Genomic DNA, 114,465 nt, shown 5'->3' with positions numbered 1-114,465 from the left:
CGCGGTGCTGAACGCGACCGTCCCGGTGGTGGTGACCGCCCCGGTCGCCGGGTTGTAGGTGAACGGGACGAGCTGGTTGAGGGTCGCGACGCGGGTCCCGTTCAGATAGATCGAGTAGCCCTGCGGCACCCCGGAGTACCTGGTCACCCCGTCGGACGGGTCGTCCCAGACGATCGACAGGTCGGCGTTGCGGTAACGCAGGTTGTTGACCGCGAAGTGGCTCCACCCGATGTTGATCGGCGACAGCTGGATCTGGGCGTCGTTGCGCGGCCGGAGCCCGGCGACGTCTTCGATGATCGTCCAGTTGCTGCTGCCGAGGATGTTGTGGTGGATCCACGAGCGGTACGTGATGGCGCTGCCGTTCCAGTCGGCCCAGAACTCGTTGGCGTCCGGCCAGTTGGTGTCCCCGCCGACGTACTGCGCCCAGGCGTTCCAGTAGAGCAGCTTCTTGTAGTCGTCGGTGTTCATCCACGAGTTGGGGTAGTTGCGCAGCACCGACGAGTAGAGCCGGAACTGCACCGTGGAGTTGATGGTGGAGAAGTTGTTGCTGCCCGGGTTGCCGGCCGCCGCGGCGGCCGCCTTGTCGACCTGGTTGGCGGTGTAGAACGGGAAGATCGGGTACTGGGCGGCGTCGGCGAACAGGCGCAGCGCCTCCCGGTACTGGGCGGTGTTCGGCATCAGCCCGACCGCGTACGGGTAGTAGTTGTTGATCTCCTTCCAGGGCACGAACGCGTTGGTTGCGACGTGCTTGTGCTCCAGCAGCTGCCGGTCCGGGTTCCACAGGGTGTTGATCACACCGTTGCGGATCCGGTCGGCGAGGGTCTGCATCTCGGTGGCCTTGGCCGTGTTGCCGGCCAGCGTGTAGGCGTCGCGGGCGGCGTTGGCGGCGCTCCACACGTAGGCGGTCTCGGCGCGGTCCAGGTTGCCGGCCCGCCAGTGGAACGACACCGCGTCGGCGTCGTTGCCGGTCATCGCGCCCCAGTCGTACTCGATGACGCCGTTGTTGTTGGTGTCGTAGGTGGCCAGCTGGCCCTTGGCGTCACCTTCGGCGTAGCGGGCGAAGTTGTTGAGCATCGCCGGCTGTCCGCCGTGGATCTGGTAGGCCCGCCACGCCGCCTCGGCGATGTACTGGGTGTACGAGTTGGACCAGTTCTCCGGATCGCCCGGATTGTCGACGAACCGGCCGTTCGCCGAGTACTGACCGACCGCCAGGTAGGGGCCGTAGGAGTACTCCGGGCTGCGCAGATACTTCAGGTCGTCGATGTGCATCGGCTGGGTGAGCGCGATCGCGTTGTTGTAGCCGGTGACACCCTCGATCGACTGCGGGAACTGGAAGTCCTGGCCGGGGATGTCGGCGTCGAGGTGGTTGAAGCGCATCAGCCACCAGCGGTAGTAGATGTTCTTCTTGATCGCCGCGTCCGGCACGTCGATGTAGGGGACGTTGTCGGCCCACCACCTGTTGTAGGTGCGGACGTGGGTGGCGAACGCGTCGGCCGGTGTCCGGGCCCGGTAGGCGTCGTACTCGGTGCGCGACGCCGGGATCTCGTTGGCGACCCAGCCGAGCTGCACCTTGACCGTGACCGTCTGCCCGGCGGCGACCGTCACCGACCGGCTCAGCGCCCCGTTGGCGGCGGTGAATCCGTCGCCGGAGAACCGCGGGTAGAGGGTCGTCAGGTTGTTCTTCACGGCCCGGGTGCCGGTCAGTTCGGTGCCGCTGACGGTGGTCGCGTAGGGCGAGGTGGCGTTCAGTGTCAGCGTCGCCGAGGCGCTGCCGTTGTTGACCACGGCGACGTTCGTGACCAGCACATTGTTGTCGGTGATGAACTTGGTGACGTCGAGCCGCATCGTGCCGCTGGTGTGCACACTGCGCCAGTGGCTCGGTGTCTGCCGGCGCTGGGCGGCCTGTTCGGTGAAGGTGCCGGTGGACGCGGTGATGGCGTAGGCGTTCTGGCTGGAGATGTTGTCCCAGTAAGCGGCGTTGCCACCGAAACCGATCACCGACGGGGTGTGCGTGTTCATGTAAGCGGCCCGGCCGCGGGTCATCAGCCAGGTGCCGGCCGGGTCGTTGCCGGTGCGGGCCAGCAGGCGGTCCATCCAGAAGTCGGTGCCGCCCGCCTCGGCGTCGTAGATGGCCCGCATGGTGTCACCGGTCGTGTAGCCGACCGGCGGCGCCGGGATCGACCCGGCGTTACCGAAGGTCGGAAAACCGATGGGTTGCGCGGCCAGGGCCGGCTGCGGGCCGACCGTGAGCGAGGCCGCGATCAACGTCAGACTCATCGTGTACGCCCACCCGCGCCGCACGTTGCCGAACACTCGAGCGCCCGGCCGCGGTTCGCCGGACAGCCGCCCCAGGCCCGACCGCGTCTCCCCAAGCCTTCCCAGGCCCGGCCTCTTCTCGCCCGGCCGCCTCACGACTGGAATGCCTTCCACTCGAGCACGCCTGTGGAGAGACCGCTGCGTGAGGTGATCTGCAGCCGGAGCCGAGTCGTGTTGACCGCACTGGCGAACGTGTTGACGTTCTCAACATTGCCGGCCACGCCACATGTTGACTGCAGTTGAATTGATACATATTGACTGCCGTTCCAGTACTGCAGTGCACATGACGCCGGCAGGTCGATGCCCTGGTTGTCGTCGAACCAGTAGACCGAACTCTTGTTTATCGACTGCGCGGTCGGCCAGGTGTACTCGATCCACTGGGTACCCTGCTGCGGCCAGTTGCCGTAGGCGAGATTCGACCGGTCCTGCGAGTTCGCCGGGGTACCGCCGTTGTTGACCGCCGCCAGACTCTCCCACGACGACACGTAGGACGTCGACGCGGTGGCCGACGGCGCGATGTTCGTGCCACTACCACCACCGCCTCCGCCACCACCCGGGTTCGGCGGCGGCCCGGTGGTCGTCTGCACGACCTGCTGGATCGTCCCGTCAGCGTTGAAGTACATCCTGTCGACCGCCACCGACCGACGGAAGTTGCCACCGCCTGGTGCGTTCGCGTTGTGGTAGACGATGTACCACTGGCCGTTGAACTCGACGACCCCGGCGTGGTTGGTGGTCGACGACACCTGCCCGAGCACGATGCCCCGGTGCGTCCACGGCCCCATCGGGTTCGTCGCGGTCGCGTACCGCTGGCAGGCGTAGTTCGAGTTGGTGACACAGCCACTGGTGTCGTTGGCGGCGTACATCATGTAGTAGAGGCCGTTGCGTTTGAACATCCACGGGGCCTCCCAGTAGTTGGTGAGTCCCGTCGGGGTGACGACCGACCCGACCGTGTCGATCATGTTGGCGGCCAGCCGCACCGCGCGCGGCGACCAGTAGCCGCCCCAGTACATGTAGGCCTGTCCGTCGTCGTCGACGAAGACCGTCGGGTCGATGTTGAGGCCGGACGAGTTGGCGGTGCTGTCACTGATCAGCGGCCCGCCCTTGGCGTCGGTGAACGGGCCGAGCGGGCTGTCACCGACGGCGACGCCGATGTTCATCCAGCCCGCGCCGTTGCCGTTGATCGAGGTGTACCAGTAGTACTTGCCGTTGCGCGGTTCGACCTCACCGGCCCAGGCGTCGGCGCCTGCCCACGGGAAGGTGGCGATGTTGGCCCGGGCGCCGTTGTCGGTCCAGTTCGCCGCGTCGGTCGAGGACAGCACGTGCCACTCGCGCATGACGAAGTTGCTCCCGCCGGTGGGAGCCTCGTCGCGGCCGGCGTAGATGTACATCGTGTTGCCGACGACCAGGGGGGCCGGGTCGGCGGTGTAGATGCTGGTGATGATCGGGTTGGCGGCCTGCGAGGGGGTACCGACGGCTATCGCCGCGGCCGCGGTGAGCAGCGCGCTGAACAGCGCCACCGCCCGTCTTCTTCTCGACATCTGAATGCCTCTCTCACTGTCCGGTGGAAAACAGTTGAGCGACCTCCGCCGCGGACAGCGCCCGGCTGTGGATCCGGAACCCGTCGACGGCGGCGGTCAAATACGGATCGGTGGCGTACTGGGAGCGGCCGATCCAGTTCTGGGTGGTCGACGGCAACGCGGACGGGCGTACCGTCAGGGCGGTGTTGCGGGCGACCTCGGCGCCGTTGACGTAGAGGACGCCCAGGTTGCCGGTGTGGGTGACCGCGACGTGCGTCCACGCGCCGGTGGGGAGCGCGGCCGGGGCGTTGATCCGCTGTTCGGCGCCGGAGCCACCGGTGCTGATCGCGTACCGGGCGGTGCCCGAACTGCTGCGCGGGGTGAGGAACAGGTACGCGCCGGTGCCGGTGCCGAGGTCGAAGACCCGGGTCCAGGTGGCGGCGGTGTCGATCCGGACCCAGGTGGCGATCGTGAACGCGGTGACTCCGGCGAGGATGCCGCCGGGCAGGTTGACGTACCCGTTGGCTCCGTTGAGCAGGACCGCGTTGCCGCTGCGTCCGGCAGTGCGGGTGACGCCGCCGATCAGGGTGCCGGTCCAGCCGTTGCCGGTGGCGTCGGCCGCGACGGTTCCGGACGTCTCGTCGAACGGGTAGCGGGCCTCCTTCGGCGTCGCGCTCGCGACCGTCCAGTAGACCGAGTAGCGCTGGCCGTGCGTCTTGTAGAACGGCCTGAGCAGCACCGATCCGGCGGTGTACTCCAGCGGTGTGCCGGTCGCGGTCAGCGAGGCCGGGTCGAGAGTGGGCAGGCTGCCGAGATTGCCGGAGCCGAACTGGCCGGCCAGCACGATCGGCCCGTGTTTGACGGCGCGCACCGACGGGTTGTCCGGCGTGGCCTCCAGGGCGAGTGTCATCGGGAGGCTGACATCGACGACATCACCGGTGGTCCAGGTCCGATTGATCGAGAGGTACGTGCCGGGCGTCGCCGTGCCGGTGAGGGTGCCGTTGACACGCACCTGCGCGCCGCTGGTCCACGACGGTATGCGGATCCGCATGTCGAAGGTGCCGGAGCCGGCGGTCACGGTGAGCCGGGTGGACGGGCTCTCCGGATACGTGGTGTCCTGCCGGATCGTGACGCCTTGGCTCGACCACGTCAACGTTGACGAGATGTACAGATTGACGAACAGCGTCGTGTCGACCTGGAAGTAGATGCTGTCGACGAACTTGGTGTTGGTCTCCATGCCGGTGCCGTGACAGCAGGTGAAGTTGTCGTAGTCGTTGCTGTACGTCTTGCTCCCACCGGCCCGCAACGGCACGTAGTAGCAGTGGTGCCCGTGTGACGAGTTGGGATTCTGCGCGCCGAGCAGGTGGTTGTAGAGCGCCTTCTCGTAGAAGTCCATGAACTCGGCGGCCCGCGACGGGTCGGTGAAGAACAACTGCCGGGTCAACTTCAACATGTTGTACGTGTTGCAGCACTCGCAGGTGTTGTCGGAGAGTTCCGACGCGATCCGGTTCGGTGCCTGGAAGTACTCGCCGTTGGAGTTGCCGCCGATCGCGTACGAGTGCAGGCGCACCACGAAGTTCCAGAAGTTGACCGCGATGTCGCGATAGCGGGTGTCGCCTGTGGAGTGGTAGCCACGGATCGCCGCGATGGCCTTCGGGATCTGGGTGTTGGCGTGGAAACCGGCGAGCGCGTCCACCCCGGCGGCGAGCGGGTCGAGCACCTGGGCGTGGTCGAAATACTGGGCGGTGAACAGGTGCACCGGGTCTTCGGTGAGCTGGTAGAGGTTGAACAGGGTCTCGCCGATGCCACCGAATTCGACCCGCAGCATCTGCTGGCGCTGGGCGTGGGTGAGTCGGCTGTTGCGGGCCTGCACCCAGGCCGCCTTACGCAGCAGCACGGTGAGCGCCTGGGCGCTGCCGGTGAGCAGGTGCCAGTCGAGCAGCCCCTGCACGATCTTGTGGAGGGTGTAGTAGGGCGCCCACACCTGCTGCCCGGTCTCGACCCGGTCGATGAACGACTCCGGGTAGGCGGAGAGGTAGCCGTTCGAGCGCTGGCAGAGCGCGAGCTGCGCCACCAGGTAGTCGCCCTTGACCTGGTAGGTGGTGTCGCCGGTGCTCGCGTAGGCCTGGGCGAGCGCGGTCAGCACGTGCCCGACGGAGTGGCCGCGCAGTTCGGTGGTGGGTGACTCCCAGCCGCCGCACGGGGTGGCCGAGGACGACCGGCCGGCGTTCACCCGGAACATGTGCAGCAGCCGGTCGGCGTCGAGGAAACGCAGGTAGGACTGGGTGCGGCCGGCGTTGTCGGCGAACGGGCCGGAACCCAGACGGACGGCGGTGAGCGGGAACGGATACGCCGAGACCCCGAAGTCGGGCCGGGCGGCTCGGGCCGGTCCGGTGGGCAGCAGGACACCCGCGGCGCCGGCGGCTCCGGCGATCAGAACGGTACGACGGTTGAAACGCATGAGGACACCTCTGCAATCGAGATATTTCGATGCATGGGAAGCGGAGGCGCCCGGGAAAGATGCAGCGTGCGGCACTCCTGAGCAGCCCCGGCAGACCCGCCCCCGTGATGCGGCTCGCCTGCGGCACACGCTGCCTTACGAAAACGTTTTCGGCAAGATGTAGGACCGGTTACGAATAGATTTCCGTCATCCCGAGTTCTTAGAGGAAATTTAAGATCATCTATTCATAGGGGCGCTTGAGGCACTTAGGGTGGATTTCCAGATTGTCCACTTCCCGACAGAGGAGCGTCTATTGTCTTCCGCGCGCGTAAGCGACATCACCTGGCTGCTGTTCCGGGTCGTCGTCGGCCTGCTGTTCACCTGTCACGGGCTGGCCACCGTGTTCGGCCTGCTCGGCGGCAGCCGCGGCACCGGTGAGCCGGTGGCCGTCGGCGTCTGGCCCAACTGGTACGCCGGTCTCATCCAACTCGTCTGCGGCTTGCTCGTCCTGGTCGGCCTCGGCACCCGCCCGGCCGCGATCCTGGCGTCCGGGTCGATGGCGTACGCCTACTTCGTGGTGCACCAACCGGACGGGCTGATGCCGATCCAGAACGGCGGGGTCACCCCTGCCCTCTACGCCTGGTCGTTCCTGCTGATCGCCGTCGTCGGCGGTGGGCCGTGGTCGATCGACGCGCTGATCCGCAACCAGCGTGCCTCGATCCCAACGGTCACCCCGGAGAAGGCGCCGGCCAGGACGCCCGCCTGACCCACCGCGATCCCGGGATTCGCGGCACCCGGCGCCGCCGAACTCCACGAGATCGTCCGGCAACGCTGATCTCGGGGCACCGGGCCGCGTCGCGCCACTCCGCAAGATCGAGATGTGAGATGTGCACCGCAGGGCAACGGCGCCCGGCTCGGTTTCGAACGAACGAACCGACGTCCCGGCCGTGCCAGCGGCCGGGCTGTCCCGCGACCCGCCCGACCGCCGAAAGACCAGGTCCCTCCCTCACGCGGTCGATCCGGGCGACGGCCACCCCGACCGCGCAGACGATCCCTCCGCATACGAGCCGGCCGTTACGCGGCCAGATCGGCCCCCACGCGACCAGGGCGGACACCGCCCTTCCGCATACGAGCAGGCCGTCACGCGGCCAGATCGGCCCGCCGCGCGACCAGGGCGGACACCGCCCTTCCGCATACGAGCAGGCCGTCACGCGGCCAGATCGGCCCGCCGCGCGACCAGGGCGGACACCGACTCCGGCGCGACCGGGCGGGAGAACAGGAAGCCCTGCCCGCGCTCCGAACCCAGCGCCAGCAACTCGGCCGCCTGCCCCTGGTTCTCGACCCCCTCGGCGACCGTGGTCAACCGCAGGATCTGGGCCAGCCGGATCACCGCCTCGGCGATCGCCGCGCCCTCGGCGGTACCGTCCAACCGCGCCACGAAACTGCGGTCGATCTTGAGGACGTCGACCGGCAGACGGGTCAGGTATTGCAGGGACGAGTAGCCCGTACCGAAATCGTCAATGGCGATCTTGACCCCCGCGGACCGCAGCCGGCGCAGGACCGCGACCTCGACCGCGTCCTCCACCATCGCCGACTCGGTCACCTCGACGACCAGGCTGGACGCCGGCACCCCGGCCTTGGCCAGCAGGGTCAGCACGTCACGCGCGAGGTGTGGCTCCTGCAACTGGCGCGGCGAGACGTTCACGGTCACCGACAGATCGGCACCCGCCGCACGCCAGGCGGCCAGCTGCCGTACCGCCTGCTCGAGAACCCACCGGCCGATCCCGACGATCTCGCCCGATCGCTCGGCGACCGGGATGAAGGTCGCCGGCGACACCGAGCCGTGCAGCCGGTTCTGCCAGCGCAGCAGCGCCTCGGCGGCCACCACCCGGCCGCTCGCCAGGTCGACGATCGGCTGGTAGAGCACGGTGAACTCGTCGCGCTGCAACGCGCCTTCGAGCGCTTCGGCCAGGGCCGCGTCGAGCGCCCGCCGATCGTTCATCGACGCCTCGTGGATCACGAAGGTCGGCGTCACCGAGCGGGCCGCGTGGCTCATCGCGATCTCGGCGTTGCGCAGCACCGTCTTGGCCGGTTCACCGATCCGGGCGACGGCCACCCCGACCCCGCAGACGATGCCCTCCGCCTCCGCGGCGGCGAGGACCCGCTGGGCCGCGATCGTCGCCTCACCGGTCACGCTCGCGTCGGTGAGCAGCACCCCGTAGGTGTCCGGGCCGATCCGGGCGATCAGATCCTCGGCGCGTACGTTGGCCCGCAGCACCGCCGTCATGCTGTGCCGCACCCCGGGCTCGGCCACCGCGATGGCCAGCACCGCGAACGGGTCCCGGCCGCGGACCACCCGGGCCAGTGCGTCCTTGAGCGCGGCCCGGTTGGCCAGTCCGGTCTCCGGGTCGCGCTCGGCCTGGGCCCGGATCGACCGGATCGACAGCCGGTAGCGGAACGCGACCGCGGCGAGCATCACGACCATCGCCACGACCAGCCCGCTCCACCGCAGCCAGCCGGCTGTCCGGACGATCACCACGAGCAGCAGGGTCACTCCGCAGACCAGGGCGGCCAGCGGAATGTAGGCGATCCAGCGGGACGGCTCGGTCCGGCGCGGCCGGTCGGTGACACTGCCGACGCCGGACACCGTCATCAGCGGGGAGAGGGTGAGGAGCAGGTGTGCGGTCACCACGAGGGTGCCGCCGATCGGCTCGACCAGACGTTCCACGCCCGCCGGCAGGCCGTTCGCCCAGCGGGTGTCGGCCAGGATCGCCAGCACCATCCCGGTGATCAGCACCGTGATCGGATCACGCCAGTAGGTGACCATGCCGCGCAGCAGCATCGCGGCGATCGCCATGGCCAGCATCAGGTCGGCGACCAGCAGGCCGGCGACGATGCTCCAGGCCGCGACGGGACGGCCGGACAGCAGCACCGGATCCAGTCCGGCGAACCAGACCACCATCACCCCGGCGGCGCCCACGGCCAGCATCTCGGCCACGAACGCCTGCCGGTGCGGCCCGCTCAGCCGGCACAGCGGGCCGATCACCGTCGACGCGCCGAGCAGAGCCATCCCGCCCACGTGGGTGCCGACCGCGATCCACCACAGCCAGGCCGGGGCACCGCCCAGCCAGGCCATCAGCGTCAGCGCGTTGACCACACCCAGCCCGCGGGCCACCGCGCCGATCCGGCACGACAGCGTGTTCAGTCCGAGCCGGGCCACGCGGATCAGGTAATGGACGCCGAGGCCGTCCACCAGGGCCAGCGAAAGGCCGAGGATCCACGGGTACCAGGCCGGCCACAGCAGGCCCACGACCTGCGCCGGAATGATCGCGGCGAGCGGCAGCAGCACACGCCGGGGCACCGGCCGCACACGCACCACCTCACTCCGCCTCACGTCCGCACTGTCGGCTCGCGACCACAAGAGTTGAGACAATCTATTGCCCGTTGGGGCCACAACCGTCAGGCTGATCGATTGTTACCGGCGGGTACGTCGTCGGCCGACCGTGGATGTGGTGTTCGCCGAGCGTTGATCCCCGCGCAGCCCGGTGGATGCCTCACCACCCAGGCGGCCGTGCGGAAATCCGACGGAACGATTCCCCCCGATCGATACCTAGGAGTCCGATGTCCCCCACCACTCCCCGCTGGGCGGCCCGGTCGGCGGTCGTCGCCGGCAGCGCGCTCGCCCTGCTGGCCGCCACCGCCGTCCCGGCCCTCGCCGCTCCCCCGACCGAACTGCCCGGCAACGCCGAGGCGATCGAGAGCAAATGGCAGCCGGCGTACGACTACGACACCGACGGCTGCTACCCGACTCCGGCGATCGGCCCGACCGGTGTCGTCAACGGCGGCCTCAAGCCGACCGGTTCGCTCAGCGGCGACTGCCACGACAACGCCGACCTGGACAACACCAACGGCTACTCGCGGTACAAGTGCAACAACGGCTGGTGCGCCATCGCCTACGGCCTGTACTTCGAGAAGGACCAGGCGCTCGCGAACAGCTCGATCGGCGGCCACCGGCACGACTGGGAGCATGTCGTGGTGTGGGTGCAGAACGACGTGGCCAAGTACGTCTCGACGTCGGCCCACGGTGACTTCGACGTCGCGGCGGCGAGCGCGGTGCGCTGGACCGGCAACCACCCGAAGATCGTCTACCACAAGGACGGGGTGAGCACGCACGCGTTCCGGCTCGCCGGCACCGGCGACGAGCCGCCGGAGAACGGCTACGCGACCTGGCAATACCCGTCGCTGGTCGGTTGGAACGGCTTCCCGTCCACGGCCATCCGCACCACGCTGAGCAACTACGACTTCGGCAGCGCCAACTTCGGGCTCAAGGACGCCAACTTCGTCAACCTGCTCACCGAGGCGATGCCTGCCGGCATCACGTTCAACCCCTCAGCCTGAGGTACGCCGTCCGCCCCGCCCATCACGGGCGGGGCGGCAGGTCAGGCGACCGGCTGGCGCAGAATGGTCCGCAGTCTCTCCGGAGCGGTCTTGCGCGGATCACTCAGGTAGATCTCGTGGTGGCGGCCGGTCATCCGCAGACCGCCGGCCGGGATGAACTCGTGGTGCATCCGGGCCAGCGTCTCGGCCTCGTCGTCGAACGAGCCGACGTGCAGGGTCTGCACACAGCGCCCCTCGGACAGGGTGCCGACCCGGACACCACCGTCGACCAGGGCCTCGTCGATCTCGCCCGGCACCATGATCATCAGAGTCCAGTGCCAGCGACTCTTGTCCCGGGAACCGGTGAACGACTCCATGTCGTCGGCCCACCACAGTCCCTCCAACGGCATCACCACGTAGTCGCGGCCCAGGCGTTTACTGGCGAACTTCAGCCGGTACGCCACCGGGTAGAGGGCCGCCGCCGCGTCACCGAACGCACCGCCGTTGGGGTCACCGGATCCGTCAATCATGAGATAGCGCAGGTCCGGGACGTCCACGAGGTCGAACCGGCCACGCCGGGCGGAGTAGCAGTCCAGCTCCCGCTTGAAGTCGGTCTTCACCGATCGCCCTCGATCGGGAACTGCACCTCGGTGAGCAACTCGTCCGGCCCGACGGTCTGCGGATCGTTCAGGTAGATCTCCCGGGGCGGCCCGTCGGGCTTCCGGCCGTTCTCCTCGATCCAGCCGGTCAGCACGTGATAGGCCGGAGCGATCTCGTCATACGGGCCACGATGGACGATCGACGCGACCGTCGCGCCGGGCATCTCCCGGAAGCCCGGTGTACCGGCCGGAACCGGGATGCAGAGTTCCACCTCACCTTCGGCGCCCTCGTCGAGGACGTCGTGGTAGACGAGGAACGGGGCTCCAGCCGGGTGCGCTCCGGCCGTACCGATGGCTCCGATGATCGTGCCGAAGCCGTGCTGGACGGCCTCGCCGATGGTGACCAGACTGACTCGTAGCGTCACGCTCGCGACCGTGACCGGCGCGACCCGCTTGACCGTCACCTCGGATGACATGAGGTTTCCTCCTCGATCGATGAGACGTTCGAGGAACCGCAGCATCCGCTCCTGCTCGGCGAGCCGGGCCCGCAGCCGCTCCCGGTGCGCCGCGAGACGCTTTCCGATCAGCTCCGGATCGTCGTCGCCGAGCAGCTCACGGATCTCGCCGACCGGCAGGTCGACCGCCCGCAGCACCCGGATCGCCTCGGCCCGCGCGGCCTGCGACCGCCGGTACCAGCGATAACCCGAGGCCGGATCCACCCGGGCCGGCGCGAGCAGGCCCTGCGCGTCGTAGAAGCGCAGGGCCTTGATCGACAGCCGGCTCATCCGGGAGAAACGACCGATCGGGATCAGATCGTCGACCACGGTTCCTCCTTCACACCGAAGGCTCCAGTCTCCCCCGACGGGAGAGTCAAGCCCGCCCTGTCGGAGGCCGGGCCCGTCTCTCAGAGACGCGGCAACGCGGAGGTGACGCCGTCGGCGCGGGGTGCCGGGATCTGCGGGTCGAAGGCGGCCGTGTCGCCGGCGACGGTCGGGCCCCGGCCGACGCTGAAGCCGCAGTTGGTGATGGTGTGTTGGCGCAGCATCAGCGAGGTCGGCACCGGGGCGATCTCCCGCCAGGCGAAACACGCGCGGATCAGCTGCACGTTCTCGCCGCCGGTGATCTCCCGGTCGGCCGCCAGCAGTGCTCGCAGGATGCCGTGGTAGGTCAGGAAGTCCGGTTTGATGGTGCCCCAGGTGACGGCGAGCAGCCGGCCCAGGTAGTCGCGGGCGCGCAACAGCGAGTCCTTGAACGCGGCCTCGTTCCCGGTGTAGGCGGCGGTGAACTCGGCCTGGATCTCGACGAGGTCCTGCGAGGTACCGGGCAGGTTCGTCGACCGGTTGCGCAGGTCCTCGCTGATCAGTTTCTTCGCGACCAGATCCTGCTGGAACACCTCGACCATGGTGTCGAAGATCGCGCCGGTCAGCGGCAGCGACCTGTCGTGCGGCTCCTCGCCGACGTCCGACATACGGCGGGAGTTGAACGCGACCCGGATCTCCCGGCTGTCCGACAGCTCACCGACCCGGTCCAGGCCGTTGATGGTGAGCAGGTTGCCCTTCGTCGAGTCGAGCAGCAGGTCGACGACCGAGTGGAAGTGCAGCGACGCCACGATCGCGACCAGATCACCGGCCGACTCGTGCATACCGCCGTAGTCGATCGCCTCGTCGCGCGGGTTGGCCGGCACCCCCACCTCGGCGAAGATGATGCTGTGCCCCAGCTCGTGGGCGAGAACGTCGAAATTCTCGCAGAACGGCCGCTCGTGATCGATCGTCCCGTTCGGCTTGCTCCCGTATCCGAACTCCAGGAATCCGTAGCCGGACTGGGCGTTGTTCCATTCGATCAACGGGATCAGTTCGAGACGTGCGAAATCAGATTCAAAATGCCATTGAATCGTACGGCCGAAGTAGTCCTCCCAGATGTCGAGAACCCGGCGGACCGTCGCGTACATGGTGGCCGCCGAGAATTCCCGGCTCGCCGGATCAAGGTGATCGAAATGGCCGTCCGGGCCGGGCTGCACGGCCGGCCGTCGGTTGCCGCGGAACGGTGGACGGAAGAAGTTGTTGTACGGCAGCTTCCCGATCGCGTCGATGACGAACATCCGGTCGTCACCCGGCCCGGGTCGCATGGCCTCCGGTTCCACGGAGACCGTGACCTGCTCGGGCTCGGCGAAGAGCGGCCCCGATCCGTCGGCCTTCTGAAGGAACCGGGGCTGCGGGAAGATCCGGAACCGGGTGCCGACTTCGGCCAGCCTGCGATCCAGCTCAAGGGACATGAGTGCCTCCACCCAGTGTTGATTCTTTTGAGGCCTTCATGCGATTCCTTCGTGGACCGCAAGTCAACATCATTGTCCAAGAACCATCCCAAAGTTGGTTCCGGTGCGGGACCTCACCGGCGGGGTCCCGCACCGACCTTCGAGGGACGGCTATCATCCGGCCCCGAGGGGACGAAAAGCGGTCACTTATCCGATGTGGACCGTAACGTCCCGGACAGCTCCAGCCAACGGTCGACGCCGATCTCGGCCAGGAACCGTTCGTCGTGACTGACCACGACGAACGCACCCTGATAGGCGTTCAACGCGTTCTCCAACTGACCCACACTGACCAGGTCCAGATTGTTCGTCGGCTCGTCGAGCAACAGCAACTGCGGGGCGGGCTCGGCGAACAGGATGCACGCCAGGGTGGCCCGCAGGCGCTCGCCACCGGAGAGCACCGACACCGGCAGGTGCGCGCGGCTTCCCCGGAACAGGAAACGGGCCAGCAGGTTCATCCGCTCGGCGTCGGGCAGCGCCGGAGCGAACGCGGCCAGGTTCTCGGCCACCGTCCGAGCCGGATCCAGCAGGTCCAGGCGCTGCGACAGGTAGGCGACCCGGCCCACCGCGTCCTTCTCGATCAACCGCAGCAGCGTCGACTTGCCGGCGCCGTTCGGGCCGGTCAGCGCGATCCGCTCCGGCCCGCGGACGATCAGATCGACATCGGCGAACACCTGGTGATCACCGTAGCGGGCGGTCAGGCCCTCGCCGTGGAAGACGGTACGACCGGCCGGGACGTTGGTGCCGGGCAGGTCCAGGACGATCCGGTCGTCCTGCTTCGCGGCCCGGCTGGCCTGGTCGTACCGCGCCTGGGCCTGCCCGACCCGGTCGCCGTGCACGTCCGCGGCCCGAGCGGCGGAGACCTCGGCGCCACGTTTCAGGTTGCCCGCGTGGATCCGCGCCAGACCGGCGTTGGCCAGGTTGCGCGACGCGTTCGACGAACGGCGGGCGGCCCGCTCCCGAGCCTGCTGCGCCTCGCGTTTCTGCCGTTTGAGGTCCTGCTCGGCGTTGCGGACCTGCCGCTCCAGGGTCTCCCGGCCGGCCGCCGCGGCCTCCTCGTAGGAGGAGTAGTCACCGCCGTGCCACTCCACCTCGCCGTGGTCGAGGACGGCGATCCGGTCCATCTCGTCGAGCAACTCCCGGTCGTGGCTGACCACCAGCAGCGTCCCGCTCCAGGACCGGACCACACCGATCAGCCGCTCCCGGGCGGCCCGGTCCAGGTTGTTGGTGGGCTCGTCGAGCAACAGCACATCGGGCCGTTTCAGCAGCTCGGCGGCGAGACCGAGGGAGACCGCCTGACCGCCGCTCAGAGTGCCGAGCGGCCGGTCGAGGGTGACGTCGTCGAGGCCGAGGCGGTCGAGCTCGGCACGGCTGCGCTCCTCGACATCCCAATCGTTGCCGACCACCGCGAAATGCTCCTCGGCGGCGTCGCCGCCTTCGATGGCATGCAGAGCAGCGATCGTACGGTCGACGCCGAGCACCTGCGCGACGGTCTGCTCCGACGCGAACGGCAGATGCTGGGGCAGGTAACCGAGCATCCCGCGGACGGTGATCGTGCCGGCGGTCGGGGTCAGGTCGCCGGTCACGAGTTTGAGCAGGGTGGACTTGCCGGCGCCGTTGATCGCGACCAGACCGGTGCGGCCCTCCGGGACGGTCAGCATCAGCCTGTCGAAGACGGGAGTGTCGTCCGGCCAGGCGAAGGAGAGTTCGGAAACGGAGAAGGACATGGCTCACCTCGGGGAAGGAAGTGGATTTCCGGGATTCCGGATCTCCCGGACTTCCGGGATGCCGGATCTTCCGGGCTCCCGGACTCTCGGGTTTCCGGATCTTCCGGGCTCCCGGACTCTCGGGATGCCGGATCTTCCGGGCTCCCGGACTTCCGGGATTCCGGGCACGACGAAGGCAGCCGCCACGCGGGCGGCCGGGGCGGGGTCTTCACCCCGCGATGTCGTCGTCCCCTGCCATGTCTCTCTCCCAGATTCGGGTCGTCGGCCCCAACGTTCGGGGCGTCGGCCCCGCTTCGGGTCGTCGGCCCCGCTTCGGGTCGTCGGCCCCGCTTCGGGTCGTCGGCCCCGCTTCGGGTCGTCGGCCCCGCTTCGGGTCGTCGGCCCCAGCTTCGGGTCGTCGGCAACGATAGCTCACTCCCCTCGGGCCGATGCACTCGTTTGTCACTGAGCGCCCACAAGGCCTCCGTAAGTTCCGGGATCGTCGAATCGTTCACGGGAGGTAGTCATGTCCGAGAAGCCGGTGGTCGTCCTGGTGCACGGCGCGTTCGCCGAGTCGGCGAGCTGGAACGCGGTCGCGGCGGAACTGGCCACGGCCGGCGTCACCGCGCTGGCCGTCGCGAACCCGCTGCGCAGCCTGTCCGGTGACGCCGCCTACGTGCGGGACGTGGTCGCCTCGATCGGGCGGCCGGTGATCCTTGTCGGTCACTCGTACGGCGGTCAGGTCATCACCCAGGCCGCGGCCGGGGATGCGGCGGTCAAGGCCCTGGTGTATGTGGCCGCGTTCACCCCGGAGGCCGGAGAGAGCGCGCTCGAACTGTCCGGGAAGTTCGAGGGCAGCACCCTAGGCGGGGCGGTCGTGCCCCGCCCGCTGACCGGCGGCGGGGTCGAACTGTCGATCGAGCCTTCGAAGTTCCCGCAGCAGTTCGCGGCCGACGTCGACCCGTCTGTCGCGGCGCTGATGGCGGTCACCCAGCGACCGGTCACCGAGGCCGCCCTCACCGAGGGACTGGCCGAAGGGGTGCCGGTCTGGCGTACCGTCCCCGGCTTCTTCATCTGGGGTGACGCGGACCGCAACATTCCGGCCGAGGCCATGCGGTGGATGGCGCAGCGGGCCGAAGGCCGCGTCCAGCGAGAGATCCCGGGCGGCGGCCACGCCCTGCCGGTCTCCCAGCCGGCCGCCGTCGCCGAGACGATCCTGGAGGCGGTCGCAGCGGTCAGCTGACCCGGCGCGGCGGCTCCCGCATCTCGACGGCGGGGGGCCGCCGCAGCTCGGCCGCCGCGGCCCCCGCAGCTCGGCCGCCGCGACCCGCACCTCGGCCGCCCCGGTCGCCGCACCGCCGCCACCGCGACCCGCACCTCGGCCGCCCCGGTCGCCGCACCGCCGCCACCGCGACCCGCACCTCGGCCGCCGCGACCGCCGTACCTTGGCCGCCGCGCCTCGACCGCGGCGATCCCCGTGCCTCGGCCGCCGCGGCGCCGTCCTGCCCGGTTCGTCGCCGCGGTCAGGTGGCCGCGGGAATGCCGAGGACTCGCAGCAGGGCGCCGGTGAGATGGTCGGCGACCTGCTGCATGGTCCACCCGAGGGTGTGGGTCAGGTCGACGACGACTCGTTCGTCGAAGATCGTGACCCACATCAGGATGGCGAACCGGACATCCTGCGAGGGGGCGGCGCCACTGTCGATCGCCCGTCCGACCAGCCCACCGAGGCGTTCGTAGAGGCCCCCGACGAAGGAGTCCTCGCGCCGGGCGAGCACACCGCGCGGGGAGCGGACGTGCACCGCGGCGGCGCCCCACTTGGATGCTTGCGCCACCCATTCGTGGCAGACCGCGCGGATGTCGGCGACCGGGTCGGCTCCGGCCGGGAGCGTGTCGAAGGCCTCCAGGAGTTGGCCGCTGAGCTCGGCATAGAACGCGTCGATCGCGCTCGCCGTGTCGGAGAAGTTGCGGTAGGCGGTGGCGGTCGAGATCCCGGCCAGCCCGGCCGCCTCGGCCAGCGGAAACCCGGGTCCACGCTCGGCGAGCAACTCCCCGACGGCGGCCAGTAGTGCTGCCCGGCGCATCCGGGCGTCACCGCGCCGCGGCCTGTCACTCATCCGGTGATCTTAGAAGTGGGCGGCATCACCCCGGTTTTCCGGGCGCGTAACAACGACGAAAAGGAACTCCCGCAAACTGGGAACTGAGAAAATCTTCTCAGTTAGTTTGATCGGGAGGCTGGAATGTCCACAAGACGGACCCGCATCGCGGTGATCGGGGCCGGTGCGGTCGGCACGGTGGTCGCCGCCGCCGCGGTGGACGCCGGGCACGACGTCGTCGTCTGTGCGCGACGGCCGATCGATCGCCTGGTCGTCGAACGCGCCGACAGCGTGCGCGAGATCGACGTGCCGGTTCTCGTCGACCCGTCCGAGGCGACCGAGGTCGACTGGGTGCTGCTGGCCACGAAGGCGCAGGACGCAGCGGGTGCCGCCGCGTGGTTCGGGCCGTTGATCGGGCCGAGCACCACGGTGGTGGTGCTGCAGAACGGGGTGGACCACGCCGAACGCATCGGGCCGCTGGTCCCGCGCGGCACCCGGGTGCTGCCGGCGCTGGTCTACGTGGCCGCCGAGTCGCTGGGCCCCGGGCATGTCCTGCACCGGATGGGCGCGCGAATCACCGTCCCGGGTGCGCCGGGCACCGCACGTGACGGAGCACGGGCGACCTTCGACGAGCCGTCCGCCACCATCGCCGGCCGCCGGGTCACCACCAGCACCGGCGCGACCGATCCGGCGGACCGGTTCGCGGCACTGCTCGACGGGTCGTGGCTGCACGTCGAACGGGTCGCCGACTTCTCCACAGCGGCGTGGCGCAAGCTGCTCACGAACGTCGGCGCCAACCCGGTGACCTCCTTGACCATGAAGCGGATGTCGGTCATCCAGCACGAACCGGCGGTCCGCGAGCTGACCCGGGCCCTGCTGGACGAGGCGATCGCCGTGGGCCGGGCCGCCGGCGCCCGCCTCTCCGACGCCGACCTCGAGCACACGCTGGACATCTACGACGGATTCGCCGGCGACGACGGCACCTCGATGCTCTACGACCGGCTGGCCGGCCGGGCCACCGAACACGAACTGATCACCGGTGCGGTCGTCCGCCTCGGCGAACAGCACGGTGTCCCGGTACCGCTCAACCGGGCCATCCTCGCCCTGATGCACGGCGTCAACCACAAGTAGGTCGGCGCGGAGCAGCATCACGGCAGCCTCATCGAGATGGTGCCCCGGAACGGGCCGGCGGTGATCTGGGTGATCTCGCCGGTCCGGGTGTTCCAGGTGATCAGGCCCTCTCGTTCGGTCTGTGCCAGCAGGGTCTGACCGTCGTCGATCCAGTCGAGGGCCCGGCAGCAGCTCTTCCACCGGTCCGAACCGAGATCGAGCAGCCGTTCCACCAGACCGGTGGTCGTGTCGACCACGGTCAGCATCTGCACGCCGCCGTAGTTCTGCGGGCTGCCGTCGGACGGCGCATGGTCACCCCACGCGGCGGCGGCGATCCGCCCCACACCGTCGGGCACGGCTGGGCCCTCCCACTCGCTGACGCCATAGCCCGATGGCTTGACCAGCCGGAAGTCGACCGGAACCGCGCGCACCGGGTCCGCCTCTCCCGGACGCCACACCCGGACCGCGCGGCCGCCGTCAGCCCCGATCAACTCCGCGATCTCGGCCGGCGCGATGGCGCTCCCGCCGCCGTTCCAGGCCGACATCGCCGCCGGCTCCGGGGTGACGACCCCGGTGGCCCAGTCGACCCGGACCACACCGGCGGACCCCTGCCCGACGAACACGACGCCGTTGCCCGACCACATGACCTGCTCGTTCAGGCCGGGCACCGGGATCCGATGCACCTTCGCGGCGGGCAGATCGATCACCACGAGCGCATCCGGCTGGGGCACGGCGACGCGACGCCCATCCGGGGAGAGGGAGTTGCCGCGCAGCGGGTCCGCCTCGTTGCCACTCTCATCATGGGTACGCCCCAGTTCGCCCACATCGATCCGCACCCACTGCCCCGCCGCGTCGAGAACGTGCAGCGGCCGCATCGACCGGTCCGCCGAATCCGGATCGTTCTCCTGAACCACCGCCACCGCCCGCTCCACCGGATGCCCGGACAGCCTCGGGGCATCAGCCGGAATCGTGAAGTCGGCGGGCAGTGGCGCGAGCGCACGCCGGACCGGTTTCTCCGGCATCACGTCGACCCCGGAAGTGGGCACCGACGGCGTGGCCGACGGGGCCGGCGGAGCCGGAACGATGTCGTCGCCACCCCGGTCACGCAGCGGCACCGTGACGGCGACGACCGCGGCGAACGCGGCCACCGACGCCATCACCTGACGACGCCGGCGCACCCGGCGGGCGGTGGCCCAGGCGGTCGCGGCGAACGACGGCGGACTGACGTCCGCGGAACTCTGCTCGAGCAGCTCGGTGAGCCGGTCAGTCGTCATCATCGTTCCTTTCCGGCCATGTCACCGAGTTCCGGGGCCAGCTCCCGCAGTTTCCGCAGGGCCGCGCTGGCCTGGCTCTTCACCGTGCCGACGGTGACACCGAGGATCTCCGCGGTGCGGGCCTCGGTGAGGTCGTCGAAGTAGCGCAGCACCAGCACCGCCCGCTGTCGTGGCGGCAGTCGTCGTAGCGCCGCCTCGAAGACCAGCCGGCTCGGCACGTCGTCGCCACCGGACGGGCGCTCCGGCGGCGCATCGCTGAGGTGCTCCCGACGGAAGCGTCGCCACCAGGAGACCGCGTCCCGGTACATCACCGTGCGCAGGAAGGCCTCCGGATCGCCCTCGCGCACCCGGCTCCACCGCAGGGCGAGTTTGACCAGGGCACCCTGTAACAGGTCCTCGGCGAGATGGTGGTCGCCGCAGACCAGGTACGCCGAGCGCAGCAGCCGGTGCTGTCGTGCCTCGACGAAGGCGGCGAAGTCGCTGTCCACACCTATCCAACGCATGAGCACCCGTGAATGGTTGGCCGAGTCGAACGAGATCGATAAAGTCGAATCTCCTGGCACCCGCCTCAGGAGGAAAACAGTGAAAATCGCCGACGCCCGGGTGATCGTGACCTGCCCGGACCGCAACTTCGTCACCCTCAAGATCGTGACGTCGTCGGGCGTGTACGGGGTCGGCGACGCGACCCTCAACGGCCGGGAGCTGGCCGTCGCCGCCTACCTCCAGGAGCACGTGGTGCCGGCGCTCATCGGGCGCGACGCCTCCCGGATCGAGGACACCTGGCAGTACCTGTACCGGGGCGCCTACTGGCGGCGTGGGCCGGTGACCATGTCGGCCATCGCGGCCGTCGACACGGCCCTGTGGGACATCAAGGGCAAGGTCGCCGGGCTGCCGGTCTATCAACTGCTCGGCGGGCGGTCGCGGGACGGCGTCACGGTTTACGGCCACGCCAACGCCGACACCGTCGACGACGTGCTGCCGGAGATCGCGAACTACGTCGATCTCGGTTACCGGGCCGTCCGGGTGCAGACCGGGATTCCGGGGCTGGCCAGCACCTACGGGGTGTCCAAGGACCGGCTCTTCTACGAACCGGCGGACGCCGCCCTGCCGACCGAGAACACCTGGTCCACCGCCCAGTACCTCGATCACGTGCCGGAGGTCTTCGCCCGGGTCCGTGACGAGTTCGGCCCGACTCTGAAACTGCTGCACGACGTGCACCACCGGCTCACCCCGATCGAGGCGGCCCGGCTCGGCCGCAGCCTGGAGCCCTACAACCTGACCTGGATCGAGGACCCGGTGCCGGCCGAGCTCCAGGAGGGTTTCCGCCTGATCCGGCAGCACACCACCACGCCGATCGCGGTGGGCGAGGTCTTCAACACGATCTGGGACTGCCAGCAGCTGATCAGCGAACAGCTCATCGATTACATCCGCGCGACTGTCGTGCACGCCGGCGGGATCAGCCACCTGCGCCGCATCTTCGACCTGGCGAACCTCTACCACGTGCGCAGCGGGTCGCACGGGGCGACCGATCTCTCGCCGGTCTGCATGGCCGCGGCACTGCATCTGGACGTGGCCATCCCCAACTTCGGCCTGCAGGAATACATGCGCCACACCGAGGCCACCGACGCCGTCTTCCCACACGGATACCACTTCGCCGACGGATACCTGCACCCGTCCGAGGAGCCCGGGCTCGGGGTCGACATCGACGAGGGGCTGGCCGCGCAATATCCCTACCGCCCCGCGGCCCTGCCGGTGAACCGCCTGGAGGACGGCACCCTGCACAACTGGTGACCCGGTCACGGCAGCCCACCACCGCAGCCACCGAACCGGAAGCACCTCGGTCCGACTCATGGCGTGATCCTGCCGGAGGGGTACGACACTTTCCGGCCGCCTCAGGGTCAGACGATCGCCTGCCACGGGACCGCGTTCCAGCCTTTTCGCAGAATCGTGGTCAGGTGGCCGTACAACGGGAAATCGATCTCGTCGATCGTTTGGATCGCCTGGTCGGGGAAGTGCGAATTCGTCGCGGCGGCGGCCGGCAGGCCGGCCGTCTCGGGTAGCGAGATCGGGCGGGTGATCTGTGGGACGTCCAGGCTGGTCAGGGTGCGGCGCAGGACCTGCATGGTGATGCCGGCCAGCATCGGTGCCTGCGGCCAGACGACTCGGTCGCCGTCCCAGAAGACCACGTTCCAGACCGAGCCCTCGGAGATCACGTCGCCGGGGCCGAGGAACAGGACGTCGTCGAAACCAGCTCGGCGCGCCTCCATGGCCAGGTGGGTCTGCGCGAGTGTGCCGCGATGTTTCAGGTGTGGCAGGTCACGTCCGAATCGGACCGTGCGCACCCGCAACGGTGGTCTCGGGGTCTCGACGGCCGGAGCGCTCACCGAGACCATGACGTCCATGCCGGGCAGGATCGTGACCCGCACCGACGCGTCGCGTTCGGCACGTAGCGCGTGGCCGATCAGCTCGATGACCATGCCGTCCGGCGGCGCGGGGTCGTCCGGGAAGAGTTCCGCGGACGCCTCGCGCAGCCGGGCCAGGTGCAGGTCGAGCCCGGCCACCGCACGCCCGCGCACCTGCATGGACGTGTAGTGGCCGAACCCCCAGGCAGCGGCCTGGTGCAGCGCCTCGACGGACGGGGCGTCGCCGTTGATCTCGACGTGGGTCACACGCCTACCAGATCATGTCGACCTGACGCTGGAACGTGCGGTAGCCGGATCGGGCGAAAGCGGCCGCCATCGGAGTGTTTCCGACATCGGTGGCCGCCCGGATCCGGGGCACGTCCTCGGCGGCGAGGATGCGGGTGCCCTCGGCGAGCAGATCATCGATGTGGCCGCGGCCGCGATGAGCGGGGACGATCCCGATGTAGGCGATGATCGGGTTGTAGCCGTTGTGCGCCGGGATCACGAAACCGACCGGATCACCGTCGGGCAGGGTCGCGATCCGCCACCACTCCGGAGGGCTCGGATACTGGGTCAGCTCGGTGCGGTACTGCTCTTCGGCACACTCGCGCGGGGTCATCCGGGTCAGCTCGTCACGGGTGTGCGCATCGAGCGAACCGGCCACGACCAGCGTCATCAGGTCGACCAGCTCGCCCTCGCGAGGTGGGCGGAAGGTGAGGCGGCCGGTCGGTGCCGGGATCGGGGTCCTGGGATCCCATTGCAGGCGCAGCCGCTCCACGAACGGTTTCGCGCCGCACTCCTCCAGCACCGACATCCAGGTGTCGGCTTCGGAACGCCGCCAGTCTGGTGGGAGGAAGCGGGTGAACTCGGGCGCGGGGTCGGGCAACGCCGTCGTCACCAGCTGGACCGCGTCGGCCTCGTGGCCCTCGGCCACATCGAGCATGTCCATGACCAGCGGATGTTCGTCTCCGGGCCGGGACCACCAGGCGGCGCGGGCGACCACCCGGTCGCCGCGCAGGGCCAGCCACAACCACTCCGGGCGGCGGCGCCCGGCGGTCAGGTCACCGATGATCTCCGAGTTCAAGGGGTACGGGAAGGAGTTGAAGAGGTCCAGCTCGCCGGGCATTCCGGCGGTCCGGATGGTCAACGGTGTCAAGGCGTTCTCCTGGAGAGAGGCGCCCACTCCGTGGCCGGGTGGCTGGGGTCAGCGCTGTGCCCGGCCGGAGGTGAGCGCGAATGTCATGCGGTACATCGCTCGTCCTCCTTTCCTGTCTGGGTGCGAGGTCCCCGGCATTTCACCAGCCGGGTGGGTCGTGCGCCACTGATTAAATCTCCGGCCCCACTGATCAGATCTCCGGCCCCGTTGATCAGATCTCCGGTCAGCGGGCGCCGGAGCGTTCGGCGCCGATGCCGGCCGTCACCACCATGGCGATGCCGGCCAGGGCCGTCCAGCCGGGGGCCTGGTGCAGTAGCACGAAGCCGACCAGCACCGCGATCGCCGGTTCCAGGCTCATCAGGGTGCCGAAGGCGGCGGTCGTCAGTCGTCGCAGCGCCAGGAACTCCAGGACGAACGGCACCACCGGCAGCAGCACCGCCAGGAACAGGCCGGTCACCACGATCCCCGGGGTCATGGAGCCGATCGCGGACGGGGCGGCCACCAGAGTGGCGACCAGGCCCGCCACCGGCATCGAGATCGCCAGGCCGCGGAGGCCCGACACCTCGTCGCCGACATGCTGGGTGAGCAGGATGTACCCGGCCCAGCAGGCGGCCGCCCCCAGCGCGAACGCGACACCGACCAGATCGACGTCGCTCTGCCAGGGCGAGGTCAGCAGCAGCACGCCCGCCCCGGCCACCAGTGGCCAGAGCACGCTGCGGCCGCGGAACACCGCGACGCCGAGCGGACCGAGGAACTCCAGAGCACTCGCGGTGCCCAGCGGCAGACGGGCCACCGCCAGCATGAACAGCAGCGTCACTCCGGCGGTGACCACACCGAGCGCGATCGCTCCGATCAGCCCGGACCGGCTGATCGGGGTTCGGACGTCCGGCTCCGTCGGGCGGCCGGTGACCCGACGGGCCGCGGACCGCATCGTCGCGGTCACCGCGGGATGAGCCAGGACCAGCAGGATCAGGCCCGCCCACGCCAGTCGGAGCCACACCACACCGAGCGCACCGATCTCGTCGGCCAGACCGACCGAGACGGCGAGGCCGAGCTGCACGCAGGTCATCGAGGCAACGGCAAAACCAGTTCCGGTACGGACGACGACGCGAGCCGGTGGGGCGAGGACGGTCATGCCGCCCAGTAGACGACCCCACGAACGTTCGCGTCCACGTGATGATGCTGTACATACCGTTCGCCTCCGCTTAACAATTGCGCCATGGACGTGCGCCGCCTGGAGACTCTCCTTATGCTGTCCCGCCTCGGATCGATGCGAGCGGTCGCCGATGAGATGTACACCACCACCTCGACGGTCTCCCAGCAGATCGCCGCGCTCGGCAGGGAGGCCGGAACCCCGTTGGTCGAGCCGGAGGGACGCCGGGTCCGACTGACCCCGGCCGGACGGCGGCTCGCCGAGCACGCGGTGACGATCCTGGCCGCTCTCGAGGCCGCGAAACTCGATCTGGACCCGGCCGCGGAACCCGCCGGCACGCTGCGCGTCGCCGGTTTCGGCACGGCGATCCGACGGTCTCTGATGCCGGTCGCGGCCGGTCTGGCCGACGATCATCCGAAGGTCCGGGTACGCATCCACGAACACGAACCCACCGAAGCTCTGGCCCTGATCGCGTCGGACGACATCGACCTGGCCCTCACCTACGACTTCAACCTGGCGCCCGCTCCGCTGGACCGCTCGGTCACCGCGCACCCGCTGTGGTCGGTGCCGTGGGCGCTCGGCGTACCCTCCGGCGACGAACCACTGGACGCGCCGGCTCCCGCGGTCTTCACCCGTTACCGAGACGCCGAATGGATCGTCAACTCCCGCGGATCCGCGGACGAGGAGGTGGTCCGGACCATCGCCGGCATGGCCGGTTTCGATCCCCTGGTGACCCATCGTGCCGACAGCCTCCTTCTGCTCCAGGATCTGGTCGTCGCCGGTCTGGGTGTCGGCCTGCTCCCGTCCGATCAGCCGACCCGGGCCGGCGTCCGGTTGCTCCCGCTACGCGACCCCACGCCGATCCTGCGCACCTACGCCGTCGTCCGCGCGGGCCGAACCGGCTGGCCGCCGCTGGCCCTCCTGCTCAACCTCCTCCAAGCCGTGCCGCACTGATCACCGGCTCGGCCCGGCTCGGCCCGGCCCGGCCCGGCCCGGCCTGGCCTACCGGTCGATCGCGCCGTCTCCGCACTGCTTCCCGCATGCTCACCCTGATCGAGGGCGGATCACACGTTCCAGGGCAGAAGACCCTCGTCGCCGGTGTCGCGGATCGCCGGGTCGATGCCTGTCACATGGCCGACGTCGAACGGCCACCCAGCTGACCGGCATCGCGTTCGAGCAGGAAACGCACGAAGTCCTGAACGTCGCCGGCCACCCGGTAGGCGTAGTCGTCGCCCTCCATCGCGTCGATGAAATAGACCGCGCCCGACTCCGTGTCGAGGACGTAGTCGTTGCCGCAGCCATCGCCCGCCACCGGAATCCGGCCCTGGCGTGGCCAGTCGTCGCACGAGTCGAGCCGCTCCAAGACCTCGCCGATCCCGTGGATCCCGCCGGGGCCGACCGTCGCCCCGTCGCAGACCCGCAGCCAGGACACATACGACAGCGGCAGTGGCATCGGATATCGCGCGGCCAACCGCCCGATCTCCTCCTCGGTGGCTCCACGAACCGGCTCGAAATCGTCGGGCGCCCGCTGCGCCCGGGCCAGCAACACCAGTAGCCGGGCGTCGCCGGCCTCGGGCACACCCAACTCGTGGTAGAGCCGTTCGGCCGCCAGCGCCTGGTCGGCGGCCGGTATCCAGTCCGCAAGGGCGAGGTGGGCACGCGCCAGGCCGTACCGCGCCCGGGCCTGTTCCGGCCGGTTACCCGCGGTCTCGGCAAGCGCTACGGCGGTCTCGTGCCCGGTCCGGGCCCGCGCGGGATCTCCGGTGGCCAGAGCGGCCTCGCCGAGCCCGTTGTGTGCGGCCGCCCCTTCGCTCCGGTTGCCCATCGCGCGGTAGAGGTCACCGGCTTCCCGGTGCCGGGCCGACGCCTCCCCCGGCCGGCCCTGATGCCGCAGCAGAAGCCCGATCTGGTTGAGAACCCGCGCCTCGCCCAACGGGTTGGCATCCTTACGGTGCATGGCGAGCGCCAGATCGAGGTGGCGGCGGGCCTCGTCGTGCCGGCCCAGCCGATCGAGGATCATGCCGAGGTCGCCGAGCACGAACGCCTCCCGGGACCGGTCACCGGCGACCCGAGCCAGGTCGAGGGCCTCTTTCAGGCAGCTCTCCGCCCGCTCGGTCTCGCGATGCCGCCAGGCCACGTCCCCGAGCGCGTGCATGGCCAACGACCGCGGGAACTCGTCGGAGGCCACCGTGAGAGCCTGACCGGCGAAGACGCGCGCCTGCTCGTAGTCGCCGCGCCGCCAGTGGGTCCAGGCCAGGTCGGCGAGCGCGTGGCCTTCCACCGTGGCGTCGCCGTTGGCACGACCCCGGGTCAGCGCGATGGTGTGCAGGGTGACGGCGTCGTCGTGGTGGGCCTGCCGATCCAGATACGGCCGGAGCGCGTGCGCGAGGTGGCCGACACAGACCCGTGGGCCGTGCACGACCGTGGCGATGATGTTGCCGCGCTCGGCGTCGAGCCAGCCGATCGCCTCACCCGGCCCCGCGATCGGCTCGATCGGCGTGAGCACCGGAGGCAGGCCGGGGCGGTCGCCGATGTTTCCGGGGTAGAGCTGCCGCACCGCCGACCGGGACCGGTGCAGGTAGTGCACGAGCAACCGCATCACCGCACCGTCCTCGGCCGCCAGTGTGCGGGCGTGCTCACGCAGCAGGTCATGCATGGTGTAGCGACCGGGCTCGCGCTGCACCAGCATGTGCGTGTCGAGCAGGCCCTCCAGTAGGTCCTCCGCCTCGATCACCGGCAGGTCGGCGAGGGCGGCCGCGGCCTGCGGCTCGATGTCACGGCCGGGGGCGAGACCGAGAAGGCGGAACATCCGCTGCTCCGGCTCGGCCAGATGCTCGTAGGAAACGGTGAACGCGGCCGTGACGCTGCGCTCGGCGGTGGCCAGATCAGCCAGGCGGAGGCGGCCGGCCAGGTAGGCGACCGTCCACCGAGGGCGGTGCTGCAACCGTGCGGCGGCGAGCCGGATGGCCAGCGGCAGATGCCCGCACAGATCGAGCACCTCCCGGACCGCGTCGGGCTCGGCGGCGGCCCGCTCCCCCACGATGCTCCCGAACAGGGCGGTCGCATCGTCGGCGGGCAGCACGTCCACGGAGAATGCACGGGCGCCGTCGATGTCGATCAGCCGACGCCGGCTGGTGATCAGCATCAGGCTGTCGGAGGCCCCCGGCAGCAGCGGGCGCACGTGCGCCTCGTCCGCGGCGTTGTCGATCACCACGAGCACTCGACGGCGTCGCGTCTCGGCACGCCACAGCGCGCTTCGCTCCTGCTCCGTACGCGGAATCTCGGTGACCCCGAGCTGCCGCAACAGGATCTCCAGCGCTGCGGGGGCGGCAACCGGATCCTGACCCGCGGTGTTCGCCCGCAGGTCGACGAAAAGCTGCCCGTCCGGGAAGCCGTCGGCCAGCCGGTGCGCGGCCCGGACCGCCAGGGTCGTCTTCCCGACCCCGGCCATCCCGTCGATGGTGACCACGTTCTGTGGGAAGCCAGGCCGGATCGCGTCGAGCTCGGCGCCACGGCCGGCGAAGTCGGGTAGGTCGTAGGGCAGGAACCCGGATCGGCCGGTGGGCGGGCCACCGGCGAGGACCGTCTTCTCCAACTCGAGGAAACCGGAACCCGGATCGAGGCCCTGCTCCTCGGCGAGTGCCGCTCGGTAGGCCCTGGCCGCGGCCAGGGCGTCGGCCTGCCGGCCCGATCTGTGCAGGGCGAGCACGAACTGCCCGGCCAGCCGCTCCCGCAACGGATCGGCGGCGACGTGACCGGCCAACTCGTCGACGACCGCGGCATGCCGGCCGGCCTCCAACTGCGACTCCATCAGCCGCTCCACGGCGGTGAGTCGCCTGTCGTCCAGAAGCGCACGGGCGCTCGCCACATACCCGCCGTGCACGTCGGCGAGCGCCTCACCGTGCCAAAGGTCGAGTGCCTCCCGGAACCGGCCGGCCGACACCAGGTCGTCGAACTCACGGACGTCGAGCCGCCCGCTCTCGGGGACAACCGTGTAGCCGCCCGGACGAGTCTCCAGCACCCCCTCGGCACCGGCCGTCCGCAGTGCCCGACGCAGGGCGGTCACCGCGGCGTGAATCTGCGACCGGGCCGTCTCCGGCTGGTCGTAGCCCCACATCGCGTCGATCAGCCGATCCATGCTGATCACCCGTCCGGCGTGCAGCAGCAGATAAGCCAGAACCGCCCGGTGCCGTGGGGCGACACCCGTCACCACTCCGCGGTCAGACACGATCTGCACCGGGCCCAGGAGCCGGAAGGTCAGGGCCACGCCGCGAATCTACCGCCTCGCGGACCGCCGGGACGATCTCCGTCGACCAGCGGGTGAGCGAGGCCGGATCGGGAGCGCCGCCGGACGCGGAGAACAGCAGGAACCCGGTGGCGCCGTGCTCCAGGACGGCCGACGTCAGCTCCTCGATCCATTGGCCGGTGGAACCCCCGACCCACCGGCCGTCCCGGTCCCGCGGGGCCGCCAGTGACCGCTCGGTGATGCGCCCGGGAAGGTTGAACACCGTGCGGATCTGCTGTGGATCGCGGCCCACGGCCGCCGCCGCCTCGTCGATGACCGGCCGTGAGCTGCGATAGCGGTCGCTGAGCCAGTCAGCCGCGTGGCCGGGGATCCAGCCGTCGGCGACTCGGCCGGTCACGGCCAGGGAACGCCTGCCGACCGAGCCGGTCCACACCGGAGGCGCCGCGACGGGAGCCGGCTCGATGCCCTCCACCCGGTAGTGGCGGCCGTGGTGGGTGACCGGCGAGCCCCCACCGGACAGTTTTCGCACCAGGACGATCGCCTCCTCCAAGGCGTCGACGGCCTCGCGCGGCGTCAGCCGTGGCACACCCATGTCACTGATCCGGTCCCACAGGCCGCCGGCGCCCATGCCGAGCACGACGCGGCCGCCGGAGACGGCGGACAGTGACGTCACCGTGCGAGCCAGCACGGCCGGCGGCCGGGTGGGCAGATTGGTGACATTCGCAAAACCGGCCAGCCTCTGGGTGGCGCCGAGCACGAACGCGATCGTCGCGTAGGCGTCCAGCCGCCGGCCCAGGTAGGGATGGTCGGACAGGGAGAAGACATCGAGGCCGTCCCGGTCGGCCTGCCGGACCATCCGGAGCAACTCCGGACCCTCGCCGATGTCGGTGTGTGCCCCGAACCCGAAGACGATTCTCTCGTTCATGCCTCGAGACTGCCCCGGCCGGAATCCGTTGTGGAGGCCCCGCTGATAGGGGTACCAGGAGGGACACCTTGAGGGTCCGAGGCGTTGTTACGGTCGGATGGTGAGCGAAAACGAACTCGGATTGTTCCTGCGGACCCGCCGGGAGGCGATCACTCCGGCCGAGGTCGGGCTGCCCGCCGGCCCACGCCGGCGTGCCCCAGGTCTGCGCCGCTCCGAGGTCGCCGCCATCGCCCGGGTCAGTGTGGAGTATCTGACCCGTCTCGAGCAGGGTCGTGACCGCCGGCCGTCGCCGCAGGTGCTGTCGGCCCTCGCGGGTGCTCTGCTCCTGTCAGCCGGCGAGCGGGCCCATCTGCTGCGGCTGACGAAGGCGTCCGATCCGGGTTACAACTGCCTCGGCGGCACCGCTCTACCGGCCCGCACGGTGCGCCCGACCGTCCGAGCGGTGCTCGACCGGCTCGATCCGACGCCGGCGGTGCTGCTCAACCGGCTCGGTGACGTCCTGGCCCATACCTCGGGATATGAGCAGTTGATGGGTCCGATCGGCCTGCTGGATCCGCCGCAGCCGAATGTGGCTCGGTTCGTCCTCACCGATGAGCGGGCCCGCGCCGCCTATCCCGATTGGGAGCGGGTCGCCGACGAGGAGGTCGCGGCACTCAAACAGGGGCCGTTCCGGGCTGATCCACACATCGCCGCGCTGGCCGACGATCTCACCGTCACCGCCGGGGAGGTCTTCACCCGGCGGGTCGAGACGGTGCCCGGGCTGCCGGGTGCCAGCGGCGTGGTCCAGCTGGCGCACCCGGCGGCGGGCCGGTTGCGGCTGGCCTACGAGGTGCTGGAGCTCGCCGCCGATGACGATCAGCGGATGGTGGTCCTGCTGCCCGCCGACACCGAGACGGGGGCCGCGCTCGACCGGCTCCGGACACAACCACTGCAGCTACTGGCCGGCTGACCAGCCAGAAACCGAAGGAAAGGCCCGGAGGCGGGCACGCGATGGGTGGCCGCACGGCCGCCCATCGCGGACGCATCGCCGATGTATCAACCCGGTCGGACAACCTCGAAGGCACCAGAACGACACACGCATTCGAGGAGTGAGAGAACGATGCAGGCACGGATGAAGAACGCAGTGGTGCTCATCCCGGCGGCCATGCAGCCGATCCAAGGGCTGATCAAGGCGGCTCATTCGCAGGGTGTTCCGCAGGAGCTGCTGGACCTGGTGCACCTGCGGGTCAGCCAGATCAACGGGTGCAGCTTCTGCGTCGACGGCGGGCTGAAAAGCCTGCGCAAGCTCGGCGTCAGCGACGATCGGATCGGTCTGGTGGCGGCCTGGCGGGAGACGCCGTATTACACCGACGAGGAGCGGGCCGCGCTGGCCCTGGCCGAGTCGGTCACCCGGCTCGCCGACCGGGCGGATGCCGTCCCGGACGACGTATGGGACGCGGCGGCCGACCACTTCAATGCGGAGCAGTTGGCCTCGATCCTGCTGTGGATCGCGGTGACGAACCTCTTCAACCGTCTCAACGCCCCGATCCGCCAGATCGCCGGCGCCTGGTGAGCGCCATGACCGCGGTTCGGGCACACACCTACACCGTCGACCCGGCCGACCTGGAGGAGTTCCTGGCCCGGCGGGCCTCACTGATCGGCACGGTCCGGGAGACCCACCCGGGGCTCACGGCGACCGTGCTGGTGCGGCTGGACGACGACACCTACACCGATACCTGGTACTGGGCGAGCGAGGTCCAGCTGCGGGCGGCTCTGGCGGCGATCGCCACCTTCCCGGAGGCGCCGCTGGCCATGGCCCTGACCAGGGACGCGACGGCACGCAACGGTCTGGTGGTCGACCGGAGATGAGAGGAGCACCGGGGCCGGGGAGGGCGTCAGCCGTGGTGGCGCAGGGAACGCCAGGTCTCCTGCGCCCACGCCAGATCGGCCGGGACGTCGTACATGCAGATGACGCAGGCGATCGAACCGGGCACGGCCGCGTAGCCGAAGAACTCGTACTGAGTCCGGCCCCGGACCTGGGTGGTCAGCCAGAAGGCGTGGTATCGGACGTCGCGATGCGTTTCGGTGGACTCGCCGTCACGCTGGGCGGGCGCGCCGTCGGTGAACCGTGCGATGGCGCCGTCCGCCCCGGCCTCCGGCGGTGTGTTGAACATGTCGAGGACCACCGTGCGGCCGGGGCCGACGAACCGGAACTCGTCGCCCCGCCGGCGTGGGGCCAGCCCGGCGGTCCGCAGGATCGACCAGTCCGTGGTGATGCGCTCGCGCACGGTCACGGGCAACGCATCCGCGATCCGGCTCAGCACATCGTCGCGGTCCCACACCTCGTTGAGGACCCGCCACAACAGGGTTCCCTCGGGCGCCGACAGGTAGGGCAGGCTGTCGGCGTCGCGGATCGCGGCGCTCGCCGGTTCCCCGTAGATCTCCGTGAAGGGCTGGATCGCGTTGGCCATCTCGCCGGTGAGGGTCAGGTTCGGGTATTCGGCGGTCTGCCAGATCTCGCGGGCGTGCCGGAACTGTTCCGCGGGCACCTTGAGCCACGCCGAGTACGTGAGACGACCGCCGCCGGTGAGCCGGATCGGCATGAGGCAGCGGATGAAGGCGCCGATCCCGTCGGCTTCCCGCAGGCTTCGGCCGCCCCGGACCTCGGCCCGCTGCTCCTCGGTCAGAGCCAGGATCGGGTCGGCGTCGACGATCCGGACGTCGAAGTCCAGCGGGTCGAGCGGGGCCGCACAGCAGGAGCAGCCGGTCGGGTGGCCGACGGTGTCAGAACTCATCGACGCGTCCGCGCTGGTCGAAGCAGGTGGTGTCGATCGCCAGTTTGATCAGTTCACGAGCGGTGGCGTGGTCGGTGGCTTCGGCGTCGAGGGTGCCGAGACCGCGGGTGGTGTCCACGATCTCGTCGGTGGTCTTCCCGGCGGCGAGACCGGCGCAGGCGGTGTCGGCGATCGCCTGGATGTCCGCGTCGCTGCGGTCGGCGGCGATCTCCGCGAGTCGGGCCCGCACCACGTTGACGAACTCGCCCGGCTGCCCGCCGGCCGACGAGGCGCCCGACTGCCCGCCGGCCGACGAGGCGGTGGAAGCGGAGGAGACGGTCGGCGAAGGCGACGAGGCAGCCGGCGAGGACGGCGAGGCATCACGCGAGGACGGCGGGGAGGAACCGGAATCCGTACAACCGGCCATCAGGAACAGTGCCACCATCGCGACCGAAATCGGCCATCTAGTCATCATCGCCCCGCCCCTGCCCGTCCAAGATCCCACGAGCCTAGACCAGCGTCGCCGCACGTCCGACGGACTGTCGGTCCAGAAGAAAGCGCCGACGGGGCCGGGCTGACGCCGTGGGGAAGGAGGGCACGGGATCGGGCCGTGACAGGGGTGGCTCGCGCGTGGTAGCCACATGGCAGAAATTGCACCCATCCGCGGCCGGGGTGGCTCCGAACCCCACCCGGACGAGTCGATGCGGGATGGAGAACGATGGCAGAGCGTGGCGTCGGGGATCGACCGGAGTACCTGACTCCGGTTCCGGCCCCGGAGACGGTGCCGGATGCCGGGCTGTTGCTGGCGTCGGTGGCGCGCGGCGACGAGAAGGCGTTCGGCAGGCTGTACGACCTGGTCGCGCCACGCGTCTACGGCCTGGTCAGGCGGGTGCTGCGGGATCCGGCCCAGGCCGAGGAGGTGGCACAGGAGGTCCTGGTGGAGATCTGGCGTACCGCGGCCCGCTGGGATCCGGACCGGGGTTCGGCGACCGCCTGGATCTTCATGATCGCGCACCGGCGGGCGGTGGACCGGGTGCGTGCCGAACAGGCCGCCGGTGACCGGGTGGCCCGGGTCGGCGCCGCCTCGGTGGACACCCCGTACGACGAGGTCGCCGATGAGGTCGCGGTTCGCCTGGAACGTCAGCAGGTGCGGCACTGCCTGCAGGTGCTGACCGAGGTGCAGCGTGAGGCGGTGACCTTGGCGTTCTATCAGGGCCACTCGTATCCGCAGGTCTCCGAGCTGCTGAGAGTGCCGTTACCGACGGTGAAGAGCAGAATGAGAGATGGTCTGATCAGGCTTCGGGACTGCCTGACCCCGGAGGTGGCGGCATGAGCGCCCCCCACGAGAAGAGCGACGTCCACTCGCTGATCGGTGCCTACGTGCTCGACGCGCTCGATGACATCGACCGGGCCGCGTTCGATCGTCATCTGCGTGACTGCGAGTCGTGCCGCCTGGAGGCGGACGAGTTGTTCGAGGTGACCGCCCGGCTCGCCGACGGTGCCTGGTCGGTTCCGCCGCCGCGACTGCGTGACAACGTGCTGGCCGAGATCAGCAACACCCGCCAGCTGCCGCCGGCGATTCCGGCGCGCGCTCAGCCCCGGTCCCGGCGCGGTCTGCGCCTGGTCGCCGCGGCCGCCGCGGTCGTCGCCGCGGTCGGAGCCGGCGCGGCCGTTTATCAGATTCAGGATGAGCGGGTACGGGACGCGCAGTCCCGCCTCGAGGCGGCGCAGGCGAGCGAGGCACGAGTCCGGTCGATCCTCGGCGCTCCAGATGTGCAGACGCGTTCCGAGCAGCTGAAAAGCGGCGGTCGGGTGACCGTGTCGAGTTCCCGGCTGCAGAATGCGGGAGTGATCATGCTCGCCGCTGACAGCGCTCCGGCCGCGGGCCGCGTCTATCAGATGTGGACGATCCAATCGGGCGCACCGGCCTCGGCGGGCGCGCTGCGCGAGGGCCAGTCGGCGGCCGTGCAGGTCGTCGAGGGCTTGCCCGCGATGTCGAACGTCGGCATCACCATCGAGCGAGCCCCCGAGTCGGCGACCCCGACGGCCCCGCTGGACGCACTGGTGAATCTGGCCTGACCATGCACCGATCCGCGACCGAACCGGCTCCGAATCCCTCCCGACGGCGAAGGGATCCCAGCCGAGGGCAGAAGGATCCCTGCCACCGACGAGGAGGCCTCGCCGACAGCGAGGGGTCCCGGTCGGCTAGGGCGGGGTTCGCACCGATGGCGCGAGGGTTCCCCTGTCGACGACGAGATGGGGGTTGTTCAGATGGCCGGGGAGCTGGGTGGTCGTTATCGGCTGCTCGAGGTGATCGGGTCCGGTGGGATGGGCCGGGTCTGGCGGGCCGACGACACGCTGCTGCAACGTACCGTCGCGATCAAGGAGGTGGCCGGGTCGTGCGGCCCGGTGCGGGAGGCACGGGCCGCCGCCCGCCTGGATCATCCGGGTCTGGTGCGGGTCTACGACGTGTTCACCACGGAGGACCGGTCGTGGATCGTGATGGAGCATGTGCCGTCCCGTTCGCTGCACCGGGTGGTCACCGACGGCGGTCCGCTGCCGCCGGACGAGACGGCCCGGATCGGGCTGTGGATGCTGTCGGCACTGGGCAGCGCGCACGCCGCCGGGGTGCTGCATCGCGACGTCAAACCGGACAACGTGCTGCTCACCGGCTCGGGAACCGGGGCGGCAATGGGGAACCGGGTGGTGCTCACCGACTTCGGACTGGCCATGATCAGCGGCGACGGCCCCGATCCGCGGCTCGGCTCCCCCGGCTACATCGCTCCGGAGCGGCTGCTCTCCCGGGAGGCGGGTGCGGCCGGGGACCTCTGGTCGCTCGCGGCGACGCTGTACTTCGCGGTCGAGGGCCGTTCGCCGTACACGCGTGGGGACGGCGGTACCGCGCTGCGGGCGATGATCAGCGAACCGCCGGATCCCCCGATCCTGGCCGGTCCGCTGACGTCACTGCTGCTCACGGTGCTGGTCCGGGACCCGGCACGACGCCCGTCGGCAGCCGTGATCGAAAGGGACTTGAGAGAGGTCCTCGACCCGCCGAGATTCACCCGCCGGCTGCGCCGGCGGGGACGGCAGACGACCCGGGCAGCATGACGGGTGAAAAACGGACGGGCGACGGCCCGAGCAGCCTTGCAGCTGCCCGGGCCGTGGTGAGGGGCCTACTGGTAGACGCGGACGTAGTCGACCAGCATCTGGCTGGGGAACGGGGTGGTGGCGTCGATCGGACCGGGGAAGTCGCCGCCGACCGCGAGGTTCAGGATCAGGTAGAACTTGTGGTCGTAGATCCACGGGCCGCGGGTGTTCTCCACGGTCTCCTTGGCGGCGTCGAAGACGAGCCGGCCGTCGAGGAAGAAGCGGATTCCCTTGCTGTCCCACTCGGCCGCCCAGACGTGGAAGTCCTGGGACAGGTCGACTGTCGCGTACTTCTGGCCGTACCCCCCGGCTCCGTTGTAAGCCGGCGCGTGCAGCGTCGAGTAAGCCTCGCTGGTGTTGCGGCCGAGAACCTCCATGATGTCGATCTCCCCGTTGTACGGCCACGGCCGCCCCTGCAGGAAGTCGTCACCCATCAGCCAGAACGCCGGCCACAGCCCGTTGCCCTTGGGCACCTTGACCCGGGCCTCGATCCGGCCGTATTGGACGCTGAACTTGTTGCCGGTGTTCATCCGGTGCGACGTGTACTGCCGGCCCTGGTAGTCCTGCCGGCGGGCCTCGATGACGAGCGAACCCGACCCGTTCATCGACGCGTTCTCGCTGTTGGGGGTGTAGTACTGGACCTCGCCGTTCTGCGGGACGCCCGGGTCGTACGTCCACTTCGCGGTGTCGGGTTTGCTGCCGGCCGCGCCGTTGAACTCGTCGGAGAAGACCAGCCGGGTGGCGGGGAAGACCGGGTCGGCGGGCTTGGCGGGCGGCGCGGTCGGGTTGCCGCCGGTGCCGTAGACGCTGAACTCCCAGAGCGAGTACCCGTAGGCGCTGCTGCGGGCGGTGCCGTACATCCGGACATACCGGCCGGTGCCGGTGGCGTTGATGACGTCCTTCAGACCGTCACCGGTGGTGGTGCTGTAGAAATTCGTCCAGTTGACGTTGTCCGGCGACACCTGGAGCTGGTAGCTGCGGGCGTAGGCCGGGTCCCACTGCAGGACGACCTGGCTGATCTGGGCGGTGGCGCCCAGGTCGACCGAGATCCAGCCCGGGTCGACCCAACCGTTCGTCGAGCTGGTGGCCCAGCGGCTGGCCGGGTCGTTGTCGAACGCCTTGTCCGGGCTGCACGGGTTGCAGTTGACGTCGTTCTGCCAGGTCGAGGCCAGCGCCGGCTTTCCGTAGGAGAGCAGCCGCGTGGTACCGGTCGGCGGGGCGTCCCCGGAGTAGACCTGGAACTCCCAGAAGGAGTATCCGTAGGCGTCCAGCGCCCGCTGCGTCAGGTTGATCCGCACATAGCGGGCGGTTCCAGAGACCGCGATGCTCTGCTGGCCTCCGGCGCCGGTCGTGGTGGCGTAGGCCTGGGTCCAGGTGCTGCCGTTGGCTGAGAACTGGATGTTGAACCCGCGGGCGTACGCGGCCTCCCAGTTGATCGCGATCCGGCTGACCGCGGTGGACGCGCCGAGGTCGACCTGGAACCACTGGGTGGCCGACCAGGTGCTGGCCCAGCGGGTGCCGTTGTTGCCGTCGACGGCCTCGGCCGCGAGGTAGGCGCCGGCCGCCTCGGTGGACGACGCGGTCGCCGCTTTGCCTTGCGAGACGAGCACTTCGGCGGCCGACGCGGGGCCGCTGGTCACCGCGACGAAGCCGGCCATCAGGCCGGCGAGACCAACGGCGAGAGCAATCCTTCTGGTACGGCCGGAGCGCGGCCGTTTTCGGGCAGGAGTGATCATGGGACGGGACTCCTCGGGGTGTGACGAAGCGGTTTCCAGCGGGGGAACAACCTGTGAAACCGCTCTCTTGCGAGCCACCGTGACAGCCCGTTAGAGGGGTGTCAATGGCTCCCGAAACCGGTTCCGGCACCGGTTCCGCGTTATCCCAGGTCAGGGCCGAGTCGCCAGCGAAGTTCCGGAACCAGACACCACAAGGACGCGACTCCATCCGGCGTCCTAATTGCTCCGATTTAGGCGATGAAAGCGCTCCATCACACCGCGCTGGCCGGCACCCATCCTTACTCGGCCTGCCACTGCCGCCCGACCATCCGGTTGAGCGTGTCACCGACGGCTGGTTCCGTCCCGGTCACCGGCGGCGGGATCCGGCCGGCCCGTCCGACCAGATCGTGATGGCGTTCCAGGCTCAGCAGCACGTCGGCGCGGGTTTCCAGAGCGGTCAACCGGGAGCGCCGTCAGACCGGCCACGGTGGGGACGGGCCAACTCCTCGTCGTGCCGGTCGGCGAGTGGCGTACCCCCGCCAAAGGGTCATCGCGCCGCTCGGAAGCCGCCGCCGGGCGGCCTGCGGTGAGTTGCGCCCGGCCCTGCTCGATGAGCTCGTGGAACCGGGATTCGTCCAGCTGATCGTCGGCCGCCGACAGCCGGTGCCGTCGGTGACGATCGCGGCCGGGTCGAGGACCGCACGGAGCCGGGCGACGGACACGCTGACCTGGGTGTCAAGCGTTCGGACAGCGGCCGTCAAGGGCGGAGGCGATTGGCTGCGCCGATGGACATGCACATGGTGATCAGCGGGGCCGCCGTAGTCTCGTCACCCGCCGACCTGGCCGTTCTGCTGCGCGGGCTACGGCAGCGACACGCGCGGTCCCGGCGGGCGCCGGTGCTCAGCTATCGCGAGCTGGCCGCCCGAACCGGCTGGTCGCATGGAATCATCGGCGCATACCTGACCGGGAAGGTGCTGCCGCCCGTCGACCGCCTCGACGAACTCGGCCGGCAACTCGGTGCCGCACCGGCCGAGTTGGGTGCTCTGGCGACCGCCCGCGAGCGGGTCGCCGACCAGCGGGCCTGTCCACCGGCCGGGCCGCCCCGGCAGCTGCCCGCGGCCGTACCCGGTTTCGTCGGCCGAACCGCGCTGTCGGCGATGCTCGACGTCGCGGCCGCCCCGCCCCGCGCGACCATCGAAGGCGACCCGGAGACGACGGGCGGGCCGGTGGTGCTGTCCGGACCGGCGGGGATCGGCAAGACCGCACTCGCCGTGCACTGGGCGCGTCGGAGCGCGGCGCTTTTCCCGGACGGCCAGTTGTGGGCTGACCTGCGGGGCAGCGGGCCTCGACCGGCTGATCCGGCGGTGGTGCTGGACCGCTTTCTGATCTCGCTCGGCGGATCCGTCGGCGGTGGGCTCGCCGGTGGCGACCTCACCGGCGGCTCCGTCGGCGAGACGGCCTACCGCACGGTGCTGGCGCAGCGGCGGGTGCTGGTGGTGCTGGACGATGCCGCCGGGCCGGACCAGGTGCGCCCGCTGCTGCCCGGCGGATCCGGCTGCCGCACGCTCGTCACGAGCCGGGCCCGGCTGACGGCGCTGGTCGCGATCGACGGCGCTCAGCCGCTGGCGGTGGACCCGATGGACCGGAACGAGGCCCGCCGGCTACTGGCCGCCCGCCTCGGCCCGGACCGGATCGCCGAGGATCCGGCCGGGACCGACGCCGTCCTGGCCGCCTCCGCCGGGCTCCCGCTCGCCCTGGCCGTCGCGGCCGCCCGGGTGCTGACGCAGCCCGGAATCGACCTGCTCACAGTGGCTCGGGAACTGGCCGCCGGTGATCTCCCGGCCGACGGCGACTGGAACCGGATCACGGAGATCGACCGGCTCTCAACCGGCCGCGGCGGTTGAGCCCTCGATCAGCAGATGGTTGATCTCCTGCGGGGTCATCGGGTCGGCCGGGAGCGGGTTGGCCGCCGAAGCACGCAGGCCGTCCAGCATGAAACCGACCGCCCGCCGCCACGAATCAGACCCCGAAGCGGCCGCGGACCGGGCCAGCGGCGCATGCGAGGCGAGAAAGAACAGCAGGTCGGCGGCGGTGAAGTCAGGCCGCAACGAGCCATCCCGCCGAGCCCGGTCGATGATCGACTCGGCGGCCGCATACGAGTTGTCACAGACCGCCATGAGGCGACTGGCATCCGGAAACCGGCGGGTCAACACATCGCCGAGAGCGGGGTCGGTGGCCTGCAGCTCACAGACCTCACCGACATAACCGGAGAAGCCCTGCCAAGGATCGTCGCAGGCCAGAGCCTTGCGCGCGGCGTCTCCGAGCCGGACCGCAGCCAGATCGGCGACCACCTCGTCGATCAGCGCCTCACGGGAACCGAACAGGTTGTAGAGCGTGCCGTGGCTCACCCCGGCGTGGCGGGCGATCTCCTTGACCGAAACCTGCAGACCGCGCACCTGGAAGAGCTCGGCCGCGGCGACCCGCAGTCTGGTCGCGTTGCGCTGTGCGTCCGCTCTCATGCCCCTCCGTAACTTGACCCCGCGGTCAAGATATCTGCTAATGTTGCCCGTACAAGTTGACCGCCGGGTCAGGATAGCGCGGCTGAGAGCAGCGCGGGTCAGGGCAGCGCGGCTGAGAGCAACGCGGGTCAGGGCAGCGCCGGTCAGGACAGCGCGGATCGGGATAGCGGAGGAGCGGCCGTGCCGGAGACACCAGCCGAGCAGATCGACGAGGAGATCCCCGTCGAGGAGCTGCCGCAGCTGATCATTCTGGAAGGCGCCGAGGACGCGCCCGTCTGCGAGAACGGAGTGTGCCTGTGAGCATCAGCATCGACGTCTGGTCCGACGTGGTCTGCCCGTGGTGCTACATCGGCAAACGGCGCCTGGAGACCGCGCTCGACAGGTTCGAGGACGCCGACGTCACCGTGACCTGGCACAGCTTCCAGCTCGACCCGACCATCCCCCAGGGCACCCGGGAGCCGGTCCACGAGATGCTGGCCAAGAAGATCGGCGCGCCGGCCTCCCAGGTGCGGGCGATGACCCACCAGGTCACGCAGCTCGCCGAGGCCGAGGGCCTGACCTACGACCTGGGTCACGCGATCTCGGTCAACACCCGCGACGCGCACCGGGTCGCTCACCTGGCCGACCAGCACGGCCTCGGCACAGAAATGCACGAGGCGCTGCTCAAGGCGCATCTGTCCGACGCTGCGGTGGTCGACGATCCGGAGACTTTGGTACGACTCGCGACCGCCGTCGGGGTCCCGGCGGACGAGGCGGCCGACGTGGTCGCCGGGACGAAATACGGCGCCGAGGTCGACGCCGACATCCGAAAGGCCCGCCAGCTGGGCATCAGCGGCGTCCCGTTCTTCCTGATCAACCAGAAGTACGGGATCTCCGGAGCCCAGTCGGCCGACGCGTTCCTCGGCGCCCTTCGCAAGGTCCACGCCGAAAGCTGACCGGCACGCGGGACGACACCGCGAGTTGATCGGTGCTCGGGTTACGCCGAGGGCCGGCCGGCGGACAGGCCGCTGAGGAAGTCGTCGGCGGCCGCGAGGACCCGGTCCAGTTCGTCCATGCCGCGCAGGCTCGTGAAGAGGAAGCTCGCCCGGCCGTCGACCACGTCGACGGCCGGGTTCTGGACCCGGGCGAGCGCGGCCAGCGGGTCACCGCCGATCATTGCGGCCAGGCTGCCGGAGATGTCGTAGCCGGCCTCGCCCCGTTGCGGATCGAGGCACAGGTCGCCGGTGAGTTCGGGCGCTTCCATGGTGACGACCATGGTCAGCACCGTGGTGCCGTGGTCGATCTCCAAGCGCGACTCGAAGCCGGACGGTACGACCGCGGCCAGCACCGCCACGCTGGCCTCCCGCTTCCGGAATCGCCCCCGGGCGGCGCCCCGCTGGCGTACGTCGGACAGCTGTCCCATCCGCCCCACCGGCACCGTCGGCTCGGACGCGGCGCCGTCCCAGGTCCAGCGTCGGGCGAGGGCCTGTTCGCGGAGCCGGCGCACGGACTGGCCGGACCGTTTCAGCGTGGTGGCCTCCTTGCCGGCCATTCCGAACGCCACGATCCCTTGCACGATCAAGGCCGCGAAGCCCACCATCGCACCGATGACTGCCCAGTCCACAGTTCCCCCTCAAGACCTGTCTCCCCTGGTCATCAGTACCAGACAAGGTCAATCACGTCGGACGTCCGGATGGGGAGCGTGGGGGTTCCCGGTCTGAGGACTTCCACTGTGCGGACGGGTGCGGCGCGGCTGATCGCCCGGCGGCACCGGCTCGAGGGCGCCGCCTCACGGAGACAAAGACGGGTGTGACCCCTGACGTGTGCATCGGTCCGATCAGCGAGTCGGATGATCGGCGAAACGGGAGACGGGAGTCTGAGCGGCGGCCGGTAGAGGTCTGCCGTACAGCCAGCCCTGGGCGAAGTCGCAGTCGTTGGCGCGCAGCCAATCCCGCTGGGTGGTGGTCTCGACGCCCTCGGCCACCACCCGGTGGCCCAGCGCGTGTGACATGGCCAGGACCGCGCGGACGATCGGCTCGTTCGGGCCGCCGTCGCCCACCCCGGTGATGAAGGCGCGGTCGATCTTGACGATGGAGACCGGCATCCGCTGCAGGTAACTGAGCGACGAGAAGCCGGTGCCGAAGTCGTCGATGCACAGGGTGACGCCGAGGTCCCGTAATTCGTGCAGGGTGCGCAGGCAGGCGTCCGGATCGTCCATGAACCCGGACTCGGTGACCTCCAGCCACAGCCCCTCCGGCGGGAGGCCGGTCCGGACCAGGATCTCCCCCACCCTTCCGGCGAGGCCGGGTTCGCGCAGCTGCCGTACGGCCAGGTTGACCGACACGTGCACGGGGGCCGTCTCGCGCCATTCCCGGGTGCGGGCCGCGGCCTCCTCCAGCAGCCACGCCCCGGCGGCGACGATGAGCCCGGTGTCCTCGGCGATCGGGATGAACTCGACCGGCGAGACCGGCCCCAGGGTGGGGTGGGTCCACCGCATCAGCGCTTCGAATCCGTCGATCTGTTCGCCGGCCAGGCGCACGAGCGGCTGGTAGTGGACGTCGAGCTGCCCCTGGTCGAGGGCGCCGCGCAGGGCGCGTTCGAGCGTGAACCGCCGCTGGAGGCGTTCGCGGAGGGGCGGGTCGAAGACGGCGTAGCGGTTGCGGCCGGAGTCCTTGGCCCGGTACATCGCCGTGTCGGCGTCCCGGAGCAGTTCCACCGCGCCGGTTCCGGCGCCCGCGGTGGCGATGCCGATCGACGCGGTGACGTCGACCGCCCCGACAGAGAGGGGCAGCGGCTCGTCCAGGGCCGCGAGCAGGCGTCCGGCCAGGGCTTCGGCCGCGGGATCGCCGACGGGTGCGGTCAGGGCGACCGCGAACTCGTCGCCGCCGGTCCGGCAGACCAGGTCGTCGGCGCGGACGGTGGCGACGATCCGGGCGGCGGCCGCGCGCAGCATCTCGTCGCCCACCTCGTGGCCCCAATGGTCGTTGACCAGCTTGAACCGGTCGAGGTCGAGGAGCAGCACGCTGACCTGGGTGTCCGGGTCGGTCCAGCGGGCCACGGTGGCGGCGAGCCGTTCCCGGTTGGGCAGGCCGGTCAGGGAGTCGTGTTCGGCACGCCAGCGGGCCTCCTGTTCGGCGCGGGCCCGGGAGTTGTTGGCCCGTACCACGCGAGCGACCACGACGCCGATCAAAGCCAGCGACAGCGTCGCCCGTACCAGCGAAAAGGTCTGACCTCGCGGCGGCGCAGCCACGCCGAGGATCGTCGGCACACACAGCGAAGCCGTGATCATGGCGGTGCGGCCGCGGCGCAGCACGTGCGAACGGGCCAGCACGCGTTCGGTGAGTACGGGCACGGTGGGATGCAGCACGCAGGCGGCGTTGGCGAAGTCGGCGGCCAGCACGAGGGCGCCCATGGTCTTCAGCGGGATGCCGTCCGCGCCCTGCACGAACCAGCCGCGGTTGGCCAGCACGATGTTCGCCGACAGCAGGGCCACGCCGCTGGCGACGAAGAACCACATCGCGGGGGCGCGGGTCCGGCCGAGCAGCAGCATCGGCAGGGCGATGGTCATCAGCATCGCCGCGGCCAGCGGCAGGGCCGCCGCGACCAGGTTCTGCCATCGGAGGTCGCCGCCGTCGATCCACGGTTCGACCCACAGCGACCACACCAGCAGCGCGGCACCGACGCCGATCAGTGCGGAGTCGACCCGGGCCGGGTCGTCGGCATTGGCCCGGGTCCGCCGGACCAGGTCGATCACACCGGCGGTGAGCAGCAGATAGATGGGGAGCAGGGCGATGTCCGGGAACATGCCGAGGACGGTGCCGCGCTCGGTGAGCACCCGCATCGACTCGCCGGTCAGGGAGACCACCATCGCGGCCAGGATGAACAGCCAGGGCCGGCGATGCCCGACCGGGACGTTGCGGCGGATGCCGACGGCCGCCGCGATCACGCAGACGAGGACACCGGCGAGGTACGCGTAGGTGGCGCCGGGTGGGTCGGCGACACCGACGAAGACGGCGACGGGTGCGCCGACGCTCAGCAGCACCCAGGAGGAGACGGCCCACCGGTCTCTCACATGTCTCGTATCGGTTCCTCGCCGCCGGGGCTTAGCGCGACTCCGCGGTCACCGCCCGAGAGCGATGACCGCGGAGCACGCCGTTACCGAAGGGATCAGAGGGTCAGGGTCCAGCTGTTGATGTAGCCGACGTCAGCCGAGGCGGCGTCCTGGACCCGCAGGTTCCAGGTGCCGTTCGGGGCGGTTTCGGACGACAGGTTGGCCGTGTAGGTGGTGTCGATGTTGTCGGCGCTGCCACCGCTGCGGTTGCGCAGCGTGTAGACGCTGCCGTCCGGAGCGACCAGGGAGACGACCAGGTCACCGACGTAGGTGTGAACGATGTGGATCTCGACGGTGCTGGACGCCGAGGCGGCGCGGGAGCAGCCGCTGATCGCGATCGGCGAGTTGACCGTGGCGTTGTCCGAGATCGTCACGTCGGTGGCGTTGGTGCCGGAGCAGCTGCCGCCGGCGCCGTTGACAGTCAGGGAGAACGTGGCGGTCTTGGTGGCCGCCGTGCCGGTGCCGGTGATGGTGATGGCGTAGGTACCGGGTGCGGCCGCGGTGGTGGTGGCCAGGGTCAGCGTGGAACCGGCGCCGGCGGTGACCGACGACGGGCTGAAGCTCGCGGTGACGCCGGCCGGCAGGCCGGAGGCGGTCAGAGCGACCGTCTGGGCGCTGCCGCTGGTGACGGCGGTGGCGATGGTGGCGGTGGCCGACGAGCCCGGGTTGACCGAGGCGCTGGTCGGGCTGGCGGTCAGCGAGAAGTCGTTACCGGTGGAGCAGGTGGCGTCGCTACCGGCCACGTTGACCGCGGTCCAGGCGGCCTGGACGGTCTTGTACTCGGTGGAGCACGAGCCGTACAGGTCGGTGGCGGCCCGCAGGGTGTAGGCGCGAGCCGTGTTGGCCAGGTTCGAGGCCAGGTAGTAGCGGGTGTTCGAGGTGAAGTACGAGTCGAGCGCGCGGAACCAGATCTTCTCGGCCTTGGCGCGGCCGATGCCGGTGACGGCCGGGGCCGAACCGCAGACCGGCGAGGTGCCGTACGCGGTGGCACCGGTGCCCTCGGCCAGGTTGAAGAAGAAGTGGTTGCCCGGGCCGGACGAGTAGTGCACGTCGATGCTGTTGGTGTTGGAGGCCCAGCAGCCGTGCGACGAGCCGTCCAGGGTCGGGTTGTACATGTATCGCAGCGGCGTGTTGTTGCCGTTGATGTTGATCTTCTCGCCGACCTGGTAGTCGCCCGGGTCCACGGTGGTGTTGGCGTAGAACTCGACCATGTTGCCGAAGATGTCGCTGGTGGCCTCGTTGAGACCGCCGGACTCGCCGGAGTAGGTGAGGCCGCCGGAGACGACCGCCTCGGTCACGCCGTGCGACATCTCGTGGCCGGCCACGTCGAGGGAGACGAGCGGGCGGGAGTTGCCGGAGCCGTCACCGTAGGTCATCTGGGCGCCGTCCCAGAACGCGTTGACGTACGCGTTGCCGTAGTGCACCCGGGACGGAACGCCCGCACCGGTGCCGAAGATGCCGTTGCGTCCGTGCACGTTCTTGAAGTAGTCGAACGTCTTGGCCGCGCCGAAGTGCGCGTCGACCCCCGCCGACTGGCGGTTGGAGGTCGCGCCGGTACCCCAGGTGTTGTCCGCGTCGGTGAAGGTGGTGCAGGTGCTGGTGCCGTTGTTCATGTCGCAGGTGCGGCCGTTGCCGTGCGACGGGTCGATCATGCTGTAGGTGGAACCGGACAGCGTGGTGTCGATGCTGACGGCGCCGGAGTAGACGCTGTTGCCGGTGCCGGCGACCGTCTCGATCTCGTCGAACTCGCCGATGTAGGCGCCGGTCTGCGCGTCGCTGATGACGTGCAGGCGGGACGGGGTCTGCTTGTCCGGGGCCCAGCCGCTGACGACGGTCTCCCAGGCCAGCCGGCCGGTGCCGGTGCTCGCGTCGACGAACAGTTCGGGCGTACCGGTCGCGGCACGGGTGCCCTCGAAGTTGGCCTCGGCGGTCTTGGTGGCCTTGGCCGCGCTGACCTTCGGGGTGACGCTCAGTGAGAGCGGGGACAGCAGGCCGACCGACGAGCCGTCGTAGGCGCCGCCCGGCTTGCTGTGCACGACGAAGTCGCCGCCGTAGACGCGCAGGCCGTGGTAGAGGCGGTCGTAGCGGACGTGCGAGGCGCCGTTGGCGTCCACCGTGGTCCGATACACCTTGTAGCTGTCGCCGTCGGCGGCCTCGATGTCGGCGGGACGGGCGGCGATGTGGGACTCCGCGCCGGCGACCGCCTGTGCCTCGGAGGGCGGCGCGACGGGCGACGGCGGTGCGGCTGAGGTGCTCGTGGCGGTGGCCACGAGCGCGCTGCCGACCAGCAGGGTGGCGCTGGTCAGCGCAAAGGCTCTCTTCACTCGGTTCCTCCCCGAACCTGATATTCACACATGACAATGTGTGGCCTCAGTATGGGGATCCCGTAACGATGCCCGTATATATCTCTCCGGTCATACCGTCGTGCGCTGTTTCCGGGGAATTAACGGCGAGAACCCCGGGAGAGCGTTCACCGGTGAACCGGATTCGCGACATCAGCGACTTACGCCGTTCCACCTCGGACGGGTACAGTCCTGCGCGTTCCGGCCACCTCAGGGGTTGCGGTCGGGGCTGGTCAGGACGGTGAACTGGCGCGTGCGGCGCAACTCGAAGCCGATCGACAGATAGAGCCGGATCGCGTTGACGTTCGAGGCGGCGGCGTGCATGAACGGGATCTCGCCCCGTTCCCGGATGTTGTGGGCGACCGCACGGACCAGCGTCGACGCCAGACCCAGCCCGCGGAACTCGGGATCGGTGCAGACCGCGCTGATCTCGGTGTAACCGGGCGGATGCAGGCGCTCGCCGGCCATCGCCACCAACCGCTCCCCCCGCCGGACGCCGAGGTAGGTGCCGAGGCGGTAGGTTTCCAGCTCGAACGGGCCGGGCTTGGTCCGGGCCACCAGATCCAACATCTCCGGGACGTCTGCCGCGCCGAGGACCACCAGGTCGGCGGAGGGTGCGGAGCGCAGTGCGGCGGTGGAGAGGAGTTGGACGCCCTCGCCGCGCACGTCGACGGTCCATCCGTCCGGCGGGGTGCCGATGTCGGCGGAGAGGAACGCCTGCCCGCGCCGCCCGACGAGGGTGTGCAGGTCGACCCACGCCTGTTCGTCCTGGACCGGAGGGATCGCCATGATCGGGGAGATCTCCGGGCGGTAACGCAGTGCCCGGCCGTCACCCTGCGCGAAGTGGGCGTGCGGGCCGGTCAATGAGGCCCAGGCGGCCTGGTCGAGGATGTGCACTCCGGTTTCGATCACGACAGCTCCCAAAGTCCACAAAAACTATAGGAGCAATATGCTATAGACCGAACCCTGGGAGCAAGAAGGCCCGGCCACCCTGAGGGCGGCCGGGCCGATGATCATACGGAGAGGATCAGCGGAAGGTGTCGTTCAGCGTGACCTGACCGCTGGCCGGCACCGTGGCGGTGCGGTTGGCGCCGGACTCCCACGTGACACTGCCGTCGGTGTTCTTGCGGATGTACTTGTACTCGAAGGCCGTCCCGGCCGGCAGTGACACGGTGCCCTTCCACACCGGGTAGGTGGCCGCGGACAGCGCGACCGCGGAGGCCGGGGCCCAGTTGCCGAGCGCGGCCTGGTTGCCGACGACGAAGATGTTCTGCCCGAGCGTGGTGGTGGCGGTGACGTTGAAGCCGGCACCGGCCGTGGCCGTGCTGGTCGGGGTGGGCGTGACCGACGTCGTCGGGGTGACCCCGCTGGCGCCGACGTAGAGGGCGATCGCGTCACCGGCGGGCACGGTCGCGGTGAACTGGCCCGACGAGTTGACGGCGTACGTCGTACCGGTGCATCCGCCGTTGGCCGTGGGGTCGCCGTGCTGGACGTCGCAGTAGGTGCCGGCCGGAAGGGAGGTCTGGAAGGTGCGCGTCAGCGCACTGCCCTCGTGGTTGATCGCGACGTAACCCTTGGCGCCCCGGCTGAAGGCGATCTGGTCGGCGCCGTTGGACCACCAGTTGGTGACCGCCGTGCCGCGGGTGGCGTTGCGGAACCCGACCATGTTGCCGATCTGCCGCCACGCGTGCTGGCACTTCCACCCGTCGGCGTAGCACGCGTTGACCGTGCCGTTGTTCGGCGGGCCGGCGTCGTGGTTGCTGAACTCGTAGCCGGAGTTGACGTCCGGCGCGCCGTACGGCCAGGCCAGCGTGAAGACCTGGGCCAGGGTGTACGCCGACCCGTTCTTGTAGCTGAGGGTGTCCCCGCCGCGCTCGGTGTCGTGGTTGTCGACGAAGACGGCCGCCTGGTTGCTCGGCAGGTAACCCCACGCGGTGCCGAAGTTCGACAGGTAGGCGAGGTTCTCGCTGAGGAAGACGCGCTTGAGGTCGCGGGCGAACCGGAACTCCTGCACATCGCCGGTACCGGTGTACTCGGTGGGCTGGACCGCCTCGCCGGCGCCGTAGATGGCCTCCTGCTTCCAGTACGCGCCGGTGTTGCTCAGCTTCGCCTTGATGCCGGCCAGATCGGCGGCGGCCATGTGCTTGGCGGCGTCGATCCGGAAACCGTCCACACCGAGCGACGCCAGGTCGTTCATGTAGCCGGCGATCTTGCCGCGCACGTAGTCGCTGCCGGTGTTCAGGTCGGACAGGTTGACCAGCTCGCAGTCCTGCACGTTGCTGCGGTTGGTGTAGTCGCTGATCGCCGAGCGGCAGGAGTGGAAGTCGGCGTCGGAGTAGACACCCGGGTAGTTGTACTTCGAGTACGAGGTGCCGCCGGTGCCGGTGCCGGAGCCCGCGGACATGTGGTTGATCACCGTGTCGGCGACGACCTTGACCCCGGCCGCGTGACAGGCGCTCACCATGCTCGCGAACGCCGCGCGGTCACCGAGACGGCCCGCGATCCGGTACGAGACCGGCTGGTAGGAGGTCCACCACTGGCTGCCCTGAATGTGCTCCTGGGGCGGGGACACCTGGACGTAGCCGTAACCGAGCGGGCCGAGGGTGTTGGTGCACTCGCGAGCGATCGACGCGAAGCTCCACTCGAACATGACGGCGGTGACGTCCTTCTCGCCGGGCGGTGACGCGAAGGCGTCCGGGCCGGTGAGGACCTGGGCGACACCGAAGCCGCCGACGCCGAGGGCGAGGGTGGTGGCGGCCAGGATGCGGGTCAGGCGTCGCCGCCTGCGGGGACTGTCCACATCTACCTCCGGGCAAAGGGGAACGGGCTGCAAGGCCTTGCAGTAACAGCCTTGAAACTTTCTGAAAATCTTTGCGGCAAAGATAGATACCAGCGAGTACGCACGTCAAGACATCTGCCGGAAACAGAAACGCCGCCCCGGAGGGCGGCGTTCTGTTAATAAACCTTATCCGAGGCCGTTCTCCGACAGGAACGCCTTCGCCACCACGGCGATGTCCTTCTTGTCCACCTGCACCTGGGCCAGGTAGCTGGTCAGGTTCTCGGTGGTCAGCTTGCCCGAGACCGCGTCCAGAGCGCCGGTCACCGTCGCGTTGTTCGCCTCGCTGCGGATCAGCGGGAGCACGTTCTGCGAGGTGAACAGGTTCTTCGGGTCGGCCAGGGTGACGAACTTGTTGGTCACGATCGACGAGTCGGTGGAGAACAGGTTCGCCACCTGGATGTCACCGTCCTTGAGGGCGTTGACGGTCAGCGGGCCACCCGGGTCCAGCGGCTTGTACTCCTTGAACTCGACGCCGTACACCTCCTTGAGGCCCTTGAGGCCCTGCTGGCGCTCGGTGAACTCGGGCCCGCCACCGGCGACCAGGGTCGGGGCGACCGCCTTGAGGTCCTCGATCGTCTTCAGGTTGTTCTTGGTGGCGGTGTCCGCGCTGACGGTCAGCGTGTCCTTGTCCTCGGCGGCCGACTGGGCCAGCACCTCGGTACCCGCCGGCAGCACCTTCTTCAGCTCCGCGAGAACCGTGTCCGAGCTGCTCACGCCGGCCGGGATGCCGTTCGGGGAGAGGGCCGCCAGCAGCGCGCCGTTGTACTCCGGGAGCAGCGAGATGGAACCGTCCTGGAGCGCCTTGAGGTAGACCTCACGCGCACCGATGTTGAACTTGCGGGTGACCTTGACGCCCTTGGCCTCGAGGGCCTGCGAGTAGATCTCGGCGAGCAACTGGCTCTCCGGGAAGTTCGCCGAGCCGACGGTGACCGCGCCACCACCGGCGGCGCCGGACGCGGCCGGCTCGTTGGCGAGCGGATCACTGTCGGCACCGCAGGCCGCGAGGGAGACGGACATGGCGACGGCGGCGGCCGCGCTTATCAGAGAACGGCGGTTCATGAGAGACCTTTCAATCCGGGTGAGACGATCAGGCGCTGGATCAGCGCCAGAAAGAGATCAACGAGTACGGCCAGTGCGGCGACGACGATGGCGCCGGCCAGAACCCGTGAGTAGTCGTTGACGGCCAGGCCGTCGATCAGGAGCCGGCCCAGTCCGCCCAGCCCGACCGCGGCGGCCACCGTGGCCGTCGCGACCACCTGCAATGCGGCGTTGCGGAACCCACTGAGCAGCACCGGCAGAGCCATCGGCAGCTCGACCCGGGTCAGCACCTGCCACGGGCGCATCCCCATCCCCCGCGCCGCGTCGACGACCCGGTGGTCCAGGTTGCGCATCCCGGCGTACGCCGAGGTGAGGATCGGTGGGATGACCAGGACGGTCAGCGCGATCAGCACCGGCAGCAGGCCCAGCCCGAGCAGGGTGACCATCAGCATCAGCAGGCCCAGGGTGGGCAGCGAGCGCCCGGCGTTGCCGGCGTTGATGGCGAGGAACGAGCCCTTGCCGGTGTGGCCGATGTACAGCCCGACCGGCAGCGCGATGATCACGCCGAAAAGCAGCGCCAGCGCGGTGTAACCGAGGTGCGACACGATCAGGTGGGGAATGCTGCCGGGGTTGCCGAGATCCCAGTGGGCCGGATCGGTCAGGTAGGAGAAGTTCATGCGGCACGCGTCCACGGGGTGACGGCCCGCTGCACGAGCACGATGATCAGGTCGGCGATCCCGGCGAGCAGCACCGACAGGATGATGCCGATCAGGATCGGCTCCAGGTAGAACAGCTGGAAGCCACGGGTGAACAGTTGACCGAGCCCGCCGATGCCGATCAGCGAGCCGACGCTGACCAGGCTGATGTTGGAGACCGTGGCCACCCGCAGCCCGGCCAGGATGACCGGTAGCGCGATCGGCAACTCGACGTCGATCAGCCGCCGGGTCCGACGGTAGCCCATCGCGGTGGCCGCCTGGACCACCACCGGATCGACCGAGCGCAGGCCGTCGGCGACGGTCCGGGCCAGCAGCGCCACCGTGTAGACGGTCAGCGCCACCACCACGTTGACCGGGTCCAGCACCTTGGTGCCGAGGATGACCGGCAGGAAGACGAAGAGCGCCAGCGACGGGACCGAGTAGAGCACCCCGAATGTGTTGATCAGCGGGTGGTAGAGCCAGGTGAACCGGACCGCGAGGTAACCCAGCGGCAGCGAGATCACGAACCCGAACAGGATCGGCAACAGCGCCAGATACAGATGCTCCTGCAGCGCCTGCCAGACGATCTCGTAGTTGTTCGTCAGGTACTGGATCATGAGCGGCGGCTCGCCAGGTAGTCGGCCAGGTCATGGTGGCTGACCACCCCGTCGGCGGCGCCGTCCGGCCCGACCCGCACCGCGACCCCGCCCGGTGAGCTGATCACCAGGTCGGCGACGACGCGCAGGGTGTCGTCCTTGGTGAACACGCCGGGCCGGCCGAGCGGGCGACCGGAGTCGTCCAGCTCGATCCCCTCGACCGGGCGGACCGGCAGCTCGGCCGCGCTGTCGAAGGAGAGGCTGCGCAGGCCCCGGTCACGGCCCACGAACGACGCCACGAACTCGTCGGCCGGTGCGGCCAGCAGCTCCCGCGGCGTCGCGAACTGGGCCAGCCGCCCACCGGTACGGAACACCGCCACATGGTCGCCGAGCTTGATCGCCTCGTCGATGTCGTGGGTCACCATCGCGATGGTCTTACCCAGATCCTGCTGCAGGCGCAGGAACTCGGCGTGCAGCTGCGCCCGGACCACCGGGTCGACGGCGCTGAACGGCTCGTCCATCAGCATGATCGGCGGGTCGGCGGCGAGCGCCCGGGCCACCCCGACACGCTGCTGCTGGCCGCCGCTGAGCTGGGCCGGGTAGCGCTTGGCGAAGTCGGCGGAGAGGCCGACCCGTTCCAGCAGGCCGAGCGCGAGCTCGCGGGCCTCCCGGCGGGTCTTGCCGAGCAGCACCGGCACGGTCGCCACGTTGTCCAGCACGGTCCGGTGCGGGAACAGCCCGGCGTGCTGGATGACGTAGCCGATGCCCCGGCGCAGCCGCGCCTCGTCCTGTCGTGAGACGTCCTCGCCGTCGACGAGGATCCGACCGGAGGTCGGCGTGACCATCCGGTTGATCATCCGCAGCGACGTGGTCTTACCGCAACCGGAGGGCCCGACCAGTACGGTGATCTTGCCGGTGGGCAGCTCGAGGCTGAGATGGTCCACCGCCGTGGCGCCGCCGGGGTATACCTTGACGACGTCCTCGAATGTGATCATGGCACTCCCAGTTGATCTTCTGAATCATACTATTCATACTCGCTAAGTAGTGAATAATGTGTCAACGTTCGGTCACGGTTCTGGAGACTTCGTGCAGGTCCGGCTAGATGGTCACTCCCTGACGATCCCAGAACTGGAGACGATCGCATCCCGGGCGGCCGAGATCACCATCGATCCGGCCGCGCTCACGCTCGTCGACGAGCGGCACACCGGGCTGCGCGAGGCACGCGGACGCGGCGCCGTCTACGGAGCCAACACCGGCGTCGGCGCGAACCGGCACGAGCAGGCCGGTGATCCCGACGGTCACGCGCTGCGCCTGCTGCTGAGCCACTGCGCCGGAGTCGGCCCCGAGGAGGACGACCGTACCGCCCGGGCGGTCATGGCGGTACGCCTCAACCAGCTCCTGGCCGGCGGCTCCGGCGTATCCCGCCGGGTCACCGAGGCACTCGCGGTCGCCCTGCGCGACGGCGCCGTACCCACCCTGCACCGCTGGGGCGCCATCGGCACCTCCGACCTGTCGTCGCTCGCCGAACTCACCCTCACCCTGGCCGGCGCCCGCCCGTGGCGCAGCGGCACGGCACCGGCCGTCGAACTGGAGGCCACCGACGCCCTGCCGATGATCAGTTCCAGCGCCCTCACCGTCGCCACCGCCGCCCTCGCCGTCTCCGAAGTCCACCGCCATCTACGGGCGTCAACGATCATCGCCGCGCTTTCCTTCCTAGCGCTGCGCGGCAACCCCGAGGCGTACGATCCGGCCGTACACGCCGCCCGCGCGCACCCGCACCAGATCACCGTCGCCGGCACCCTGCACGCGCTGGTCAGCGGCGCCTCACCGGCACTACGCATCCAGGACCCGTTCGGCCTGCGGGTGGTGCCGCAGGTCACCGCGCCGGCCCTGCACGCGGCCGAGACACTGACCACCGCGGTCACCGCCGAACTCAACGCCGCCGTGGAGAACCCACTGGTCACCGCGGACGGTGTGCATCATCACGGCCAGTTCCACACCGCCGCCCTGGCCGCCGGGCTGGACGCGGTACGCGGCGCGTTCCTGCCGGTCATGTCGCTGTCCGCGGCACGACTGAGCCTGCTGATGCGACCCGACATGACCGGCCTGCGGGCCTTCCTGGCCGACGGCCCGCCGGGCAGTTCCGGCTTGATGATCACCGAGTACGTGGTGCAGGACCTGCTGGCCGAGATGCGCGGCACCGTACAGCCGACCGTCTCCGGCACCCTGTCGATCTCCCTGGGCCTGGAGGAGCACGCCAGTTTCGCCACCCAGGGCGCGCGCTCGCTGCGCACCATGACCCGGCTCGCCCCGACCCTGCTCGCCGCCGAGCTGGTCGCCGCGGTCCGGGCACTGCGCCTGGCCCCCGAGCGTCTCACCACCGGAACCCTCGCCGAGGCCCACGAACTGGCCGCCGACGCGCTCTCCCCCGACCTCACCGACCGGCCGCTCGACACCGACCTCACCCGGGCCGCCGCCCTGCTCCCCACCCTGGCCGCCCTGCTGTGACTCACGGACACAGAGGTCTCGGCCCGGCACCGGGCAAATGCCGGTCCCAGTCCATCGACAACGGCCGGTCCGCGCACAGCTCCCGGATCACCCGGTCCACGTCACCGTCGAGCTGCCACAGGTCGCCGCCGGGAGCCAGCACCGCGATCCGGCCGTCGTCGATACGGGGGAAACTCAGGTCGAGCCCGCGGGCGTCCAGCGAGATCAGCTCTGTCCCGGACGCGATGCTCACCAGCTTGACCCGGTCGAAATCGGTCAGCGCCAGAGTCTTACCGGCCGGGTCGAAGGTCACCATAGAGGGATGGCCCAGCCCGTCGACGCGGGCCACCGTGTGCACCGCCCGCAGGTCGCCGGCGTCGATCATCACCACCTCACCGCTCTCCAGGACCGCGACGACCATGCCGTCCGGCCCGACCGAGGGCGACATCCGAAACGGGGAACTGAACAGCGAGCCGACCAGATCACCGGCGGCCGACCACTGTTCCAGCACGAACGCGCCGCCGACCCGCCGGCACAGGACGACACCGGAACCGTCCGGCAGCAACGCCGTGCTCTGCACGTCGGCCGCGGGTAGCCGGCGCACCGCCCGGTCACCCACCCGCCACAGCACGGCGACGTGGTCCTGGGTGACCGCGGACATCAGGGAGCCGTCCCGGTCCATGCTCTCCACCATCGGCAGGTCCGCGGGCGTGGCGATCCGGCGGGGAGCATCCAGATCGGAGAGATCCCAGAGGACGGACCCGGGAAGGCTGCCGTAGAGCACCACCCGGTCGTCCGCGCTCCGGCCGTACAGGAACGTGTCGCCGGTGGGCAGCTCGCCGGCCGGCTCCCAAGAGCCGTTGCTCGGCCGCCACAGCAGCGCGCTCTCGGGCCGGCCACCGTGGGCCGGTTGCCTGGTGATCGCGATTCGGCCCGGCGTCGTCGCATACCCCAGCCCGAGCGTCGTCGCCGCCGACGCGGCATGGGCCAGCACCAGCATGTCGCGGGCCTCGGCGGTGGGCGTCACCCGGTACGCGGCCAGAGCCAGCGCCGCGGCCTCGGCCGGCCGCGTCTCCAACATGCCGCGAGCCACGTCCACGGCCCGCAGGGACAGTGCCTCGTTGCGCTGGGCGGTCGCCGCACGCTGGGCCGCGAACGCGGTGATCGTCGTACCGGCCAGCAACACGGTGAGTACCGCCAGTCCGGCCACCAGCAGACGCAACCGGCGCGACGACCGCCGCCCGACCGCCACGGTCGCCTGCTCGGCGGCCAGCCCGGCGTCGACGAACTCGCGTTCCGGCGCGGTGAGCCGCTCCCGCAACCGGGCCGCCTCCTCCAGGCGGGCACCGCGAAACAGACTGTCCGGGTCACGGCCGTGCGCCACCCAGAGCGCGGTCGCCTCGGCGATCCGATGCTGGGCCCGTAGATCGTCGCGGTCCCGATCGATCCACCCGGCCAATCGCGGCCAGGCGTGCAGCAGCGCCTCGTGGGCCAACTCCACCCCGTCCCGGTCGAGGCTGATCAGCCGGGCCGCGGCGAGCCGTTCCAACAGCGCGTCGGGGGTGTCGAGCCCGGCCCGCGACACCCGCCGTTTGGTGTCCTCGGTGCCGTCGCCGGGCACCACCAGGCGCAGGAACAGCCACCGGGCCGCGACCCGGTCGTCCTCGCCGAGATCGCCGTAGGTCTGTTCGGCCGTACGCGCGAGAGCGTTCCTGATCCCGCCGACGTCCTCGTACCCGGTGAGGGTCAACGCCAGCCCACGCCGTCGCCGCCAGGCCTCGGCCAAGGTGTGCGAGACCAGCGGCAACGCGGCCGGCTGCCCGGCCGCGTCGGAGATCAGCCGAGCCACCAACGCCGTCTCCAGCGACGCACCGGCCCGGGTGGCCGGCTCGGTCACCGCCCACCGGAACTCCTCGGTGGACATCGGGCCGACCAGCAGCTGAGCCCGGTGCAGGGCGGCCACCAACTCCGGGTGGGAGCCGCAGTGACCGTAGAAGTCGGCCCGCACCCCGATCACCACCCGACTGCGTGGACCGGCGGCCTGGGTCAGCGCCCGGATCAGCCAGTCCCGGCCGGTGTCGTCGCAGAGGGTGAAACACTCCTCGAACTGGTCGACCACCACCAGCAGGTCGTCGGCCGCCTTGGCCAACCAACCGCGCAGCGCCTGCGGACCGGCGGCCAGATCCTCCCGGACCCGCCCGGCCGGCTCATCGGCCAGCGAGGCCAGCGCGACCGCGAACTCGTCGACCGGATCCGCACCGGGCGTGACGACCAGGGTGGTGCGCGGGGACCGGGCGGCCAGCCCGGCCCGCAGCAGCGACGACTTGCCCGCACCGGAAGCGCCGAACACACCGGCGAACGGCCGATCCTCAACCAGGGCCAGCAGGGTCGCCGTGAGCGCCTCCCGGCCGAAGAACCGGTCGGCGTCCTCGACCTGATACGCGGCCAGCCCGACATACGGCGGCGGCGTCTCCCCGGATCCGCCGGGCTGGGCCGCGGCCAGCTCCCGCCAGCGCGCGGTCCACTCGACGACGTCGCCGTCGCAGGCACGCACGAACGCCACGGTCACCGCGAGACTCGGCAGCCGCCGGCCGGACACCGCCTCGGACAGCGCCGCGGCCGAGTAGTTGGTCCGCTTCCCCAGCTCGCGGTAGGTCGGCTCGCCGACGCCACGGCGCAGCCGCCGCAGGTCACCGGCGAACCGCAGCAGCGGCGAATCCTCGGACTCCAGCGGACGCTCCCGACGAGGCACACCTGCTGTATATACGACGGGCTCCAGCCGGGCGACAGCGGCTGGGATCGCTCCCACGGATCGACGTTGTTCAGCGTTCGTTGTTCAGCGTCGGCCTCCGAACATGAACAACGCGCGGCTGCCTAGCGTCCGGGACGTCATCAGTTCGCCGCCCACAAAGGAGCAGTCAATGCGTTCGAACCTCTCCCGTCGCGCCTTCCTCGGTCTGGGCGCGACCGTCGCCGGCGGGACGCTGCTGTCCGCATGCGGCGGCGGTTCCGCCTCCGGCTCGGGGAAGCTGAAGTTCTGGGACATGCCGTGGGGGCAGGCCGACTACACGGCTGCGGCGAAACGGCTCACCGAGGCGTACACGCCGGTGAACGAACTACCCGGAGCCACCTACCAGGAGATCCAGTGGGCGAACTTCGCGCAGACGTTCTCCTCGGCGATCGCCTCCAAGACCGGGCCGGCGGTCAGCACCGGCGGCGGCTTCCAGGCGTTCCAGTTCGCTGAGCAGGGCGCGATCGCCTACGCCGACAACGTCATCGAGCAGTTCCGCAAGGACGGCACGTTCGACGACTTCCTGCCCGGCCAGATCGACTCGATGAAGACCGCGAAGGGCTACGCGGCGGTGCCGTGGCAGCTCGACTTCCGGGTGTGGTGGTACCGCAAGTCGCTGCTCGACGAGAACGGCATCAAGGAGCCGACCACCTGGGACGAACTGCTGAACGCCGGCCGCACGCTGGCCGCCAAGGGCGTCTTCGGCTTCGGCACCGGCGCGGGCGCCGGCAACAACCTCGGCAGCCAGGGCCTGCTCCTGATGATGCTGAACAACGGCGGCGGCCTGTTCGACCCGGACGGCAAGGTCGACGTCGTCACCCCGCCGAACCTCGAGGCGATGCGGTTCGTCCAGGAACTCGTCAGAGCTAAGGCCGTCGACCCGGCGTCGATCAGCTACACCACCGACAACCTGATCACCCAGTGGAAGAACAAGAAGGTCGCGATGGGCATCCACACCGCCGGCCTGGACACCGACACCGGCGAGACCGACGGCGACCTCCGCGTGCTGAGCCCGCTCACCGGCCCCAGCGGCGCCAAGGCCGGCCTGGTCTTTCAAAACAACATCATGATGTACGCGAACACGCCGTCCACAAGCGGCTCGGAGGCCTTCCTGTCGTACTACATCCGCAGCATGAAGGCCCTGTGGCAGCAGAACGTCGTGGCCGGACTGCCGGTGCTCAAGTCGATCGTCGCGCTCCCCGAGTTCCAGAAGCAGACCCAGAAGGCGAAGATCATCGCCGAGTGGGCACCGGTCGCCAAGACCTTCGCCACCCGATCCACCGCACTGTTCGGCGGACTCGCCGCGGTCGACTCCAGCCAGCCGCTCACCCAGTTCGCCCAGACCGTGCTGGCCGGCGACGACCCGAAGGCGGCGCTGGACACCCTCCAGGGCGCGCTGCAGGCGATCGTGAAGTGACCCGCGCACGACGGACCCTGTTCCTGCTGGTGGCACCCTCGCTGGTGCTGCTGATCCTGATCAACGCCTATCCCCTGGTCTACGCCGCGATCCAGTCGGTCCGCGACGGCACCCTGATCGACCCGGGCGAGTTCGTCGGGCTGGACAACTACCGGTCGACGCTGACGAGCCCGGCCTTCTGGCGGTCGGTCCGGTTCACGCTGATCTTCACCGCGGTCGGCGTGTTCGGCAGCTGGGCCGGCGGACTCGGCCTGGCCCTGCTGCTACGCACCCGCATTCCCGGCCGGACCGTCTTCAAGACCCTGCTCCTGCTGCCCTGGGTGGTCCCGGTCGTGGTGTCCTCCACCGCGTGGAACTGGCTGGTCGCCACCCCGCAGAGCCTGCTGCCCAGCCTGGCCCAGGCGCTCGGCCTCGGAACACCGCTGTTCCTGGCCGACCCGACCCTGGCCAAGATCACGGTCTGCGCCTTCAAGGTGTGGATCAGCGTCCCGTTCATGATGATGATGATCAGCGCGGCACTCACCGGTGTGGACAAAGCCGTCTACGAGGCCGCCGGAGTCGACGGTGCGACCCGATGGCAGCAGTTCGTGCACATCACGCTGCCGATGATCGCCCGCTCCACGTACATCTCGTGGATTCTCATGACGATCTTCTGCGTCAACGACTTCCCGACCATCTTCCTGCTCACCGGCGGCGGCCCGGTCGACGCGACCACCTCCCTGGTGGTGCTCTCCTACCGCACCGTGTTCCAGAACTTCCAGGTCGGCCCGGGCGTGGCGATCGCCTTCCTGATGACCCTGAGCCTCGTCGTCGTGTCCGTGGCCCTGTACCGCCAGATCAGAAAGGCGCACGCATGACGGCCGAAGGCACCCGCGGACAGTGGTGGCGGTTCGCGGCGATTCTCGTCATCACCTGTGTCGTGCTGGTGCCGGTGGCGGCGGTGCTGATCCTATCGCTGCGGCCCGGAGTGGCCTCGGGCAGCAGTGCCGCCTTCGGCCTGGCCAACTTCACCCACATCTTCACCGATGTGCCGACGCTGACCTGGCTGGCCAACAGTCTCGGCGTCACACTGGCCACCGTCCTGGTCTCGGTCACCGTCGCCGGGCCGGCCGGATACGTGTTGTCCCGCGGCCGCAGCCGAGCGGTGTCGGCGTACTCGCTGCTGCTCTTCGTCGTGCAGTCGCTGCCGGTGATCACCGCGGTGATCCCGCTGTTCCTGCTCTTCGCCGAGGCCGGGCTGGTCGACAACCTGGTCGGGCTGGGCATCGTCTACGTCGGGGCGTCGATGTCGGTGGCGATCTGGATGATGGCCGCCTACATCGACACCATTCCGGTCTCGCTGGAGGAGGCCGCCTGGATCGACGGGGCCTCGGTGTTCTCCGGCTTCACCCGGATCGTGCTGCGCAACTCACTGCCGGGCATCCTGTCGACGGCGATCTTCACGTTCCTGGTGTCGTGGAACGACTACCTGGTCGCCATCGTCTTCCTGCGCTCACAGGAACGGTTCACGCTGCCGATCGGGGTCCAGTCGTTCTTCCAGCAGAACGGCACCGACTGGGGATCGGTGATGGCGCTCGCCGTGGTGATGATGCTGCCGCCGGTGATCGTCTTCACCACGCTCAACAGGTACTTCAGCGTCGGCGGGATCGGCGGGTCACTCGCCGGCACGTGAGGTGGCGCGGACCCGGGCGGCCACCGCCAGCAGGGCGACGACGGCGAAGGCGGCGGCCGTCCAGCCGACGCCGATCCCGTCCAGCCAGGTGGTCACCTGTCCCTGCAACTCCCCCACCGCCCCGATCACCGGGTCGGTGGGGGAACCACCCGCCGCCAGCCGCAACTCGTACCACCCGTAGTAGGTCACATACAGACCGGCCATCAGCAGGAACGCGCCTGACAGGCGGGAGATCCAGGGCAGGACGGCCCGGGTGCGGCGGACGGTCGCCTCCCGGGCGAACGCGACGAGCATGGCGAGCAGACCGACGACCAGACCCATGCCGAGGCCGTACGCGACGAACGCGATCACACCCGACCTGATGCCGGAGCCGCCGGACACCAGACCTGTCACGGCCAGGAACGGGGCGATCGTGCAGGACAGCGACGCCACCGCGTAGGAGGCGCCGTAGCCGTACAGGGCGAGGATCGAACCCGTCGGCGACCCGGCGGCCAGCCGCGGAAGCCGGACCCGCAGCTCCCGGCCGGACAGCAACCACGCGCCCAGCAGGACCAACGCGCCTCCGGTGACCACCGCGGCCCACGGCAGGTGCCGCTGGATCGGCACCGTCGTCACCGCCAGCACCACCCCGATCAGCCCGAACACGGTGACGAACCCGGCGGTCATCGCCACCGACAGCCGCAACGCCCGCAGCACCCCACCCGGGCCGGCGACCAGCAGCGCCAGGAACGACGGCAGCAGCGCGAACCCGCACGGGTTGAACGCCGCGAGCAGCCCGGCCGCCAGGGCGAAGGTGATCGTCTCCATGTCCACGACCGTGTCTACGGCTCCGGGCCGTCGGCGGATTACCGGCTGAGCCCGGCCTCGACCGTTCGACCAGGAAAATTCGGTACGGCTTCGGGCCCTCGCAGGCGGGTGCACGATGGTCCTCGAATGTTTCCGGCAGCAGGAGAACGGGGGATCTTCAATGCGCAAGAATATGATCACGCTGACCACGACGACTCTCATGGCAGCGGGGGCGCTCTCGGTCGCGGGGCCGGCACCGGCATATGCCGAAAGCCGGTTCGGCTGTGACTATCCGCGGGTCTGTTTCTATCTGACCAGCACGGACTGGGTGGCCCGGAAGCCCACCTCAGCATTCCGCGACATCACACCGGCTTTCCAGAAACTCGGCCCCAAGGCCCGGCACGCCTACGCCGCCTACAATTCCCGGATCGACGATTCGGCGTGGCTGGAGATGTCGGACGACTCGGCCACCTGCCTGGGCCCGGCCGACATCTGGTTCTTCGACCAACTCACCCCACCGCAGAAGGTGATCGGTGTCCAGATAACCGACGAGAACGAATGCTTCGACTGACTCACACGTCCGGGATTTTGAACAGCCGTCGCCACCACGGCAGTGCGGCCGCCGGCGGGGTGGGCTCGGGTGGGGCCGGGATCGGGCGGGTGGCGTGCCAGAGGGCCACCACCGGCTCGGGGTCGACCTTCCGGACGAACAGGCCGGGCTGGGCCGGCAGGCGCCAGGATTCCTGGATCCGCCGGTTCAAGTCGGCTACCGCGGCGCGGACCTTCTCCTCGGTGGGCAGGTCACGGACGGTCTCGTCGATGTCCTCGGCCTCTTTGCGCAGCAGCAGTGGCAGCGGGAGCGCGGCGTCGGCGGAGACCTGCTCGCGCTCCATGTAGTCGCGGAACCACCAGTCCTCATCCTCGCCGCCCGGAGGCAGGGCCTTACCCGCGCCGGGGAGGTTGTCGAACTCGCCACGCTCGGTGGCCTCGGCGATCTGCTGATCGATCCACGATTCGAAGTTCGCGCCGATCGGTTTGCCTTCGGTCATCGCCGACCCCCGAATCCATCGAGACGTCCCACCAGCTTAACCTCCGGCCGTGCGGCTCCACGGTTCGGCGAGCGGCGACGCCGCTCATCGCGCCACGGTGGTCGACGGTCGAAACCCGGTGGCTCGTCGGCGTACCCGAGCCGATCATGGCAGCGTGAAACAGTACCGGGACCTCGGTGACCCACTCGACGGTGCCGACGTCGTACTCATCGGTCTGTTCTCGGCCAAGGAGAAGCAGTACCAGGCCAGGCTCGACGAGTTCGCCGCTCTGGTCGAGGCCCGCGGTGGCCGGGTGGTAGCCCGGTATGTCCAGCGCCGGGGCGCCTCCGACCGGTGGAGGAAGAATCGCCCCGGCGGGTCGCTGCGCATGTCGCAGCCCTTTTCCCACCGCACACTGCTGACGCATGGCAAGGTCCGCGAGATCGCCCAGGCGTGCCGGGAGAGGGGCATCGACGCCGCGGTCTTCGTGAACACCCTGACGCACCGCCAGCGGAGCGTCCTGACCGAGACCCTCGGTTGCCTCGTCTTGAGCCGCGAAGACATGACTGTCTGAACTCGACATGGCCGGCTCACGAGTGGAGCGCGGAGTCGTCGAGCGACTCGGGCGGCTTCTCCGGGACCTTGCTCACTCCATCGGCCGCAAGTGCGATCCGTCCTGCGATCACCTCGGGTGACGCCCGCCCGTCTTCTCGGGGTTGGTCGAGTGCATGTGGACGCCGCACCGGGCGGCGGTGGCCGAAGCTTTTGCAGTCCCTCAGGCGATGAACGGAGCCGGCCGGGAGAATCATTTCCTCCCGGCCGGCGCTGTTGGTCGGAGCTTTAGCGGATGATTTCGACCCTGTTTTCGCGGACGAGGTTCTTGCCGGGTTCGCGTACCAGGTCCATGGCGGCGTTGTTGAGCAGGAGACAGCCGCCGAACCGTTCGGTGATCTTGATGGTGGCGGACTTGTTGTTGGCCAGGTTGGTGACCCGAACGGTGGAGCCGACAGGGATCTGGTCGCTGGCGGCACCCGGCCCGGCGTTCTGGCTGAAGAAGGTCAGGCTGCCCTGGCAGGCGGAGTTCCCGACGGCTTGGGGCTTGCTGACGATCTCGACCCTGTTGTTGCGGATCACGTTCTTGCCGGGCTCGCGCACCAGGTCCATCGCGGCGTTGTTGAGCAGGAGACAGCCGCCGAACCGTTCGGTGATCTTGATGGTGGCGGACTTGTTGTTGTCCAGATTGGTGATTTTGACGGTGGAGCCGGCCGGGATCTGGTCACTCGCGGCGGCAGGTGCGGCGTTCTGGTTGAAGAAGGTCACATTGCCCTGACACGCGGACTTTCCGCCGCCCGCGGGGGCGCTGCCGGCTGGGCTGTTGGCGTTGCCCTGGCCGTTGCCGTTACTGAGGACTTCGACCCTGTTTTCGCGGACGAGGTTCTTACCGGGTTCGCGCACCAGGTCCATCGCGGCGTTGTTGAGCAGGAGACAGCCGCCGAACCGTTCGGTGATCTTGATGGTGGCGGACTTGTTGTTGGCCAGGTTGGTGACCCGAACGGTGGAGCCGACAGGGATCTGGTCGCTGGCGGCACCCGGCCCGGCGTTCTGGCTGAAGAAGGTCAGGCTGCCCTGGCAGGCGGAGTTCCCGACGGCTTGGGGCTTGCTGACGATCTCGACCCTGTTGTTGCGGATCACGTTCTTGCCGGGCTCGCGCACCAGGTCCATCGCGGCGTTGTTGAGCAGGAGACAGCCGCCGAACCGTTCGGTGATCTTGATGGTGGCGGACTTGTTGTTGTCCAGATTGGTGATTTTGACGGTGGAGCCGGCCGGGATCTGGTCACTCGCGGCGGCAGGTGCGGCGTTCTGGTTGAAGAAGGTCACATTGCCCTGACACGCGGACTGAGCTGCGGACCCACTAGTCATGGCAAATCCTGTTCCCGTACCTGCTGCCACGAGTGCTAACAAGCCTCCCACCAGCACCAGTACCCTCGACCGACGCATGTGCCACTTCCTTCCCCATAGCTTGCTCCGCAGTACGCAGCAGCCACAGCTACGGTTCACCTCGCCGGCGGAACTCACGATCTTGTGCGCAGTAGCGCAGACCGAACTCCAACCCGCGCATCAGCCCGGCGGGCGCGCTGGTGGCCGGGAGTGGGCAGCCCCGTCGCGGGGTAGGCCCGGGGCGGTGTGGGCTGCGGTCGAGGAGGTGTGGCTCGTACCGGATGAGGGTTATCGCAGTAACCGGGACGGGTTTGCGGTGAAGTAGGCCTCGTGGAACGCCATCGGGTCGAGGGGTTCGGCGTACGGGCGGTCCGAGCCGTGCACGACGGCGGCCGGGCCGACGACCCGGGCCAGCGCGGCGATCGCGTCGGTGCGGTAGGAGGACGTCTCGTAGAAGACGTTGGGGTCCGCAGTGAAGGCCGGTCCACCGCGGGCGGCCAGGCGTTCGTGGTGCAGCGGGGCCAGGCCGGCCAGGGCCACGAAGGCGATGCGCAGCGTCGGGTGGCTCTTGCGGCCGGTGACGTGCCAGGCCATCCAGGAGCGGTGCATCTGCGCGACGTACGGCACCAGCGCCGGCCACCAATCGGGCAGCTCACCCGGCTCGGCGGGGGCCGGGCCGGGGTGGACGAGCAGGGGTTTCCCGGCGCGTTCGAGGATGTCGAGCAGCGGCGCGACCCGGTCGAGCGCGTCGGGGCTGTCGAGCGCCGTGGCCGGCAATTGCAAGCCTGCTACGCGCTCCTCGCGCAGCACCCGGGCCAGCGCCGGCCCGTCGGGGGCGGCGACCGACGCGGCGGCCCAGAGATGGTACGGATCGGGCAGTGCGAGGGCGCTCTCGTGCCAGATGTCGATCAGCTCGGCGCCGTCCGGAGCGTGTTCGATGCCGAGCGGGCTGGACAGTGAGACGAGGACGCGGTCCATGCGTTCGGCGGCGCGTCGGAGTTCCACATCGTGGGCGGCCGGGTCGACCGGATAGAGGTTCTCGCCGGCCAGATACAGCGTCCAGTCCCGCATGTACGGCATGGCGTCACGCTTCCGCAACGCCGTGACCAGCGCCGGAGGCCAGAGGTGCTGATGACAGTCGACCCGCATGCCGCCGAGCCTACCGACCGAGGTGAGCGTTAACAGTCACCGCTTATCTGGCACGATTCCGGCCATGACGAGTATCGACAAGGTGACATTCGGCGAGTTGGCCGACGGCACGGGCATCGAAAGGTGGACGCTGACCAATTCCGGCGGCGTGTCCGTGTCGATCCTCACCTGGGGCGCGACGATCCAGACCGTGCTGGTGCCGGACCGGGACGGCAACCTCGGCAACGTGACGCTGGGGTTCGCCGACCTGTCCGGTTACACCGATCCCGCCTATCTGGCCGGCAACCCGTTCTTCGGCGCGACGATCGGGCGGTATGCGAACCGGATCGCGGGTGGTGGCTTCACGCTGGACGGGGAGAGTTACAAGCTCGCCCAGAACGAGGGGCAGACCACCCTGCACGGCGGTTCGTACGGTTTCGACCAGCGCGTCTGGACGGCGACCGAGGTGGCCGACGGAGTCCGGATGAGCTACGTGTCGGCCGACGGGGAGCAGGGTTTTCCGGGGACGGTGCGGGTCGGCGTCACGTTCACGCTCGACGAGCGGAACGCGCTGCGGCTGGACTACGAGGCCACCACGGACCGGGCCACGGTCGTCGCGCTCACCAACCACGCGTACTGGAACCTGTCCGGTGAGGGCAGCGGCACCGCCGAGAACCATCTGCTCCGCATCGACGCGGAGCACTACACGCCGGTCGACGCGACGCTGATCCCGACCGGGGAGATCGCGCCGGTGGCCGGTACGCCGTTCGACTTCCGGGAGTTCCACCCGATCGGTGAGCGGATCCGCGGTGCACACCCGCAGTTGACGATCGGGCGTGGCTACGACCACAACTACGTGCTGACCGAGGGCGAGGGACTGCGGACGGCGGCGGTCGTGCGCGACCCGGCGAGCGGGCGCGAGATGACCATCGAGACGACCGAGCCGGGGCTGCAGTTCTACGCGGGCAACTTCCTGGACGGCAAGCTCCGCGGCGGTGCCGGGCTCACCTATCGGCAGGGCGACGCGTTCGCGTTGGAGACGCAGCATTTCCCGGACAGCCCGAACCGGCCGGAGTTCCCGTCGACGGTGCTGCGGCCGGGCGAAACCTACCGATCGACCACGGTCCACGTCTTCACACTGTCCGCCTGACCCTGTTCATTCTCTCCGGTCGATGGTATGACTCTGGGAGCGCTCCCAGAATTCACCCGTTCCCCCATCCCCGGAGTGATCAGATGGTTAGGTTCCGCCTCCTCGTCCTCACGGTGGCGGTGGTGGCCCTGGGCTTGATCGGCAGCCCAGCCACCGCCGCCGTCACACCCGGCGTCGCCACCGGCTACGCGCACACCTGCACCATCCCCGCCGACGGATCCCTGTGGTGCTGGGGCGGCAACTACACCGGCGCCCTCGGTGACGGCACCACCGCCCACCGGACCACCCCGGGCCGGGTCGGCACGGCCACCGACTGGGCCTCGATCGACGCCGGCTTCCTGCACAACTGCGCGGTCCGCTCCGGCGGCACCCTGTGGTGCTGGGGCAACAACTTCCGCGGCCAGCTCGGCGACGGCACCACCACCAGCCGCAACACCCCGGTCCAGGTCGGCACCGCGACCAACTGGGCCACCGTCAGCGCGGGCGACAGCCACACCTGCGGGGTACGCACCGACGGCTCGCTGTGGTGCTGGGGCTTCAACCGGCTGGGGCAGCTCGGCACCGGCGCCTACACCGAGACCGCGCCGGTACGGGTGGGCACCGCGAGCAACTGGGCCAAGGTGACCACCGGGTATGCACACACCTGCGCGATCCGCACCGACGGGACCCTGTGGTGCTGGGGTGACAGCACCACCGGGCAGCTCGGCCTGGGCATCCTGAACTACCGGGCCGCGCCCGAACAGGTCGGCACCCTGACCAACTGGAACAGCATCACCGCGGGGTACGCGTTCACGTGCGGCACCCGTACCGACGGGACCCTGTGGTGCTGGGGTGAGAACGGGTACGGGCAGCTCGGCCAGACCGGCACCTACCAGACCACACCGGTCCGGGTCGGGGACGCGAGCACCTGGACCCGGGTGACCGGCAACGACAACTCGGCGTGCGCGTCGCGTACCGACGGCAGCCTCTGGTGCTGGGGCAACAACATGGAGTCGCAGCTCGCCGACGGGACCACCACCAGCCGGTACGCCCCCACTCGGGTCGGCACCGCCACCGACTGGACCGGTGACTTCGCGATCGGCTACCACGGCTGCGCTCTGCGGACCGGCGGCGCCCTGTGGTGCTGGGGCAACAACGCCAACGGGCAGCTCGGTGACGGGACCACCACCCGCCGCCCGGCCCCGCAGGTGGTGACCCTGCCCAACTGACGAGTAGGCCATTAGCATCCGTCTATGACCTACCGGATCGGCGGGAACCTGGCCGGCTCTTCGCGGCCGGTCGGGTTCGCCGTCGTGACACTCGCCTACGTGGTGGCCGGGCTCGCCGCGTGGGCCGTCGCCGCTCTGGTGACCGGGCCGCATCCGCTGCTGGTCACGTTCTACGCCGACCTGGTCGCCACGCTCGTGGTGTTCGTGGCGAGCCTGCTGGTCGCCAACGCCAGCCTGTACGACCCGTACTGGAGCGTCGCCCCCGCGGTGATCGTGATCGCCTGGGTGTTCGCCGCGCCGCCGCAGGCCGGGCGACAGGTGGCCGTACTGGCCCTGATGCTGATCTGGTCGATCCGGCTGACCACCAACTGGGCGCTGTCCTGGCGCGGTCTCAGCCACGAGGACTGGCGTTACGTGCAGTTGCGGGAGCAGCGTCGGCCCGGCGTCCCGTGGTGGCTGATCAACCTGGTCGGCATTCAGCTGATGCCGACACTCGTGGTCTTCGCCGGGCTGCTCGCCGTCTGGCCCGCCACCACCGTGACCGGCCGCTCGTGGAACCTGCTCGACGTCGCCGCGGTCGTCGTCACCGCCGGGGCGATCCTGCTCGAGACGACCGCCGACCGGCAGTTGCACCGGTTCGCCGGTGACCCGGCCAACCGCGGCGCGATCATCGACCGTGGCCTGTGGCGGCACTCCCGGCACCCCAACTACCTGGGGGAGATCACCTTCTGGTGGGGGATGTGGCTGTTCGGGCTGGCCGCGGCCCCGGACTGGTGGTGGACGATCGTCGGGCCGGTCACCATGGTGCTGCTGTTCACGTTCGTCAGCGTGCCGATGATGGACCGGCGGTCGCTGATCCGGCGGCCCGCCTACGCCGAACACATGCGGCGGGTCCCGGCGCTGCTGCCCCGGCCGTCCGGTTTCCGCGTCCGCGGTTGAGGCCCGCTTTCCGGGGCACACCGGCGGCATGACGACATCCAGCGAAAATCAGTTCGCCGTGCTCACCGGAGCGTCCAGCGGCATCGGCTACGAGCTGGCCCGGTAACTCGCCGCCCAGGGCTTCGACCTGCTGATCGTCGCCGAGGACGCGGGCAAGGTCACCCCGGACCGGGTCAAGGCGGCCCTGCACGGCCGGATGGCCGAACCGGGATCCGGCGGCGACGTGTGACGATCCGCGGGCGGCTCGTTCGTCATCATGGTGACGGTTTCCAAGGACAGAGGAGACAGACCCATGCGGTACGCGCTACTGATGCACCACCACGAGCCGGCCGACGGCGAACTGGACGCCGAGGTGATCGCCGAAGCCCAGCGGGCGTTCGACGTCTACGCGAAGGCACTGGCGCAGGCCGGCGTCCTGCTGTCGGCCGACGTGCTCCAGCCGACCGGGTCGACGACGACCGTGACCCGGCGGGACGGGACACCGCGGGTGCAGGACGGGCCGTTCGCCGAGACGAAGGAGGCGCTGGCCGGGATCTTCCTGATCGACGTGCCGGACCTGGACGCGGCGATCGACTGGGCCCGGCAGAACCCGGCTGCCCAGTGGGGTTCGATCGAGATCCGCCCGGTGTCCACGTCGTTCCTGGACGGTGGATGGACCCGCTGACCGAGGTCGCCGCGGCCGCCCGTGACTGGCACGGGCGGCTGCTGGCCCTGCTGGCGGCCGGTTCGGGTGACATCCCGGCGGCCGAGGACGCGCTGGCCGACGCCTACGAGGCAGCCGTACGGACCTGGCCGGAGCAGGGTGTACCGGGCAACACGGGCGGCTGGCTGCTGACCGTGGCCCGCAACCGGCTGCGGGACAGGTGGCGGGCGGCCGAGTTCCGGCGGACCGTGGCACTCGACGTCGAGCGGGACGCGCCGGCCCATCTGGACGACGTCGACGTGGACGCGATCCCGGACCGGCGGCTGGAGCTGATGCTGGTCTGCGCGCATCCGGCGATCGACTCGGCGCTGCACACGCCGCTGATGCTGAACACCGTGCTGGGGTTCACCGCCGAGCAGGTCGGGCGGGCGTTCTCGGTACCGGCGGCGACCATGGCGACCCGTCTCGTGCGGGTGAAGAAACGGATCCGGACGACCGGCATCCCGTTCCGGATCCCGGACCGGGCCGACCTGCCGGCCCGGATGACGGCGGTGCTCGAAGCGGTCTACGGGGCGTACGTGCTCGAGCGGTCCGGGGCCGAAGCACTGCACCTGGCCGAGGTGCTGGCCACACTGGCGCCCGGGGATCCGGAGGTGCGCGGGCTGGCCGCGCTGGTGCAGTTGTCGGCGGCGCGGGCGGACGCCCGGATCGGTCCGGACGGGCGGTTCGTGCCGTTGGCCGAGCAGGATCCGGCCCGCTGGGACCGGGTTCTCATCGAGCGGGCGCACGAACACCTGCGGGTGGCGCACGGAAGCGGACGGCTGGGGCGGTTCCAGGTGGAGGCGGCCGTCCAGGCGCTGCACTGCTCGGGGGCGGCGGATGCCCGTACGCTGCGGGATCTTTATTCGATCTTGAATGATCTCGCGCCGTCGCTGGGCGGTGGCGTCGCGCTGGCCGCGGTGATCGCCGAGACCGACGGACCGGCCGCCGGTCTCGCGGCCCTGGACGCCCTGGCCGGGGACGGTTTCCAACCCGCCCATGCGACCCGGGCCCACCTGCTGCGACGGCTCGGCCGGCACGAGGAGGCGACCGCCGAGTACGACCGGGCGATCGCCCTCACCCAGGACGACGCGGAGCGGGAGTTCCTGATCAGGAAGCGGTGAGACGGACGGTGAAGACGGTGCCCCGGCCCAGCGAGCTCCGCACGTCGATGGTGCCGCCGTGGGCCTCGACCAGCTTGCGGGTGATGGCCAGGCCCAGCCCGCTGCCGCCGGTCGCCCGGCTCCGGGATTCGTCGGCCCGCCAGAACCTGTCGAAGACCCGGGGCAGGTCCTCCTCGCTGATGCCGATGCCGGTGTCGCGTACCGAAATCGTGCTCCCGACCGCAGTGACCGTGACCGAACCGCCGGACGGTGTGTACCGGATCGCGTTGGCGACCAGGTTGCCGACCACCTGCCGCAACCGGACCGGGTCGGCCTCGACCACCGGATCACCCTCGACCGACGTCGTCAGCCGCACCGCGGCCGTCCCCCGATGAGCCTCGACGACCTGCTCGATCACATCCCGCACCCGGATCGGCTCCGGATGCACCCGCAGCGTCCCAGCGTCGACCGCGGCCAGGTCGCCCAGGTCGTCGATCAGGTGCTGGAGCTGCACCGACTCCTCGTGCAGCAGGTCGACGAGTTGCGCGTCGGTGGGTGCCAGATCGTCCTGAGCGGCCTCCAGCCAGCTGCGGATGTTGGTCAGCGGCGTCCGCAGCTCGTGCGCCACGTCGTTGACCATGGCCCGCCGTTGCTCGGCCGACGCGTTCAACGCGCGGGCCAGATGGGCGATCTCGTCGCGGCCGGAGACCACCACGGGCGCCTGCCGGTCGGCGGCCTCGGCCAGCGCCCGCAGCGGCCGCACCAGCCGCCGCCCGGCCAGCACGGTCACCACGATGGTGGCGACCAGGACCAGGCCGGTGGTGGTGACGATCCGGACGGTGTTCTCCTCGGACAGCGTGAACGTGGTCTCGTCGGCACCGGTGTCCGGGTCGGTGACGAACAGCAGCGCGGGCGGCGCGACGTACGGCTGCAGCTGGGTGCGGCGCGACTTCTCGAGACACGACCGGATGCGGGCGATCTGCCCCTTCTCCTTCGTCCGGTAATCCGGGACGATCGGCACCACGGTCCGGTCGGCGGCCTCCTTCCAGCTGACCACGTAGGCACTGAACTGCGGCGACACCATCACCGTGCCGCCGTCGACCCCGCCCAGGCAGGCGCTCGTCATCGTGCCGAGCGCTCGCAGCGCCTTCTCCTCGGTCCGGGTGACCGCCTGGTCCAGCCCGGCTGAACAGCGGACCAGCGCACCCTCGGTGTCGGGCACGGTCAGCACCACCGACGGCCGCCCGCTCGGGGTGTCCACGACCCGGCCGGACACCCCCAGCTCGTCCAGGCACGATTTCGTCTTCACGGCGTAGGCCATCAGCTCCTTGCGTTCACCGGCGGGCACCAGATAGGGGCCGACCGCCCGGCTGTCGATGCGCTCGGTACCGCCGGTCAGGCCGAGATCCAGGTTCAGCGGGTCGACGACGGCCGACGGGCGCGCCGCGGCCAGCGACGGGCCCGGCCCGGAATCGATGATCACCTGGCGGTCCTCGGTCATCAGGGTGATCCGGCGACCCAGTTTCGCGGCCCGCTCCCGGATCAGCTCCGGCGCCGCCGCCCAGTCCGGATGCTCGGCCGCGTAGGCGACCAGCATGTCGTAGACGCCCTTGTCGTCGGTGAGCGACCGGCCCTGCTCCTGGCTGATCGCACGGTTCGCGGTACGGATCGCCAGCCACGCCGTCGCCCCGATCGCGGCCACCGCGATCAGCACCGAGGTGGCCAGCAGACGGGTCACCAGACTGTGCCGCCAGGACACCCCGGTCATGCCGTGCCCGCCGTCAGCCGGTAGCCGACCCCGTACACGGTGAGCAGTTGCACCGGCCGTTGCGGGTCGACCTCGATCTTGCGGCGCAGGTTCATCACGTGCACGTCGATCGTCCGCTCGGTCGAACTGCGGTCGATACCCCGGGTGTGGTGCAGCAGCTGGGCACGGCTGAACACCCGGTCCGGCTGCTCGCACATGGCGGCCAGGATCGCGAACTCGCCGCGGGTACACTCGATCGACTCGCCGTCGACGGTCACCCGGTGCGTCTCCGGATCCAGCGTCACCCGACCCAGCGTGTGCACCGGCTTCGGCGCCGACCGGCCGGACCGGCGCAGCAGCGTCCGCACCCGGGCCATCAACTCCCGCGGACTGTACGGCTTGGTCAGGTAGTCGTCGGCGCCCAACTCCAGGCCGAGCAGCAGATCGTCCTCGCCGGTCCGTGCGGTCAACATCAGCACCAGCACCTCCGACTCGGCGCGCAGCGTCCGGCACACGTGCAGCCCGTCCAGCTCCGGCATCATCACGTCCAGCACCAGCAGATCGGGGCGCAGCCGACGGGCCTGCTCCAGCGCCTGCCGGCCGTCGTGCACCACGGTCGCCTCGTGGCCGTCCGCCCGCAGGTAGCGGCGGACCACCTCGGCCTGCCGCGGATCGTCGTCGGCGACCAGCACATGTGCGCACATGGCGGCGACTATAGGTGCGGTCGCCACCCCCGGACCCGTCCTCGGGGCAGACCTGACAGCTTTCTAACGATCTCCGCCCAGGCTCTCCGCCATGCTTGCTCATTCTCACTTCCGGCGGATCGGGCTCGGGCTGCTGCTCGTCATCGCCCTCTCCGTCGGCGCCTTCCTCTGGCTCCAGCCGCGATCGAGCGCGCAGCCTTCGCCGGACACGACGCAGGCGGTCGCCACCGCCAAGCTGGAGCGACGCGACCTCAGCACGTCGAAGACCATTTCCGGGACCATCGGGTACGGGAACCCGCGCGCTGTGGAGGGGCACAAGGAGGCGACCGTCACGTGGCTGCCGGCGCCGGGAGCGAGCATCAAGCGGGGTCAGCCGCTGTACCGGGCCGACGACCGGCCGATTCCGCTCCTCTACGGGGGAATGCCGCTGTACCGCTCCATCGAGGGCAAGGGCCTGGTCGGCCGGGACGTGCAGATCGTCGCCGACAATCTGAACAAGTTGGGTTATGAACTGGGCTATCGGCCGCGCGCCGGGACCTGGGTGACCCCGCCGTCGCCATCCGCTCCGGCGGCGCCCGCTTCACCGGACCCGTCTGCGCCGCCCTCCACCCCACCCGCCACACCGCCGTCCCCCGTCAAGGTCAAGAAGGACGAGGGTGTCCTCACCGCCGGGATGATCACGGCGATCAAGAAGTGGCAACGCGACCTCGGTCTACCCGAGACCGGATCGATCGCGGTCGGTGACGTCGAGGTGCTCTCCGGCGCGGTCCGGGTCGACTCGGTCGCCGTCCAGCCGGGCGCCCCGGCGAACGGCCCGCTCATGTCGGTCACCCCCACCCGCAAGGTGATCACGGTGTCCGCCGCGATGGCCGAGGCCGCGTCCATCGAGCGCGGCGCGAACGTCACCGTGCTCCTGCCCGACGAGACGGAGGTCCCGGCCCGGGTGCTGTCCGTCGGCCGTACCCTGGCCGCCCCGGAAGGCTCGATCGGCGACAGCACACCGAAACTCACCGTGACGGTGGCCGTGAACGACCCGGCCACCATCGCGAAGATCGACTCCGCCGACGTGACCGTCGGCTTCACCGGCGAAGCCCGCGAGGACGTGCTGGCCGCGCCGGTCGAGGCCCTGATCGCGCTGGCCGAGGGCGGGTACGCCGTACAGACGCCGCGGGGTCTTGTCGGGGTGACCACCGGAATGTTCGCGCAGGGCTGGGTCGAGATCACCGGCGAGGGTCTGGCCGAAGGCACCGACGTGGTGGTGGCGTCGTGACCGTCCCGGTTCTGTCGGTGCGCGGCGCCGGCATGGTCTACCCCGGTGGCGTGACCGCCCTGGACGGCATCGACCTCGACATCCACGCGGGCGAGTTCGTGGCGATCGTCGGCCGTTCCGGCTCCGGCAAATCCACCCTGCTCAACATCATCGGCACCCTGGACCGGCCGACCTCCGGCACGGTCCACATCGCCGGGCAGGACGTCACCACCCTCTCCGACCGGCGGCTGTCGGCGCTGCGGGCCCGCGAGATCGGGTTCGTCTTCCAACAGTTCCACCTCACCGACGGGCTGACCGCCACCGACATCGTCGCCACCGGCCTGCTCTACGCCGGGGTGCCGCGCCGCCGACGCAAGGCGATGGCACTGCAGGCCCTGGACCGGGTCGGACTCGCCCACCGCGCCGACCACCGGCCCCACCAGCTGTCCGGCGGCGAACGGCAGCGGGTCGCCATCGCCCGCGCCCTGGTCAACAGCCCGGCGCTGATCCTCGCCGACGAACCGACCGGCGCCCTGGACACCGTCACCGGCCAGACCGTGCTGGCGCTGCTGCACCGGCTCAACACCGAAGGCGCCACGATCGCCCTGATCACCCACGACCGGGAGATCGCGGCCGCGCTGCCCCGCCGGGTCGAGATCCGCGACGGGAAGTTGATCGCATGATGAACCCGGTCGACCTGCTCGGCCTCGGCGTCGTCGGGTTGCGCACCCGGCCGCTGCGGGCGCTGCTCTCCGGTCTCGGCATCGCGATCGGCATCGCCACGATGATCGTGGTGACCGGCATCCCCTCGTCCAGCCAGGCCGCCCTCGTCCGCGAACTCACCGCGCTCGGCACCGACACCCTGCAGGCGATGCCGATACCCGACCAGCAGCCGCCGGCACGGCTGCCGGAATCGGCGGTCGCGATGGCCGAACGGATCGGCCCGGTCCGGGCGGCGAGCGCGGTCGGCAACACCCATTCCTCGGTACGCCGTAGCGACCGCGCCGAACCCACCAGCGGGACCGGCCTGAGTGTGCTGGCGGCGCGCCTGGATCTGCCGCCGGTGATCGGCGCCCGGGTCGCGAACGGGCACTGGCTGACCGCGGCCGGCGCCGGATTCCCGACCGTGGTGCTCGGCTCGGTCGCCGCCACCCGCCTCGGCATCACGTCGGTGACGGCCGCCCCGCAGGTGATGATCGGCGACCGCTGGTTCACCGTCGTGGGGATCCTCGCGGCCACTCCACTGTCCCCGGACATCGACCGGTCGGTGCTGGTCGGCTGGGAGGCGGCCCGCTCCGAACTGCGCTTCGACGGCCGGCCCACGGTCGTCTACCTGCGGGCCGAGGAGTCTCAGCTGGAGACGGTCCGGTCGGTGCTGGCCGAGTCGATCAACCCGGAACGGCCGGGCCAGGTCCTGGTCACCCGCCCGTCGGACGCGCTCGCCGCCAAACGGGCCACCGAGAGCAGCTTCTCCGTGCTGTTCCTGGCCCTGGCCGCGGTGGCGCTGGTGATCGGCGGGATCGGGGTGGCCAACACGATGGTGGTGTCGGTCCTGGAACGCCGCTCGGAGATCGGCCTGCGACGGGCGCTGGGCGCCACCCGCGGGCAGATCCGCGGCCAGTTCCTGACCGAGTCGATGGTGCTGTCCACGGCCGGTGGCCTGGCCGGAACCGTGCTGGGACTACTGGCCACGGTCGCCTACGCCCGCTGGCAGAACTGGCCGATCGTGATCCCGCTCGAATCGGCCGCCGCCGGAGTGGGCGGCGCGGTGGTCATCGGGGTGCTGGCCGGCGTGTACCCGTCGGTGCGTGCGGCCCGTCTGCCTCCGGCCCAGGCCCTGCATTGAAAAGGCCACTGGCGGCCGGGACGATCCCCGGCCGCCAGTGGTGCTGACGACTCACCTACTTCTTGGCCGCGACCTCGCGCTCGCAGGCCGGGATCCGGTCCATGCCGAGCGAGATCGACCGCGAGTCGTTCTGGTCGCCGCCCAGCGCGATCGAGATCCCGTCCTCACTGACCTCGACGAACTCGACGCCCTCCCGCTTGAGGCACTTCACCACGTCGAGCGCGAAGTCCCGGGCCTCCGGGTTGGCCGGGTCCTTCTCCCACGGCGGCAACGGCAGGAACTGCGGCTCACAGATCTGATTCGCCTTCTCCGCCTTCTTCTCCAGATCCGAACCGGCCGCCGCCACCTCGGCCTTCTTCCGGGCGTCGACCGGATCGAAGCCCTGCTCCCGCATGCACTTGTTGTACGGCTCGAGCAGAACCTCGTACTCCTCAGGTGTCATGTCGAGACGCTCCCGGGGCCGTTCCGCCTTCTTGGCGGCCGCCGCCGAGGGCGTGGCGGTCGCGCTCTGCAGCGTCGCCACCCGCGGCGCGTCCTCCGCCTCGGCGGTGTCCGGAGAACCGCAGGCCGGCAGCGCGGTGAGCGCGACCGCGGCGAACATGAGCGCGGTTTTCCTCCGCATGGGAACCTCCTGTCCGACGGGGCCGATCCCCGCCGCGCCGGACAGCCTGACGAGCAATAATCAGGAAGTCGTCAGGTTCGATCAGGAGCGTCCATGTCAGCGTTCGGTCCCGCCCTGTTCGTGTCCCGCGCCGACGGTGCGGCCCTCCCCGAGGACGAGCAGTCGGCGATCCTCGCCCACGTGCGTGCCGCCACAGCCCGGTTGGGCCTGCCCCGGGCGGTGCCCCGCGTCTACGACTACGACGGTTACGAGCCGTTGGCCCTCGGCGTGCTCCTCTACTCCGAATACGGCTACCAGCACATGCCCGACGAGGTCCGCGAAGACCAGGACCGGGCCTGGGCCGACCAGGGCCACCGGGTCGGCGCCGAGGTCTCGAAGCAGGCCCCCGGCGTCTACAACTACACCGCCTACACGGTGGAGGACTGAGCGCCCGCGGGGCGGCGGCGCCTGCAGCGCAGGCAATGCGTCGGGCACGGGGTCGTCGGTGCCGTCCGGCTCAGGCCGCTGTCGTGCAGGATGGTGGCCACGGCCTGTTCGAAGGAGGCCTCCTGCGAGATCACCGTCTCCCCGGGTAGTCCGAGCAGATCCCGTTTCGTGTACCAGTCCCGCATCATGTCGGCTGTCACCCTCGCCACATCCAGTTTGGTCCGGTGCCTGCGGAGCGTCTCCTCGAACGGGATGTCGAAATAGAAGCAGCGCACCGGACCCGGGTGGGATTCGGCCAGGTGTCGCAGGTGAGTGGCGTGTTCTCCGGTGTGCAGGATGCCCTCCAGAATCACGTGGTATCCGGAGTCCAGGGCGGCTCGGGTGGTCGCCGTGATGAAACCGGGGGCGATCGCGGCGTCGCCCAGGCCGCCGTGTTCACGGAGCAGCACTCGCCTCAGCTGGTCCTGCTCGATCAGGGCGCACCCACGGCCGTACCTACGGCGTACCTCTCGGGCCGTCGTGGTTTTTCCGCTGCCGGAGTTGCCCCGGATGATGACCAGGGTGGGCGGCTCAGACATGGGAGAGGGTCTCCGTCCTTCGGCGGGCACCCAGGGCGAAGAGCACACCACCGACGACTGCCGCGGTCCCGCAGAGGACCAACGTCGTCCGGTATCCGAATTGTTCCACCGCCACACCGGACAGGATGCCGGAGATCAGCAGTCCGGTGGTGGACGCGTTGGCGAACAGTGTGGTGGCCCGGCCGGTCGCGGGGGCCAGATGGTCCTGGAAGTAGCGGATTCCGGCGGTGGCCACGATCGCGATGGCGATGCCCCGGAGCACCTGTCCGGCGATCAGCAGTGGCATGCCGGTCGCGGCCACCGTCAGGTAGTGGTAGGCGGCGAAGGAGCCGAAGCCGACGAGGATCAGCGCGAGTTGGCTGGTTCGTGCCGGCAGTGCGGCCAGGCTCAGAGTGGCCACCACCTCGACGGCGGCGCAGACGCTGAAGAGCACACCCATCGACTCGGTCGGCTGGTTCAGGCCGCGGGTGACGAAGAGGGCCAGAGCGATGCCGCCGGCGAACATGGCGGTGAAGAACAGCGTGACGCTCGCGGTCAGCAGGACCGGGGTGGCACCGGCGGAGGAGGTGGTGGTGGCCGCCACCGGAGCCGGGCCGGGGCGGGGCACCACCAGCACGGTGAGGGCGGCGATCAGATAGGCCCCGGCCGCCGTCCACATCAGCCACGGGTAGCCGCCGCGGGCCAGCACGAGCGCGCCGATCAGCGGGCCCACCGCCCACGCCATCGACCAGGACGCCCGCAGATACGCTGTCGAGCGGCCCTCCCCCAGCACCACCCGGCCGAGCGCGAACAGCTGTGGGAACGCCGCGCTCAGCGACGCGAAGACGGTGGCCGCCATCAGGAGCAGCAGCGGGAAACTCGTCACCTGAGGCAGCACCACGTATCCGGCGGCGCCCAGCACGATCACGGCGATCGCGTACGTGCGGGACGGTCGCCTGTCGAACATGCGGCCCAGCGTCCAGCTGATCGTGATGCCACCGACCGCGAACGCCGAGGTCCACACGCCGAGCTGGAGTGGCGACATCCCGGCCACATCGGCGCCGAACAGGATGATGTACGAGTTGACCATCGAATCCGCGATCCCGAACAGCAGGATCGCGGACACCAGTGTCAGTAGGGGCACGAAGACTTCGTACCGGGTTTTCGGCTATCCGCGCGCGTCTATTTTCTGCTGCAGCAACTGGACCAGGTGCGCACCGGAGACTCCGGCCAGGTCATCGGCCTGGGTGCGGCAGGAGAAACCGTCGGCGAGCAGGATGTCGCCCTCCTCGGCCTGCGCCAGCGCGGGCAGCAACTGCTGCTCGGCCACCTGCACCGACACCTCGTAGTGGCCGCGCTCGACACCGAAGTTGCCGGCCAGGCCGCAGCAGCCGCCCAGCCGTTTCACGGTCGCACCGGCCTGCTTCAGCAGTTTCGCGTCCGCGTCCCAACCCATCACGGCGTGGTGATGGCAGTGCGGCTGGGCGATCACCCGCACCCCCTCGAGGTTGGGCGGGGTGTAACCGGGAGTGGCGGCGAGCAGCTCGGCCACCGTCATCGTCGCCTCGGCGACCGCCTTGGCGGCCTCGTTGTTCACCAGCTCGACCGCGTCCTGGCGCAGCACGCCGGTGCACGACGGCTCCAGGCCGACGATCGGAATGCCCTTCTTGACCGACTCGTGCAGCTCGGCGACCGTGCCGCCGAGGATCCGCCGGGCGGCGTCGAGCTGACCGGTGGAGATCCAGGTCAGGCCGCAGCACGCCTTACGACTCGCCACCTGCGGCGCGTAACCGGCGTCGACCAGCACGTCCACCGCGGCCCGCGCGATCTCCGGCGAGAAATGGTCGGTGAAACTGTCGACGAACAGAATCACCGGTTTCCCGGTGGACACCGGCCGGAAAGAGGACCGGAACGTCTTCGGCGCGAAAGCCGGAATGTTGCGGCGCTTGTCCACCCCGGCGATCCACAATGCGATGCCCTTGATCCCGGGCAGGCTGGTGGCCAGATTGGCGAGCGCCGGCATCTTCGACGCGAGCCGCGACCAGCGTGGCAGCCAGCCGAGCGAATAATGCGACCGCGGCCGCACCCGCCCTTTGAAACTCTGGTGCAGGACCTCGGATTTGTAGGCCGCCATGTCGATTCCGGTCGGGCAGTCCGACGCACAACCCTTACAGGACAGACAAAGATCAAGCGCATCGTGTACGGCCTCCGCGCGCCAATCCGGGGCGAGGTCACCGTCGAGCATCTCCTGGAGTACGCGGGCGCGCCCCCGGGTGGAGTCCTTCTCATCCTTCGTGGCCAGGAAGGACGGGCACATCACCCCACCCAGGACCCGGGTGTCGACGCGGCACTTGCCGACCCCCGTACACCGGTGGACGGCCTGGTTGAAGTCACCGCCGTCGTGGTGGTAAGCGAGCGCCAACGGGACTGTCACCTTGCGGGCCTGCGACACGCGGATGTTGGCGTCGACCGGATCGGGGTCGACCAGGTTGCCCGGGTTGAGCAGGTTCCGTGGGTCGAAGACGCCCTTGATCTGCCGGAACAGGCCGATCGCGGCGGGCGAGTACATCCGGGACAGCAGCTCGGAACGGGCCCGGCCGTCACCGTGCTCGCCGGAGAGCGAACCGCCGTAGCCGACCACCAGGTCGGCCGCCTCCTCCAGGAACGACCGGAACAGCGCCGGGCCGTTCGGCTTGTCCAGTGGGAAGTCCAGACGCACGTGGACACAACCGTCGCCGAGATGCCCGTACGGCATCACGGACAGCCCGTGCCGCGCGCAGAGGGTGTCGAAATCACGCAGGTAGGAGCCGATCTTCGCGGGCGGGACCGCGGCGTCCTCCCAGCCAGCGTGCGCGGGCAGACCGCTCGGGGCCCGCCCGGCCAGACCGGCACCGTCCTCGCGGATCTTCCACAGCGGGGCCGCCTCGGCGGTGTCCTCGACGATCCGGTGATCGACCGCCTCGGCCACCTCGACCAGTTTCGCGACCCGCTCCCGGACCTCGTCGGGGTCGTCGCCGGCGATCTCCACCATCAGCCAGGCCGTACCGCCCGGCAGCGGCGGCACCGCGCCCGGGCCGCGGCGGGACCGGACCAGGTCACAGATCCGGTGGTCGAGGCCCTCACAGGCGGTCGGCGAGAACTCCAGGATCTTCGGGATGATGTCGCCGGCGGTGCCGAAGTCGGGGTAGCCGAGCACGATCAGCGTCCGGTGGGCCGGGTCGGCGACCAGCCGTACCGTCGCCTCGGTGATCACCGCGAGGGTGCCCTCGCTGCCGACCATGAACTCGGTGAGGTTGAACCCGTTCTCCGGAAGCAGGTGCTCGACGGCGTAGCCGGAGACCTGCCGCCCGAACCGCGCGAACTCGGTGCGCCCGACCGCCAGGTTCGCCCCGATCACCGCACGCAGCCGCTCGACACTCTTCGACGTGGACAGCTCGTCGCCGTCGATCGTGTACGCCTTCAGGTCCAACGTGTTGTCCGAGGTCCGGCCGTAACCCAGCGTCCGTGAGCCGCACGAGTTGTTGCCGATCATGCCGCCGATCGTGCAGCGGGTGTGCGTCGACGGGTCCGGCCCGAAGCGCAGCCCGAACGGTTTCGCCGCCGCCTGCAGGGTCGCCTGGACCGTGCCGGCCTGCACCCGTGCCGTCTTCGCGTCGCCGTCGACCTCGAGCACCCGGTTCATGTGGCGGCTGAAGTCGAGGATGATGCCGGGGCCGATCGCGTTGCCGGCGACGCTCGTGCCGGCGCCGCGGGCGGTGATCGGCACCCCGGTCTCCCGGCTCACCGCCAGGGTCGCCAGGACGTCGTCGTCGTGTCGCGGGCGGACGATCAGCCGCGGCACGATCCGGTAGAGAGAGGCGTCACTCGCATACGCCGACCGGTGCGCCGCATCGGTGAGGACATCGGTGACGCCCGCCCGGTGCAGCAGGGCGGCGAGGTCGTTTGTCACGCGGATCTCCAAGGCTGTCTTGGGGCTGGTCCGCCTTGGGCAGCGTGCGGCGGTGAACCTGCTTCGGGACGTCGCCGTCATGGTAGTCGCCGCGGAATCACGCCCTGCGCAGCGCCGGTTTCGCTGTGAGATCGGTTATCGGCGGGACCGCTGTTGGCAACTCGACAAAAGGGCGATAACCTCCTGCGCGTACGTTCCACAGATGATCGGTTCGATGCGCCGCAAGGAGACGCGTGTGGGGCGGAATGAGCCTCCCTCGGACGAGGGCCAGCGGTCTCCCGCGCTGAGAGTCGGCGGCTACGTGAAGACTCGCCGGGCCGCCCGGCACCGGGCCCCCGAGGCGATCGAGCAGGACACCCGGCTGCCACGGATCTCGGACTACTGGCCGGACGCGCCACACCGGCTGCGCGCCCAGTGGGAGGGCTTCCTGCCACTGCCACCGAACGCCGTCTCGTCGGTGGCGGTGGAGCCGGAGGACGAGCGGCCCGCGACCACCCTCGACCGCCGGTGGCCGATCATGATCACCGGTGTGTTGGCTCTGTCGGTGGTCGCCGGGACGATGCTGCTGGCCCGCCCGCTCGCCGAGTCGGAGATCCGCCAGCAGCGGGCCGCGCTGCCGCCGTCCGCGGTCGCCATCGAGCCGCAGATCACCGCCGCCCCGATGCCGCCGCCGCTGCTGCTCTCCCCCACCCCCGCGCAGTCGCCCTCGCCGACCCCGACCGGCGCCCCTGACGTCCGGTCGGCGCGGCTGGAGTTCGTCACCGGTGTCACCGATCTGTCGGTGCGGATCGCCGATCTGGGTGACCTGCCGTTCGACGTGGGCTCGTCGGACGGCTCCGAGGTCGACGCGAACACCACGTTCTCCGACGGCGTGCTGCGCATCGAGATCAACTCGGCCGGCTCGAACGGGTCGGTCGAGGTCCGGCTCAGCAACCGCATCGTCTGGGGCCTGCAGCTCTCGGCCGGGGTGAAATCGGCGCGGTTCGACACCACGGCGGGCTCGGTCAGCCGGATCGACCTGGACGGTGGCGCGGAGAGCTTCAACCTGGTGCTCGGCCGGCTGACCGGGATCGTGCCGATCCGGATGACCGGCGGGGTGAGCAACTGGCGGATCTGGACCGACGGCCGGGTCCCGGCACGGGTCACCGTCGGTGACGGCGCCGGCAACGTGGTCCTGTACGGCGACGAGAACGGCGGCACCGCACCCGGCGCCGTCGTCCGATCGGGCGATCTGGACGGCGGCACCGGGCTGGACGTCGACGCGGCAGCCGGTGTCGGCTACCTGGAGATCAGCTCCACCGACCAGTACGGCCGAGGCCGAACCCGCCGCTGAAGACCCGACCACCCCGGAACAGCTCTGCGGAACGGCCACCCGAAAGCGGCCGGCGCCCAGGGCTGCCGAACACCGCCCGCAACAGCCCTGAGAGCAAGCAGACCGAAAGTGGCCGGCGCCCAGGGCTGCCGAAGGCAGGTCGGGACAGCCCGGGGAGCAAGCCGGCCTAGTCGGCGCCCGGCTCGCGCGCGATCGCCTCGGCGATGCGCTTGATGCGCTGCAGGCGGGCGTCCCAGGCGGCGCCGACCGACGACAGCTGGGCCACCGCGCGGGCCAATTGGGCGTCGTCGACCCGGTAGCGCCGCTCCCGACCGGCCGGGGCGCCGTGCACGAGACCGGCCCGTTCCAGGACGACCAGGTGCTTGGCGACACCCTGCCGGGTGACCGACAGCCGGTGACCGAGCGTGGTGGCGGTGCCACCGCCGTCGGTCAGCAGCAGGTCGAGCATCCGGCGGCGGGTCGGGTCACCGATCGCCGACCAGAGATCGTCGTCGACGATCATGATCCGGCGTCCACCGAGGGCCGCAGGGTGGCCGCGTAGGCCTCCAGGCGGGGCAGGAAGAAGTCCCACCCGGTGACGTGCTCCCGGTGACACTGCTCGACGACGGCATCGTTCCAGCCCCGCTCCCGGAACCCGGACTCGGTCATCCGCAGCAGTGTGCCGTCACCCTTCGGGGTGAGGTCGAAGGTGACCAGCAGTGAGTTGGCCGCCGCCGCGATCTCCCCGGCCGGGTGCGTCCACCGGAACGAGAACGTCTTCGGCGGCCGCACGTCGACGACGGTGAGCTGCTCGGCGGTGCCGCCGTGGGCGCAGTCGCCGAAGACGATCCGGCCGGTCGCTCCGGGCACCACGTCGTACTCCGCGTCGTCGGGCCACCACCGCTTCACGTGGCCGGGGTCGCTCACCACCTGGAACACGACCTCCGGAGCCGCCTCGATGTAGATCTCGCGCTCGATGCTTCCGTACTCCATCTCAACCTCCCGCAACCTTTGGTTGCGTATGACTCTAGGCCGCGCGGGACCTATGCGCAACCAATGGTTGCGCATAGGTCCCGCGACCTCCTCAGCCGGTCAGTTCCATGTCCTCCTTCCCGGGCAACGACAACACCCCGGTCACTCCAGCGGGCAGGGAGACGTCGACGGCGGGTTCCCCGTCGACCAGGCGCCAGGACACTTCGATCCGGCCGTGCGGGGTGTCCAGACCCGCACGGGCCCAGGTCAGCCCGCCGCCGGGGCGGGGCGCGATCAGCACCCGCGAGTAGCCGGGCTCGAGCGGGACGATGCCGCCGATCACCCGGTGCATCCAGTCGGCGACCGCACCGAGCGCGTAGTGGTTGAAGCTGGTCATCTCGCCCGGGTTGATCGAGCCGTCGGGCAGCATCGAGTCCCAGCGTTCCCAGATCGTGGTCGCGCCCATCGTCACCGGATAGAGCCAGGACGGGCATCCACGTTCCAGAAGCAGGCGGTAGGCGACATCGAGATGTCCGGTCCGGGTCAGAGCATCGAGGATGTACGGCGTACCGGCGAACCCGGTCGAGATGTGGTGCCCGCTGTCCGCCACCAGCCGGGCCAGCCGCCGCCCGGCCTCCGCCTCGTCGTCGACCAGCCCGAACACCACCGCCAGCGTGTAGACGGTGGTGCAGTCGGAGACGATCGTGCCGTCGGCTGACACGTACTGCTCGTTGAACGCCGCCCGGATCCGCGCGGCCAGCGCACCGAATTCCGCCGCGTCGGCGTCCCGGCCGAGCAACGCGGCGGTCTCCGCGGTGATCGAGGCCGACCGGTGGAAGGCGGCGGTCGCGACCACGCCCGGGTCGGCCTTCGCCTTGGCCGGATTGTCCGGCGGCGCGTCCGGGTCGAGCCAGTCACCGAACTGGAACGTCGTGTCCCATACCCCGGCAGGCGAGAGCAGCGTCTCGACCCGGCGCACGTGTGCGGTCATCGAGTCGTACTGGTTCGCCAGGATCGCCCGGTCGCCGTAGGCCCGCCACAGTGTCCACGGCACCCAGACCGCGGCGTCGGACCAGAAGGCGGTGCTGTCCGGGGTCGGGAACTCCGGCACGTCGGGCAGGAATTTCAGCACGTCCGGGATGACGAACGGGACGAGGCCGTCGGCGGCCCGCTGCTCGGCGGCCAGGTCGGCCAGCCAGTCGGCCAGGAACGGGCCGGTGTCGAACAGGTAGGCGGCCGACGGCGCGAACACCGCGATGTCACCGGTCCAGCCGAGGCGTTCGTTGCGCTGCGGGCAGTCGGTCGGCAGGTCCAGGAAGTTGCCCTTGGTACTCCACACGACGTTGCTGTGCAACTGGTTGAGCAGGTCGTCGGAGCATGCGAAGGTGCCGGTGCGCCGCAGGTCGGTGTGCACGACAACGGCTTCGACCCGCCGTGCCTCTTCGAGGGACAGGCCGGTGATCTCCGCGTACCGGAAGCCGTGGAACGTCATGGTCGGCTCGAAGAGGTCCTCCGCGCCGCTGAGGATGAATCGGTCGGTGGCCTGCGCGTCGCGCAGCGGCCGCGCGCCCAGCTCGCCGTGTTCGAGGACCTCGGCGTGCCGGATCCGGATCTCCGATCCGGCCGGCCCGGTCGCGGTGAAACGGACCCAGCCGACCAGGTTCTGACCGAAATCGATCAAGATCCGCCCGGTCGGTGACAGCCAGGCGTTCACCGGCGCCACGACGTCCTGCCTGGTCACCGGAGGGCTGAGGTACGGGGTGAGCACGCGCTTGTCGAAGTCGAGGGCCTTGACCGGCAGGAACCACTCGGGCTCGCCCCCGGCCAGGTGCCATTTGGCCGAACGCCGCCGGGCGTCGATGGTCTGCCCGTCGTAGAGGTCGTCGGCGAGCACGTCCGAGCCGCCGACCGTCCACGTCTCGTCGGTGACGACGCTCTGCCGGTGCCCGTCCGCGAACGTGATCTCCAGGTCGGCGATGACCCCGAGCCGGTCGCCGTAGAACGCGCGCCCGCCCATGAACCCGAGCCGTCCTCGGTGCCAGCCGTTGCCGACCAGCACGGTGAGCACACTCCGGCTGCTCAGCAGGGCGGTGACGTCGTGGGTGAGGTAACGCAGCCGGTGCTCGTAGGAGCTCCAGCCGGGACTCAGCACGTCGTCGCCGACCGGCTGCCCGTCGATCCGGGCCTCGTGCACACCGAGGCTGCTGATCCGCAAGCTCGCCGCGGTCACCGGGCCGTGCCCGTCGTCGAGGGTGATCTCGGTGCGGAACAGCGGCGCGCTGCCCAGCTCGGTCACCGAGGTGATCATCCGACCTTGCATGTGGCTCAACCTTTCACCGAGCCGGCAACCATGCCGGACACGATCTGGCGCTGGAAGATCATGAACATGATCAGCGGCGGGACCGTGACCAGCAGGATGTCCATGAACAGGAGGTTGTAGGAGCTGGCGTACTGACCCTGGAAGTTGAAGAGGGTCAGTTGCACGGTGGCGTTCTCGTCACCGGGCAGGAAGTAGAGCGGGCTGGTGAAGTCGTTCCAGATGAACACCGTCTGCACCACCACGACGGTCACGATGATCGGCCGCAGCAGAGGGAACACGACCCGGAAGAACAGGCTCACCGGCCCGGCGCCGTCGATGGTCGCGGCCTCGTCCATCTCCTTCGGAATGCCCGCGATGAACGCCTGGAAGAGCAGGACACAGAAGGCCATGGCGTACGCGATCTCGACCAGGATCAGGCCGGGCATCGTCTTGAACAGGCCGATCTTCTGCAGCACCCAGATGGTCGGGACCACGGCCGGCGGCAGGACGAGCCCGGACAGGATGACCAGGTTCGCGACCTTGGTGACCCGGCTCTTGCGTCGTTGCAGGACGAACCCGGCCATCGCGGCCAGGATCACCACCACGGTGACACTGGCGACGGTGAGGATGGTGCTGTTGATGAACGCGATGATCAGCAGGTAGTCGCGGGCCTCGACGACCGCCTGCAGGTTCGCCACGAACGCCCACTCGGTGGGCCACGAGAAGTCCAGCAGCGCCGACTCCTGCGCGGTCTTGCCCGCGGTGAGCAGGATGAACCCGAACGGGACCAGGAACACGACACCGAACAGGACGATCGCCAGGCCGCTGAGCGGATAGTTGGGCCGGGTGCGGGTGCTCACGCGTCCTCCTTCCGGTTGAAGAACCAGAACAGCGGCAGCGCGATCAGGATCACCAGCAGGAACAGCACGACGTTCCCGGCCGTGGAGAGCCCGTAGAAGCCGGCCTGGTACTGCTTGTAGATCACCGAGGCCATCACGTCCGAGGTGAAGCCCGGGCCGCCCTTGGTCATCGCCCAGATCAGGTCGAACTTGCGCAGCCCGCCGATCAGCGACAGCAGGATCACCGACACGGTCGCCGGTTTGGCCAGCGGCAGGGTGATGTTGCGGAACCGGTGCCAGGCGCCCGCACCGTCCATCTTGGCCGCCTCGAAATACTCGCCGGGGATCGACAGGATGCCGGCCATGTAGATCACCGTGGCCAGGCCGACACCCTGCCAGACGTCGACGAACGCGACCGACAGCAGCGCCCAGTCCGGGTCGACCAGCCAGGCCGGGCCGGTGATCCCGACCAGATCGAGCGCCTGGTTGATCACCCCGCGGGTCGGGTGCATCAGGATCTGGAAGGTCAGGCCGACACCGATCGTGCTGACCAGCACCGGGAAGAACGCCACCGACCGCATGAACCCGCGGCCCAGGATCGGACCGGTCAGCAGTACGGCCAGCGCCATCCCGAGGACCACCTTCAGGCCGGAGGTGGTCACCGCGTAGATCAGCGTGTGCCACAGCCCGGACGCCAGCGCCGGTTCCCGGAAGAACTGCACGTAGTTGTCGAGGCCGATGAACTCCTGGTCGAACAGGGTCCAGCGGGTGAGGCTGAACCAGAACGCCATCACCGACGGCACCAGGAAGAAGACGGCGAAGATGACACCGCCCGGGAGGATGAACCAGTACGGATACGGACTCTTGCGGCGGGCCGGCTCCGGGACCGTGGTCGCCGGAGCCTCCGTCACCGCGTCGGTGACTGTCGTCATCACCAGCCCTGGAGTCCGAGCTGCTGCGCCTGCTTCTTCACGTCCTCGTCGTAGAGCTTCGCGCCGTCGGCGGCCGGGCGGATGCCGGAGCCGACCTCGACGGTGATCTGCTCCAGGGCCGGGCCCTTGATCGGGGAGAGGAACTCCAGCGCGGGGCTGGCGGCGCCGGCGTCCACGTACACGCTCAGGTCCTTGACCGCGGTGGCCACGTCGTCCGGCAGTTTGCAGGTCTTCACCGCGAACGGGCCGCCCAGCGACGTGGCGCTCGCCTGGGCCGCACAGCCGTCCGGGGAGGCCAGGAACGCCTGGAACTTCTTGGCCGCGGTGAGCTTGTCACCCTCGGTGCTCTTCGGGATGTAGATGCCGGACGGCTCCCACAGGGTCACGCCGTTCTTGCTCGCGTCGGTGCCAGGCAGCGCGAAGAAGCCGACGTCGTTCGTCTTGCCGGGGGCCGCGGTGTCGATGGCGGTGACCGCGAACGTGATCATCGGGTAGTGCGCGGCGGTGCCGTTGGCCACGGCGGCCAGGCCCTCGTTGTACTTCGCCGAGGCGTAGTCGTCGTTCCAGTAGCCGGCCTTCTTCAGCTCCTCCAGGTGCTGGAAACCGGCCAGGGCGGCGGGCGTCGTCGCGTACTTGGCCTGGTTGTTCGTGTACTTGTCGGCAAAGCCGGGATCGGCGGCCGAGACGTTGTGCATGTCGGCGAGCACCAGGATCTGCGACGTCCAGGTCTCGCTGTAGGTCTGGGCGACGGGCGCCGTACCGGCAGCTTTGATCTTGGCGTTGTTGTTCATGAAGTCCGCCCAGGTCTTGGGCGGCTGGAGGCCGAGCTTGGCGTAGAGCGGCTTGTTGTAGAGGATGCCGCCGCCGGAGATGGTCTGCCACGGCGAGCCGTAGACCTCGGTGCCGCTGGAGACGACCTTCTTGAACGTCTCGTCCAGGTCGCCGACCCAGGATTCGCCGGTGATCGGGGTCAGGTTCGTCGACGGGGCGATGGCCTGCAGCAGCGAGCCGGAGTTGTACTCGAAGACGTCGGCCATGTCGCCGGTGGAGAGCCGGGTCTTGACCAGGTTGTCGCCCTCACTGCCCTGCGGCCGGGTGTCGAGCTTGACGTCGACGTCGGTGTTCCTGGCCTCGAACGCGGCGATGACGGCTTCGGCCACCTTCACGTTGGCCGGGTCGTTGTTGGTCAGGAAGGTGATCTGGGTCTTACCGCCCGCAGCATCGTCGCTGGACCCCAGGGATCCGGCGCTGCAGGCCGACAGGCAAAGGGCGCCCGCAAGCAGTACCGCCGCACCGAGCCTCATATGAACCTCCGGTTTCGCGCATGTTTGTAGATCGGTCTCCGCGTGTAACAGCCGTCACAGTAGACCGGTCTACGTCGGCGGCACAAGACGAAACTCGAAACGTTTCAAAGATTGAATGAGCACTGCCGGTCCCCCGCCTCACCGGTCGCGGAGAACGGTCTACAGTGAGGCATATGTCGATCACGAGGGGCCGGGCGGTCACGATCAGTGACGTGGCCACCGCCGCGGGCGTGTCCCGCGCCGCGGTGTCGAAGGTGATCCGCAACGCGTACGGGGTGAGCCCCGGCATGCGCCGGCGCGTCGAAGCCGCCATCGAGGAACTCGGCTACCGGCCCAGCGTCGCCGCCCGGGCCCTGCGCGGGTCCAGTTACCGGCTCGGGCTGGAGATCCCCTACGTCAGCGCGCGGTTCATGAGCCAGATCGTCGAAGGCGCCACCCGGGCCGTCGCCGACACGCCCTACCAGGTGGTGCTCGCGCCCGCGGACGGGCCCGAGTACAGCACCCTCGAGTCGCTCGCCGACGGGCTCGTCGACGGCATCATCGCCGTGTCGCCCCGGGTCGACCCGCCCTGGCTGGAGGAACTCGCCCGGCGGGTGCCGATCGTGATGCTCGGCCGGCACGACGACCCGCAGGGGTACGACACGGTCGTCGGCGACGACGCGGCGGGTGCCGGAGCGGTGATGGAGCATCTGTTCGCCCTAGGGCACCGGCGGATCGCGCATCTCACCGAACCGGAGGCGGTCAACGTGGCCACACCGGTCACGCCGCACGTGGTCCGGGTCGCCGAGTACCGGGCACGGATGGCCGCGGCCGGGCTCGAACCGATCATCGAGGTGGCCCGCTGGGAGGACGGCGACACCGGGGTTCGGGAGGCGACCGCCCGGCTGCTCGCCCGGCCGTCACCGCCCACCGCGATCTTCGCCGGGCACGACGACATCGCGCTGATCGTGCTGGCCGGGGTCGCGGCGGCGGGACGGCTCGGTGAGGTGTCGGTCGCCGGGTACGACAACACCGACATCGCCCAGCATCCGCTGATCGACCTGACCTCGGTCGATCAGCAGGGCGCCGAGATGGGCGCGCAGGCGGCGACCATGCTGCTGGAACGCCTCCGGGGCCGGACCGAGCGCCGCCAGCACATGGTCTCCACGCGCCTCCAGGTCCGCGGCTCCACCCGCCCGCCTCTCCCCTGACGCGCTCTCCCTCGCCGATGATCTTGTGAGTTTCGGCATGCCGGGTGGGCGTAAGGGCACGAGATCGCGGGTGAAGTGGGGCTCCGGCGGGCATTCCGTCGTCAAACCGACATAGACGCGGTAACCGAGAACCGTGATCACCTTGAGTAGACTCCCGGGGCGCGACGGCCCGAAGGGAAGAGAACCACATGAGCATGCCGCTGCGTCCGGGAGACCCGGTCGCCCTCGGCCGGTACGAGCTGGTCGGCCGGCTCGGCGAAGGCGGCATGGGGACGGTGTTCCTGGGCCGCGACCCGGACGGACGGCCGGTGGCGATAAAGATGGTCCGGCCCGAGTTCGCGAACGAGAGCGAGTTCCGGGGTCGGTTCCGTAGTGAGGTCGCCCGGGCCAAGCAGGTGCCCCCGTTCTCGACCGCCGAGGTCCTCGACGCGGATCCCGATCACGAGCCGCCCTACCTGGTCGTCGAGTTCGTGGACGGGCCCAGCCTGGCCGACGAGGTCAAGGCGAAGGGCCCGCTGTCCGGCTCCGCCCTGCACGGGGTGGCGGTCGGTATCGCCACCGCGCTCACCGCCATCCACGGGGCCGGCGTGATCCACCGCGACCTCAAACCGGGCAACGTGCTGTTCGCCCGGGGCGGCATCAAGGTGATCGACTTCGGCATCGCCCAGGCCTTCGAGGCGACCAGCCAGCACACCCGCACCGACCAGGTGGTGGGCACGGTCACGTACATGGCGCCGGAACGTTTCGACCCGGTCGACGGACGGCCGGTCACCGCCGCGGCCGACATCTTCGCGTGGGGCGCCGTCGTCGCCTACGCCGCCACCGGGCGCACCCCGTTCGCCGGCGAGTCCGCGTCGGCCACCGCGATGCGCATCCTCACCCAGGCACCGAACCTCACCGGCCTGCCCGAGTCGTTGCGCGGACCGGTGTCCCGGGCGCTCGCCAAGCACCCGGACGACCGGCCCACCGCCCGTGAGCTGCTGGATCTCCTGCTGCCCGGGCAGTCCGCGCGGCCACCGGCCGACGACACGATCATGCTGCCGACCGTGGCACCCGCATCGCCCGCGGCCCCGATTCAGCCGTTCGGCCCCCGGCCGGCGGCCACGCCGATGTCTCCGGCCGCCCCGGCCGCACCGATGTCTCCGGCCGCACCGGCGTGGCACGCCGCCCCTCAAGTGCCGACGGCGACGTCCCAGGTCTACCCGGCGGCCGCACCGGCCCGGCCGCGCCGACGGCGTACCCTCGCGGTCGTCACCACCGCGGTCGCCGTGCTGCTCGCCACCACCGTGGGTGTCCTGATCAGGTACAACGGCCTGTCCATTCCCGACCATTCGGCAGGCGGTCCGGGGGAGACGCCCGCGTCGGCGTCGGCGTCCGGGGAAGCCCCCACGTCGGCCTCGCCGAAGCCGGGCCGCACCCCGTCCGCCGAGGAGCGGCTGGTGGCCATCAAGGCCGGCAAGAACAAGGCCCTGATCCACATCGCCGAGATCGACCACGACCTGGCGCTCGACGGCCCGTTCAGCGAGGTCGAGGCGGGCGACGGCACCGGTTCCAGGTCCGAGTTCGTCCTGATCCCGATGGGTGTCGACTACCTGATCCGGGCCCTGTACGCCCCGGACGAGGAAGAGGTCTGCGTCGGCGTCCGGCTCCTCGCCGACGCGTCGGCGAAGCTTGTCGCGACCGAGTGCGCGACCGGCGTCGGCACCCTGTTCGAGCTGATCCCGACCAAACTGAAGGACGACAAGAACCGTCCCCGCTTCCACCTCTACAACGATGCGTACGGCTTCGTGCAGTGGGACCAGGACGCCAACGAGGGAACCGGCGGCTTCTTCGTCGAACAGGTCGGTGACGCCCCACCGCTGACCACGTTCAGCCTCGTGGACCGCGGCCCCCTGCCCTCCCCCGCCCCCAGCTGACCGATCAGTCCCGGCTGGTCGCCACCCTGCACGGATCCTGCGGAGGGTTCGGATCCGGGACGGCCTGGTGGCGACCGGGCGGGACCATCCGTTCGTCGCCTACGGGACCGACTGGCTCGCCTTCGCCCACCTGGTCATCGCGGTGGCGTTCTGGGGGCCGTGGCGGGATCCGGTCCGCAACGTCTGGGTGATCGAGTGGGGCATGGTGTGCTGCGCCGGGATCATCCCGCCGGCGCTGATCGCCGGGGCGGTCCGGGAGCTGCCGTTCGGATGGACGCTGATCGACATGTCGTTCGGCGTGTTCGGGATCATTCCGTTGATCGTGATCCGGTCACTGATCAAGCGACTGACGACGGCGCAGGAAGGGCCGGACGAAAAGGTACAGGCCGGTGAGCATCAGCACGGCCAGCGGGAGCAGCGGAACGTAGGAGACCCAGACGATCGGGTCCTCCTGGGCTAGCGCGAGGAACGTCAGCACGACCGTTGCGGTGAAGACGGCGGACGTCCAGCGGTGAACGCGACGGATGATCATCAGGGCCTCCGGGCTCGGGAACAGCCCGAACGCTAGTCACCGAGCGGTCCGTCGGGCTTCTCGATTCCTGACCGGATCCGGGCGCCGGTCAGACGCGGTGGACCGTGGTCAGGTCGGTCAGGCCGGAGATCTCCAGCAGCGGTGCGAGCAGGGGTCCCGTACGCAACTCGATGTGATCGGCCTGGGCGAAAAGCGCCGCGAGACCCGCGCTGTCCAGGTATTGGACCGCGGTGATGTCGACGATCAGGCGGGCGCCGGCCGCGCCGGCGACCGCCTGGATCAGCGCGTCGGCGAAGGTTTCGGCGTTACTCATGTCGATCTCGCCGCAGGCGGTGAGGACGACGCCACCGTCCGGGCCGGGACTCGTCGTGAGGTTGAGCTCGGTGGTCATCAGGTAAGCCTCGCCTGCATGTCGACGACGGTGCCGGTCGTTCCGGAGGTGACGGTGACAGTGTGCATGAAGGCACGCATGAGCTTGATCCCCCGGCCGCGGTACGGGTTGGCGGATGGGTCGGGTGTCTTCCATCGGCCGGTGTCGGAAATGGTCAGGCGCAGGTCGGCGGCGGTCGCGGCGGCGCGCAGCCGGATCCGGCCGCCCGGGTGCTCGCGGTGCCCGTGCTCGATCGCGTTGGCGCATGCCTCACCGGCGGCGACCAGCACGTTCTGCACGATGCCGGGGTCGATGCCGCACCTGTCGAGCCATCCGCGTAGCGCGGACCGGACCGGGGCGAGGCGGGTCGACTCGGCGGGGAACTCGAGTTCCAGCGGCCCGGGGTGGCGGTAGAGGAGCAGCGCCACGTCGTCGTCGTAGCCGCTCTCCGGGGCCAAACTGGTCATGATCTCGGTGGCCAGGTCCTCGATCGGGGTACCCAGACCGTGCTGAACCGCGGTGCTGGCCTCCCCGATACCCGCGGACAGCGGACGACGACGGCGTTCGACCAGTCCGTCGGTGTAGAGGAGCAGGGTGGCCCGGGGCGGTACGACGAATTCGGCGTCCGGGCGCTCCAAGCCGGGCCGGACCGCGACCGGGCGGGACCGGCCGCCGTCGAGCAGTTGGGTCGTGCCGTCCGGGCGGCCGACGATCGCCGGTGGGTGACCGGCACTGGAGTAGACGAGACGGCCACTGCCGGGATCCAGGATCCCACAGAACACCGTGGCACAGCCGGCGCCCGGCACCTTGGCGGCGAACCGGTCGAGCGCCATCAGCGTGTGCGCGGGGCTGGTGTCCTGGAGCAGCAGGGCCCGGCAGGCGCTGCGGAGCTGGCCCATCACGGTGGCCGCCTGCAGACCGTGGCCGACGCAGTCGCCGACGACGATGCCGATCCGGCCGTCGGAGAGCTCGACCGTGTCATACCAGTCGCCGCCGACCTTCAGCGGGCGGGTGGCCGGCTCGTAGCGGACCGCGAACCCGCTGGGCAGGCTGTCCGGGCCGAGGATGGCTCGTTGCAGGGCGAGCGCGGTCTCCCGCTGCTGGTCGATCTGGTCGATGCGGCGCAGGCCCTGGCTGAGCCGGCCGGCCAGCAGGGCCAGGAGGGTCTCGTCGGGCGCAGTGAACGGGCGCTGCGGGCCCGGTTCGATCCAGAGCGCCATGGCGCCGTGCGGGTGGTCCAAGACGATACCGGTGCCGGACGGGGTGAACGCCGGACGGTCGCGCAGCTCCAGGATCGACCGGCGGGTCTCGGCGGGAAGGTCCGCCCAGGTCAGGTCGGGGTCGGTGGCGGTCACCGCGGGGTCGCCTCGCTCGGCGAAGACGGCCGTCAGCACGTACCTCGCCTGCCAGATCGTCTTGAGCTCGCGCAGGACCGCCTGCACCGCCCCGGAGAGGTTCTCCGCCTCGGCGAGGCGCATGCCGAGCGCGGCGAGGGCGTTGTCTCGCTGCACCGCGTAGTGCTCGGCGGTGACGTCCCGGAACGTGCCGACGATCACCCGCTTGCCGGTGTCCGGGTCCTGGACCTGGTTGTACGAGGCGGCCGCCCACAGTCGGCGCCCGTCCCGATGCACGACCGGGATGGTGTACGTGCCCTGCGGTTCCTCCAGCAGCATCGCGAACGCGTTGACGACCGCCCGGTGCGCGTCGGCGTCGGTCGCGACGTCCGGCCACCACGGAGGGGTCGGCGGATACGGGAGCCCGTCCGGCCCGTACCCCAGGATGTCGGTGAACGCGCTGTTGATCTCGATGACCGAGCCGTTCTCGTCGCAGACGAAGAACGCCTCCTGCAACGAGTCGATCAGCGCGTTGCGCCAGCGGGTGTGATGGTTGCGCAGACGGGCCAGCTCGACGTTGGCGCGCACCCTGGCCAGCAGCTCGGCGGCCGAGAACGGCTTGAACAGGTAGTCGTCGGCGCCCGCCTCCAGGCCCTCGATGGACGCCTCCTGCCCGGCCCGGGCGGACAGCAGCAGCACCGGTGTACTCGCCGTGCGTGGGTCCGCGCGCAGGGCCGCGACCAGCTGCAACCCGTCCAGGCGCGGCATCATGACGTCGCTGACGATCAGGTCCGGCGAGGTGGCCCGGGCGGTCTCCAGGGCCTGCTGCCCGTCGACCACCGCGGTCACCCGGTGCCCGGCGGACCGCAGCAGCCGGCTCAGGTAGTCGCGCATGTCGGCGTTGTCGTCGGCGACGAGCAGATCGGCGCCACCGTCCGGCACCGCTTCCGGCTCGGCCGGCGCCGCCGGCTCGTCGCCGGCCGGCAGCCAGCGCAGGGCCTCCTGCAGGAACGATTCGGCATGGCTTTCGCCCGAGGAGCCCTGGTGGTACGTCGGAAGGTGCGCGCTGCCGAACGGGAGGCGGATGGTGAACGTCGTACCACGTCCGACGGTGCTCTCCGCGGTGATCGTGCCGCCGTGCAGACCGACCAGTTCACGGACCAGGGCCAGGCCGATGCCGCTGCCCTCGTTGGACCGGGAGCGGGAGTTCTCGATCCGGTGGAAACGCTCGAACAGCCGCGGCATCTCGTCCTCGGCGACACCCACCCCCGTGTCACCGACCGTGACGATCGCGTCGGCGTCCTCGGCACGCACCGTGACCGTGATGCCGCCGTCGAAGGTGAATTTCAGGGCGTTGCTGAGCAGGTTGAGGACCACCTTCTCCCACATACCGCGGTCCAGGTGGACCGGCTGGGGCATCGGCGGGCACTCGACGTCGAGCGTGAGCCCGGCCCGTTCGATCGCCGACCGGAACACGCTGGCGAGCTCGGCGGTGGCGGCGGACAGGTCGGCCGACTCGAACCGGGCCTGCATCTTCCCGGCCTCGATACGGGAGAAATCGAGCAGCGTGTTGACCAGTTTACCGAGGCGCAGCCCGTTGCGGTGGATGACCTCCAGGTCCGCCCGGGTCTCCGCACCGGCGCCGGCGAGGAGATCCTCCACCGGACCCATGATCAACGTCAATGGGGTACGGAACTCGTGGCTGATGTTCGAGAAGAAGGTCGTCTTCGCGCGATCCAGCTCGGCCAGCTCCTCGGCCCGGCGCTGTTGGGCCTGGTAGCTGCGGGCGCCGGCCACCCCGGCCGCCAGGTGACCGGCGGTCAGCTCGACGAAGCCGCGATAGCCTTCGTCGAGCGGCCGATAGCGGTTCAGCCCGGCGACCAGGAAGCCGTACGGTGTACCGCCCTGGCGCAGAAGCGGCATCGCGAGCGCCTGGGTCGGCGGATCCGGCCAGTCGCCGCCGGGCAGCCCGTCCCACCCGTCCAGGTCGGCCAGCACCGGTTCGCCCGCGGCCAGCCGCACCGTCGGCCAGTACTCGGGTGCCGCCACCGGGTGCCCGGGGTCGATCCCGGTCGACGCCGCGAGCCGGGCCCCGCCCTCCTCGCCCGCATCGAACAGGTAGGTCAGGGTGAACGGCAGGTCCCGCCGGTTGCGGTCGAGCTGCCGGCTGACGAAGGCCAGCATCTCCTCCTGGGTGCGGACCACACTCGGGTCCGAGCCGAGCTCACGCAGCGTGGCCATGCGCCGCTCACCGATCACCCGATCGGTCTCCTCGCTGACCACGCAGAGCATCCCGACCAGGGCACCGTCGTCGTCGCGCAGCGGGCTGTAGGAGAACGTGTGGTACGACTCCTCGGGATAGCCGGACCGCTCCAGGAACAGCAGCAACGCCTCGTCCCAGGTGGCCTCGCCGGTGCGCAGCACGGTGTCGATCCGGGGGCCGATGTCGCCCCAGATCTCCGCCCACACCTCACTGGCCGGGCGGCCCAGCGCCCACGGGTACTTGCGGCCCAGCGTGTTGCGGCGGTAGGCGTCGTTGCAGAAGAAGGTGAGCTGCGGACCCCACGCCATCCACATGGAGAAGCGTGAGGACAGCAGGATGCTCACCGCTGTCCGAAGGCTCTGCGGCCAGCCGTCCGGCGGCCCGAGCGGGGTCGCCTCCCAGTCGACCGCGGCGAGGTCTGCGCCGACCTCGGGGTCGGCGGAGAAGTACGCGGGAGACGGCCGGTTGTCATCACCGTTCATCGCGTCCGCTTGTCCCCCTGCCGCAGGTCGTCGAAACCACCACGACGTTATCTCAGGGTGCTTCCGTCTCTCCGGCGCCCTCCTCGCCCCGCCCGCACCGTCGGTGTCCTCCGTCGCGTTCAGGGTGGATTCAGGTCGGGTGGGCAATCATGGCGGCATGCGTGTACTCGTCGTGGAGGACGAGAAGCGGCTCGCCTGGTCGTTGCGGGTGGGCCTGGAGGCCGAGGGCTTCGCTGTCGACGTCGCACCGGACGGCGTCGACGGCTTGTGGCTGGCCAGGGAGAACGATTACGACGTGATCGTTCTGGACCTGATGCTGCCCAAGCTCAACGGCTATCAGGTCTGTGCCGCGCTACGCGCCGAGGAGAATTGGACACCGATCGTGATGCTCACCGCCAAGGACGGCGAGTGGGACCAGGTCGAGGGTCTGGACACCGGCGCCGACGACTATCTGACGAAGCCGTTCTCGTACCCGGTGTTGGTGGCCCGATTACGAGCGGTGGCCCGGCGCGGTGCCCGCGAGCGCCCGGTCCAATTGACCGCCGGTGACCTGCGGATCGATCCGGCCTCCCGGAAGGTGTGGCGGGGCGAGACCCGGATCGACTTGACCGCCCGCGAGTTCGCGCTGCTGGCGTTCCTGGCCCGCAACACCGGCGACGTGGTGTCGAAGCAGCGGATCATGGAGGCGGTGTGGGATGCCGACTTCGACGGCGATCCCAACATCGTCGAGGTGTATGTACGACATCTGCGCAACAAGATCGACCGGCCGTTCGGGCGGGAGGCGATCCAGACCGTGCGCGGGGCGGGGTATCGACTCGGTGGTGACGGTGGTTGAGCGGGCCTCGATCCGGTTGCGGACCACCGCCCTCGCCGTGCTGGTGATGGCGGTGGCCGTGGTTCTCGGGGCGGTGACGCTGGTGTTGCTGACCCGAGCGTCGCTGGAGGGCGGCATCAAGGATTCGGCGGAGAATCGGGCCGCGGTGCTCGCCGCCCAGGTCTCGTCGTCGGGCCTGCCGGCCTCCGGCTTCTCCTCGGCGTCGCCCGAGGACGACGAGGACGACGAGTTCGCCTGGGAGATCCTCGATGCCGGCGGGGCGGTGGTGCGGGCGTCGGAGCCTCTCGACGACAGGTCCCTGCGCGTCACCGAGGACGCCGAGCCGTACACCGTGGTGGTCTTCGCTTCTCTCGAAGAGGTCGACGACGCGACGAAAGCTCTGGCCACCCCCCTGTTGATGGGGATTCCGGGTGCGCTCGTCCTGGTCGGCGGGGTCACCTGGGTGGTGGTGACCGGGGCGCTGGCACCGGTCGAGCGGATCCGCCGGGAGGTCGAGGAGATCACCGGGGAACGACTGGACCGGCGGGTTCCGGAACCACCCGCCCGCGACGAGATCCACCGGCTGGCCGCCACCATGAACCGGATGCTCGCCCGCCTTCAGGACTCCCGGGAGCGGCAGCAGCGGTTCGTGGCCGACGCGTCGCACGAGCTGCGGTCACCACTGGCCGGGATCCGGCAGGCGGCCGAGGTGGCCCGGTCGCATCCGGGCGCGCTACCCGAGGGTGAGCTGGCCGAGGCGGTGCTTGAGGAGTCCGCGCGGATGGAACGGCTGGTCGAGCAGTTGTTGCTGCTCACCCGTACCGGTGGGGCCGGCGTTCGGCGGCTGCGCGACGTGGATGTCGACGATCTCGCGCTGGCCGAGGCCCGGCGGGTGCGACGAGCCGGGCTCACCGTCGACACGTCCGGGGTCGGGGCGGGGCGGGTCCGGGGGGATGCGACGGCGCTCGCCCAGGTGGTGCGCAACCTCGCCGACAACGCCGCCCGGCACGCCCGCGCGACGGTGTCGGTGACCGTCCGCCCGGACCGGGACGGGGTGGAGCTGGTGGTGGAGGACGACGGCGCGGGGGTCCCGGAGGGCGAACGGGGGCGGGTGTTCGAGCGGTTCGTCCGTCTCGACGAGGCCCGGGACCGGGACGCCGGGGGCAGCGGGCTGGGGTTGGCCATCGTCAAGGAGATCGTGGAGGCCCATGGCGGCACCGTGCGGGTGACGTCGTCGGCGCTGGGCGGAGCGCGTTTCGTCGTGCACCTGCCGGCCTCCTGACCAACCGATCCGCGCCCGCTTTCTGAAGGGGCTTTCAGGTGCGTTCAGGGGAGATTCAGGGACCGGGGCGCAAGCTGTCGCCGTACTCGTTGTTCCCCGCGAGACGTGCTCGCTTCTTCCCGCGAGACGTGCTCGTTCTTCCGCGAGAAAGGCACACCTGATGGACACCAGCAAGCTCCGCAGCAAGCGCACGGTCATCGGCGGGATCGCCCTCGTGGCCGCCCTCGGCGCCGGTGGCACCGTGTGGGCGACGGCCGCCAACGCGGGCGGCAAGCCGGACGCCGATGATCGGGTGCTGAGCGCCGAGGAGCGCACCTCGGTGGAGACCGCGGCCCTCGCCGCCATCCCCGGCGGCACCGTTCTGGAGACGGAGGCCTCCGACGACCAGGGCGTGGCCTACGAGGCCGAGGTCCGCGATCCGGCCGGTCAGGAGTGGGATGTCGATCTGGACGCTTCCTTTCAGGTCGTGACCAAAACCGCGGACGCGGATGATGACGGCGACGACGACTGAGTTTTGATCAGGGTCTTTCCTCTTTGGAGACGGGGCGGTAGAACAATCTTCACGGTTTCGGCACTAGCAGTGCTAATAGTTCCGCGTTCTCCTCGCCGTGGCCGGCCTCCGGCGGCTCCCGCCGCACCCCACGACAGCAGGAGACGAAGATGTCGCCCCGCTCCCGTCACTGGCAGTGGCTGCTGGTCATACCGACCGCTGCTCCGCTGCTGACCCCGTTCGCCAATCGGATCGAGCCGACTCTGTTCGGCGTGCCGTTCTTCTTCTGGTATCAGTTCGCCTGCGCACTGCTCGCGATGGTCGTGATCACGGTCGTCTACCTCGCCACCCGCGAGGGCCGGCCGTGACCGATCGAGACGTCGAGGTCGGCGTCTTCCTGGTCCTGATGACGGGCGTCGTGCTGCTCGGCTTCGGTGCCGCCCGCTGGCGCCGGCCCGCCGACCCCTACCACCTCGAGGAGTGGAGTGTCGGCGGGCGGGCGTTCGGCAACTGGACGATCTGGTTCCTGCTCGGCGGGAGCATGTATAGCGCGTACACGTTCATCGCCGTCCCGGCGCTCACCTACGGCGTCGGTGCGATCGGGTGGTTCGCCGTGCCGTTCGCGATCGTCACCACGCCCCTGACCTTCATCTTCACCACTCGGGCGTGGTCGGTGGCGCGACGGCACGGCTTCCTCACCCACAGCGAGTTCGCGGCCGCCCGATTCGGCTCACCGGGGCTCGGGGCGCTGGTCGCCGTCACCGGGATCCTGGCGACGATCCCCTATGTCGCGGTGCAGCTCATCTCGTTGCAGGCGGTGCTGCGGACCGTCGGGTTCGGGGGCGAGTGGCCGTTGCTGGCCGCGGTGACGCTCGTGTCGATCTGCACGTTCCGGTCCGGGCTGCGCGCACCCGCCCTGCTGTCGGTGGTCAAGGACGTGCTGCTCGGCTGGATGCTGATCACCGCGGCGCTGATGGTGGCCATGTACGGCGGATGGGGCAGCGCCTTCCGCGGTGCCGCGACCCGGTTCGCCGCCACTCCCAACCCGGCCGACGGGCTGCTGCTGCCGGAAACCGGCCACCTGGGCTTCCTGACCCTGGTGATCGGGTCGGCCCTGGCCATCTTCGCCTACCCACACGCCCTGGTCGGGATGCTCGCCGCCAAAGACCGCGACACGGTCCGCCGAAACGCCGCGGCGCTGCCGGTCTACTGCATGGCGCTGGGCCTGATGGCCATGCTCGGCGTCTTCGCACTGGCCCGAGGCGTGACACCGGCTGACGGCGACCTCAACACCGTCGTGCCACGGCTGATCCACGAGTACTTCCCCAGCTGGTCGGCGGGGGTCGCGTACGCCGCGCTGAGCATCGCCGCCCTGATCCCGGCCGCCGTCATGTCGATCGCCGCGGCCAACGCGTTCACCCGCAGCCTCTACCGCACCTACCTGCGACCGAACGCCACCCCCGAGGCCGAGGCGTGGACCAGCCGGTGGGTGTCCCTGGTCGTCAAGTTCGGCGCGGCCGCCCTGATCCTCGCCGTGGATCCGGCGTTCTCCGTCGACCTGCAGCTGATCGGCGGCGTGCTGATCCTGCAGACCATCCCGGCGGTCTTCCTCGGCCTGCTCACCCCGTGGTTCCATCGGGCCGCGCTCACCGCCGGCCTGATCAGCGGCCTGGTGACCGGTCTGGTGATGCTCTGGGACATCCCGAAACTCGACGCCACCGGCAGGGTCGTGGCCGAACATTTCGGCGGCTCCAGCTGGTCGCTCGGCGACGGCCGGAGCATCTACGTCGGCGTCGTCGCTCTCGCCGTCAACCTGCTCGTCACCGTCGTGCTCACCCTGCTCGTGCGAGCGGCCGGAGTCCGCGACGGCGACGACCGCACCCGCCCCGACGACTACCACGCCGACGCCGGCGACCCCTACCTGAAACGTCTCGACGAGCTGATCGACGGCCTACCCACCGGCGGATCCGGCGGCCGACCGATCTCGGCACCGTATCCACCGCATCACATGCCCGAGCAGCGCGTCCCGTGACGAGGAAGCCGGCGCGCCCGCGGACCCCGGTCGCGGGCGTCCGATCGCGGGCGTCCGATCGCGGGCGTCCGATCGCGGGCGTCCGATCGACCCGACCCGCTGAGCAGCGGGTCGCCCGCGAGGGTTACGCGCGGCGCGAAAGTGTCGGTGGGGGCTGCTAGGTTCTCGGCACTGTTCCGGTGAGCGTCGATTACGGGCTAGGGGAGTCCTGTGGGCATTTACGAGCACGTGGACGAATTCGCGGGGCTGCCCGTGGTCGCGGCCGATGACGAGGAGGCCACGGTCGCCGATGCGGCCGCGGTCGCCTGGCGGATCAGCATGGAGGAGTTCGAGGCGCCGCCGGAGGAGTTCGAGGCCGCCTTCGAGCAGCTGCTCCAGCGCACCGGGCCGGCCGGCCCGACCGCGCTGATCGTCGGCGAGTGGGGGTCGGCCTACGACACCCCGTTCCCGTATCAGCTGCTCATCGACAACGCGGCACGGCTGAGCGGGTTGCGGGCGCTGTTCATCGGCGAGCTCACCGGTGAGGAGTGCGAGATCTCCTGGATCGACCAGGGCGACATCACTGCGCTGCTCGAGGCCTTCCCGGCCCTGGAGCGCCTGTGGATCCGTGGCGCCGAGGACCTCCAGTTGCGGCCGGTCCACCACGAGGGGCTGCGGGAGCTGGTGTTCCAGTCCGGTGGTCTGCCCGCCGACGTGGTCCGGGCCGTCGCCGCCAGCGACCTGCCCAATCTGACCCACCTGGAGCTGTGGCTGGGCGTCGATCAGTATGGCGGCGACGCCCGCGCCGACGACCTGGCGCCGATCCTGGCCGGCCGCTCCCTGCCCGCGCTCACCTACCTGGGCCTGCGTAACGCCGAGATCGCCGAGGAGCTGGCCGCGGCCGTCGCGGCCGCACCCATCGTCGCTCGCGTCACCGACCTCGACCTGTCGCTGGGTGTGCTCGGCGACGCCGGGGCGGAGACACTGCTGGCCGGTCAGCCGCTCACCCACCTGCGCAGACTCAACCTCAGTCACCACTTCATGTCGACCGAGACGGCGCAGCGGGTGGTCGACGAGCTGCCCGGCGTCGAGGTCGACGTCTCCGACCCACAGAAGGAAGAGGAGTGGGGCCGCTACACGGCGGTGGCCGAGTAGTGCGCCTCGCCGTCGTCGCAAACCCGGACAACCGCCGGGTGACCCTGTTCACCGAGGCCGCCCGCCGGGCGGGCCTTCCCGACCCGGTCGTCTACCCGTGGCGAGAGGTTCTGTCGGCCGGCGCACCGCGCATGTCGGCCGACCGCACCTCACCCGGGCACACCACACCCCGGCACACCACACCCGGGCAGGCTGGTGTTCTCGATTCGGCCGGGGCGGCCGTCCCCGGGCCGGGCATGGTCGTCCGGATCGAGTCGCCGGGGGAGGATGCCGAGGTCGACCGACTGTTGCGGGAGGCCGGCAGCGGGCGACCGGCGGTGGCCGCCGAGCACGGGGAGATCGTCGGGACCGCGGCGGCGTTCGCGGGCCTGCGGGTCGCCCTCGACCGGGTCGTGGCCGGTGGCGGTCTGCTGCTCAACCAGCCGGGCGACATCCTCACCATGAGCGACAAGCCGCGCTGTCACGCGCTGCTGGCCGCGGCGGGCATTCCGGTGCCGCCCGCGTTGCCGCCGGTGCACGACTACGAGTCATTGCGCGCCGCGATGGCCGGTGTCGGGTGGAGCCGGGTGTTCGTCAAACCGGCTCACGGTTCCTCGGCGTCCGGCGTGGTCGCCTTCGCGGTCGCCGGGCGTCGACTGTCCGCGGTCACCTCGGTCGAGCTCAGTGGCGGCCGGATCTTCAACAACCTCCAGGTCCGCCGCTATACCGACGAAGCCTCGATCAGGGCGATCGTCGACCGGCTGGGGCCGGACGGGTTGCACGTCGAGCGGTGGTTCCCGAAAGCGGCCCTCAACGATCGGGTCCTCGACCTGCGGGTCGTGGTGATCGCCGGCCGGCCACGGCATGTGGTGGTCCGGACCAGCCGCTCCCCCATGACCAACCTGCACCTCGGCAACGCACGCGGCGATGTCGCAGCGGTCCGGGCGGCCGCCGGCTCCCTCTCCTGGGCTGCGGCGATGGAGACGTGCGCGCGGGCGGCGGCGTGCTTTCCCGGCACCCTGCACGTCGGCGTCGACCTGATGTTCCGCACCGGCTGGCGCGAACACGCGGTGGCCGAAGTGAACGCGTTCGGCGACCTGCTCCCCCGAGTCCTGGCCGACGGCCTCGACACCTACGGCGCCCAGATCGCCGCCCTCACGGCCGGCTGGGCGCCGAGCGGTGCGGCGACCGCCGCCGGGGTGGGTGTGCCGTGCGTGAGCTGATCGGGAGTCATGACCTGCTGTTCGTCACCCTCGACACGTTGCGTTACGACGTGGCGGTGGAGTGTCTGGCGGGCGGACGGACGCCGTACCTCGCGAAGGTCCTACCCGGTGGGGTGTGGGAGCGGCGGCACACCCCGGCGAGTTTCACCTACGCCGCGCATCATGCGTTCTTCGCCGGGTTCCTGCCGACGCCGGTGACGCCGGGGCCGCATGAGCGGATGTTCGCGGCCCGGTTCGGGGGCAGCGAGACCAGCGGTCCCGGCACCTTCGTCTTCGATGCCCCGGATCTGCCCACCGGGTTGGCCGCGGCCGGCTATCACACGGTCTGCCTGGGTGGGGTCGGGTTCTTCAATCCGGCCGCGCCGCTGGGCCGGGTGTTGCCGGGGCTGTTCGCCGAAGCACACTGGGAGGAGGCGTTCGGGGTGACCGCGCCGGACTGTCTCGGAGCCCAGATCGACCGCCTGGAAACGATCATCGGCGGGCTGCCGGCGGAGCAGCCACTGTTCACGTTCGTCAACGTCGCCGCTCTGCACCAGCCGAACCGCCACTACCTCCCCGGCGCCACCGACGACGACCCGACCACACACGCGGCCGCCCTGGAGTATGTCGATGGCCGACTCGACCGCCTGTTCGCCCTGGTCACCGGGCGTGGCCGGCCCTGTCAGGTGATCCTCTGCTCCGATCACGGCACGCTATACGGCGAGGACGGCCACACCGGCCACCGCGTCGCCCACGAGTCCGTGTGGACGGTCCCGTATGCCGACTTCATCCTGGACGCCCGGTGAACCTCGACTCCCCCTATCAGGGTTACCTCTACGCCTATCCGCACAAGACCGCCTACCGTCGCCTCGAACCCCGCCCGCTGCTGCGCGACGTCTGGGCCGACGAGCCACCGGATTCCCTCTTCGGGTATGTGCACCTGCCGTTCTGTGAGATGCGCTGCGGCTTCTGCAACCTGTTCACCCGAGCCAACCCACCCGACGAGCAGGTCACCGCCTACCTCGCCCAACTGCGCCGGCAGGCGGTCGCGGTCGGTGAATCGCTCGGCCCGGCGGCGTCGTTCTCCCGCCTGGCGATCGGCGGTGGCACCCCCACCTACCTCACCGCCGCCGAGCTCGAGGAACTGTTCGACATCGTCACCGGCGTCTTCGGGGCCGGGCCGGTTCCGCTGTCGGTGGAGACGTCACCGGCCACCGCCACCCCGGATCGGCTGGCGGTGCTGGCCGGGCACGGGACCACCCGGATCAGCATCGGCGTGCAAAGTTTCCTCGACACCGAAGCGCGTGCCGCCGGGCGACCACAGCGGCTCGACGAGGTGCTGGCCGCGCTTCAGACGATCCGCGACGCCCGGATCCCGGTTCTCAACATCGACCTGATCTACGGCATCGACGGGCAGACCGCGCAGACCTGGCAGCACTCGCTCGACGAGGCGCTGCGCTGGCGGCCCGAGGAGCTGTACCTGTATCCGTTGTACGTGCGACCACTGACCGGGCTGGGCCGGCGCGCCCACGCCCGCGCCGACTGGGACCGCCAGCGCCTCGACCTGTACCGGCAGGCCGTCGACGTGCTCACCAGCAGCGGTTATGTGCGGCATTCGATGCGTCAGTTCCGCCGGGTCGACGCGCCGGTTCCGGACGGTCCCGACTACTGCTGCCAGGACGACGGCATGGTCGGGCTGGGCTGCGGCGCCCGGTCGTACACGAAGACCCTGCACTACTCGTTCGATTACGCGGTGGCGGTGCCCGAGGTCCGCGCGGTTCTCACCGATTACCTCTCCCGGCCCGCGGACGATTTCCGGTACGCGGAGTTCGGTTTTCACCTCGATGAGGTCGAGCAGCGGCGCCGGTGGTTGCTCAAGTCCCTGCTACGGGCCGAGGGTGTCGACGCGAACGCCTACCGGGAGCGGTTCGGCACCGACCACACCGGCGACTTTCCCCAGCTCCGCGAATTGGTCGATCGTGGCTGGCTGGACGACGCCCGGGCGGTTCTCACCCCGGCCGGTCTGGACCACTCGGACGCGATCGGCCCGTGGCTGGTCTCCGGCGAGGTGCGCGAGGCGATGGGAATGTACGTACCACGATGACCGGCCACCTCGAACCCGCGGGCCGGCCGCTCCTTCCGGTGCTGAGCCACCCGATGCCGGCCCACCCGGCGCTGGACCGCCCGGCGGTGCCCGACGGCCTTTCCGTGTTGGACGAGCGCCGGGACGACCTCTACGTCCTCTATCGGGGACCGCTGGCCAGCTGCAACTACGACTGTCCGTATTGCCCGTTCGCGAAGAGGGTGGATCCGCCGGAGCTGTTGCGTGCCGACCGGGCCGACCTGGAACGCTTCGCCGACTGGGTGGAGGCGACCACCGACCGGCGGTTGTCGGTGCTGTTCACGCCGTGGGGCGAGGGCTTGACCCGGTCCTGGTACCGGGATGCCATCGTCCGGCTGTCACACCTGCCGCACGTGGCCCGGGTCGCGATCCAGACGAACCTGGCCGCCCGCACCGGCTGGCTGGCCGAAGCCGATCCACGGGTGGCGGCGCTGTGGGCGACCTACCACCCGGGCCAGGTCACGCGGGAACGGTTCCTGGCCCGATGCCGGGAACTGCTCGCTCTCGGCGTTCGTTTCTCGGTCGGCGTGGTCGGGCTACCCGGACACCATGCGGAGGCGGTGGCGTTGCGGGACGCGCTGCCGCCCGAGGTCTACCTGTGGGTCAACGCCGCCGAGGGGCACGTGTACACATCCGAGGAGGAACGGCTGTGGACCGCCCTGGATCCACGGTTCGGCGACAGTGTGCGACCACATCCGTCGCTCGGCCTGCCGTGTCACGCCGGTGAGACCGCGATCTCGGTCCTCGGTGACGGCACGGTCCGTCGATGCCACTTCATCAAGACACCGATCGGCAATCTGTACGACGGCACGTGGCGGGCGGCACTCCAGCCCCGCTCCTGTACGAACGCCCTCTGCGACTGCCACATCGGCTATGTCCACCTGAAGCCGCTGGGCCTGCGGGACGTCTACACCGACGGGCTCCTCGAACGCATCCCCGCAGTCTGGCCCTGACCCCGACCGGATGACCGGTCGGGGCCGAGGGCGGTCAGGTCTGGATCATCGGCTGGTACTCCTCGGCGGTCAGGCCGAATGTCCAGGCGACACCCTCCCGGGCGCTTCTGGTGCGAGGCGGGACTCGCAGCCAGTAGATACGGCTCGTGCCGTCCGGCTCCGGGGTGGAATTGACGACCTCGACCATGACCAGGGGCTCGTCGCCGGGGAGATCGAGATACCACAACGTGCCCGTCTCGTCGGAACCCATCTTCCGGGCACCGGCGTCGCGGAGGTAGCGGTCATAGCCGTAGTGCTCCAGCATCACCCGCCGGATCTCGGCGTTGTTCTCGTGGCGGATCCGGGTGACGGTCAGGGTCGGCAACTCGGAGGCCAGTTCGGGTGGGATCGGCATGCCGCGCCAGGCCCAGAGGCCATAGCCGTCCGGGAACTCCAGTGCCGCGCCCTCACCCCGGTGCAGCCGGCCGACATTGTCGCGGGTCAGCGCCGACGGGCGCTCGGTCAGGACGGCGACCTTCTCATTCGCCCACCACCAGCCGGCATGCCGGGCCACCTCGGCCAGACCCGCCAGGCCGGTCATCAGCCCAGCCTCCGGGCACAGCCGATCGGCCGCCTCGAAGGTGGACAGCCAGGGGCCGTCGTACTGACCGTAGATCGCGTCGAGCACCGGCATCCGCGCGGCACGGCTGTCGTCACCCGGGAAAGCCGCCGCCAGATCCTCGCCGAGGCGCAACCGAAGCCGCCCGGCGATCAGATCCATCACCAGGCCCCACGAACGGCGGCCGGCTGCCGCACTGAGCTGCGCCCACCCGTCGTTACCGAGCGCTTCCACGGCGGCCTTGCGCGCGGCCGCCCACGGCTCGGTCCGCACTCGCCGCCGCAGCGACGGGCCGGCGGTCTCCCCCGGTGTCCAGCCCTGAAGCCGCAGCTCAGCACAGACCTCAGCGACCCACTCGGGAACTCCGGCCTCGGCCGCCGACGATCCGGAGCCCACCCCGACACCAGCGGCCACCCGTTCGGACGACGCCGCGGCGGGAGGCGCTCCACCCGCCGCCGACTCGCCAGACGCCACACCGGGAGGCGCTCCACCATCAGTAGCCGCCGACGCGGGACGCGCCGCTGCGGGAGATGCTTCGGCGACGGCGGTCGGCGGCGAAGGGAACGCCTCGACGTCCGGAGAGGACACCGTTGGCCGGGTCGCTGCGGGAATCGGCAGGCGGCCGGAGAGCAACGCCATCGCCACCGCCCCGGCGCGCGGTGACCCGAACCAGTAGATCCGGTCGGGAACCTCAAGTCCGGCCAGGCGATACGAGTCCCGTACCCCCTCTTCGGCAGCCGCACGTGCCGCATCGCCGGTCTGGACCGCGGCGGCCAACCATTGGTCCTCGATGGCGGCAGCCATCGCCTCCTGGGCGTGGCTCAGCTTCATTTCCCGCTCCTTTCAACCGCAACCGAAACCCGCGGCCGTAACCAGTAACCGAACCTATGACCGAAACCAACCGACCACGCCGACAACCGAAACAGCGACCGAACCAACGACCGAAACCAACCGACCACGCCGGCGACCGAAACCGACCAAGCCGTCCGAGACCAACCGACCAAGCTGGCGGCCGAAAACAGCGGCCGAGGCCCACGGCTGAAGTCGGCAACCACAACCAGCGACCGCACACGGCGGCCGGACCAGGAACCGAACGATTCGTCAGAACGCCAGGTCAGTCCGCGACCGGGCGGAAAGCGCCCGGGATGTACTCCCGCTGACGCACCACCCGGTAGTGGCCGGCGGGCAGCGAGATCGGCCCGTGCTCCTCGTGGGTCACCCGGCCGTGCGACGGCACCTCGATGAACATGGCATCCGGATCGTCGAGGTCGGCGACCAGTTGCAACCCCGGCCCGCCGACGACGTGGGCGTGCCCGGTCGCCTCGCCCCGGGCCAGCACCATCCGGCCCCGGCGGTCGCGGGGAACCGGCGCACTCGCCGGCACCTCGGTCTCCGCGACCGGAATGATCAGCACGTCACCCTGCCGGTACATCCGGCCTCCCCTCACTGCCCGAACCTGATGCGCGAACGCTATCGCCGGGGTATGACACTTTCGGCGGGAGCACCGCTGACCTGCGAAATCAGGGTCAGTGGAGGTTGATCCGGGCGACCGCCGTGACCTTGCCACCGCGGATGGTGACCAGGGCCGGAAACGGTGACGGCTCGTCGTAGACGGTGGAGAAGTCGCTGAAACTCACCTGGCAGGTCCCGGCCAGTGTCGCCGGGTCGGTGCATTTGCGCTGGTTCGGCCGGAAGTCGAGGTATTTCGGCCGGGCGGCGATCGGCAGGCTGACCTGGAGGCCGCTGCCCACCGGGACGTACTTGCTGTCGCATTTGGGAGAGTTCAGCGCGACCCGCCGGCAGTATTCGGCGCCCGTCGGATATTCGGCCGGTTCGGCGATCGCGACCCGGCCCTTGTCGTAGACCATGTGCATGGCGGCGACCAGTTCGGCGTCGCCGGTGAGGAATTCGGGTGTACGAGGTGTCGCCGGATCGGTGCCGGAGCGCAACTGCGCGTCGGTGTAGGTGACCGTGCCGCCGGACGCGCCGAGCAGCACCCGGCCACTGACCAGCGAAGGCTCATCGAGCGGCCCGGTCAGGACGGCCTCGCCGTCGATGCTGACGGTGGCTTCCCGTTCGCCGACGACGACCTGGATGAGGTGTTCGGTCCCGCTGCTCGTGGCCCGGGGCAGACCGGCGATCGGTGACTCGTCACCGTCGAAACTCGCGGCCAGGCTCACCCGGGTCGGGCATACGGCGACCTGGTAGGCGTCCGGGAAGAACTCCTCGCCCTCGGCCCGGAAACCGACCACGGCACAGGACTTCCCGTCGCCGAGCACGGCCCGCACGCTGACGTTCTGGCTGGGCGGGAAGACGATCCGCTGATACTCGCCACACATCATGGCGTTGTCGGAGGTCGCCGTCACCCGCAATCCGCCGGCGTAGGCGCAGCGCCCGTCCTGGGTCTTCGCGGTGGTGAAGAGACTGTCGGTCTGCAACGCGTCGAACACCGCCGGGCCGGTGACCGCCGTGGGCGCGGCCGGTGGTGCCGGTTCGGAGGACGTCGGCCGTAGGGAGATCCCACCGGCCACGGCCACCGAGACGACCGCCGCGGCGGCCGCGAACACCGCCAACCGGCGGCGGGCCGGGCGTTTGCGGGGACCGGTGTCGAACCGGCCGGACTGCTGGGCGGCCTCGGCGGACCGCTGCAACTCGACCGGCAGCGGTGGCGCGCTCGGTGCTCCGGTGACGAGCAGGCGGTCGAGGAGTTCCGGGGCGGTGGGCCGGTTCTCCGGCTCCTTCTCCAGCGCGGCGGCGACGAGTTCGGCCAGATAAGGCGGCAGGTCACCGACCCGTGGCGGCTGGGTGAGGATGCGGGCGGCGGTCACCGCCGGGCTGTCGCCGCCGAACGGGGTACGGCCGGTGCCGGCGAACGTGACGACCGCGCCCCAGGCGAACACGTCGACGGCGGGGGTGGGCAGCCGGTCGGTCTCCACGTCGAGACGTTCCGGGGCCATGTAGGCGAGCGTTCCGACCACCTGATCCGCGCGGGTGTGGAAACTCGTCGGGTCGAGCGGCCGGGCGATACCGAAATCGATCACCTTCGGCGTGCCCAGTGCGAACAGCACGTTGCGCGGTTTCAGGTCGCGGTGGACGACACCGGCGCCATGGATGGCGGCCAGCGCGGCCGCCACCCCGACGGCCACACCGTGCAGGCTGCCACCGGCAAGCGGCCCCTGGTCGGCGACGACCTCGTCCAGGCTCGGGCCGTCGACATATTCGACGACCAGGTACGGCGTCTCGTGATCCGGGTCGGCGTCGAGCACCTCGGCTGTGCAGAACGGCGGCACCTCGCGGGCCCGGTTGACCTCACTGCGGAACCGGGCGCGATATTCGGGCTCGTGCGCGTACTCCGGGCGGATGACCTTGACCGCGACGAGCCGCCCGGCCGGGTCCTCGGCCAGGTACACGGATCCCATCCCGCCCGCACCGAGCCGGCGCAGTGTCCGATAACGGCCTATCGACCGGGGATCGGTGGGGCGCAGTGGATCTGCCACGGGTTGGCAACCTACCGCACATCGGCCGGCGATCTAACCTTCGGTCATGGAGGTCACGGCATCGGACTGGGTTCTCGGGCAACGACTGCTCAGCGCGACGGCGGCAACCGTCGTCGGTAACCGCTATCCGGCCAACTTCGACGTGCTGCACCTGGACCAGGGGCGTCCGCTCGCGGTGGTCGCGGACGGGATGGGCGACGGTCCGGGAAGCACGGCCGCGGGACGCACGGCGGTGGAGGTCTTCGTCCGCGAGACGGCGTCCGACGCTCGATCGGCAGGCGGCGGCCAACCGGCGGACCGGCCCGGCCCGGCAGGTCGGACCGGACCGCCGGATCGGAACGGGCCGACAGGTCGGACCGGACCGCCGGATCGGAACGGGCCGACAGGTCGGGCCGGACCGCCGGATCGGAACGGGCCGACAGGTCGGATCGGACCGCCGGACTCAACGGGACCGGTGGATCGGACCGGCCCGCCGGGGTCAACCGGACCGGCGGGCTCAATCGGACCGGCGGTGTTGCGGGCCGCGGTGGCCGAGGTGCAGCGGGCGGTTCGGGCGGCGGGCCGCGGCATCGCCGAGTTGACCGGGTGCACGCTGACCGCTTTTGTCGGTGACATCGACGGTTCGGCGTGGCTGGTGCAGCTCGGCGATTCGCGGGCCTACCGGCTGCGGGACGGTGTCTTCGAACTGTTGACGTCCGACCACACGGCGGCCTGGCTGGGCATACTCAATGGCTGGTATCCGCCGAACTCGCGGGAGGCCCACCGCGATCGGCATCGTCTGACCCGCTACGCGGGCCATCCGGACATGCCGGAGCCCGATCTGCTCAACGTCAGCCTGCGTCCAGGTGACCGATTTCTATTGTGTACGGACGGAGTCTCCGACCAGATCCACGACCGCCGGCTGGCCGACGCCCTGACCGAGCGGACCACCGTGGTGGAGTTACTGGCCGAAACGCTGGACCGGGGCGGCGACGACAACGCCACCGCCGTGATCATCCAGGTCAGCTGATTCGGGCAGGCAGCTGATTCGGCAGGCAGCTGATTCGGCAGGTCAGCTGGTTTGTCGAAGCACGAGAACACCGCCGACACCGGGTATCAACCCGAGCAGCCGCGTGCGCACCGGCAGGGTGGTCCGATTCAAGGCCAAGATCAAGACGATGAGGTACGCACACCCGTGCACCGGTCCACACATTGATGTGATCGCGTCAATATGTGCGGTGTACATATTGATCAACAGTATTGACAGGGAAATCAACTCAACCCATGCGGCCGGACGCACAGTCAGGCTCCCGTCGTCGAGCCGGGTCGCACGATCATCAAGACGGTGACGGTCGCCCACAACAGGTTGAAGATCCCGGTGTACATCCCGAGCCGACCCGCCCGACCGTCGACAAGTGCACGCCGCTGACCGGGAACGATCAGCAGACTCAGGATCAACGCCGCGGCTACGGTGAGGGCGATCGAGGTCAGCAGCCAGGTGTCGCCGAGAACGCCGAGACTGCTCGCGGTGGCCAGCCCGAAGACCGGCACAGCCACCCCGACCACGCCATAGACACGACAGATCCGATGCAGCAGCCGCAGCCGTTCGCCGCCCTCAGCCTCCGATCCGGCCTCGGGTAGGGCGCCGGACGCAGACTCGACCCGCGCATCCGACCCAGACTCGGCCCCAGCACCGGACGCAGACGCGGCCCGCGCATCCGACCCGAAGGCGGTCCGGTCGCCCGACGCGAGCGCGGCTCGGGTATCGGGAACAGGGGCGGCACGAGTACCCGGAGCAGACTCGGCTCGGGTGACGGGCGCGGGGGCGGTCCGGGGGCCGGGAGTTCGGGTGGCCTGGCGGGCGACGGCGGGGAACATGCTGGCTGCCACGGTCACCGGGCCGATGGCGATGATGGCCGCCAGGACGTGCAGGGAGAGGAGGAGCTTCGTCACGTCGGGGACGCTATGCCCGTTTCTGCGGTGCGAGAACTGGCAGGATTGCCCACCTGCAACGGATTCTGGCCAGACGACGGCGTAGGGTGCGCCCCATGCCGAACCGGTGCCATCTCGTTGCCGTGCTCGCCCTCGACGGGGTCATCCCGTTTGATCTGTCCACGCCGATCGAGGTGTTCAGCCGGGTTCGGCTCGGGGACGGCAGCACACCCTATGAGGTTCGGGTCTGCGCGGCCACTCCGGAAGTCGACGCCGGCGCGTTCACCCTGCGGGCGCCGTGGGGACTCGACGTGCTGCTCGACGCGGACACGATCATCCTGCCGGGGTGTGCGGATGTGCGGGTGGCCGTACCGCAGGAGGTTATCGATCATCTGCGGAAAGCCGCCGCCGGCGGTGTCCGGATCGCCTCCGTCTGCGCCGGCGCGTTCGTCCTCGCCGCCACCGGACTTCTGGACGGGCTGCGCGCCACCACCCACTGGCTGGGCGCCGCCGAGCTCGCCGCGCGACACCCGGAGATCGACGTCGATCCGGACGTGCTCTACGTCGACAACGGTCAGTTCCTGACGTCCGCCGGTGCAGCGGCAGGCCTGGACCTATGTCTGCATTTGATCAGGCGGGATCACGGTTCGGCGGTGGCCGCCGATGCCGCTCGACTGTCGGTGATGCCGCTGGAGCGCGAGGGTGGGCAGGCGCAGTTCATCATTCCGGCCGCGCCGCCGACCCCGCGTGGGGCCGGGCTCGAACCGCTGTTGCAATGGATGCAGGACAACACCAGCGTCGATCTCACTTTGAACGATCTGGCGGCACGTTCCGGGATGAGCATCCGGACGCTGAACCGGCGCTTCCGCGAACAGACCGGGACCACGCCGCTCCAATGGCTGCTCCGGGCCCGGGTCCGCCGAGCACAGCACCTCCTCGAAGCCACCGATCAGCCGGTCGAGGCGATCGCCGGGCAGGTCGGTTTCGGATCACCGACCGCCTTCCGGGACCGTTTCAAGCGCGTCGTCGGCACCAGCCCGCACGGTTACCGGGCCAGTTTCCGCAGCACCCGCTAGGGGTCAGGGCTGTCAGCGAAGGGATCAGACAGCTCTCGGAATCGGGTGGGCGAGGGGAGAACTGCGCCCCGGGGCGGACGGCGCGAACGGGAAGGGGCAGCGAGAAAAGCGCCGCGGGGAAGGGGCCGCCACGGAAAGGGCGGAGGGCAGGGCGGGAAGGCGCGGAGAAAGGAAAGCCGCCACGGGGGAAAGGACCGCCGCGGAAAGGGCGGAGGGCAAGGCGGGAAGGCGCGGAGAAAGGCGCGGCCACCGCCGTGGGTGGCGGTGGCCGCGCTGGGGGGCCGGGTCAGCCGAAGATCGAGGCGGCCCACTCCGGGTGGTCGATGAACGGGTTCCGGTTGTGCTGGTACGTCGAGTAGATGAGCTGGTTGCGGGCCTTCTCTGCGCTGTCCGGCGGGTCCGCGTTGTGCCAGGCGATCAGGGTGGAGAGCTTGCCGGTGTACGGGACGCTGCCGTTACCGGTGACGTTGTTGACTTCAAGGTCGGCGAACCCGTCATCACCCGAATACCGGACCGCCATGTAGAACAGCATCCGGGCCACATCGCCCTTGACCGCGGCCCGCGGCTCCCACGAGTCCGAGTCGGAGTAGTTGCCGGACGCGCCGGAGACCGCGCTGCCGCCGTTGTCGAAGTCGAGGTTGCCCCGCAGCGCGTTGATGGTGACGTCTTCGGGCCGCAGGTGGTGCAGGTCGGTCCCGGGTCCGGCACTGGTGCCGAAGTCGCCGTGGGACTGCGGCCAGACGTGTTCGCGGTTCCAGTTGCCGGAGCTGCCGCCGTTGAGGGTCTTGGAGCGGCTGATCCCGGAGTAGAACAGTTTGACGTTCGACGAGTTGGACGGATCCTGG

Annotated in this window: 99 protein-coding genes and 1 pseudogene (2 of these 100 running past the window's edge); 45 read left to right on the top strand and 55 right to left on the bottom strand. The window is 70.0% G+C overall.

The genetic code is table 11. The features are described from left to right. The 3 genes from Q0Z83_RS05730 to Q0Z83_RS05720 all read right to left on the bottom strand — a co-directional run. On the bottom strand, positions 1–2,277 hold the 5' portion of the coding sequence (locus Q0Z83_RS05730) for an MGH1-like glycoside hydrolase domain-containing protein (protein ID WP_317792736.1). It extends 972 nt beyond the left edge of the window; the window shows 2,277 of its 3,249 coding nt (coding positions 1–2,277); the start codon lies at positions 2,275–2,277; its stop codon lies off the left edge, out of view. 131 nt (positions 2,278–2,408) lie between these two features. Next, complete coding sequence (locus tag Q0Z83_RS05725) at positions 2,409–3,854, bottom strand: glycoside hydrolase family 43 protein (protein ID WP_317792735.1); 1,446 nt, start codon at positions 3,852–3,854, stop codon at positions 2,409–2,411. Between the two features lie 13 nt (positions 3,855–3,867). Further along, a complete protein-coding gene (locus tag Q0Z83_RS05720) occupies positions 3,868–6,294 on the bottom strand; it encodes a beta-L-arabinofuranosidase domain-containing protein (protein WP_317792734.1) in 2,427 nt (808 codons plus the stop codon). A 292-nt stretch (positions 6,295–6,586) separates the two neighbouring features. Here Q0Z83_RS05720 and Q0Z83_RS05715 point away from each other — a divergent pair, with 292 nt between their 5' ends. Beyond that, the gene (locus Q0Z83_RS05715) at positions 6,587–7,039 is read left to right on the top strand and encodes a DoxX family protein (protein ID WP_317792733.1); all 453 of its coding nucleotides are present in this window, start codon (positions 6,587–6,589) and stop codon (positions 7,037–7,039) included. A 441-nt stretch (positions 7,040–7,480) separates the two neighbouring features. Here the strand turns inward: Q0Z83_RS05715 and Q0Z83_RS05710 are convergent, their stop codons facing one another. Then, complete coding sequence (locus Q0Z83_RS05710) at positions 7,481–9,667, bottom strand: putative bifunctional diguanylate cyclase/phosphodiesterase (protein ID WP_317792732.1); 2,187 nt, start codon at positions 9,665–9,667, stop codon at positions 7,481–7,483. 227 nt (positions 9,668–9,894) lie between these two features. Between Q0Z83_RS05710 and Q0Z83_RS05705 the strand changes: the two genes are divergently transcribed. Further along, on the top strand, positions 9,895–10,671 hold the full coding sequence (locus Q0Z83_RS05705; RefSeq protein WP_317792731.1) for an NPP1 family protein: 777 nt from the start codon (positions 9,895–9,897) through the stop codon (positions 10,669–10,671). A 41-nt stretch (positions 10,672–10,712) separates the two neighbouring features. On the opposite strand, the gene Q0Z83_RS05700 is transcribed toward Q0Z83_RS05705, so the two are convergent. From Q0Z83_RS05700 to Q0Z83_RS05685, 4 genes are all read right to left on the bottom strand, one after another. Beyond that, the gene (locus Q0Z83_RS05700; RefSeq protein WP_317792730.1) at positions 10,713–11,270 is read right to left on the bottom strand and encodes a GyrI-like domain-containing protein; all 558 of its coding nucleotides are present in this window, start codon (positions 11,268–11,270) and stop codon (positions 10,713–10,715) included. Beyond that, entirely contained in the window at positions 11,267–12,073 is an 807-nt protein-coding gene (locus Q0Z83_RS05695) for a MerR family transcriptional regulator (protein WP_317792729.1), read from the bottom strand. The genes Q0Z83_RS05700 and Q0Z83_RS05695 overlap by 4 nt, the downstream gene beginning before the upstream one ends. 80 nt (positions 12,074–12,153) lie before the next feature. Continuing rightward, positions 12,154–13,521 carry a gluzincin family metallopeptidase gene (locus Q0Z83_RS05690; RefSeq protein WP_317792728.1) on the bottom strand — a complete coding sequence of 456 codons (1,368 nt, stop codon included), beginning with the start codon at positions 13,519–13,521 and terminating at the stop codon, positions 12,154–12,156. Positions 13,522–13,703: 182 nt separating this feature from the next. Continuing rightward, the gene (locus tag Q0Z83_RS05685) at positions 13,704–15,284 is read right to left on the bottom strand and encodes an ABC-F family ATP-binding cassette domain-containing protein (RefSeq protein WP_317792727.1); all 1,581 of its coding nucleotides are present in this window, start codon (positions 15,282–15,284) and stop codon (positions 13,704–13,706) included. Between the two features lie 505 nt (positions 15,285–15,789). Here Q0Z83_RS05685 and Q0Z83_RS05680 point away from each other — a divergent pair. Beyond that, positions 15,790–16,506 (top strand): alpha/beta fold hydrolase, encoded by a 717-nt coding sequence (locus Q0Z83_RS05680; protein WP_317792726.1) that lies wholly within the window; start codon positions 15,790–15,792, stop codon positions 16,504–16,506. 280 nt (positions 16,507–16,786) lie between these two features. Here Q0Z83_RS05680 and Q0Z83_RS05675 read toward each other — a convergent pair whose 3' ends face one another. After that, on the bottom strand, positions 16,787–17,377 hold the full coding sequence (locus Q0Z83_RS05675) for a TetR/AcrR family transcriptional regulator (RefSeq protein ID WP_317792725.1): 591 nt from the start codon (positions 17,375–17,377) through the stop codon (positions 16,787–16,789). A gap of 123 nt (positions 17,378–17,500) precedes the next feature. On the opposite strand from Q0Z83_RS05675, the gene Q0Z83_RS05670 reads away from it, so the two are divergent. Then, on the top strand, positions 17,501–18,487 hold the full coding sequence (locus Q0Z83_RS05670) for a 2-dehydropantoate 2-reductase (RefSeq protein ID WP_317792724.1): 987 nt from the start codon (positions 17,501–17,503) through the stop codon (positions 18,485–18,487). A gap of 17 nt (positions 18,488–18,504) precedes the next feature. Here the strand turns inward: Q0Z83_RS05670 and Q0Z83_RS05665 are convergent, their stop codons facing one another. Next, positions 18,505–19,740 (bottom strand): hypothetical protein, encoded by a 1,236-nt coding sequence (locus tag Q0Z83_RS05665; RefSeq protein WP_317792723.1) that lies wholly within the window; start codon positions 19,738–19,740, stop codon positions 18,505–18,507. After that, complete coding sequence (locus Q0Z83_RS05660) at positions 19,740–20,243, bottom strand: SigE family RNA polymerase sigma factor (RefSeq protein WP_317797037.1); 504 nt, start codon at positions 20,241–20,243, stop codon at positions 19,740–19,742. Before Q0Z83_RS05660 ends, Q0Z83_RS05665 begins: the two co-directional genes overlap by 1 nt. A gap of 79 nt (positions 20,244–20,322) precedes the next feature. Here Q0Z83_RS05660 and manD point away from each other — a divergent pair, with 79 nt between their 5' ends. Continuing rightward, positions 20,323–21,531 carry a D-mannonate dehydratase ManD gene (gene manD / locus Q0Z83_RS05655; protein WP_317792722.1) on the top strand — a complete coding sequence of 403 codons (1,209 nt, stop codon included), beginning with the start codon at positions 20,323–20,325 and terminating at the stop codon, positions 21,529–21,531. Positions 21,532–21,638: 107 nt separating this feature from the next. Here manD and Q0Z83_RS05650 read toward each other — a convergent pair whose 3' ends face one another. The 3 genes from Q0Z83_RS05650 to Q0Z83_RS05640 all read right to left on the bottom strand — a co-directional run bounded on the left by Q0Z83_RS05650 (position 21,639) and on the right by Q0Z83_RS05640 (position 24,367). After that, positions 21,639–22,409 (bottom strand): aminotransferase class IV, encoded by a 771-nt coding sequence (locus Q0Z83_RS05650; RefSeq protein WP_317792721.1) that lies wholly within the window; start codon positions 22,407–22,409, stop codon positions 21,639–21,641. 4 nt (positions 22,410–22,413) lie between these two features. Then, positions 22,414–23,298: a GNAT family N-acetyltransferase gene (locus Q0Z83_RS05645; RefSeq protein ID WP_317792720.1), complete on the bottom strand. Its 885-nt coding sequence runs from the start codon at positions 23,296–23,298 to the stop codon at positions 22,414–22,416. 223 nt (positions 23,299–23,521) lie between these two features. Then, positions 23,522–24,367: an EamA family transporter gene (locus Q0Z83_RS05640; RefSeq protein ID WP_317792719.1), complete on the bottom strand. Its 846-nt coding sequence runs from the start codon at positions 24,365–24,367 to the stop codon at positions 23,522–23,524. Positions 24,368–24,517: 150 nt separating this feature from the next. Here Q0Z83_RS05640 and Q0Z83_RS05635 point away from each other — a divergent pair, with 150 nt between their 5' ends. Then, positions 24,518–25,405: a LysR family transcriptional regulator gene (locus Q0Z83_RS05635; RefSeq protein ID WP_317792718.1), complete on the top strand. Its 888-nt coding sequence runs from the start codon at positions 24,518–24,520 to the stop codon at positions 25,403–25,405. 172 nt (positions 25,406–25,577) lie between these two features. Here the strand turns inward: Q0Z83_RS05635 and Q0Z83_RS05630 are convergent, their stop codons facing one another. Both Q0Z83_RS05630 and Q0Z83_RS05625 read right to left on the bottom strand, forming a co-directional pair. Beyond that, complete coding sequence (locus tag Q0Z83_RS05630; protein ID WP_317792717.1) at positions 25,578–28,718, bottom strand: BTAD domain-containing putative transcriptional regulator; 3,141 nt, start codon at positions 28,716–28,718, stop codon at positions 25,578–25,580. Further along, positions 28,672–29,622: an LLM class flavin-dependent oxidoreductase gene (locus Q0Z83_RS05625; protein WP_317792716.1), complete on the bottom strand. Its 951-nt coding sequence runs from the start codon at positions 29,620–29,622 to the stop codon at positions 28,672–28,674. Before Q0Z83_RS05625 ends, Q0Z83_RS05630 begins: the two co-directional genes overlap by 47 nt. A gap of 97 nt (positions 29,623–29,719) precedes the next feature. Between Q0Z83_RS05625 and Q0Z83_RS05620 the strand changes: the two genes are divergently transcribed. The 3 genes from Q0Z83_RS05620 to Q0Z83_RS05610 all read left to right on the top strand — a co-directional run bounded on the left by Q0Z83_RS05620 (position 29,720) and on the right by Q0Z83_RS05610 (position 31,470). Beyond that, the gene (locus Q0Z83_RS05620; RefSeq protein WP_317792715.1) at positions 29,720–30,571 is read left to right on the top strand and encodes a helix-turn-helix transcriptional regulator; all 852 of its coding nucleotides are present in this window, start codon (positions 29,720–29,722) and stop codon (positions 30,569–30,571) included. 162 nt (positions 30,572–30,733) lie between these two features. Further along, positions 30,734–31,174, top strand: coding sequence for a carboxymuconolactone decarboxylase family protein (locus tag Q0Z83_RS05615; protein WP_317792714.1), 441 nt, complete (start codon positions 30,734–30,736; stop codon positions 31,172–31,174). A 5-nt stretch (positions 31,175–31,179) separates the two neighbouring features. Further along, positions 31,180–31,470, top strand: coding sequence for a hypothetical protein (locus tag Q0Z83_RS05610; protein ID WP_317792713.1), 291 nt, complete (start codon positions 31,180–31,182; stop codon positions 31,468–31,470). A 26-nt stretch (positions 31,471–31,496) separates the two neighbouring features. Here the strand turns inward: Q0Z83_RS05610 and Q0Z83_RS05605 are convergent, their stop codons facing one another. Both Q0Z83_RS05605 and Q0Z83_RS05600 read right to left on the bottom strand, forming a co-directional pair. Then, positions 31,497–32,396 carry a DUF2199 domain-containing protein gene (locus Q0Z83_RS05605; RefSeq protein ID WP_317792712.1) on the bottom strand — a complete coding sequence of 300 codons (900 nt, stop codon included), beginning with the start codon at positions 32,394–32,396 and terminating at the stop codon, positions 31,497–31,499. After that, positions 32,386–32,847 carry a hypothetical protein gene (locus Q0Z83_RS05600; protein WP_317792711.1) on the bottom strand — a complete coding sequence of 154 codons (462 nt, stop codon included), beginning with the start codon at positions 32,845–32,847 and terminating at the stop codon, positions 32,386–32,388. The genes Q0Z83_RS05605 and Q0Z83_RS05600 overlap by 11 nt, the downstream gene beginning before the upstream one ends. Positions 32,848–33,093: 246 nt before the next feature. On the opposite strand from Q0Z83_RS05600, the gene sigK reads away from it, so the two are divergent. The 3 genes from sigK (at position 33,094) to Q0Z83_RS05585 (ending at position 35,483) form a co-directional block, all read left to right on the top strand. Then, the gene (gene sigK, locus Q0Z83_RS05595) at positions 33,094–33,708 is read left to right on the top strand and encodes an ECF RNA polymerase sigma factor SigK (RefSeq protein ID WP_317792710.1); all 615 of its coding nucleotides are present in this window, start codon (positions 33,094–33,096) and stop codon (positions 33,706–33,708) included. Further along, on the top strand, positions 33,705–34,454 hold the full coding sequence (locus Q0Z83_RS05590; protein WP_317792709.1) for an anti-sigma factor: 750 nt from the start codon (positions 33,705–33,707) through the stop codon (positions 34,452–34,454). The genes sigK and Q0Z83_RS05590 overlap by 4 nt, the downstream gene beginning before the upstream one ends. A 192-nt stretch (positions 34,455–34,646) precedes the next feature. Continuing rightward, the gene (locus tag Q0Z83_RS05585) at positions 34,647–35,483 is read left to right on the top strand and encodes a serine/threonine-protein kinase (protein WP_317792708.1); all 837 of its coding nucleotides are present in this window, start codon (positions 34,647–34,649) and stop codon (positions 35,481–35,483) included. A gap of 65 nt (positions 35,484–35,548) precedes the next feature. Here the strand turns inward: Q0Z83_RS05585 and Q0Z83_RS05580 are convergent, their stop codons facing one another. Continuing rightward, positions 35,549–37,258: a galactose-binding domain-containing protein gene (locus Q0Z83_RS05580; RefSeq protein WP_317792707.1), complete on the bottom strand. Its 1,710-nt coding sequence runs from the start codon at positions 37,256–37,258 to the stop codon at positions 35,549–35,551. Between the two features lie 278 nt (positions 37,259–37,536). Continuing rightward, positions 37,537–37,698 (bottom strand): hypothetical protein, encoded by a 162-nt coding sequence (locus Q0Z83_RS05575; RefSeq protein ID WP_317792706.1) that lies wholly within the window; start codon positions 37,696–37,698, stop codon positions 37,537–37,539. Between the two features lie 324 nt (positions 37,699–38,022). On the opposite strand from Q0Z83_RS05575, the gene Q0Z83_RS05570 reads away from it, so the two are divergent. Next, positions 38,023–39,141 carry a helix-turn-helix domain-containing protein gene (locus Q0Z83_RS05570; RefSeq protein WP_317792705.1) on the top strand — a complete coding sequence of 373 codons (1,119 nt, stop codon included), beginning with the start codon at positions 38,023–38,025 and terminating at the stop codon, positions 39,139–39,141. Here the strand turns inward: Q0Z83_RS05570 and Q0Z83_RS05565 are convergent. Next, positions 39,121–39,756 (bottom strand): TetR/AcrR family transcriptional regulator, encoded by a 636-nt coding sequence (locus Q0Z83_RS05565; RefSeq protein WP_317792704.1) that lies wholly within the window; start codon positions 39,754–39,756, stop codon positions 39,121–39,123. The genes Q0Z83_RS05570 and Q0Z83_RS05565 overlap by 21 nt on opposite strands. 296 nt (positions 39,757–40,052) lie before the next feature. Here Q0Z83_RS05565 and Q0Z83_RS05560 point away from each other — a divergent pair, with 296 nt between their 5' ends. Beyond that, on the top strand, positions 40,053–40,691 hold the full coding sequence (locus Q0Z83_RS05560; RefSeq protein ID WP_317792703.1) for a DsbA family oxidoreductase: 639 nt from the start codon (positions 40,053–40,055) through the stop codon (positions 40,689–40,691). Positions 40,692–40,732: 41 nt separating this feature from the next. On the opposite strand, the gene Q0Z83_RS05555 is transcribed toward Q0Z83_RS05560, so the two are convergent. From Q0Z83_RS05555 to Q0Z83_RS05515, 9 genes are all read right to left on the bottom strand, one after another. Continuing rightward, on the bottom strand, positions 40,733–41,359 hold the full coding sequence (locus tag Q0Z83_RS05555; protein ID WP_317792702.1) for a hypothetical protein: 627 nt from the start codon (positions 41,357–41,359) through the stop codon (positions 40,733–40,735). A 213-nt stretch (positions 41,360–41,572) separates the two neighbouring features. Beyond that, entirely contained in the window at positions 41,573–43,807 is a 2,235-nt protein-coding gene (locus Q0Z83_RS05550) for a putative bifunctional diguanylate cyclase/phosphodiesterase (protein ID WP_317792701.1), read from the bottom strand. A gap of 95 nt (positions 43,808–43,902) precedes the next feature. Continuing rightward, on the bottom strand, positions 43,903–46,170 hold the full coding sequence (locus Q0Z83_RS05545; RefSeq protein ID WP_317792700.1) for a M4 family metallopeptidase: 2,268 nt from the start codon (positions 46,168–46,170) through the stop codon (positions 43,903–43,905). Between the two features lie 228 nt (positions 46,171–46,398). Continuing rightward, positions 46,399–47,100, bottom strand: coding sequence for a GNAT family N-acetyltransferase (locus tag Q0Z83_RS05540; RefSeq protein WP_317792699.1), 702 nt, complete (start codon positions 47,098–47,100; stop codon positions 46,399–46,401). Between the two features lie 115 nt (positions 47,101–47,215). Then, entirely contained in the window at positions 47,216–48,988 is a 1,773-nt protein-coding gene (locus Q0Z83_RS05535) for a carbohydrate-binding module family 20 domain-containing protein (protein WP_317792698.1), read from the bottom strand. Positions 48,989–49,153: 165 nt separating this feature from the next. Beyond that, a complete protein-coding gene (locus Q0Z83_RS05530; protein ID WP_317792697.1) occupies positions 49,154–50,086 on the bottom strand; it encodes an ABC transporter substrate-binding protein in 933 nt (310 codons plus the stop codon). Beyond that, a complete protein-coding gene (locus Q0Z83_RS05525; RefSeq protein WP_317792696.1) occupies positions 50,083–50,742 on the bottom strand; it encodes an ABC transporter permease in 660 nt (219 codons plus the stop codon). The genes Q0Z83_RS05530 and Q0Z83_RS05525 overlap by 4 nt, the downstream gene beginning before the upstream one ends. Beyond that, complete coding sequence (locus Q0Z83_RS05520) at positions 50,739–51,377, bottom strand: ABC transporter permease (protein ID WP_317792695.1); 639 nt, start codon at positions 51,375–51,377, stop codon at positions 50,739–50,741. Before Q0Z83_RS05520 ends, Q0Z83_RS05525 begins: the two co-directional genes overlap by 4 nt. Next, positions 51,374–52,351 (bottom strand): ABC transporter ATP-binding protein, encoded by a 978-nt coding sequence (locus Q0Z83_RS05515; RefSeq protein ID WP_317792694.1) that lies wholly within the window; start codon positions 52,349–52,351, stop codon positions 51,374–51,376. The genes Q0Z83_RS05520 and Q0Z83_RS05515 overlap by 4 nt, the downstream gene beginning before the upstream one ends. A gap of 91 nt (positions 52,352–52,442) precedes the next feature. Between Q0Z83_RS05515 and Q0Z83_RS05510 the strand changes: the two genes are divergently transcribed. Continuing rightward, complete coding sequence (locus tag Q0Z83_RS05510) at positions 52,443–53,864, top strand: aromatic amino acid lyase (RefSeq protein ID WP_317792693.1); 1,422 nt, start codon at positions 52,443–52,445, stop codon at positions 53,862–53,864. A gap of 1 nt (position 53,865) precedes the next feature. Here Q0Z83_RS05510 and Q0Z83_RS05505 read toward each other — a convergent pair whose 3' ends face one another. Next, on the bottom strand, positions 53,866–56,595 hold the full coding sequence (locus Q0Z83_RS05505; protein ID WP_317792692.1) for an nSTAND1 domain-containing NTPase: 2,730 nt from the start codon (positions 56,593–56,595) through the stop codon (positions 53,866–53,868). A 169-nt stretch (positions 56,596–56,764) separates the two neighbouring features. Between Q0Z83_RS05505 and Q0Z83_RS05500 the strand changes: the two genes are divergently transcribed. From Q0Z83_RS05500 to Q0Z83_RS05490, 3 genes are read left to right on the top strand one after another with little or no spacing between them, the layout of a single operon-like run. Further along, entirely contained in the window at positions 56,765–58,051 is a 1,287-nt protein-coding gene (locus Q0Z83_RS05500) for an ABC transporter substrate-binding protein (RefSeq protein ID WP_317792691.1), read from the top strand. Beyond that, positions 58,048–58,908 carry a carbohydrate ABC transporter permease gene (locus Q0Z83_RS05495; protein WP_317792690.1) on the top strand — a complete coding sequence of 287 codons (861 nt, stop codon included), beginning with the start codon at positions 58,048–58,050 and terminating at the stop codon, positions 58,906–58,908. The genes Q0Z83_RS05500 and Q0Z83_RS05495 overlap by 4 nt, the downstream gene beginning before the upstream one ends. Beyond that, positions 58,905–59,723 (top strand): carbohydrate ABC transporter permease, encoded by an 819-nt coding sequence (locus tag Q0Z83_RS05490; protein WP_317792689.1) that lies wholly within the window; start codon positions 58,905–58,907, stop codon positions 59,721–59,723. Before Q0Z83_RS05495 ends, Q0Z83_RS05490 begins: the two co-directional genes overlap by 4 nt. On the opposite strand, the gene Q0Z83_RS05485 is transcribed toward Q0Z83_RS05490, so the two are convergent. Further along, on the bottom strand, positions 59,706–60,530 hold the full coding sequence (locus tag Q0Z83_RS05485; RefSeq protein ID WP_317792688.1) for a cytochrome c biogenesis CcdA family protein: 825 nt from the start codon (positions 60,528–60,530) through the stop codon (positions 59,706–59,708). The two genes, Q0Z83_RS05490 and Q0Z83_RS05485, sit on opposite strands and share 18 nt — an antisense overlap. Positions 60,531–60,690: 160 nt before the next feature. Here Q0Z83_RS05485 and Q0Z83_RS05480 point away from each other — a divergent pair, with 160 nt between their 5' ends. Further along, on the top strand, positions 60,691–61,080 hold the full coding sequence (locus Q0Z83_RS05480; protein WP_317792687.1) for a hypothetical protein: 390 nt from the start codon (positions 60,691–60,693) through the stop codon (positions 61,078–61,080). 1 nt (position 61,081) lies between these two features. Here Q0Z83_RS05480 and Q0Z83_RS05475 read toward each other — a convergent pair whose 3' ends face one another. Beyond that, entirely contained in the window at positions 61,082–61,558 is a 477-nt protein-coding gene (locus Q0Z83_RS05475; RefSeq protein WP_317792686.1) for a DnaJ family domain-containing protein, read from the bottom strand. 154 nt (positions 61,559–61,712) lie between these two features. On the opposite strand from Q0Z83_RS05475, the gene Q0Z83_RS05470 reads away from it, so the two are divergent. After that, positions 61,713–62,111, top strand: a complete 399-nt coding sequence (locus tag Q0Z83_RS05470; RefSeq protein ID WP_317792685.1) for an HflX-like GTP-binding protein — start codon at positions 61,713–61,715, stop codon at positions 62,109–62,111. Positions 62,112–62,377: 266 nt separating this feature from the next. Here Q0Z83_RS05470 and Q0Z83_RS05465 read toward each other — a convergent pair whose 3' ends face one another. Together Q0Z83_RS05465 and Q0Z83_RS05460 are read right to left on the bottom strand one after the other, a co-directional pair. Then, a complete protein-coding gene (locus Q0Z83_RS05465; RefSeq protein WP_317792684.1) occupies positions 62,378–63,535 on the bottom strand; it encodes a hypothetical protein in 1,158 nt (385 codons plus the stop codon). Positions 63,536–63,763: 228 nt separating this feature from the next. Further along, positions 63,764–64,624, bottom strand: a complete 861-nt coding sequence (locus Q0Z83_RS05460) for an amidohydrolase family protein (RefSeq protein ID WP_317792683.1) — start codon at positions 64,622–64,624, stop codon at positions 63,764–63,766. Between the two features lie 64 nt (positions 64,625–64,688). Between Q0Z83_RS05460 and Q0Z83_RS05455 the strand changes: the two genes are divergently transcribed. From Q0Z83_RS05455 to Q0Z83_RS05435, 5 genes are all read left to right on the top strand, one after another. Next, positions 64,689–65,753, top strand: coding sequence for an aldose epimerase family protein (locus tag Q0Z83_RS05455; RefSeq protein ID WP_317792682.1), 1,065 nt, complete (start codon positions 64,689–64,691; stop codon positions 65,751–65,753). Between the two features lie 83 nt (positions 65,754–65,836). Then, entirely contained in the window at positions 65,837–66,961 is a 1,125-nt protein-coding gene (locus Q0Z83_RS05450; RefSeq protein ID WP_317792681.1) for an RCC1 domain-containing protein, read from the top strand. A 24-nt stretch (positions 66,962–66,985) separates the two neighbouring features. Continuing rightward, entirely contained in the window at positions 66,986–67,900 is a 915-nt protein-coding gene (locus Q0Z83_RS05445; RefSeq protein ID WP_317792680.1) for a DUF1295 domain-containing protein, read from the top strand. Positions 67,901–68,192: 292 nt separating this feature from the next. Then, on the top strand, positions 68,193–68,564 hold the full coding sequence (locus Q0Z83_RS05440; RefSeq protein ID WP_317792679.1) for a YciI family protein: 372 nt from the start codon (positions 68,193–68,195) through the stop codon (positions 68,562–68,564). After that, on the top strand, positions 68,552–69,706 hold the full coding sequence (locus tag Q0Z83_RS05435; protein ID WP_317792678.1) for an RNA polymerase sigma factor: 1,155 nt from the start codon (positions 68,552–68,554) through the stop codon (positions 69,704–69,706). The genes Q0Z83_RS05440 and Q0Z83_RS05435 overlap by 13 nt, the downstream gene beginning before the upstream one ends. Here Q0Z83_RS05435 and Q0Z83_RS05430 read toward each other — a convergent pair. Both Q0Z83_RS05430 and Q0Z83_RS05425 read right to left on the bottom strand, forming a co-directional pair. Then, positions 69,693–71,453, bottom strand: a complete 1,761-nt coding sequence (locus tag Q0Z83_RS05430; protein ID WP_317792677.1) for a HAMP domain-containing sensor histidine kinase — start codon at positions 71,451–71,453, stop codon at positions 69,693–69,695. The two genes, Q0Z83_RS05435 and Q0Z83_RS05430, sit on opposite strands and share 14 nt — an antisense overlap. After that, positions 71,450–72,136, bottom strand: a complete 687-nt coding sequence (locus Q0Z83_RS05425) for a response regulator transcription factor (protein WP_317792676.1) — start codon at positions 72,134–72,136, stop codon at positions 71,450–71,452. The genes Q0Z83_RS05430 and Q0Z83_RS05425 overlap by 4 nt, the downstream gene beginning before the upstream one ends. 91 nt (positions 72,137–72,227) lie before the next feature. Between Q0Z83_RS05425 and Q0Z83_RS05420 the strand changes: the two genes are divergently transcribed. The 3 genes from Q0Z83_RS05420 to Q0Z83_RS05410 are packed head-to-tail and all read left to right on the top strand — an operon-like array spanning position 72,228 to position 75,231. After that, positions 72,228–73,406, top strand: coding sequence for an efflux RND transporter periplasmic adaptor subunit (locus Q0Z83_RS05420; protein WP_317792675.1), 1,179 nt, complete (start codon positions 72,228–72,230; stop codon positions 73,404–73,406). A gap of 32 nt (positions 73,407–73,438) precedes the next feature. Further along, positions 73,439–74,068: an ABC transporter ATP-binding protein gene (locus Q0Z83_RS05415; RefSeq protein ID WP_317797036.1), complete on the top strand. Its 630-nt coding sequence runs from the start codon at positions 73,439–73,441 to the stop codon at positions 74,066–74,068. Next, positions 74,065–75,231, top strand: coding sequence for an ABC transporter permease (locus Q0Z83_RS05410; protein WP_317792674.1), 1,167 nt, complete (start codon positions 74,065–74,067; stop codon positions 75,229–75,231). Before Q0Z83_RS05415 ends, Q0Z83_RS05410 begins: the two co-directional genes overlap by 4 nt. Before the next feature lie 55 nt (positions 75,232–75,286). Here the strand turns inward: Q0Z83_RS05410 and Q0Z83_RS05405 are convergent, their stop codons facing one another. Then, entirely contained in the window at positions 75,287–75,853 is a 567-nt protein-coding gene (locus Q0Z83_RS05405) for a hypothetical protein (protein ID WP_317792673.1), read from the bottom strand. 93 nt (positions 75,854–75,946) lie between these two features. Here Q0Z83_RS05405 and Q0Z83_RS05400 point away from each other — a divergent pair, with 93 nt between their 5' ends. Then, positions 75,947–76,279 carry a hypothetical protein gene (locus Q0Z83_RS05400; protein ID WP_317792672.1) on the top strand — a complete coding sequence of 111 codons (333 nt, stop codon included), beginning with the start codon at positions 75,947–75,949 and terminating at the stop codon, positions 76,277–76,279. On the opposite strand, the gene Q0Z83_RS05395 is transcribed toward Q0Z83_RS05400, so the two are convergent. Genes Q0Z83_RS05395 through Q0Z83_RS05385 form a run of 3 tightly spaced genes read right to left on the bottom strand, consistent with a single transcriptional unit; the run spans position 76,261 to position 80,785 of the window. Continuing rightward, on the bottom strand, positions 76,261–76,857 hold the full coding sequence (locus Q0Z83_RS05395) for an AAA family ATPase (RefSeq protein ID WP_317792671.1): 597 nt from the start codon (positions 76,855–76,857) through the stop codon (positions 76,261–76,263). The two genes, Q0Z83_RS05400 and Q0Z83_RS05395, sit on opposite strands and share 19 nt — an antisense overlap. Further along, on the bottom strand, positions 76,850–77,980 hold the full coding sequence (locus Q0Z83_RS05390; RefSeq protein WP_317792670.1) for an MFS transporter: 1,131 nt from the start codon (positions 77,978–77,980) through the stop codon (positions 76,850–76,852). The genes Q0Z83_RS05395 and Q0Z83_RS05390 overlap by 8 nt, the downstream gene beginning before the upstream one ends. Positions 77,981–78,004: 24 nt before the next feature. Continuing rightward, positions 78,005–80,785 (bottom strand): FAD-binding and (Fe-S)-binding domain-containing protein, encoded by a 2,781-nt coding sequence (locus Q0Z83_RS05385; protein WP_317792669.1) that lies wholly within the window; start codon positions 80,783–80,785, stop codon positions 78,005–78,007. Positions 80,786–81,020: 235 nt separating this feature from the next. Here Q0Z83_RS05385 and Q0Z83_RS05380 point away from each other — a divergent pair, with 235 nt between their 5' ends. Further along, on the top strand, positions 81,021–82,118 hold the full coding sequence (locus tag Q0Z83_RS05380) for a hypothetical protein (RefSeq protein ID WP_317792668.1): 1,098 nt from the start codon (positions 81,021–81,023) through the stop codon (positions 82,116–82,118). A gap of 166 nt (positions 82,119–82,284) precedes the next feature. On the opposite strand, the gene Q0Z83_RS05375 is transcribed toward Q0Z83_RS05380, so the two are convergent. From Q0Z83_RS05375 to Q0Z83_RS05350, 6 genes are all read right to left on the bottom strand, one after another. Continuing rightward, positions 82,285–82,620: an ArsR/SmtB family transcription factor gene (locus Q0Z83_RS05375; RefSeq protein ID WP_317792667.1), complete on the bottom strand. Its 336-nt coding sequence runs from the start codon at positions 82,618–82,620 to the stop codon at positions 82,285–82,287. Beyond that, on the bottom strand, positions 82,617–83,090 hold the full coding sequence (locus Q0Z83_RS05370) for an SRPBCC family protein (protein WP_317792666.1): 474 nt from the start codon (positions 83,088–83,090) through the stop codon (positions 82,617–82,619). Before Q0Z83_RS05370 ends, Q0Z83_RS05375 begins: the two co-directional genes overlap by 4 nt. Before the next feature lie 91 nt (positions 83,091–83,181). Continuing rightward, positions 83,182–85,389: an alpha-L-rhamnosidase gene (locus tag Q0Z83_RS05365; protein WP_317792665.1), complete on the bottom strand. Its 2,208-nt coding sequence runs from the start codon at positions 85,387–85,389 to the stop codon at positions 83,182–83,184. A 5-nt stretch (positions 85,390–85,394) separates the two neighbouring features. Continuing rightward, positions 85,395–86,228: a carbohydrate ABC transporter permease gene (locus tag Q0Z83_RS05360; protein ID WP_317792664.1), complete on the bottom strand. Its 834-nt coding sequence runs from the start codon at positions 86,226–86,228 to the stop codon at positions 85,395–85,397. Continuing rightward, positions 86,225–87,139 (bottom strand): carbohydrate ABC transporter permease, encoded by a 915-nt coding sequence (locus Q0Z83_RS05355; RefSeq protein ID WP_317792663.1) that lies wholly within the window; start codon positions 87,137–87,139, stop codon positions 86,225–86,227. Before Q0Z83_RS05355 ends, Q0Z83_RS05360 begins: the two co-directional genes overlap by 4 nt. After that, positions 87,139–88,443 carry an ABC transporter substrate-binding protein gene (locus tag Q0Z83_RS05350; protein ID WP_317792662.1) on the bottom strand — a complete coding sequence of 435 codons (1,305 nt, stop codon included), beginning with the start codon at positions 88,441–88,443 and terminating at the stop codon, positions 87,139–87,141. Before Q0Z83_RS05350 ends, Q0Z83_RS05355 begins: the two co-directional genes overlap by 1 nt. A 173-nt stretch (positions 88,444–88,616) precedes the next feature. Between Q0Z83_RS05350 and Q0Z83_RS05345 the strand changes: the two genes are divergently transcribed. The 3 genes from Q0Z83_RS05345 (at position 88,617) to Q0Z83_RS55730 (ending at position 92,009) form a co-directional block, all read left to right on the top strand. Further along, the gene (locus Q0Z83_RS05345; protein WP_317792661.1) at positions 88,617–89,633 is read left to right on the top strand and encodes a LacI family DNA-binding transcriptional regulator; all 1,017 of its coding nucleotides are present in this window, start codon (positions 88,617–88,619) and stop codon (positions 89,631–89,633) included. A gap of 188 nt (positions 89,634–89,821) precedes the next feature. Next, the gene (locus tag Q0Z83_RS05340; protein WP_317792660.1) at positions 89,822–91,549 is read left to right on the top strand and encodes a serine/threonine protein kinase; all 1,728 of its coding nucleotides are present in this window, start codon (positions 89,822–89,824) and stop codon (positions 91,547–91,549) included. A 67-nt stretch (positions 91,550–91,616) separates the two neighbouring features. After that, positions 91,617–92,009: a hypothetical protein gene (locus Q0Z83_RS55730; RefSeq protein WP_378078503.1), complete on the top strand. Its 393-nt coding sequence runs from the start codon at positions 91,617–91,619 to the stop codon at positions 92,007–92,009. A gap of 160 nt (positions 92,010–92,169) precedes the next feature. Here the strand turns inward: Q0Z83_RS55730 and Q0Z83_RS05330 are convergent, their stop codons facing one another. Both Q0Z83_RS05330 and Q0Z83_RS05325 read right to left on the bottom strand, forming a co-directional pair. Beyond that, positions 92,170–92,472 carry an STAS domain-containing protein gene (locus Q0Z83_RS05330; protein WP_317792659.1) on the bottom strand — a complete coding sequence of 101 codons (303 nt, stop codon included), beginning with the start codon at positions 92,470–92,472 and terminating at the stop codon, positions 92,170–92,172. Continuing rightward, the gene (locus Q0Z83_RS05325; RefSeq protein WP_317792658.1) at positions 92,472–96,530 is read right to left on the bottom strand and encodes a SpoIIE family protein phosphatase; all 4,059 of its coding nucleotides are present in this window, start codon (positions 96,528–96,530) and stop codon (positions 92,472–92,474) included. The genes Q0Z83_RS05330 and Q0Z83_RS05325 overlap by 1 nt, the downstream gene beginning before the upstream one ends. A gap of 157 nt (positions 96,531–96,687) precedes the next feature. Between Q0Z83_RS05325 and Q0Z83_RS05320 the strand changes: the two genes are divergently transcribed. The 10 genes from Q0Z83_RS05320 to Q0Z83_RS05275 all read left to right on the top strand — a co-directional run bounded on the left by Q0Z83_RS05320 (position 96,688) and on the right by Q0Z83_RS05275 (position 106,538). After that, the gene (locus Q0Z83_RS05320) at positions 96,688–97,365 is read left to right on the top strand and encodes a response regulator transcription factor (RefSeq protein WP_317792657.1); all 678 of its coding nucleotides are present in this window, start codon (positions 96,688–96,690) and stop codon (positions 97,363–97,365) included. Next, complete coding sequence (locus Q0Z83_RS05315) at positions 97,352–98,626, top strand: sensor histidine kinase (RefSeq protein ID WP_317792656.1); 1,275 nt, start codon at positions 97,352–97,354, stop codon at positions 98,624–98,626. The genes Q0Z83_RS05320 and Q0Z83_RS05315 overlap by 14 nt, the downstream gene beginning before the upstream one ends. A 160-nt stretch (positions 98,627–98,786) precedes the next feature. After that, complete coding sequence (locus Q0Z83_RS05310) at positions 98,787–99,137, top strand: PepSY domain-containing protein (RefSeq protein WP_317792655.1); 351 nt, start codon at positions 98,787–98,789, stop codon at positions 99,135–99,137. Between the two features lie 149 nt (positions 99,138–99,286). Then, positions 99,287–99,484 carry a DUF3311 domain-containing protein gene (locus Q0Z83_RS05305; RefSeq protein ID WP_317792654.1) on the top strand — a complete coding sequence of 66 codons (198 nt, stop codon included), beginning with the start codon at positions 99,287–99,289 and terminating at the stop codon, positions 99,482–99,484. 38 nt (positions 99,485–99,522) lie between these two features. Then, positions 99,523–101,148, top strand: a complete 1,626-nt coding sequence (locus Q0Z83_RS05300; RefSeq protein WP_378078510.1) for a sodium:solute symporter family protein — start codon at positions 99,523–99,525, stop codon at positions 101,146–101,148. 210 nt (positions 101,149–101,358) lie between these two features. Further along, positions 101,359–102,282 (top strand): STM4015 family protein, encoded by a 924-nt coding sequence (locus Q0Z83_RS05295; protein WP_317792652.1) that lies wholly within the window; start codon positions 101,359–101,361, stop codon positions 102,280–102,282. After that, positions 102,282–103,484, top strand: coding sequence for an STM4014 family protein (locus tag Q0Z83_RS05290; RefSeq protein ID WP_317792651.1), 1,203 nt, complete (start codon positions 102,282–102,284; stop codon positions 103,482–103,484). Before Q0Z83_RS05295 ends, Q0Z83_RS05290 begins: the two co-directional genes overlap by 1 nt. Next, entirely contained in the window at positions 103,472–104,269 is a 798-nt protein-coding gene (locus tag Q0Z83_RS05285) for an STM4013/SEN3800 family hydrolase (RefSeq protein ID WP_317792650.1), read from the top strand. Before Q0Z83_RS05290 ends, Q0Z83_RS05285 begins: the two co-directional genes overlap by 13 nt. Next, on the top strand, positions 104,266–105,567 hold the full coding sequence (locus Q0Z83_RS05280; protein WP_317792649.1) for an STM4012 family radical SAM protein: 1,302 nt from the start codon (positions 104,266–104,268) through the stop codon (positions 105,565–105,567). Before Q0Z83_RS05285 ends, Q0Z83_RS05280 begins: the two co-directional genes overlap by 4 nt. Beyond that, positions 105,564–106,538, top strand: coding sequence for an STM4011 family radical SAM protein (locus Q0Z83_RS05275; protein WP_317792648.1), 975 nt, complete (start codon positions 105,564–105,566; stop codon positions 106,536–106,538). The genes Q0Z83_RS05280 and Q0Z83_RS05275 overlap by 4 nt, the downstream gene beginning before the upstream one ends. 34 nt (positions 106,539–106,572) lie before the next feature. Here Q0Z83_RS05275 and Q0Z83_RS05270 read toward each other — a convergent pair whose 3' ends face one another. From Q0Z83_RS05270 to Q0Z83_RS05260, 3 genes are all read right to left on the bottom strand, one after another. Continuing rightward, positions 106,573–107,967: a DUF6745 domain-containing protein gene (locus Q0Z83_RS05270; protein ID WP_317792647.1), complete on the bottom strand. Its 1,395-nt coding sequence runs from the start codon at positions 107,965–107,967 to the stop codon at positions 106,573–106,575. A gap of 283 nt (positions 107,968–108,250) precedes the next feature. Continuing rightward, a complete protein-coding gene (locus tag Q0Z83_RS05265) occupies positions 108,251–108,568 on the bottom strand; it encodes a hypothetical protein (protein WP_317792646.1) in 318 nt (105 codons plus the stop codon). A 94-nt stretch (positions 108,569–108,662) separates the two neighbouring features. Then, positions 108,663–110,633 carry a serine/threonine protein kinase gene (locus tag Q0Z83_RS05260; protein ID WP_378078505.1) on the bottom strand — a complete coding sequence of 657 codons (1,971 nt, stop codon included), beginning with the start codon at positions 110,631–110,633 and terminating at the stop codon, positions 108,663–108,665. 511 nt (positions 110,634–111,144) lie between these two features. On the opposite strand from Q0Z83_RS05260, the gene Q0Z83_RS55725 reads away from it, so the two are divergent. Beyond that, positions 111,145–111,642: a PP2C family protein-serine/threonine phosphatase gene (locus tag Q0Z83_RS55725; RefSeq protein WP_378078506.1), complete on the top strand. Its 498-nt coding sequence runs from the start codon at positions 111,145–111,147 to the stop codon at positions 111,640–111,642. 42 nt (positions 111,643–111,684) lie between these two features. On the opposite strand, the gene Q0Z83_RS55720 is transcribed toward Q0Z83_RS55725, so the two are convergent. After that, positions 111,685–111,912 (bottom strand): DUF3817 domain-containing protein, encoded by a 228-nt coding sequence (locus Q0Z83_RS55720; RefSeq protein WP_396349882.1) that lies wholly within the window; start codon positions 111,910–111,912, stop codon positions 111,685–111,687. 2 nt (positions 111,913–111,914) lie between these two features. Next, positions 111,915–112,223 (bottom strand): annotated as a pseudogene (locus Q0Z83_RS05250) (hypothetical protein); the annotation flags it as partial. Positions 112,224–112,660: 437 nt separating this feature from the next. Here Q0Z83_RS05250 and Q0Z83_RS05245 point away from each other — a divergent pair. Further along, the gene (locus tag Q0Z83_RS05245; protein WP_317792643.1) at positions 112,661–113,620 is read left to right on the top strand and encodes a GlxA family transcriptional regulator; all 960 of its coding nucleotides are present in this window, start codon (positions 112,661–112,663) and stop codon (positions 113,618–113,620) included. 286 nt (positions 113,621–113,906) lie between these two features. Here Q0Z83_RS05245 and Q0Z83_RS05240 read toward each other — a convergent pair whose 3' ends face one another. Then, positions 113,907–114,465, bottom strand: the end of a protein-coding gene (locus Q0Z83_RS05240; RefSeq protein WP_317792642.1) for an endonuclease. 629 nt of this gene lie beyond the right edge of the window; 559 of the gene's 1,188 nt are visible here — the last part of the coding sequence; its start codon lies off the right edge, out of view — the gene reads right to left on this strand; its stop codon occupies positions 113,907–113,909.

The sequence above is a fragment of the Actinoplanes sichuanensis genome, assembly GCF_033097365.1.
GTDB lineage: Bacteria > Actinomycetota > Actinomycetes > Mycobacteriales > Micromonosporaceae > Actinoplanes > Actinoplanes sichuanensis.
Note: the sequence above shows the minus strand (reverse complement) of the source record. Positions and strands in the feature narration are given on the sequence as shown.

Coding starts and splice junctions, on each gene's coding strand:
- Q0Z83_RS05435 (WP_317792678.1), top strand. CDS start 68,552: ATGGACCCGCTGACCGAGGTCGCCGCGGCCGCCCGTGACTGGCACGGG.
- Q0Z83_RS05585 (WP_317792708.1), top strand. CDS start 34,647: ATGGCCGGGGAGCTGGGTGGTCGTTATCGGCTGCTCGAGGTGATCGGG.
- Q0Z83_RS05455 (WP_317792682.1), top strand. CDS start 64,689: ATGACGAGTATCGACAAGGTGACATTCGGCGAGTTGGCCGACGGCACG.
- Q0Z83_RS05620 (WP_317792715.1), top strand. CDS start 29,720: ATGGTGAGCGAAAACGAACTCGGATTGTTCCTGCGGACCCGCCGGGAG.
- Q0Z83_RS05565 (WP_317792704.1), bottom strand. CDS start 39,756: ATGAGAGCGGACGCACAGCGCAACGCGACCAGACTGCGGGTCGCCGCG.
- Q0Z83_RS05410 (WP_317792674.1), top strand. CDS start 74,065: ATGATGAACCCGGTCGACCTGCTCGGCCTCGGCGTCGTCGGGTTGCGC.
- Q0Z83_RS05300 (WP_378078510.1), top strand. CDS start 99,523: ATGACGGGCGTCGTGCTGCTCGGCTTCGGTGCCGCCCGCTGGCGCCGG.
- Q0Z83_RS05600 (WP_317792711.1), bottom strand. CDS start 32,847: ATGACTAGATGGCCGATTTCGGTCGCGATGGTGGCACTGTTCCTGATG.
- Q0Z83_RS05615 (WP_317792714.1), top strand. CDS start 30,734: ATGAAGAACGCAGTGGTGCTCATCCCGGCGGCCATGCAGCCGATCCAA.
- Q0Z83_RS05525 (WP_317792696.1), bottom strand. CDS start 50,742: ATGAACTTCTCCTACCTGACCGATCCGGCCCACTGGGATCTCGGCAAC.
- Q0Z83_RS05660 (WP_317797037.1), bottom strand. CDS start 20,243: ATGCGTTGGATAGGTGTGGACAGCGACTTCGCCGCCTTCGTCGAGGCA.
- Q0Z83_RS05590 (WP_317792709.1), top strand. CDS start 33,705: ATGAGCGCCCCCCACGAGAAGAGCGACGTCCACTCGCTGATCGGTGCC.
- Q0Z83_RS05330 (WP_317792659.1), bottom strand. CDS start 92,472: ATGACCACCGAGCTCAACCTCACGACGAGTCCCGGCCCGGACGGTGGC.
- Q0Z83_RS05425 (WP_317792676.1), bottom strand. CDS start 72,136: ATGTGCGCACATGTGCTGGTCGCCGACGACGATCCGCGGCAGGCCGAG.
- Q0Z83_RS05365 (WP_317792665.1), bottom strand. CDS start 85,389: ATGCAAGGTCGGATGATCACCTCGGTGACCGAGCTGGGCAGCGCGCCG.
- Q0Z83_RS05445 (WP_317792680.1), top strand. CDS start 66,986: ATGACCTACCGGATCGGCGGGAACCTGGCCGGCTCTTCGCGGCCGGTC.
- Q0Z83_RS05320 (WP_317792657.1), top strand. CDS start 96,688: ATGCGTGTACTCGTCGTGGAGGACGAGAAGCGGCTCGCCTGGTCGTTG.
- Q0Z83_RS05395 (WP_317792671.1), bottom strand. CDS start 76,857: ATGTCTGAGCCGCCCACCCTGGTCATCATCCGGGGCAACTCCGGCAGC.
- Q0Z83_RS05460 (WP_317792683.1), bottom strand. CDS start 64,624: ATGCGGGTCGACTGTCATCAGCACCTCTGGCCTCCGGCGCTGGTCACG.
- Q0Z83_RS05640 (WP_317792719.1), bottom strand. CDS start 24,367: ATGACCTGCGTGCAGCTCGGCCTCGCCGTCTCGGTCGGTCTGGCCGAC.
- Q0Z83_RS05275 (WP_317792648.1), top strand. CDS start 105,564: ATGACCGGCCACCTCGAACCCGCGGGCCGGCCGCTCCTTCCGGTGCTG.
- Q0Z83_RS05580 (WP_317792707.1), bottom strand. CDS start 37,258: ATGATCACTCCTGCCCGAAAACGGCCGCGCTCCGGCCGTACCAGAAGG.
- Q0Z83_RS05375 (WP_317792667.1), bottom strand. CDS start 82,620: ATGATCGTCGACGACGATCTCTGGTCGGCGATCGGTGACCCGACCCGC.
- Q0Z83_RS05475 (WP_317792686.1), bottom strand. CDS start 61,558: ATGACCGAAGGCAAACCGATCGGCGCGAACTTCGAATCGTGGATCGAT.
- Q0Z83_RS05705 (WP_317792731.1), top strand. CDS start 9,895: ATGTCCCCCACCACTCCCCGCTGGGCGGCCCGGTCGGCGGTCGTCGCC.
- Q0Z83_RS05340 (WP_317792660.1), top strand. CDS start 89,822: ATGAGCATGCCGCTGCGTCCGGGAGACCCGGTCGCCCTCGGCCGGTAC.
- Q0Z83_RS05370 (WP_317792666.1), bottom strand. CDS start 83,090: ATGGAGTACGGAAGCATCGAGCGCGAGATCTACATCGAGGCGGCTCCG.
- Q0Z83_RS05325 (WP_317792658.1), bottom strand. CDS start 96,530: ATGAACGGTGATGACAACCGGCCGTCTCCCGCGTACTTCTCCGCCGAC.
- Q0Z83_RS05530 (WP_317792697.1), bottom strand. CDS start 50,086: ATGAACCGCCGTTCTCTGATAAGCGCGGCCGCCGCCGTCGCCATGTCC.
- Q0Z83_RS05515 (WP_317792694.1), bottom strand. CDS start 52,351: ATGATCACATTCGAGGACGTCGTCAAGGTATACCCCGGCGGCGCCACG.
- Q0Z83_RS05690 (WP_317792728.1), bottom strand. CDS start 13,521: ATGTCCCTTGAGCTGGATCGCAGGCTGGCCGAAGTCGGCACCCGGTTC.
- Q0Z83_RS05465 (WP_317792684.1), bottom strand. CDS start 63,535: ATGCGTCGGTCGAGGGTACTGGTGCTGGTGGGAGGCTTGTTAGCACTC.
- Q0Z83_RS05245 (WP_317792643.1), top strand. CDS start 112,661: ATGCCGAACCGGTGCCATCTCGTTGCCGTGCTCGCCCTCGACGGGGTC.
- Q0Z83_RS05480 (WP_317792687.1), top strand. CDS start 60,691: ATGCGCAAGAATATGATCACGCTGACCACGACGACTCTCATGGCAGCG.
- Q0Z83_RS05675 (WP_317792725.1), bottom strand. CDS start 17,377: ATGAGTGACAGGCCGCGGCGCGGTGACGCCCGGATGCGCCGGGCAGCA.
- Q0Z83_RS05305 (WP_317792654.1), top strand. CDS start 99,287: ATGTCGCCCCGCTCCCGTCACTGGCAGTGGCTGCTGGTCATACCGACC.
- Q0Z83_RS05350 (WP_317792662.1), bottom strand. CDS start 88,443: ATGAGGCTCGGTGCGGCGGTACTGCTTGCGGGCGCCCTTTGCCTGTCG.
- Q0Z83_RS05625 (WP_317792716.1), bottom strand. CDS start 29,622: ATGAACGAGAGAATCGTCTTCGGGTTCGGGGCACACACCGACATCGGC.
- Q0Z83_RS05610 (WP_317792713.1), top strand. CDS start 31,180: ATGACCGCGGTTCGGGCACACACCTACACCGTCGACCCGGCCGACCTG.
- Q0Z83_RS05520 (WP_317792695.1), bottom strand. CDS start 51,377: ATGATCCAGTACCTGACGAACAACTACGAGATCGTCTGGCAGGCGCTG.
- Q0Z83_RS05430 (WP_317792677.1), bottom strand. CDS start 71,453: ATGACCGGGGTGTCCTGGCGGCACAGTCTGGTGACCCGTCTGCTGGCC.
- Q0Z83_RS05500 (WP_317792691.1), top strand. CDS start 56,765: ATGCGTTCGAACCTCTCCCGTCGCGCCTTCCTCGGTCTGGGCGCGACC.
- Q0Z83_RS05665 (WP_317792723.1), bottom strand. CDS start 19,740: ATGACGACTGACCGGCTCACCGAGCTGCTCGAGCAGAGTTCCGCGGAC.
- Q0Z83_RS05450 (WP_317792681.1), top strand. CDS start 65,837: ATGGTTAGGTTCCGCCTCCTCGTCCTCACGGTGGCGGTGGTGGCCCTG.
- Q0Z83_RS05635 (WP_317792718.1), top strand. CDS start 24,518: ATGGACGTGCGCCGCCTGGAGACTCTCCTTATGCTGTCCCGCCTCGGA.
- Q0Z83_RS05725 (WP_317792735.1), bottom strand. CDS start 3,854: ATGTCGAGAAGAAGACGGGCGGTGGCGCTGTTCAGCGCGCTGCTCACC.
- Q0Z83_RS05400 (WP_317792672.1), top strand. CDS start 75,947: ATGTCAGCGTTCGGTCCCGCCCTGTTCGTGTCCCGCGCCGACGGTGCG.
- Q0Z83_RS05570 (WP_317792705.1), top strand. CDS start 38,023: ATGGACATGCACATGGTGATCAGCGGGGCCGCCGTAGTCTCGTCACCC.
- Q0Z83_RS05270 (WP_317792647.1), bottom strand. CDS start 107,967: ATGAAGCTGAGCCACGCCCAGGAGGCGATGGCTGCCGCCATCGAGGAC.
- Q0Z83_RS05670 (WP_317792724.1), top strand. CDS start 17,501: ATGTCCACAAGACGGACCCGCATCGCGGTGATCGGGGCCGGTGCGGTC.
- Q0Z83_RS05265 (WP_317792646.1), bottom strand. CDS start 108,568: ATGTACCGGCAGGGTGACGTGCTGATCATTCCGGTCGCGGAGACCGAG.
- Q0Z83_RS05405 (WP_317792673.1), bottom strand. CDS start 75,853: ATGCGGAGGAAAACCGCGCTCATGTTCGCCGCGGTCGCGCTCACCGCG.
- Q0Z83_RS05605 (WP_317792712.1), bottom strand. CDS start 32,396: ATGAGTTCTGACACCGTCGGCCACCCGACCGGCTGCTCCTGCTGTGCG.
- Q0Z83_RS05440 (WP_317792679.1), top strand. CDS start 68,193: ATGCGGTACGCGCTACTGATGCACCACCACGAGCCGGCCGACGGCGAA.
- Q0Z83_RS05680 (WP_317792726.1), top strand. CDS start 15,790: ATGTCCGAGAAGCCGGTGGTCGTCCTGGTGCACGGCGCGTTCGCCGAG.
- Q0Z83_RS05720 (WP_317792734.1), bottom strand. CDS start 6,294: ATGCGTTTCAACCGTCGTACCGTTCTGATCGCCGGAGCCGCCGGCGCC.
- sigK (WP_317792710.1), top strand. CDS start 33,094: ATGGCAGAGCGTGGCGTCGGGGATCGACCGGAGTACCTGACTCCGGTT.
- Q0Z83_RS05345 (WP_317792661.1), top strand. CDS start 88,617: ATGTCGATCACGAGGGGCCGGGCGGTCACGATCAGTGACGTGGCCACC.
- Q0Z83_RS05415 (WP_317797036.1), top strand. CDS start 73,439: ATGGTCTACCCCGGTGGCGTGACCGCCCTGGACGGCATCGACCTCGAC.
- Q0Z83_RS05685 (WP_317792727.1), bottom strand. CDS start 15,284: ATGTCCTTCTCCGTTTCCGAACTCTCCTTCGCCTGGCCGGACGACACT.
- Q0Z83_RS05310 (WP_317792655.1), top strand. CDS start 98,787: ATGGACACCAGCAAGCTCCGCAGCAAGCGCACGGTCATCGGCGGGATC.
- Q0Z83_RS05485 (WP_317792688.1), bottom strand. CDS start 60,530: ATGGAGACGATCACCTTCGCCCTGGCGGCCGGGCTGCTCGCGGCGTTC.
- Q0Z83_RS05420 (WP_317792675.1), top strand. CDS start 72,228: ATGCTTGCTCATTCTCACTTCCGGCGGATCGGGCTCGGGCTGCTGCTC.
- Q0Z83_RS05490 (WP_317792689.1), top strand. CDS start 58,905: ATGACGGCCGAAGGCACCCGCGGACAGTGGTGGCGGTTCGCGGCGATT.
- Q0Z83_RS05355 (WP_317792663.1), bottom strand. CDS start 87,139: ATGACGACAGTCACCGACGCGGTGACGGAGGCTCCGGCGACCACGGTC.